The following is a 115,343-nucleotide window of genomic DNA, read 5'->3' on the forward strand; positions in this document are numbered from 1 at the left end:
ATAGCTCTGATTGGGTTTGATGGTTTCTTACTTTCTTATACCCAGTTAACCTACGAATGTACGAATAAGGAGCTAGTTTTGTTCATGATAACTCGACGCTGCGCATCTGCGGGGTCTCACCTGTCACGCTTCTCCTGCTGGAGTCGTCCCCCTTCCGCTCCAATCATCAGCTGTGCTAAAACAATATTGGGCTTTAACAAAGCCTATCAATTAAAATCCCGGACATTCTGAGTAAGAATGTCCGGGGCTGAAGTTACATTTAATTATTTTCCAAAAGCTGCTGAAAGTGCCTCTGGCGGGTATGGCTTCGTTAAGTAAGCCGTAACATGATATTGTCTTACTTTTTCAGCGTCTTCATCGAGTGCAGAGGACACGACAATTGGCAGCATTTCGTTTTCTTTCTGCCCGCGGATTTGTCTGATCACGTCCCATCCGTTTAAATCATCCCCAAGCATCAGGTCAACCACAATGCCTGAAAAAGTCCCGTTTGCAACAGCTTCGATTGCTCTCTCAGGCTGATAATGATGAATAACGGAAAAACCTTTGGATTTTAATTCATCAGCGATTAACAGCGCAAGGCTCGGGTCATCTTCAAGCAGGAGAATTCTTTCTTCACCTGAAATAGAGTGACTCTGATTTTCCCGTAAAAGAGGCAATTCTATATGAAATGCTGATCCCTTACCCACTTCACTCGTGGCATAGATATCCCCATCATGACGCTGAATAATCTCTTTACAGATTGCAAGGCCAAGTCCCGTGCCGCCAATTTTGCGCGTTTCACTATTATCCACACGTCTGAATTTCTGGAACAGATGATTCATTTCGCCTTCAGGTATCCCGATCCCCTGATCTTCTGTAATCACACATGCCCTGCCGCTTTGATTACATAACCGCACAGTGATATCTCCACCCTGAGGCGAGAACTTTACTGCATTGTTCAGAAGGTTAGTCATCACCTGCGTCAATCTTTCCCTGTCTCCAAGAATCACATTATTATCCATTTGATCCTTTAAGATCAACGCATGAGTCGGAGGGATGCTCACCTTTTCAAGAATGTCCACCATTAATTCATCAAGCCTGACTTCATTCATGTGGTATTCCTGTCTGCCTGACTCCATCCGCTGCAGATCAAGGAAATCATTGATCAGGTTTGTCAGCCTTTTCGCTTCTTTATGGATGGTTTCAATATAGCGCTTTTGCTTCTCAGGCTTCATCTCTTTGGTTAAAAGAAGTTCAGCAAATCCAAGTACGCTTGAAAGAGGTGTTCTGAGTTCGTGACTCACCGTGCTGACCAGTTCAGATTTCATCTGATCTACTTCATAATCTTTTGTAATGTCACGGTGAACAAAAATTGTCCCTGTCCATTCTCTATCTCTGTAGACGGACATCCCGTACACTTCAAACACTTTCAGTGACTCATCAGGTGTTTTTAATGTATATCGGATCGACATTGTTCCATCGAATGAAGATTGTATAGACGCTTCAAAAAACGCTTTTAATTCGTCTTCTTCATTTACACTCGAAGTCATTTTTCCGAGCCATTCATCACACTCTACTTTTTCCTCTTCTGAAGGATCCATACTCAGTAATCTGCATAATGCCTGATTATGCTGGACCATACACCTGTCTTTATTAATCAACTGCAGACCTTCAGTCATATTATCAAGCATATCCTGCGTCAGCTCTCTGGCATATTTAATTTCATCAAATGCCAGCAGACGCTCAAACGCAATGGACATACGTTTGACAAGACCTTCAATCTCTTCGCATTCGTCCTCCCCAAATGGTCGTCCGTATCGATTCGCCCTGAAGATTCCTATTGTTTCACCTGTAGCATTTGTAATTTCTGCTGTCAGATCATAGACATAGCTTTTGACTGAATGAAGGCTGTCCTCCTCTGATTTAGCCAGACGTTTGCGTACTCTCATTCCTTTCTCATCAGAAAGGAATGGCGCCTGCAGAATTTGATTAATTTTTTCCGATGGCACATTCATTGCAGAATAAGCTGACCGGTCAGCCATATACATCATCACCTGATCAAATGCATACAGCTTGTCCATATGCCGGACCATGTCATCAAGAAACTTGTAACGGTTAGACGTATTTGACAGCACATGATTCAGATCATTAAAAACCTCCAGGCGGCCCTTTGTTTTCTGCGTTTCAGCAAGTGTTACAGCCAGCTGATCCTGCTGCTCATGCATCGCTTCCTGTTGCGCAACCAACTCTTCATTTTGCGCCTGAAGCTCCTCTTCATTTTGCTGAAGATAAGCAGTCATATCAATAAAACTGGCGGTTAGTGACCCAAGTTCATCATTCCGCCCGGATGTTTCGATGACCGGCTTCCCGCCATGCTGAACGTCGAGGGCTGCTTTATGCAGTTTTTCAATCGGTTTGACAATGGAATGAATGGTCCGCCATAAAAAGAGTATAATCAATAATATCAATAGCCCTGTAATGACAAGTGATAATGTAAAGGCTGATGTCATGCTGTTAATGGACTGTTCTGTTGTTTCACTCATTCTGTTTTCAAGCGCTGTTTCAGTCTGTTTTGTGTAGTTCACAAAGTCATTAACAGCCAGGTTCAAGCCGCTTTGAGATAACGTTCTTAATGCTTCATAGTCCCCCTGCTCAGCAAAATCAAGCGCAGCAGGCAGACTGACCGCTTCATACTCCTGCATAAATTCCCTTAGCTCACTTACCATCAGCTGTTCGCCGCCGGTCAGTTCGAGTGCTTCATACGTTCTTACTGCGGCATTATATTCAAAGAGGGCCTCAGTCAAACGTTCCCGCTCAAATTCAGATTGAAAAGCGTAGACGCCACGGGCTCTGAAGAAAACCTCATTTAATGAATCAGCCAGATTAGACGCCGCTTCCTGTTTCTCAAAGATTTCATCCTGTTCAGCCAGAAGGTCTTTTTGAAAGCCACTCATATACAGGCTGATGAAGATATAAGTCAATACCACAATCACAGACGCCCCCGCTGCGATCAATAAATACTTACTGCGCATTGTTTTCATCTTAACGGTGTTTTTCCTGAATCATATTCTCAACAAAATTGCTCAGTTCGACAGGGCTGAAGGGCTTTGGCATAAAGTGATCAGCACCTGCTGCCTTCAATATTTCCTGATCTTCTTTTTGCGTTTTAGCAGTCAGCATTAAAATCTGAATCCTGTTTTTTAATTCCGGCGTAAGTTTTTCAAGCACTTCTCTGCCTGACAGACCCGGCATCATGTAGTCCAGAATGACATATGCATATTCCCCGCTGCTCAGCTTTTGAAATGCTTCAAGGCCATCAGAGGCTGTATCGATTTCAACTTCAAGATCTTCTAACGTATCTTCAATCAGCATTCTCAGAATATCTTCATCATCTGCTATCAATAACTTATTCATCTGACTGTCTCCTCTTCTTTCAATATCTGCCGCCGGCTGATTTCATGTATATTGACCAGCGGGTATAAAGCATCACTTCCTGCAAGCATCGCCGTATTTCTGCTCATAACGAAATGATAATCTGACAGGTTAGCCTCCAGTCTTTCAAAAGCCTCCTGCGTAATCACTACGTCATCTCCAGTACTCTGCTGCTGAATTCTCGCCGCAATATTAACAGTTCTACCGAAGTAATCCAGCAGGTCATTCGCGTTGACAGCGATAACCGGCCCAGTATGCAAGCCAAGCTTTACAGACAAGTGAATCTGCTGATCCTCATTAAACTTTCCAACTCCCGACTGGATATTCAGTGCTGCACTTAAAGCATCTTCTTCACGGAAAAATACGGCCATTACAGCATCACCAATCGTTTTAACAATCGTGCCACCCGCTTCAGAAATATGAATTTTCAAGTATCTGAAGTGCTCACTTACCTGAAAATAAGCTTTGGCATCTCCTTCTTTTTCGTACAAAGCAGTTGACGCTTTCAGGTCACTGAACAATACTGTCATCGACTGAATACCAATCTGCTGATCCGGAGCCAGGACTTCTGCTGAAAACAGATCTCTGTATAACTGTAATGAAGTGAGTTCAGCAGCCGTGACAGATTGGCTGTTCCAATCCAGCGTTTCATAGACTGCTATCATTTCTTCTTCTGCGTCATTCATCAGCGTTAATTCTCCACCCTCCGGATCGACGTTCGCATATTTATTACTCCAGGTCTCCCCATTAAAGCGATACGTATGGTTTTCAGATAACCCTATCCCATCCATACTCGCATTATGCTTTAGCAGACGGATTCTTGTTTTACCTGTTGCGGGCGGATAACGTAACACAGCTTCCTGTCCTGCCGGAATTCTTAGCTGCGCCAGTACGTGAGGAGATTTAGCAGGGCCCATCAGGCAAAACGTCTGGTCCGCTGCTTGACGAACAGATGGGTGAACAGAGAACTGCATTTCTATATACCTGTCAAAACTCATCTCATAATCTATTCCACAAAGGTCGCAGTGCACCTGATCTTTTATTTCTTTCATTGAAGAAGCAGTTGTTTTAGAGACGCGACAGTTAGGACACATTAAATGCCACTCCTGTGTAAGGAGGCCCTCTTTCACCGATGTGAGAAACAATGTCAGGATTTCTTTACGCGGATATCCCCATTGATCTGCAAGTGTATAAGGCTTCATATGCATCACCTCATCATCACCAGCAGTTGTAAGATGCTCCTGTAATCGCTCAATGTGTTCATTTTTCTGATAGATGGCTGAAATTTTTCCACATAATGCTTTAAGCCTTTTATCCTCAACTTTTGGTGATGAAGCTGCCGGCAGTTTTTCATAACGGCTGTTCAGGTTTGCTTCAATATACTTATCAAGATATTTCATGATCTCTTTGATAGACGACAGTCCCACTGACGGAATTGCCGCAAGACCGAGCAGATTAGCAGGTGTGAATACTGCGGTACCTGTTATTTCAGTTCCGAACGTACCATCCTCAAGCAGTTCTGCCGAGTCCTTAAAAGCTACTTCCCATAAAAGCCGCTTGATCGGCCCGCTTTCATATTTTCGTTCTACTGCATACACTTCTTCTTTAACCCACTCAAACGGATACTCTCTCCACTTGAGCGGGATAAGACCCATTGCTTTTGCGTTCGCATATCTGAAGATTTTCTTGTCATCAAAAGCGGTGTCAGAAAAATCTACAGGAAACAGACCTGACACACGATTCAGATGTTCAGTGTTCGCCAGCAATTCCCAGGCTTTCTGTCTTGAAACCGGATATATCTTTTTAAAAACGTACTGCTTTTCTTTCATACAGCACCGCCCTCAGCTTTCATCTCTGTAGTCATCCCTAACTTTTTCAATTGCTTCAAGATGGTCGAAAAAAACATCCGTGAGTTCAGGGTCAAAATGTTTTCCTTTTTCAAATCGTATCAGATTCAATATCTTTTCAAGCGGCCATGCATCTTTATAAGGTCTTTTTGAACCCAAAGCATCAAATACATCGGCGAGGGCAACGATTCTTCCATACAGATGAATATCCTCTCCACTGCGCCCATGCGGATATCCGGAACCATCCCACTTTTCATGGTGATCCCTTGCAATCAGCGCCGCTGCCTGAAGTATTTTTCTCTTTGAATTTTTAAAAATGCTGTATCCTGTTTCTGCATGCTTTTTCATTTGATTAAATTCTATATCGGTCAATTTTCCAGGTTTATTTAATATCGCATCAGGTACTGCAACCTTACCGATATCATGCATCGGACTTGCAAGTTCAATTAGCCTGGCTTCTTCCTCAGAAAGTCCGCTGCCCCTGGCAATAATGTATGAATACGCAGCCACCCTTTTTACATGCTGACCCGTTTCACGCGAGCGGCTCTCTCCAATGTTTCCCATCGTTAAGATTATTTCTTTCTGGGATTCGATCAGTTCTGAATATAAAATGGCTTTCTCCATTGATTGTCCTGTGTAAGTGGCGGCGAGGGAAAGGTACGTGATATCTTTTTCAGTGAATACTGGAGGCGAAGTTTGTTTGTTGACGGCCTGATATACGCCAATCATCTCCTGATCAGCGTTCCTGATTGGGATGCACAGAATAGATTGTGTGCGATAACCCGTTTTCTGATCTACAGCCGGGTTAAAACGGCTGTCTTTATAAGCATCATGTATTGAAACCACTTCTCCTGAGCGATAAGCAGCTCCAACAAGCCCTGACTCTATTGGGATTTTAATTCTGTCCATACCATGTGCGATTTTCGTCCAGAGTATCTTATCTTCAGGATCAGCAATCCAGAGTGTACACCGGTCAGCTAATGTTAGTCTTCTTCCCATTTCAGCCATTAATAGATGAAGTTGATCCAAATCATTTTCGTGGGCAAGTTTTGATGCAAATTCGAATATAATTTTCAACAACTCTTCTGCAGGGATGTCAAAAGGTGCTTGATGTTGACTGTCCATAAGTAAATCCCCTTTTATCTGATAATTTATCATTCGCTTCTTCTGTTCTATGATATATTAAGTATATCAAATTCGATCATAGAACCAAAGAACTATAAGAGGTGAACAATGACACCATTTTCTTTTTTATTTCTTTCCCACCTTGTTGGGGATTATTTATTTCAGACAAGCTGGATGGCGGCACACAAAAAGCATGACTGGGCAGCACTATTAGTCCACTGTTCGGTATATACATTAACTGTTACTGCTGTCGCATTTTTCACATTTGGTGGTCTGTCAGTCATTGCAGTTGTTTTTGTATTTGCTACCCATGTCATCATTGATAAATATTTTATCGTTCAATGGTGGATTAAACATGTCATGAAGCCCCCTCAAAGTGAAACGAAGTGGCTGACGATCATCGCAGACCAGACCTTTCATTTAATTGTTCTTGCGATCGCGTTATTTTTATAAACCGTTGATACACAACTACGAAAAAACGTTTCTGTCAGGATGACAGAAACGTTATCTTTTTGGTGATAAATATTTAACTGAGAATTCTTCAGCAGGGATGGCTTTACTATAGTGATGCCCCTGGATGACCTTTCCACCCGCCTGTATAAAAAGACGGAGCAGTTCATTTGAATCGACGCCTTCAGCAATTGGAACAGCACCCATTTTCTCAGCCATTGTGACAAGTGACTGTACAATCTTGAAGGCATTATTGTAAGGAGCCATTTTCGTAATAAAAGACCTGTCAATTTTCAGAAAGTCCACACTTACCTCCATTAAATGAGCGAGTGTATTATAACCTGTTCCAAAATCATCGATCGATACTCTTACACCAATATCCTTCAACATTGATGTCTGGGATACCCACACTTCCAGATCTGTCGCGATTCTTTCCGTTAATTCGATTGTAATGTCCGCAGGATTAATGTTGTATGAGTGTGCCAGATGTGCAACTTCAGTTACAAGTGAACCCTGAACGAAATGATTTCCTGAAATATTTAAAGCAATATTCGTCAGCTGGTTCCCTTTCTTTTGCCACTGTGCCTGCTGTTTGAACAAGTGATGCAGCGTCCATCTTTCAATATCAATAATCTGGCCTGAATATTCTGCCTGCGGAATAAAGCTGTCCGGATAAAGCAGTCCACGGTCAGGATGCTCCCATCTGATTAATGCTTCAGCACCACACAGTTCACCGGTATTCACATTGACCTGGGGCTGATAATAAAGCGTGAATTCATCCGAACGCATGGCTCTTTTAACCTCTTCACTGAATGAAAGCTTCATACTGGAAACAGTAGTGTGCTGAAAAGGATTCTTTTTCTTACCCGATTGGTACTGAGTGTTTTTAAATCCCTTTACTGCTGTCAGTCCTTGTGAAAATTGAGCAACATTCAATTTACAGCACCCCTTCAAATACCATTTAATTGAATTCATTATAACGCACTTACCGATTATTTCATACTATTTTATCTGAATTTTTCAATAATATTAAACAGGTCTTTTATACCGCTCAGTTTTCATCATCCATATTTGTTTTGATGTTCTTTTTTCATCACCAGATATTCTTCATCTTCACGTACTATAATCCATTTCTTTTCAAAGATTGCAGCAGATTCCGCTTTTTCATCATCTATATCACGATCATTGACTTCTCCGCTTTTATTATACTTTCTTCCGCCTTTATAATTGGCATATCTTCTCGCACGCGTGTAACCCATTTGGAGGAACTTTCTTGCCATATCCATACCGACAAAATCTTCTTTTTCTTTATAATCAAGATATAATTCATAGATTTTTTCTGAGGATTCCTTCGCTATTTCAGGCGTTTTAAATCGCCAGTGAGGAAGAATTTCACTTTTGTAGGGTTCTACAAGGAGAACACCCTGTTCCCCGCGTCCCACTCTGTAGAGATCCGGCTTTTCCCGAAAATCTATTTCATCAAAATCCAAATCATAATCAAAAGCCATTTACCATCATCCTCCTTTGTAGACCATACCCAAATGGACGTGTATGTAACGGATTTGTAAACGAAAAAGAAACTGAAGCAAATGTGCTTCAATTTCTTTTTGTGATTCATTCACTACGATTATACATGCTGTTTTCAGCCAGGCTTTTGTGCCCGGTAAAAGTGCAGTGCTGCGCCATTGAGTATCAGCAGACCGCCAGCGAGTCCGGCATAGAAAAGTGCGTTTCCGCCCGCAGTCGGCGAAGGAAAAACTGCATAGCTGAGAGCAAATAACATGACGGCTGTCGTGATCAGGAGTCCTGTAAATAACCTGACTCGCTGACGGAACAGCCCATAGGCAATCAACACCAGCAAGTAAAGCCCACTGAATACCATAATCATTGGAAGTAAAGGCTCAAACTTTGCAGCATACACAAAATGATCCAGCTGCAATATCTGACTTTCAGAGGTGATGTCTCCATGAATCAACGCTGAAAAGGGAGCTGAATACTTCCATTCCCATGGTTCATTCAATATCCTGCTGCCCTCATACCAGCTGCCTAGAGTGGCAATCATGAATAATGTAAAAACCGCTCCGAATTGTACATAAAACCAACGCAATGAGGTCACCGCCTTTCGAAAATATCTCTATTTTAACTTTAGCATAAGATCACTGGAATTTTCAGTAAAACCAAAAAAATCCGGGAACGACTTTCATCCCCCGATTTTTACTTTTGCTTAATAGCCGTTATTCAATTCCCCGGTTCATTGCAGTGATGCGATATGTCAGATCAGCACCTGCTTCTATCGCTAATTCTTTTTCTTCAGACAGTGGAAAAACTCTGCATGTGAAAACTGCTTCCCCGTCATTAATAAAAATTTCTGCAATACTATGATCAATAAAAACTTCGATTTTTCTTAAACCTTCATTAAGTGTGACTTCTCTTGATGTACCGAACTGTGGTTCAGTTACGTGGTGCATGCGTGAGCGATCTATGCTTACTTTCTTTGAAGCATGATCAAAAGTAAGATTAAGGGATTCTTCTGCAGAATGGAACAGCTTTAGTTTTGTATCAGCTGAATCCGCTAAATCAAGTTCCCCTCGCCATGCTTTTATCGTGCCCAGATCAATCTCAGATTTACCGGATGACATGTCTCCTGCAGCTACCTCTGAGCCATTCAGCAGATCGAGTGAACGGTCAGGACGCTGGTGCAGCCTGTTGCCTTTCCGTACAAGCTCGCGCGGCAATGTCAGGCAGTGTGCCCATTTATTTTCATCTGTCGGAAAGTCCACTTCTCCTACGCCTGCCCAGCCATATAAGAGACGCTTTCCTTCAGCTTCAAAGCTTTGCGGTGCATAGAAATCAAACCCTTTATCAAGCTCATGGTACTCATCTACCTGGAAAGTGAGGCTGTCTGTATCAAGCTCCCCCGCCACATAGATTGTGTTAAATACATTATGGAAATCTTCACCTTCAGGTTCTATTCCCTGAGGAGAAAAAATGAGAAAATCTTTTCCATCAAGCTCAAAATAATCCGGACATTCCCACATATACCCTGAAAGATTTATCCTCACATCAAGCTCGCCCATAAAGGTCCAGTCAAGCGCATCAGGTGAACGGTACACAATAATCGCACCAGTCTCATCCATACGCTGAGCGCCGAGCAGCATATAGTAATGGCCATTCTTTTCAAATACTTTCGGATCTCTTACATGACCTGTATAGCCTTCAGGCACCCCTTTGATCAGCGGGTTATGTTCATATTTACGAATCTCCCCGTCTTGATTCATAATGGCAAGACACTGATGTGCGTCACGTTCAACAGGCCCATACTTCACATTACCTGTGTAATATAAGTAAAGCTCTTCTCCCACCTGCAGAGACGCCCCTGAATAGGCACCATGTGATTCATAATCCTCTGTCGGAATAATAGCGGTGTCATGTCTTTTGAATTGAGCCAGATCTTTTGAAGATACATGCGCCCAGTGCTTCATTCCATGGTAAGCACCATAAGGATACCACTGGTAAAAGACATGATATTCCCCGTTGAACCAGGCGAGTCCATTCGGATCATTTAACAGACCATACTGAGGATGAATATGAAAAGAAGGCTTCCATTCATCTTGAGCAGACTGCTGTTGCAGCGCTTCAAGCTCTCCCTCTTCTGCTTCTAAAATCGTTCGGTACTTCGGTTCAAAATAGCGTGTCATACCGCTCCTCCTATTACACATCAAAACTTGGGTTCTTAATCTTTCCATATAAAGCTGTAAATACAGCACCTAAAGCAAGTGCAGCAACATTGGCGATGACATAATGAAGGTGTCCTCCACCGGTTGTTGATACGATCGCGATTCCCGGAACGGCTGTTGCCCCGAAACCGAGTGCGTTAATATTTAAAAAGAATACATATGCCCCTGCAATTGCACTTGCAAGACAGCCGGCAATCAGCGGGAACTTATAGCGTACGTTAATCCCGAATAAAGCTGGTTCTGAAATCCCAAATAAAATTGAACCAAATGATGAAATACCAATCTGACGGGCCTTCTTATCGTGCCAGCGAAGGTACAGGTAACCAAGTACCGCACCACCCTGACCCATCAGCGCAACTGACATCAGCGGCATGATAAAGTTCAGGCCCGTATCCGCAACCAACTGAGCCTCCACAGCACCAATCACGTGATGAAGACCAGTGATGACAATCACCTGCTGTACGCCTGCAAAAATAACAAAGCCGACAACACCAAGATTTTCAGTAGCCCACAGCAGACTAGACGTTAATCCTTCAGCAAGGAATCGGCCGATTGGTCCAACAACAATAAACAATAGCAGACCCGATAATGTGACTGTCAAAAACGGTGCTAAAAACAGCTTAATCATATCCGGAACAACGCGAGAAAAGAACTTATCAAGCTTTGCGACAACAAGCCCCATCAGCAAAGCCACAATGATTCCGCCCTGAAAACCTACAAGTTCAACGTTGAGGCCCAGGATATTAATTAATTCCGCATCAACCGCGCCGCTTGCCACATCATAGGCATTTCCAAGATCCGGATGAAGCATGATGGCCCCGATCACAAGACCTAAAACAGGGTTCCCGCCAAACCTTTTTGTTGCAGACCATACAACGAGCAATGGCAGAATCGTAAAGATCCCCGTTGACATAATCTGAATAAATCTATTTACACCAGTAATCGATGGGAACATCTCTACAACTGACTGTTCTCCAAACACGCCCGGCTGACTGAGCAGTCCTGTAATCCCCATTAACAGCGCCGCTGCTAACAGACCCGGAATGATTTGTACAAATACATCTGATAATGCTTTAATGCCACGCTGAAATGCATTCTGCTTTTTAGCAGATTCGCCTTTTACATCACTGAGAGACATATCCTCCATACCAGCCTGCTGCTGGAATACCTGATAGACATCGTTCACTGTACCAGCACCAAAAATAATCTGCAGCTGGTCCCCTGCAATAAATGCCCCTTTTACATAATCAAGCTGCTCTATATCTTTTATTGAAATCTTTTCCTGATCCTCTGTGACAATCCGAAGACGTGTCGCACAATGTGCTGCTCCCTGGATATTTTCTTTTCCACCAATAAGACGAATGACTTCTTTTACAGTCGGTTCGTATTTCTGAAGCTTACCACTCATGAAGTTTCTCCTTTCAAGTGAACCGGTAACTTACTCCTTTATGGAACCGGTTCCATTTTTAGACTTTTATAAGGAACCGACAGTTATAGAACCGGTTCCACAAATTGATTTTAAAACACGAGTCTTAAAAAAGCAAGACTTTTTGTAAGCGCTATTTTTTCCCTTTTATGCTTTCGCCCGGTCGAAGTGAGAATCCCGGCCTTTGCAGGAAGTCTACAGGCTCGGATTGGATCATTTTTTCTATTGTACGGGCTGCCAATGAGCCAGTTTCCTGGTAATTGAATGCGATCGTAGCAAGGGAAGGGTGAATCATTTCCGATACTGTGTAACCTCCGAATCCGCTGATAGCCAGGTCTTCAGGAATGCGATATCCTTTTTCTCTGGCAACGCGCATTGCACCTAATGCAATTGTGTCTGTCGCACAGATCAGAGCCGTTGAGGCGGTTTCTGCAAGACTTTTTCCGGCTGCTGCTATCGCACTGTTAAAATCGAATCCGCTTTCGAAAAACGAGAATGTCTCTGCGCCGTGATCTTTACAGCCGTCTTTCACTCCCTGCTTCCGTCTCTGACCCACTGCTTCATCAGCTTCATGAACACCTATATAAGAAATGTCCGCATGACCTGCTGAAGCGATATATTTCCCCATTTCATAGCCTGCCTGATAATCATCGAACACGATACAATGGGTCCGCTTGGCTTCCTGTCCAATGACGAGCAGTGGTATGGTGAGCTCACTGAACAATTCAAGATGCGCAGGCGTAATCTCTGTAGCAAACAAAATCATCCCGTCTACCTTCTGGCGCTGCAGGTTTTGCAGACTTTCGAGTTCCCTGTCTATACTGTGACTCGTATTAATTATGAGCGTTGTGAACCCTGTTGCACGCAGTTCTTCATCTATTTTGATCAGGATCTTAGATGTAACAAATGAATCAAGTGCAGGCGCGACAACACCTATAAAGCCTGTTTTTTTAGATTTCAGGCTTCTTGCGAAAGAATTCGGTTCATAGTTATGTGCTTCAACAACTCGCCTGATTTTTTCACTTGTACGCGGACTGATCCGCCCTCCGTTCAGGTAGCGGGAGACCGTGCTTTTCGCAACGCCTGCCTCTTTGGCTATCTCATTGATCGTAACTTTCATAAATAACCCACTCCGTATCATTTCTTTGAATTAAGCATAACGGAAAATGAAGAAATAGGTAAGAGGGATCTATTGCGTCAGACATTGGTTTTTCGTGGGCTCTGTTAAAAAGGGCTGTTGATTTCCGCTCCAGGGGGAACGCTTTCCGCAGGGCGTGCGGTGAGCCTCCTCGCGCTTCGCGCTGTGGGGTCTCACCTGTCACCCTTCTCCTGCTGGAGTCGTCCCCCTTCCGCTGCAATCACCAGCTGCGCTAAAACAACATTGACCTTTAACAAAGTTTTCCCGTTAAAAAACCTCTTCAGCTTTCTCAGCTGAAGAGGTTTTTCTATCCTTTCATTTCGCCACAGGCAATACGCGCTCCGGCATTTCCAGCGGGGTCTGTCTGATAATCGTCAGCTTGTTCGTGAATAACAATCGCACTACCGTCTTCATCAAGCAAAGAGTGCGCACTGCCTTTTTGAAGCGTCACTTTTTCGACGGTCAGTTCCAGATTAATGGATCCATCCTCGTCTACCATCAGATTCGGCAAATCGCCTGCATGATAACCTTTTGGATTTTCAAAGCCATGCTGCTTTTCTTCAGGGTTAAAATGACTGTCTGCCGATTCAAAATCAGGCGGTGTACACTTGCCGGTTTTATGAATATGAACGGCTTTTTCACCGGGTTCCATCCCTTTTACCGAGAGCTGAATCAGTACGCCATCATCCTTTTCCCTGAAAGTAGCTGAACCAATGTTTTCTCCATTAGTATTTATAACCTCAGATTCAATGACCGGTAAAGCACTTGCCGGAATACTGCTTTCATTCAGCAGCTGACAGCCGCCAAGTCCCGCAGCAGCTATACTGATGACCAGACCAATTGTATAAAACTTCATTTCACCAGAACCTCCTATTCTATTCAATAGGCTGTCCTGATTTCGTTAAAAATAAACTACCTTCTTGCCATTGACATCAATGTGAATCCAATATTCGCAGGTCTTTCAGCTAACCGCTTCATAAAATAGGTGTACCAGTCTTTACCGAATGGCACATACACAACCACATTCCAGCCTTCACCAGCCAGCTCTTTCTGCTTTTCTTCTCTCATCCCCTGAAGCATCTGGAATTCAAATTGATCTTTTGATAGCTGATGCTCTTTTACAAGATCCTTTACGAAATCAATCATATCGTTATCATGTGTAGCCACTTGTGTATAGTTCCCTTTCAAAAGGCTCGTTTTCACAAGTGCTTTATAATTTTCATCTACTCTTTTTTTGTTATTCATATCTACATCTTTGTTTTCAATATAAGCACCCTTTACAAAACGGATGACAGGTGAGAAACGGTCCAGCCTTTTCACATCTGTCTCAGTTCTATACAGATTAGCCTGAAGCGCAATTCCAATATTATCGTGATTTTCACGCAGGGTCTCAAAAACCGAGATAATGTCTTCACAATTTTTATATTCCTCCATGTTGATTGTAACGAAGACATCGTATTTTTTTGCTTCAATTAAAATATCATTCATATTCTGAATGACGGTTTCTTTATCAGTTTCAAGCCCGACACTGAAAAGCTTCAGTGAAATCTGAGCATTCAATTGTTCGTCCCTGATTGCGTGAATTGCTTTATAGCAGTTATCCACGTATTTCTTTGTATCTTCTTCATTTTCCACAAATTCACCCAGGCAATCGATCGTTGCACCAATCCCATTCTGATTGAGCTTCTTTACCTGTTTCACCATATCCTTTGTCTTCTCACCACCCACAAAATGGGAACCGCCAAGCTCCATCCCCACACTTTCTGCAACATTTATAAGCAACTGATTATAAGCCAGAGTTAAAAAAAACTTATTCAAAGCATTTGCAACAATCATAATAAATCCTCCTTTAGTTGATCCAGTTCCTTACTAATTCCCCAATCCCGTTTTTGAAAACAACAGGGTAAGAAATTTTCCTTTGCCGGCACTGCATGTTAAAATAGGGATTGGACAAAACACTAAAGGAGTGCTACTCATGGCTAAAACTGGTTATATCGATTTAACAAATGGACATAAAATTTCTTTTGAACTTTATCCGGAAGAAGCACCGGGCACAGTTGAAAACTTTGAAAAGCTTGCAAACGAAGGATTCTACGATGGTCTTAACTTCCACCGTGTCATCCCCGGTTTCGTAAGTCAAGGTGGATGCCCGAACAAAAACGGTACAGGCGGCCCTGGTTACACAATCAAATGTGAAACAGAAGGCAACCCTCACCGTCATCAGCCAGGTTCATTATCAATGGCTCACGCTGGTAAAGACACTGGCGGCAGCCAATTCTTCATCGTACACGAAGCACAGCCTCACTTAGACGGCGTACACACAGTGTTCGGTAAAGTAACAGAAGGTCTTGAGCATGCACAAGGCATGGAACAGGGCGCTGGCATCAACGAAATCCGTATCAACGGTTAATTAAAAACAGCTTTGGAGGCGAATGCCCCCAAAGCTGTTTTTTGTTATTCAATCTGTATTGGTCCACCAATAGACCAGAATCATAAACAAAATCATTAAAATACCAGCCCCAATATAGAAACCGTCAGGCACATATTCTCCTCCAAAAAAACTGAATAACAAATGATCACTCCTCAATTCCTGAACGACTTAAAAACAAACCATCCCATCGACACAAATAACAGGGTTAGGAAGACCGGCATCACACCGGGTGTCAGATTAACGCTTTCTCCACTTCCGATCAACGTCATTTCATATGTGATATAAGCAAATAATAACACGCTGAGGTTTTTAATCACATTCATCATCAGTACGCCATTCAAATATTGTCTTTCTGCATTTTCTTCAGTAATTTTTACCAGATAATTATAAGTGTGCGGTATTCTCTCAAGTCCGGTCATCCCGCCCCACATAAAAAAGCCGATGACCGGCAGCATGATGGCTGTCCATTTTCCGCCAAAACCATCTGCCTCACCCGAAGCATTAAAATGAATCGGTATCGTATCTGCAAGGTCTCCCCATGACATTGCCAGATACACAGAAGCTGCAATCAGCAGAATAAGAGAGATCGCACTCAGTAACTTTGCCCAAAAAGGTGTATGGATCTTTACAATCGGTCTGTCAGAATGAATCATATTTATCCCCCCAAAAATGCTCTTACCAATTATACGAATAATTGGTTTGAATGTTCCCAAGTTTATAAATGAAGAAATAATGACTTAAAAATACTTCAATTCTTAAATTTTTTTGCCGTCAAATTATTCGTTCTTTCAATTATATATATCATTTTCCCAAAAACTTTATGTCTATTTGCCAGGGTACAGGTCATTTCATGTCACCGTATCATTCATTTTTGGATAAAAATACATATAAAAAGGTTCATATGATCATAGTCAGTTATTTTTATACCCTCTATTAGTATATGAATCTCAGAAAATTTTCCCGATAACCAAACCCGGCATCCTTTGATAGGATGAAGTTGTTCACAAAATATTTCGAAAAAGGGAGTCGGGAAAATGAAGAAAAGAAGTATGATCATGAGCTTATTGCTCGCAGCTAGTCTGTCTGTTCCTTCTGTTGCAAGTGCAGCACCGGATCAGGAAAGAGGTCAGGAAACATTCCGCGTATATGTAGAGACTACAGGATTCTCTGCTCAGAGTACGAATCAGTCTCTGAAAAAGCAATACGAGCCTCGCTGGGAACTGACTGAGAATGGCTTTTCTACAGAAATGAACGAAAAGCAGTTCAATGCCCTCCAGAAAAATAAGAATCTAAAAGTTACAAAGGTTCAGGAAGTAGAAATTGAAACAGATGTCCGCGCAAATGGATACGAAACAATGGCGGGTGAATATCCGACTCAGCAGACACCGTGGGGAATAAAAGCAATCTATAACAATGCATACCAGACAACCACTTCTGGTGGCTCAGGTGTAAATATTGCTGTTCTTGATACTGGCGTTTACACAAGTCATTACGACCTTGTGAACACAGTAGAACAGTGTAAGGATTTCACTCAGTCTACTCCACTTGTCAATGGTGCCTGCAATGATGCCAATGGCCATGGTACACACGTTGCCGGTTCTGCTTTAGCTGATGGCGGCAGTGACAACGCCGGGATCTACGGTGTTGCACCGGACGCAGATCTTTGGGCTTACAAAGTCTTAGGTGATAACGGTTCAGGTTACTCAGATGATATTGCTGCAGCCATCCGTCACGCAGCAGATCAGGCTTCAGCGACAAGAACCAAAACAGTGATTAACATGTCACTTGGTTCGGCAGGACAGGATCCTCTGATTTCTAACGCTGTGAACTATGCTTACAGTAAAGGTGTACTTGTTGTAGCAGCATCAGGTAACTCAGGTCCTAATCAGGGCTCAATTGGGTACCCGGGTGCACTGACAAACACAATTGCAGTAGCAGCACTTGAAAACCGTCAGCAAAATGGTACATATCGTGTAGCTGACTTTTCTTCACGCGGCTACAGTCAGACTGATGGTGACTACGTAATCCAGCAGGGTGATGTTGAAATTTCAGCTCCAGGTGCTTCCATTTATTCAACTTGGCCTGGTGGCGGCTATAACACAATCAGCGGTACATCAATGGCAACACCTCACGTGGCAGGACTTGCAGCAAAAGTCTGGGCGGAAAACCCATACTTCTCTCACACCCAGCTTCGTGCGGAGCTTCAAAACCGTGCTGCATCAAATGATATCCTTGGCGGATACGGTGCAGGATACGGCGATGACTATGCTTCAGGCTTCGGGTTTGCAAAAGTAAACTAATTTTTAATTTGTATCAGTAATAGCATCACTCTAATTTACCCCCTTTTACACATAATTTTAAGGCTGTCCCGTAAGCATAATGCTTACAGGACAGCCCTTTTTTGGTTCTGTTAAATTTGCCAAAGCGTTTTTTAAAATAATTTACCCTGCTTATACAGGATTGTTGAGAGTTTCATAACTGAGTGAATATAGCAGTTTTGACGAAGGGAGTGTGGGTCTCCAAAATATTTGGGTAAAATGGTTTCCATTGTTCCCTGCATCTTATCGTAAAGCTTTTTATAGATCTGCTCTTCAGAGTAAAATTGTGTTTCCCTGCCCTGCAGCCATTCAAAGTACGATACGATTACACCGCCGGCATTTGCGAGAATGTCCGGAATAATGACGACACCTTTATCATTCAGATAATCATCTGCTTCTGCTGTAACAGGTGCATTGGCACCTTCTACAATCACGCTTGCTTTAATCTCTTCTTTGTTTCCATTATGAATCTGCTCTTCAAGTGCAGCCAGAAACAGAACGTCTACATCCATCGTCAGGACTTCATCTCTATGCAGAATGTCCGCCTGGATACCGCTTTCTTTCAATAGCTCATCAGTATGAGGCAGATCCCCCTGGTTCGACGCAGTGTATTTGACCAGGGTTGGAATATCCAGTCCATCTTCGTTATATAATGTGCAATTCCGGTCACTGACTGCCACTATTTTATTCTGAAGGTCTTTACATTGATAAGCTTCCAGCGCAGTTACTGAACCAACATTACCAAATCCTTGCACAGCAACTTTAAGAGGCTTTTCATAGAGTTCCAGTGCGGTTTTCGCATAAGGACTTCCTGTTTTTTCAAGCCATGACTTTTGTTTATGAATAAAATCTGACATTGTATAGCGGAATGTAAAGTAAACCCCTTTTCCTGTCGCTTCACGTCTTCCGAGAGAACCGCCGTTAATGACGCTTTTCCCTGTAAAGCTTCCTCTGTATGGCTGACCCGGCTTAATATTTTTATATTCACCCATCATCCAGTCCATCTCACGCTCACCGCTCCCCATGTCAGGAGCAGGTATATCTTTATCAGGACCAATCACGTCTGCGAAATACTGAACATATTTTTTAGAGATCAGGTTGAGTTCCTTAGGAGTAAATTCACGCGGGTTTACAACCACGCCTCCTTTACCTCCGCCAAATGGAACATCGTGCAGCGAATTTTTCAGTGTCATCAGGAAAGCAAGATTAATGACTTCCTCTTCATTGACCGATTCATGAAAACGAATACCGCCTTTGTAAGGCCCCATCGCATTATTATGCTGAACTCTGAAAGCAGGAATCCGCACAATTTCCCCTTTTTCAAGAACAATCCTCAAAAAAGATTTATGTATTTTGTTAGGAGTAGATAAAACTGCCCCTAGAGATGAAAACGCTTTCTTTCTTGGCGCATCCTTGAGGTCCGGTAAAAACATATCATCGTCCATGAGTGCATCGAGTGATTCCTGTACAATTGATCTGGTCTGATATTGCATGTTTATTCCCCCTTAATGAGATTAAAAAGTGCTTATAAAGACCGTACCCTAATTGACCTAGTTGTGTAAAGGAATGAGAGCAGAGATCGTGTCCCTGCCCCCTTCACTTTTCTTCTTGTCCAGCTCCGGCAGGCAGGGGCTAGTGTGCTTCCCTCAGCTCCTTAAGATAAGTCAACATCGATTCACTTCATTCATCGTGTTTCCTTTATCTCAATTCGCTTCAGTCCAGCACATACGCCCCTAAACGCCTTCCTCCGCTTTTCTTTTGTCCAGTTCCAGCAGGCAGGTCCTCGAGTCATAAGCCACAATGAGAAAATGGGGAAGGTCGCCCATTTCTCTCATTGCGTCTTATGCTTGTCGGACCTAATCGCCTGCTTCCACTTTTCTTTATCATTCATCTTTTCCAAAGTTCATCCGGGCGTATCTTCCGCGGATAATTTCGTAGATGGCGTAGAGAATTAAGCCTGCTGCTGCAAGGCCCAGCAGTACCTGGCCGTATGGCTGTGAGGCGATTTCTCCGAGTGCCCCATCGAGACCCTTTGATTGATCAGGATTTGCTGTGATGGCAGTTTGAATAAAGAAAAAACCGACCATTGAAAGTACAATCCCGCGGGCAATCAGACCGATCTTACCGGCTTTTCTTGCCACTCTTTTTTCATGTTCATTCATATCATTGAGGATAAACTTGCTCATAAATTTCTCTTTATAACCACTGTAAAGGTTGTAAAGTCCATATATAATGATGCCTGCGCCTAACAGGCCTACCAGAAATTGACCAAATGGCTGTCCGAGCAGCATAGCAGAAATCGTCTGCTCTGAGTTTCCTCCTCCACTTCCGGCATGCATAGCAATCTGAATCGCAGAAACCGCTAATCCTCCATAAATCACACCGCTGATTGCATAAGCAATTCTTGAGCCAATCCCCTTTGCGTCATTTCCTTTATGCTGAGGATCAAATATAGCGCGGATAAATTCCCATATCACATAAAAAATAAGCCCGATTCCAACAATCCATAACAGAATTTCCCCAAAAGGGAGTGTCGCAACCTGTTGCATGGCACCTGATGTATCAGTCGTCTCACCGCCGCCTACGCCAAGCGCTGCAAGAAGGGCAAGAATCCCTACGATGCCATATACAGCACCTTTTGACATGTAACCAAAACGTCCCATCCGTCGTACCCAGGGCTTTACTTCTTCCTTTGTATCATTTGATTTCATCGTCATTTGACTCATGCTTTTCACATCCTTTATTCTTCTATTGATTCGCCTTTCAACTGGCCTACAGCATTCTTTTTAATAATCGTATCTGACATCCTTAAGTGAGAGGCAGCTTCATACAGCATTGGCGCACAATTTTCCTTGTCCGTCAGTTCTTCACTTTCAAGACTGTAGCAGTTTCCGTTTTCCCGTTCACTCGTCAGATCCGCTTCATAATAATAACCGTCATAAATGTAAGATCCGTCTCTGAATACTGTGAGTCTAGGATCATCGCTTAATAAAGACTCACCCATCATGTACCCTTTATCGAGTCCAAGTAATGAAAGGATTGTAGGTGCAATATCCACCTGACCGCCAGTCTGTTCCATCACTTCCCCTTCACTCATATTTGGCAGCTTCATAAACAAAGGTACTTTTCTGCCCAGATTAAGATAATCCACTGCAGATTCAGCTTCTGCCATTTCAGCCATATCTCTTCCCGGTTCCTGTAATCCGCTGTCATGATCTCCGTAAGCTACGATCAGTGCATCATCCCATATTCCCTCATCCTTTAGCTTGTTAATCAGCGCGCCAAAGGCCTGGTCTACAAAATGAATATTGTGGTAATAATTTTGAATGATCTCTTCATCAATGCTGTCCAGGTTCAGCTCTTTTTTCTCATCCGGAAAATCATATGGCGTGTGACTAGTCAAAGCTACCATGAAAGCATAAAAAGGGTCACTCATCTCCATCATGCGATCCACTGAAGATAAAAAGAAGTCTTCATCGTTCAGCGTCAGACCAATCACATCGCCTTCCGGAAAATCTTTTATACTGTAAAAGTGATCAAACCCAAAGTTTTCATAAACATCATCCCGGTTCCAAAACGTTCTTTCAAATGCATGAAAGGCAGCTGTTTCATATCCCTCGGCTTCCATTTTCTCAGGAAGAGAATCATATGAATGGTCCGGATATCTCGTATACACAGACCCTGCTTTCAACGGATAAAAAGACGTATTTAACATGAATTCGGCATCAGACGTTCTGCCCTGATGTGTCTGATGATAAAAGTTAGGAAAATACATGACCTCTTCTTTGTAATCATTTAAAAACGGGGTCAGCTCCTGTCCGTCTATTTCCTGATCAATTACTGATGTCTGAAAAGATTCCAGCTGGATCACAATGACATTCGGCTGTCCGTCAATCACTGCCTCTTCAGAAGAACCTCTGTTACTATCAAAAAACTGCTGCATTTCCCGTAATTGAAGGGATGTCAGGGTTTTTTCTTCAAAGAACTGATCATCCAGCTCTCTGCCAATATCAAGCACGTGATGCCCAAGCATACCTGTCTTGAAATAGTTTCTCATATTTGAAAGAGAATCCTGTACAAGCCATTCATCTCTGTCTGCTGCATTAATCACAAGCGGTGTAAAAAACAGTACTGCCCCCGCAGCAAGTGCAACAAACGCTGATTTAGATCGTTTCTTAGCCGGATAATCCGAGAAACGGCGCTTACGGTCTTTCAGCAAAAGCGCTCCCCAGATAAATGTATCGGCAAAAAGCAGAAAATCAGCCGGATAAATCAGATCTTCAAGTCCACCTCCAACAGCACCCATCTGTGGAATCTGGATAATGAGAGCAACCGATAAGAAATCAGTAAAATAGCGATAGTACCAGATATTAGACGCAATCAGGATAGTCAATAATATGCTCAGGTAAAACAAAATCCATCTTCTGACGCGCGGTGAGATCCACAGAGACCAGAATGAAATCAGAATAAGTGCACCTAAACTGACAAAAAATAAATTCACTCCAAAATAAGTATTCGTAGCGGGACCCACTACAATTAATTTAATCAGAAGTATAAGTATAAATAGTATATAGTCTCCGTACATCAACCATAATTTTTTCAATTGTTAACCTCCTCCCGTGTTAACCTTTACCCCTTGTAACTGCGTCGTAACCTGAATGCAACACGGAAAATTCATTTAAAAAGCTGAGACAAATATGCCTCAGCTTCCATTTATAACCTGTTCTCTATTAACACTTCATGTACACATTAAGATAACTTAAACTGCTTTAACAATGTATTGAGCTGTACTGCTTCTTCCTTCAGTGAGCGTGCACTGCGGTTTACTTCTTCCATTGAAGCACTTGACTGCTGGGAAGTCGCTGACACTTCTTCGATTCCTGCAGCTGATTCCTCAGAAACAGAGGCAATGCTTTCAATGGACGAATTCATGACCTGAGTTGATTGAATCACCTCATTAATCGAACTGCTTATGCTTTCAACCTGCTCTGTTACATTTGAAATCGTGGCCTTCAGCTCTCCAAACAGGGTGCCTGTATGTGAAATCTTTGATGTTCCATCTTCCACCATGCTGTACCCATCCTCAAGATAGCTGACAACTTTTTTTGCCTCCTGCTGAATACCGCTGACGATATTTGTAATATCTGAGACGGATTTTGTTACGCCTTCAGCAAGCTTTCTGACTTCGTCTGCTACCACAGCAAATCCTTTTCCATGTTCTCCTGCACGTGCAGCTTCAATCGCAGCATTCAGCGCAAGCAGATTTGTCTGATCAGCAATTTCCTGAATCACATCTGTCAGCTTGGCAATATCATTTGTCTGTTCATCGAGTCCCTTTACCATCTCAAGAGACCCTTTTACTTTCTCATCAATGGCTGACATTGTATCAACTGATTCTGTCATCGCTTTGCTGCCTTCATTTGTAACAGATCTCATGGATGCAGAATCAGATTTAACCTGATTCTGTTTTGCCTCGACACTGCTCATGACAGCAGTGAAATCATTCATTTTCTCAGAAAGATCTGATGAAGCGTGAGCCTGTTCTTCAGACCCGCTCGAAAGCTCCTGCATAGTCGAAGCAATCTGGTGACTGCCTTCCTGCACCTCATCTGCGTACTGACTCAGCACGTCACTCTGGGAATTCACCGTATCTGATACGGCTGATACCTGAGTAAGCAATTCTCTCAGGTTGCCTTTCATTGTGTTGAATGAAGTGCTCAGCTGACCAATCTCATCCTTACTGTTGTAATCCATGTCTTCAACTGTCAGATTCCCACCCGCTACTTCATCGGCTAAAGCTACTACTTTATTGATATTGCGACGGACAACTCTGTTTACAAGTAGTGTAATCATGACACTGATCAAAATAGAGATTCCGACAGCTGCAAACATCGTAATTATACCCGCTGCAGCAGAAGCTTTAGCAGCGTCTGTTGCCAGGTTGCTATCTTCCTGAATCAGGTCAGTTAAAGCGAGAATTTCATCAACCGTGGTTGATCTGAGCTGTTGAGTCTCATCCCGTGCCGCATCAAGCGCAGCATTCCCTTCTTCTGAATAATTCGGTATGACATTATTAACAAATGCATCATCCATGTCTGACTTTGCCTGCTGAATTCTATTCATTACTTCAATTTGCCCGGAGTCTGTCATCCCATCAATCAATTCCGTTACGGCCGTATCAAAACGGCCACTCATTTCATTATATTCATCCACATATACGTCCTGGCCCTCACTGACATAATCAGCAATCCGGATATCCATACCCCTGAAAATTGCAGCCAGATTATTCACAGTAACAGCTCTGTCTCCGCGTCGATCCATCGCATCAACATCTTCCTGAATACCCTGAAATACAAACAATAAGACAACTGCTGTTACAATGAACATGATGATTGATGCTAATACGGCGGTAAAATACTTCATTCCCACCGATAAATTACGAAATACGCCCATATAAAATCCCCTTTTCATAAACATTTTTAGTATAAAAGAATCATTATGTAATAATATTGTACTACCCTCCCTTAAAATAAACAAACAATTTTAAGGAATTAAATAGTTCTTTCGACTTACAAAATATATTAAAAAAACGATTAGCATTAAATGCTAATCGGCTTTATATTAATCTCCCTCTACAGAACGCCTACTCCGCTGGAACCAGTGATCCACTGCCCCACTGCCGCCTAAAACGCCCGCAACAATAAGTGTGAACCCTGCGATTTGTCCTATATACACCGGTTCTCCCAAAAGCAGCGCAGCTCCTGTAATTGAAAACAACAAATTTAAATTTGTAAACACAGCTGACTCACTCGGCCCGATCAGGCGGATCGCATTGTTATAGATCATATGACCGATACCTGTTGCGATAAATGCTGAGCTGAAGAATATTGCATAATGATACCCTTCCCCCTGAACCAGTGACTGATAACCACCCGGCTCAGTAAGCAGACTGATCATCCCCAGCAATATTGCCCCTGTGATCATCATCCAGCCCGTTAAGACAAACACATTCAGGTCTACTGAGATCTTTTTAATCAATACAAAGCTGATCGCCTGGGTAACAGCTGCAAGAAGGATATACCAGTCACCAGCAGCAATTTGAATCTGCCCGCTGCTCCCCGCTGCCATAACAAGGAACACACCCCCAAAGCCAACCAGAATCCCGGCAGCTTTCAGCAGGGTAAGGCGTGCTTTGAGAAAGATGACAGCCGCAATAGCCGTCAGAATGGGAATCAGTCCAAGAATCAGCCCTGTATTGACAGCAGTAGTCCCTTTCAGACCAATCGACAGAAAGTAGTGGTGACCCACTATATTGAACAGACTGATTAACAGGATCACCCCAAAGTCTTTCACCCCTGGAACGGTCCATTTCTTCTGGAGCGCCAGCACAGTCAGTACCACAAGACCTGCTGTGAGAATTCTGACAGATGTCATCGCGACAGGAGAAAATTCCTCTACCAGTACTTTTAAAGCGACAACATTCAGCCCCCACGCCACCATAATAGAGACCAGCCATATAAATGCATTCGATTGCGTCATTTCTTCACCTGATTTCCTATAGTTGATTACGTTTTTCAATTAATTTCGGCTTTAACGTGTTAGATAAAGCCTGCGCTTCAAGCACGCGATCATACTGGACCGATGTTGGAGACTTTGAAAACAGCAGTTCATTCACTTCCTGTACAGAAACACCTGCCTGATCTCTGCTGATCAGTTTCAGGTGGTCACCTGGCTTAACCATTCCTTCCTGCAGCACTCTGAAATAAAATCCTGTAAAGCCGGACTCTCTCATTCTTACAATCAATTCAGGTTTATTGTATTTAGCGGCAATTTTAAAGCAAGGCTGTCTCGGTTCTGTCACTTCAATCACTGCTTCGCCAAATTCAAAGCGGTCCCCGATATGCGTGTTGCGCTCATCAAGACCCACAGCCGTTATATTTTCCCCGAACAGCGCACTGCCATCCTGCATCTCCATCCACCCGTCCCAAAAACCGTAGTGATCATATGGATACAGACAAAGCGCTTTTTCTGTGCCGCCATGATGCTCGGGTGTCTGTTCATCTTCAGCAAGTCCCGTCCGCGATAAAAACATCTCTTTCTCAATCGGCCGCTTCAGCAGCGCACTCGGAAAAGTCTTTTTACCAAAAGTAAGTTCAGTAATTTTAGCTGTATGTATTGCACGAACATGATAAGTTGTCATGATTAATCCCTCGCTTTAGTCGTTTGGCTTTGTTAAAGGTAAATGTTGTTTTAGCACAGCTGGTGATTGCAGCGGAAGGGGACGACTCCAGCAGGAGAAGCCGGACAGGTGAGACCCCGCAAGCGCCTCGCGCTGAGGAGGTCCGATTGAACCGGAGCCAAAAGACGGCTCATGCGGAAAGCGTTCCCCTGGAGCGGAAGTCAACAGCCAAACTTAACAAAGCCAATCCTTTAAATAATCAAACATTCATAGTATACCGCACTTTAAGATTGAACTGAAATTGAACAGGGTAGAGATAGAGTAAATCATAAAATCAGGAGTGATCACATTGGATACATATCTTCATATTATAAACGGACATGAGACAGGGCAGGATCTCGAAACAATTGATGTCATTAATCCTGCTACAACAGAAACGATTGCAACAGTTCCAAAAGGCGGGACAGACGAAGCTGTTAAAGCAGTAGACGCCGCACATACTGCCTTTAAAGACTGGTCTCAGCGCAACACGTATGAACGCAGCGCCCTGCTGATGAAGTGGGCCGACCTGATTGATGAGCATACAGACGAACTCGCACGCTTAATGACAATCGAACAGGGCAAGCCGCTGAAAGAAGCAGCCGGCGAGATTTCATATGCGAACGGATTTATTAAATGGTTTGCCGAAGAAGGAAAGCGTGTCTATGGCGAGACGATTCCTTCCTCTAAAGGAGAAAGACGATTATTTGTTCACAAACAGCCGGTCGGCGTGACAGCCGTTATCACACCATGGAACTTCCCGGCAGCGATGATTACAAGGAAAGTGGCACCGGCACTCGCAACCGGCTGTACAGCAGTCATTAAGCCGGCTACAGCTACTCCATTGACGGCATTCCGTTTGGTCCAGCTGGCAAAAGAAGCAGGGATTCCGGACGGCGTATTGAACGTGGTCACCGGGAAATCGTCTGATATCAGTAAAGCATGGCTTGAAGATACACGTGTCAGAAAGCTGACTTTTACAGGCTCAACTGAAGTCGGAAAATCGCTGATGAAAGGCGCAGCAGATACAATGAAGAAAATCTCACTTGAGCTTGGCGGTCATGCGCCGGCAATTGTGATGGATGATGCTGATCTTGAAAAAGCAGTAGACGGCGTGATTGCGACTAAATTCAGAAACGCAGGTCAGACATGCGTATGTGCCAACCGCATTTACGTACACGAGGACATTGCTGATGCATTCACAAAGCGCTTTACAGAAAAGGTTGAAGCTCTGAGACTTGGCGATGGTCTTGAAGAAGGGGTTGACCTTGGACCACTTATTGATGAAGATGCGATCGAAAAGGTTCAGAAACATATTGCTGATGCAAAAGAAAAAGGCGCAACGGTTGAAACAGGCGGCGAGCTTCGTGATGGTTTGTTCTTCAAGCAGACAGTTCTTTCAGGCGTGACAGATGATATGCTGTGTATGAATGAAGAAACGTTTGGCCCGGTTGCACCACTTACGACGTTTAAAACAGAAGAAGAAGTCATTGAACGTGCCAACGATTCGATCTATGGCCTTGCAGCTTATGTCTTTACCGAAAACATTTCTAAAGGGATCCGTATCAGCGAACAGCTGGAATACGGAATTGTCGGATTGAACGATGGCTTACCATCTGCTCCTGAAGCACCATTTGGCGGCTTTAAGCAGAGTGGTCTTGGCCGTGAAGGCGGTCATCAGGGTATTGAGGAGTTCCTTGAGACGAAGTTTATTTCGGTTGGACTCGACGAATAATGCAAAAGGGGTGAGACACATAGTCTCACCCTTGTTTTTTGAAGTAAACCAGCTCTTTATCAATTTGGAATCCTGCCCGCTGGTATAGTCTGATTGCGGTTTGGTTGGATTTGCTGACGCATAGCGTTAATGTTTCAGTTTGCCCTTCAGTGAATAGTTTTTTCATTACTTCTCTGAGCAGAGCATAACCCGTACCTTTTCCCCTGGCCTCCTCATCCACTGCCAGATATTCAACTGACGCTTCTTTAAATACCGGATCAGATTCCGCATAAATATAACCAATTAACTCGTTACCGATTGATGCAACCAGCACTGGACGGTCCTCATTTGACCGTGCAATCACTGTTTCGGCGTTATAGTATGTATCAGGAAAAGAGTTATTGTGCAGCTTTTTAAAAGCATCGTATTGGTGTGCCTTAAATGGCTGAACGTCTATATGTAAAGCTGATTCTTCAGTAAGAAAACGATCTGCTTTTAAGATGGTTTCCTCTCCTTTTTTGTCTGCTCCGAGGCTTTCCATCCATGCGATGGCGCGGCGGTTTTTACTGCCGTAAAAGCCGTAAAGTACCGTGTTTTCAGGAACCTTTTTTAGAAGTTCATTTGCCCGTTCTGACCAATCTGTGTCACTTTGAACAAAAGGTCCCCACATTTCAGCTGAGCCTTCTTCGTAATCAAGCATTAAGAGATCGTCTCCGATCCAGTACATGTGATCATCCATCGATTCTTCACGGATTGTGTTCGCTATTTCATCCTGATCAGTGCCGCAATAGCCAACGTATTGCGCAGCATCCTGATTGGCACGTGCAATTAATGCCGCCGCATCTTCAATTGTCTTCATCATTCATTTCCTCCCAGCATTCATGACAGTAAAGATCCTTGTCCTGATAGATGCCATCGAGGAAACCATCTGCACAATACACTGTTTTGCCGCATCTGATACATTGACCAACTTCTTCACGCATCTTACCACCCCTATTTCCATATTACACCTTTTGGATGTTTTTTACTAACCGGTTTACTGCGCTGCAGGCGGTGCTTTCCGCAGGGCGTGCGCTAAGCCTCCTCGAGCTTCGCTCTGCGGGGTCTTAGCTGTCACGCTTCTCCTGCTGGAGTCACCGCCTTCCGCTACGTTCACCTTAATCGTTAATATATAACGATATGGCACTTAAATATTTGGAGGCTTTGTATACTCGTTACTATTCCACCGGTTCAAGCAGGCCCATGGTCAGGCACAAGTCAATTGCGAGCCTTTTTGTTCCTTTAGAAAACCGGATCTCAAGTCCGTCTTCGGAAAATCCTTCAATGCGTCCTGTTCCGAAGACGCGGTGCTTCACTTTGCGGCCGACTTCAAGGTCAGATACTTTCCGCAATGCATTAGGGTTTTGAGGAACTCTGCTCTCATCCACCTGTTCTGACTCAGGCGGTTGAATGATTTTGTTGACTCTCAGTAGAAATGGCGAAGGATTTGTCTTACTGCCGGCACGGTTTCTGTAGGACAGCAGTTCAAGCTCTTTTTCAGCGCGCGTCATGCCGACATAAAAGAGTCGTGCCGCTTCCTCCATCGGATCCTTATTGCCTTTATCCTGTTCGGTCTTATCGTTTTTAGATGGAATAATATCAGCGATCAGATCGAGCATATACACTTTTTTGAACTCCAGCCCTTTTGAACTGTGAAACGTTGAAAGGGTTACGGCATTTTCATGCTTATTGAACTTGGATGTTTTAAGCAGTGATTCCAGCTGCTTCAGCCGGTTTGCGAATGCAACCATGCCTGTTTCCTTGCGCGCAATCTGCTCAAGTGTTGACAGGACATCATGCAGATATTCAAGCGAAAATCCGAGGTTCTCACTCATTTTTTCAAGCGCACGGTCATATCCTGCCTGCTCTCTGATCAGACGAATCACATGATAAGGCTCCCCGCCCTCCATTCTGACAAAAGCACGTTTCAGCCCGTTGATCTGCTTTTTTTGATAGTCTTTTAGAGATTTCAACTGAAGCAGGCGGTCAAACACTGACCCTTCTTCCGGCTGCTTTCTGAGTTCAAAGAGTTGCTGACGCGTAACGTACCCAAGACACTTCATTGAAATTTTCTCAAACAGGTCCACCCGGCCACTATTGAAGGTCAATCTCATAAAATTAAGAATGTCCTCCACAATCCAGTGGCTGAAAAACCGCACATCGGAATCCTTCATATAAAAAGGAATCCGTGCACGCTCAAGCTCATTCATAATCAGAATCGAAGAACTGTTCGTTCTGTATAGTACGGCCGCATCCCGGTAATCCTCAAGCTTTGAAAGCTCCTGCGCAAGGTAGGCAGCCTGATCTTCATAATCCGGAAATACCTTAATCCTTACAGCTTCTCCCTCTGGATTTTCTGTAAACATATTCTTTTCATAGCGGTTTTTATTACGCTTAATAAATTCATTTGCTGCGTTGACGATTTCCGGCGTGGAGCGGTAATTCTGCTCCATCATTAAAATAACCGCTTTTGGATACACCTTTTTAAAATCAAGCAGATACTGCGGTTCAGCAGCCCGCCACGTATAAATTGACTGATCATCATCCGCAACAACACACAGATTCTGGTGAGGCTCCACCAGTTTTTCAACAATCGCATGCTGAACAAGTGATGTATCCTGACTTTCATCCGTCAGTAAATGATCGTAGCGCTGCTGGTATTTTCTGAGCAGCTTTCGATCTGATTGAAACGCTTCAAGCGCGAGTGTCAGCATATCATCATAATCAAGCAGCAGCTTATCAGGCTCCTCACGTTTCACTGCTTCATATTCTGCTGCAATCGCCTCAGCATTTGCCACTTCACATTGAACTGTGCTCCATTTTTTACGTGGCAGCAGCTTATTTTTAATCAGACTGATATAGTTTGACATCTCCTCAAGCTGATCATCAGTCATTGCTTCACTGTTAAAACGCTGGAAAAGTGTCCTGAGCAGCAGTTTTTTATTCGCCTTGTAGTCTGCCGGATCTTCAATCGGGCCTTCAATCAGCTGCCATGATTTCTGCTCTTTTCTCAGGTAATCTCTGACCACAGCAAAGGCAAGGCTGTGTATCGTTGAAAAATCAACCTCAGGTAACGTCGGGAACATCCTTTTATAGCGCTGCTTCATATCTTCAGCAGCTGCTTTACTAAACGTCACACCTTTAATACGGGCGGGATCTGCTCCACGCTCTTCAATCAGATGGCCAATCCGCATCATGATGGTCGTGGTTTTCCCGGAACCCGGTGAAGCCAGCAGGAGCAGAGGCCCGTTCCCATGCAGGACTGCCTGCTTTTGAACCTCATTCAGTTCCACGCCGATCTCACGTTTCTTTCTTGTAAAATAATCTGCCATGTCCGTTCGACTCCCGTAATCTATTGTATGGTTATCGTATCATTGATTTGAGATTTTGAGCAGGTAAAGATGGAAGGAATTTTCGTGCATGATTTGTAGGCTGTCAGGACGGTGAATACGACATGTTCTGTTGGCGATCACTACCTTCTGGCCAGAAATTGCTATAAGGTTACCCGGTGTATCGCTACATCTCGAGCGCTGACTGCTGCCTCCCGGCTGGTCATAACCTCAACTTACTTCCTTCTCCCACTCGCAGCTCCAAAAATAAAAACCGCCTCATCGGCGGTTTTACACTTTACACTAAAATCTCCTGTTCAATCTGTTTCATTTCATAAAACATTCCACGTGCAGTCATCAGTTCATCATACGTTCCCTGTTCAGCAATCTGTCCGCCGTCCATCACAAGTATCTGATCCATTTTCTCAAGGCCGCTCAGCTGGTGACTGATCAGGCAGACTGTCGCATCCTCTGTACGTTCACCTAGATAACGCATAATTTCTGCTGATGTGACATTGTCAATAGAACTCAGCGGCTCATCAAGCAGCCATAAGCTGCGCTTTCTAAGCAGCGCTCTTGTAATCGCCAAACGCTGACGCTCTCCGCCTGAAAGATTTTCACCCTTTTCAAGTACCGGATCATCAAGTGAGAATCTCGTAAGGCTTACCTTTTCAAGCATCCACAGCATTTCTTCGTCTGTCAGCCCTTCTCTGGCAATCTGCAGATTGTCTCTGATTGTGCCGAAGAAAAAATGATTTTCCTGCATTACGACATTTGAATTTTCCCAGATATCCTCAGACTGAATATGCCTGATTGATTTATCCTGAAGTGTTATATCACCTTCAGACGTTCTGAGCACACCGAGTAACAGTTGAAAGATCGTCGACTTACCTGATCCGCTCGCGCCGACAATTGCGGTTTTAGATCCTGCCGGAATGTGGAATGAAGCCTGGTTTACTGCCGGACGTTCTTCTCCTTCATGCGTATAGGAAACTGCATCAAAGTGAATAGATGGTGCTTCTTCTGACAGCGTCACATAAGGTTCCGCTGCTTCAACCGGCTTCATATCCGTTACTTCGTTCAGACGCGCTGATGCCTTTCTGCTGTCTTCTAAGTGCGGAGGAAGAACAGCCATGGGTGCTGCATTTTCAAATACACTCAGTGACAGCATCACAAGCATAGCGAGAAATACGCCGTCTAACTGTCCTTCACCAACAAGGTAGACTCCTGCAGCAAGCACGCCCCAGGAAATCAATAATCCCGCTGCCTGATTAACAGACTGGTTGAACATTCCCTGGCTGCTGCTGCGCTCCTGATTGGCTATATAATCAGCTGCTGACTGGTGAAGTGAGGCTTCTTTTGACTCAAGCTGCTGATATATTTTCAGATCTCTGAAGCCGTATAGCACTTCAGCTGTATCAGTGGACAGCGCAGCACGCGACTCTCTTACCTGCTCTTCAATTTTCTGTCTGCGCAGGGCAAATGCAGCCGGTATGACAAGCCCTGTTAATAAAAGCCCTGCCGCAAAGATCAGCGGAAACCAGAATGAATAAAAAGCAGTAAAAATCATTGAACTTAAAAATACTAATATTAAGACAAGCGGCGGATAATAGACGCGCAGGAAGAAGTTCTGAAGACTTTCAACATCCCCTGTAATGCGTGCAAGTAAATCTCCGCTTCTGAATTTCTGAAAAATACCCGGTGCGAGCGGTTCAAGCTTCTCAAAAAAACGCACGCGGATACCGGCCAGAATATTAAACGTTGCACGGTGTGACACCATACGTTCACCATATTTAGACCCGGCTTTCACTAATCCGAACACCTTGATGAACGCAATCAGCAGGGTCAGCGTATAAACAGGTGGCAGGAGTGCAGCTTTAGAGATTAAATAACCGCTTGCCGCAAAAAGTCCGGCTGCTGTTACACCGCCAATATAACCGAATAATACTGAATACCAGACATTCTTTTTCTCAGCAGCAATCTGTCTTAAGACGATTCCGAGTTCATTCATGAGCAGCACCTCCCTGCACCATCTGCTGATACGCAGGCTCTTTTAACAGTTCTGCGTTTACGCCGCGGGTTTTCAGCTTCCCGTCTTCAAGCATCAGAATCTGATCGGCCTGTCTGATTGTATAAAGCCTGTGAGCAACTATGATCACAGTTGCCTCCTTTGACAACTCTTCCATCGACGCTGTTAAAATCTGCTCTGTTTTCAGATCAAGACCGGTTGTCGGCTCATCAAACAGGATCACTGAAGGCTTTTTCAGAAATGCACGCGCCAGTGCAAGACGCTGCTTTTCCCCTCCTGAAAGCCCTCTGCCTCCTTCTCCAACCGGTGTATCAAGCCCTTTTTGTAAGAACTGGATTAAAGGTAATAACCCTGCTTTTTCAGCTGCAGATTCAATCTCTTCACGAGTGGCCTGCTGTTTACTTCCAATGGCAATATTGTCTGCAAGCGTTCCTGAAAAAATAAACGGCTGCTGGGAAATATAGCTGAGCTGATCGAACCAGCTCTTTTCCTCATACTCAGAGAGTGCTTTTCCATTTAGCATAATCTGACCTGAAGAAGGCGCAATCAGTCCGCTCAGCAGGTTAAGCGCAGTTGACTTACCCGAACCGCTTTTCCCGATCAATGCAATATTTTCATACGGCTTAAAATCAGCATCCATCGGGCCGATCATAAATCCGTCTTCTCCATACTGAAATGCGACCTGGTTCAGTGAAATATGCGGTGGTTTAGTCCCTTCAAGCTTTTCTTCTCCCCATACTACTCGATCTTCATCTTTTGTCAGTTCTTCTTCAATCAGTTTTGCAGCCCCTATACTTCCGCGCCCTGTATGAAAAGCATTACCGAGTTCACGGATTGCCACATAAAATTCAGGGGCAAGAACAAGAACGAAGAATGCTGTAAAAAACGTGACACTTTCAAAATAAATTAATCTCAGTCCAAGCTCGAGTGCGATCAGTCCGACACCAAGCATCGAGATATATTCAAGCGCCAGTGACGAAATAAACGCAATCTTCAACACTTCAAGTGTGGCATCACGGAATTTCAGGCTGCTGTCTTCTATCGTATCGCGCTGTTTTTTCGCCTGTCCAAACAGCTTTAGCGTTGTCAGCCCCTGGAGCGTATCCAGAAATGTTCCGGAAAAAGCAGAAAGCTGTTCAAGCTGCTCTTCAGACTTCTTCTGTGTCTTAATCCCGATAATAATGAAGAATAACGGAATAAACGGCGCAGATATTAACAGCACAGTACCCGAGATCCAGTCAAACCAGAACGCTGTTATAATGATCATCAGCGGGATAATCGCAGTCAGAATCAACTGTGGGATATACTTGCTGAAATAACTGTCCACTTCATCAACTGCATCCATTAACACGCTGACTTTACGCCCTGACTGCCCCTGAAGTGAAGCCTGTACGGGGTTACGCGCGTATTTTTCTAGCAGCTGTGCTCTGATCTGCTTTTTCACTTTTGCTGCCATCCACGCACCTGACCGGCCGTTTGCAAAAGTCAGCATCGCGCGTGCAATCAGTGCAACAGCAAGCCATCCAAACAGCGGGAGTACGTTGCTAAATGATGACCCATTCAAAAATACTTCATCAACAATTTTGACAATAAAGTAAGCCTGGGCAATAATACTTGCGCCCGTCAATATTGCAATGACTGTCATTAACAGCTGCGTACCTTTATATTGCTTCGCATATTGCGAAAGTTGATTCATAGATCAAATCTCTCCGATCATTGATTATTGACGATATTGTGAATAAATTCACATATGTTGATAATCCTTATTATAAATGATTATACGTGATTTTTCATGTGTTAAGTTTGTTTGAACACATTCGTATGTATAGAAACGAAACGGAGGTTTTCCAAATGGCAGATACTAAACCTCCGCGTATGATTTTACTTAAACCAGCCCTTCTCCCTGAAACGGGAAATCGCTTCGATCCGGTTGGATACTTCAAGCTTATCAAGGATGACAGATATATAATTACGTACCGTTCCATTCGTAATAAAGAGCGTACCGGCAATCTCTTTTGTTGTTTTGCCTTCTGCGATCAGCTCCATCACTTCACGTTCCCGTTCTGTCAGAGGATTCGCTTCAGTCAGTGCCATATCTACAAGTTCAGGCGCATAAATTCTGCGCCCTTCCATGATCGTACGGATTGAACGCGCCAGTTCCTCACTCGGACTGTCTTTCAGCAAATAACCACTCACCCCTGCGTTTCTGGCCCTTTCAAAATAGCCGGGTCGTGCAAATGTAGTCAAAATGATGATTCTGCATGGCTCATCTTTTAATTCTTCAGCCGCATCGAGTCCGGTTTTCAGCGGCATTTCGATATCCATAATGCAAATATCAGGCTTCAGTGATTTCACCATGTCAACTGCTTCTTCACCATTTTTCGCCTTACCCATTACTTCCATATCATCTTCAAGATCCAACAGGGAGCCAAGCGCTCCGAGCAGCATCGTCTGATCTTCGGCTAATACAATTTTAATCATAGCGCTTCCTCCTTTGACTCTTGTCTAAGTATAGTCGGCACATGAATGGTGATCACCGTGCCAAGTCCGCTTTCAACATCGAGTGTTCCATTGACAAATTCCAGGCGTTCCCGCATGCCCCGCAGACCATTCCCTTCAGCTGAGCGATCTCCTGAAAAGCCTTTTCCGTTATCTTTAACTGTTACCTTCAGCTCTTTGGTCAACTGTGTCACATCTACTTTACAATGTGTTGCGCTGCTATGCTTCACTACATTTGTTACCGCTTCTTTTACACACATACTGACCACATTTTCCACTAAAAGCGGTACATTCTCAAGCAGTGGATTCCCTGTAATCTCAGGCTTGATCTGTGCTACGTGCAATAGCTCACGAATATGCGTCATCTCTTCATCCAGTTTTGTCCCGCGCATATCAGATACAAGTTCACGCACTTCCTTTAACGCAGTACGGGCCGTCTGATTAATATCGTTCAGCTCACTTTTTGCCCCGTCCGGATTAGCAGTAATCAGCTTTGCAGCCAGATCACTTTTCAACCCGATCAGTGAAAGCTTCTGACCGAGAGTATCATGAAGGTCTCTTGCAATACGCTGACGCTCCTCCATCACCATCAGATCAGAGATCCGCTTCTGGGCATACTCAAGCTGACCCTCAAGCTTTTCTCTCTTAATCCGGTTATATGAATTAAGCGGCAGCAAAATCACCCCGATAATACTGACCAGTACAAATGGGAACTGTGTGAAAAACAATTGATCCTGCGTGAAGAAGGCAATGTTGACGGTAATAATCGTTGAACCGACTAATATGCCATAAAGGGTGAAAAATCCGACCTTATGCTGTACACTCGCAATCATAAATGAAAGAAAAATCGCAAAATAAACAAAGCCGAACAGGATTGTCATCGCGATACTGATGGCAATTGCAATCCCTACCCAGACATAATTCACCCATCCCTTTGTTAAGTACGTCAGTCTGTAAGCTGCAAAAAACACCAGAATCATTGCAACACCGGTAATGATCTCAACCCATCCGGATGATCTGAAAATAAAATAAAAAGGCAGCATACAAAAGATAATCCATATATATATGTTAAGACCTGTATTTTTCGGAAAAATATTATACCATTTCTGCACTCAAACTCCGCCTTTCTCTTGTTATCAGTATAGCACGTGTGGCAGGTTGTTCAGAAGACTGAATAGCTCAACCATGACAGCTGTAACAAAAAACGCCCGCCAGGTTTTCAGAAAACCGGCGGGCGCTGCTATTGTTAAGACCTCGTCTGCATGCGGCGCAGTTCGAGTGACATTTTCTCTTTTTTAATCTGTCGTTTTACTTCACTGAAGCTGACAAACGTTTTACGCGATTCATCATAAAGACGGAATTTAATTGATTCCAGACTTGATTTCATCGTAATTGTCGTTGCTTGATGAAGCGGCGGCGTTGATTCATGTGCTTTTTCAAGGTGGTAGTTCGGCACTCTCGGGCTTAAATGGTGCACGTGGTGATACCCGATATTACCTGTTACCCACTGCAGCACTTTCGGAAGCTTATAAAATGAACTTCCATCAACCGCTGCTTTAACATAATCCCACTCAGATTCATCCTCGAAATACGAGTCCTCAAACTGATGCTGTACATAAAACAGCCAGATCCCAAGGAACCCTGAGATAAACATGATCGGTCCGTGAACCAGCAGGAACGCTTCCCAACCAAGCCATAAAATCATACCAGCATACAGGACAACAATCGAAGCATTTGTGATATACGTATTCTTACGCTCTTTTTTACGCGCATCTTTTCTGTTCATGCGATTTGTCACAAGGAACAAGTAAAGCGGTCCAAGTCCAAACATCACAAGAGGATTGCGGTACATTCTGTAAGAGAGACGCTCTTTCCATGAAGCCTTTTTGTACTCTTCCACTGTCATAATCCAGATATCCCCTGTGCCACGCTTATCAAGATTACCACTTGTTGCATGGTGAATAGAGTGCTCACGCTTCCACTTTTCATATGGGAACATCGTGACAATTCCAGATAAAGTACCAACCAGATTGTTCAGTTTTTTATTTTTAAAGAATGAGCCGTGACAGCAATCATGGAAGATAATAAAGATTCTTACGACAAACCCTGCTGCAATGACCCCAAGACCTAATGTTAGGAAATAAGAAATCTCAAGACTCTGGTATGCCAAAAACCATAATATAAAGAACGGCGGTATCGTGTTAATCATTTGTCTGATGCTTGCTTTCATATCTGCTTTTTCATAAGGAGAGACACTTTTTCGTAACTCTGCTGTTTTTTGTTTACTCATGTTTTCCTCCTCCTGTAACTCTTATGACCTCATCATAAAGCTTTCCCCAAAATAAAATAAGTCATGAGTGTAAGGAATAAGATATGACAAGTGTCATATATCAAGAAAAGCGGAAGCAGGCGTTTAGGTCCGACAGGCATAAGATGCCTTGAGAGAAATGGGTGCCCTTCCCCATTTTCTCAAGGTGGCTTATGACCCGAGGACCTGCCTGCTGGAACTGGATCAAAGAAAAGCGGAAGCAGGCGTTTAGGGGCGTATGTGCTGGACTGAAGCGGATTGAGATAAAGGAAACACGATGAACGTAGTGAATCGATGTTGACTTATCTTAAGGAGCTGAGGGAAGTACACTAGCCCCTGCCTGCTGGAGCTGGATCGAGAAAAGCGGAAGGCGCTTGGTCAGCTCCGACAGGCATAAGACGCGGAGCGGAAAACGGGTGCACTTTCCCGTTTACCGATGCGTGGCTTATGACCCGAGGAGCTAGCGCCTGGAGCTGGACAATATCGAAAAGCGGAAGCAGGCGTCCAGTTTCTCAGAACCACCAAGTGGAGTCTTGCTGCAACTAACTTTGTAGATATAAACATCAAAGTTGTCTGATTGCTACACATCAGCTGGAGAAAGCTACAAGTTCCCGTGTGTATCACTACATCCTGAGCCCGGATCACTACATCCCCCACAACAATCACTACATCTTCTCCCACTCACCTGCACATACTACTCCCGAGGTGATCAAATGAAAACAATATTAGCGGCAACAGTCAGCTTTTTGCTATTTTATTCAGCTGCATCTGCTGAAGATCAGCGTGCGACGCTCTTAAACGAACGTTTGACTTATTATAGTGCTTATCATCATCAGGGTGTGCCATGGTATTACCTTGCTGCGATTGACCAGTTTGAACGGAATATCCAGCCGCTGCGCCAGGATATTGAGAAAAAAGAAGGTCCCCTTGCACTTACAATTCCAGATGAGCGCTGGTTCGGTCCTCTTCATCCTGATACGTCAAACCAGTCGCCGTTTTTCATAGAATTTTTCGGAGGAATCGGTCAGGATATAAATGGAGACGGCAAAGCGGACCCCACTGATCCTGAAGACATATTCGGTTCAATGGCGGACTATATCAATAGCTACAGTTCTTTTAAAGAAGCACTTAAAGCCTACTACGACCGCAAAGAATCCATCAGTCAGATCCTGACGATTGCTGAATTGTATCAAAACTTCAATACGCTCGACCTTTACACACATGTGTTTCCACTTCAAAAAGATTATTTATACAGTTACAGGAGCACTTGGGGAGGTAAACGCGGCTGGGGTGGCCGCCGGATGCATGAAGGGACGGATCTTTTTGCAGGGTATGGTACACCTGTGCTGGCAACTACGTTCGGTAAGATCGAAGCACTCGGATGGAACGATTATGGCGGATGGCGCGTCGGGTTAAGAGATATTCATAATGTGTATCATTACTATGCCCATCTCTCCAGCTTTAAAAAAGACCTGAAGCAGGGGGATATCGTAAAAGCGGGTGACTTAATCGGTTATGTTGGCAGTTCCGGATATGGAAAAGAAGGCACAAGCGGCAAGTTCCCTCCACATCTTCATTACGGAATGTATATTGATAACGGAAAAAACCAATGGGCATATGATCCTTACCCTTCACTCAAAAAATGGGAATCAAGCTGACCTGCACATTCACTGAGCAGGTTTCTTTTAGTTACACGAAATACCCCTTATAATAATCTTCGTGTTGTAATTACATTTCGCCACATTAAAGAGGAGGCTAATCATATGACTAGAAAATTTATGGATTCATTCACATTTAAAAATGGAGTAACGCTTAAGAATAGAGTGCTGATGGCGCCTATGACGAATTTTTCTTCACAGGATAACGGTGAGGTAACAGCGGAAGAGCTTGAATATTATCGCGTACGTTCAGGCGGTGTAGGCGCTGTTTTAACAGCTGTTGCAAACGTAACTGATGATGGAAAAGGATTCCATGGTGAGATTGGTGCACATCGTGATGACCTGGTACCAAGTCTGAAGAAGCTGGCAGATACAATTAAGGGAGAAGGAGCGAAAGCAATTCTGCAGATTTTCCACGCAGGCAGAATGTCACCACCAGAGCTTCTTCCCGACAATCAGACAGTAAGTGCCAGTGCTGTGGCACCTGTCCGTGAAGGTGCGATGACGCCACGCGAACTGACTAATGAAGAAATTGAACAGATCATTAAGGCTTTCGGTGACGCGACACGACGCGCAATCGAAGCCGGATTTGACGGTGTTGAGATTCATGGAGCTAATACGTATCTGATCCAGCAATTCTTCTCTCCACACTCAAACAGACGTGATGACAAATGGGGCGGGTCTGTTGAAAAGCGTATGACGTTCCCGCTGGCTGTCATTGATGAAGTAAACAAGACGGTGAAAGAACACGGCAGCGATTCATTTATCGTTGGCTATCGTTTATCACCTGAAGAACGTGAAGAGCCAGGTATTACAACAGAAGATACACTGACGTTTGCAGACCGCCTGGCTCAAGAGGATCTGCACTATCTTCACGTCTCTGTACAGGATTTTCATCAGGGATCAATGCGCGATGAATCAGATACTGCATCACGCGTCCAGCTGATTCAGGACCGTATCGGTGAAAAGCTTCCGATTATCGGTGTAGGCTCACTTCATACACCTGATGATGTTGAAAAAGCAATGGAAGGCGGCGTTCCGCTAATAGCACTTGGCCGTGAAATCATTGTCGAACCTGATTGGATTCAGAAGGTTGAAACCGGTCGTGAAGAGGAGATCAGAACATCGCTTTCAGTAGATGACCGCGAAACACTGACTGTTCCGGAGCCACTATGGCAGGCGATCGTGAACACGAAGGGCTGGTTCCCTGTAAAAGAACATCAGAATGCATAATAAATAATCCTATTCATAATAAAACCGGACTCCCAAAAGGAAGTCCGGTTTTATTATTACCTGATTATCGAAGACTTAGAAAAGAACCGTTATGCTTGTTTTCTTTATCAACCAGCATCAGGTTTAGACCAAGGCCCAAATCAAGATTAGATGCAAATCCATTATCTTCATCCTCAGAAGAAAGTCCTGATGCTACACCAAGATCAGTAGCAACACCAAACTCATCTTCAGAAAGACCAAGATCAAGTGCATTTGTTACATCAGCAAATAAAGAAGAGCGATCTTCTTCATCTTCGTTTGAAAGATTTAGACCAAGGTTTGTGTCATTTGAAAGAGAAGACATGAAATCTTCATCCTCTTCACTTACGAAAGAACCTGACAGATCATTAACCAGAATACCATTTAATCCAGTTTTTGAATCTTCATCTTCAAATCCTGCACCAAATGTACCGCCAGTAACAGCATCTAATGAACCTGATGTCATGTCATCATTTGACTCAAAAGCACCATCAAGGTTGTTGAACAGGTCCCCACCAAGGAAAGAGCTGCTTTCTTCATCTTCAGCTTTCACACCGAAACCTGCAGTCGTATCATTAGAAACATTTGCTTTCACTTCATCTTCATTTGCAACGAAATCTGAATTCACATCATTTGAAGCATCCGCCATTACTTCTGCACTTTCTTCTTCACCTTCAGCTGTTAAGCCCAGTGATGCGTCCGTTTGTGCATCTGCGTTTGCAGCGACTTCATCTTCGTTTACTACTACATCTGTGTTCACGTCATTTGAAGCTTCTGCCATCACTTTCGCACTTTCTTCCTCTCCCTCAGCTGTTAGGCCAAGTGAAGCATCTGTCTGTGCATCTGCGTTTGCAGCGACTTCATCTTCGTTTACTACTACATCTGTGTTCACGTCATTTGAAGCGTTCGCCATTACTTCCGCACTTTCTTCTGCTCCTTCAGCTGTTAGGCCAAGTGAAGCATCTGTCTGTGCATCTTCGTTAGCTGCTACTTCATCTTCGTTTACTACTACGTCTGTGTTCACATCATTTGAAGCATCCGCCATCACTTCCGCACTTTCTTCTCCTTCAGCTGTTACATCTACTGAAGCATCCGTTTGTGCATCTGCGTTAGCTGCTACTTCGTCTTCGTTTACCATCACGTCTGTGTTTACATCATTTGAAGCGTCCGCCATTACTTCTGCACTTTCTTCTGCTCCTTCAGCTGTTACACCTACTGAAGCATCTGTTTGTGCATCTGCACTTGCATCGACTTCATCTTCATTTACAGCTGTTTCAGTATTTACATCATTTGAAACCTCTGCTTCAGTTGAAACATTTTCCTCGTCGTTTGAGCCCTGGACTTCCAGGTTGACATCTGTTTCAGCGTTACCTTCAGTGTTTACTTCTTCCTGATCATCTGATGATTCTGTCAAACCAATATCATTTAAGATTGATAGTGACCCTTCCTCAGACTCAAGAATTGAAACGTCATCTAAAAGATCTCCGCTAAGAAGACCATCACGATCTTCTGCCTGTCCTGCCTGTCCGCCAACTAAAAGTCCGAATGCTACTGTACCTGCGATTGTAAATGCTTTAACTGTATTTTTCATGATTTATTCTCTCCTTCTTTTTTCGTTTTTTTAGATGTTATTTCCGAAAAAAGAAGGGGATTTTGGTGGTTGAGACGGCGGTGCGTTCAGCCATTGATCAAATAAAAATCTTTCACTTACATATGTGCTGACTTCAATTTCTTCAATTGAACCGATTTGCTCAAAAAATACTGCAGTGACAGCAGGTGCTGATCCGCTTCCTGCACTTCCTGCAGGGCCTGAAGCTCCTCCACCGCTGAATGATGGTGAAGGTGTAACTGCCGCCTGATTAGGTACTGTCACTTTCGAAGATTGCTCAGGAATATCCGGGACCGTCTCATCCTGTCGCTCCGGGAATACTGCAGAAACTACATCATCTGGTTCTGTTACAAATGCTGCATCAAAATCTGCAGGCTGCTTAGCCGGTGCAACTGGTTTCGGGACAGTTTCATCAACTAACTGCTCTTGCTGTCTACTGCTTTCAACAGGAGCCTGCTCAGTTAGATTCACCTGTACCTCGTCTTCATTTTGTGAAGGTTCTTCTGATGTCACTGGAGTTGCAATCGCAACATCCGAATCATCACGACTAATCGTCTCTTCTGTTTCCTGTTCAGAAACTGCCGGAACCTCTTCAGAAGCTGGTGTTGTCTCAATGTTAACGCCTTTGTCTTCTGAAGCCTCCGCATTTACTGCAGGTGTATCGACCTGAATACCTTCCTTCACTGAAACTTTCGCCTCTGCTACAGGAGTCTCAGCTTCGACTTCAAGGTCAGTTGATACTGACGCATCTGCTACAGGTGTACTTACCTCGACACCATCGCTTGCTGAAACTTTTGCCTCGGCAACTGGTGTATCGGCTTCAATATCAAGTTCAGTCGATACTGATGTCTCAGCAACCGGTGTATCGACCTGAACACCTTCTTCAGCAGATACTTTCACCTCTGCTACTGCTGTCTCTGCCTCAACCCCCTGGTCAGCTGACACTTTTACATCAGCTGCGGGTGTGGAAACAGATACACCCTCTGACGTATCTACCTCTGCCAAACCGGCATCAACCTTCACATCAGGCAGTGTTTCCTCAACTGCTTCGGTCACCGGTTCAGTAACCTGATCAACACTATCAACGACAGAAGAAACAGTATCTCCAAGCAGCGAAGACGTCTCTTTCTGCTCTTCAGATTTTTCTTCTCCGGTCAAACTGTCCGTCACGCCTGACAACAATCCTTCAGCTGATACAGATGCAGGCAATAAAAATAATCCTGTCATCATGGATAAAGTAACCCACCACTTACGCACGCACTCACCTCCTTTCAAGAATGAATGTATGTTATTTTAATTAATCACTTACAGTAAACGAAGCAAATATCAAAACGGATCACTTTTTTATAAAAAAAAATTTAAAATTTATCTTTCTCTCAATTGTCATATTGTAAGCTGGCAGAGCTCTGTATTACCCGATAGAATGAAAAGGTGATCATTGTAAAAAAGGAGTGGACTTACATGCATAAAAAGCACAGCAACTTATTATTAAAAACTGCAGCGATCTTCGGCATGATTGGTGCAGGAATCGGCGGTCATATGGCCGGTTCCTATGACTACGCTTTCAGAGCAGCCCATGCACATATTCTTGTTGTAGGATGGCTTTCTTTATTTTCATGGGCAGTCTATTACCGCGTATTCAAACCGGTATCCAAAAAACTTGCCACTGCACATGTGTATACAGCGATCATTGGTACGATCGGCTTAACATCAGGAATGATCATGGATATATTTTCAGTTCCTCAGCCGTTTTATTTCATTGTCTACATCGGCGGCGGTGTGACACTGCTCGTCAGTTTCATTCTTTTTGCACTACTTGCATTTATGAAGCATGAAGACTGACAAAAACTCCTGTCTATGAAGGCAGGAGTTTTTGTTTTTATATCAGGGATACGGGAAATATAAGGTAAATTGGTATGTAAAGGAGCTTCTCTATGCACAAGGATCATGACGTGGAAAAGACACTGATTCAACAGCATCTTGCTAATGAACGCACAATGCTTGCCTGGACCAGAACAGCGATTGCTTTAATCGGGATTGGCTTTTTAGTGACAAACCTCCATTATACAATTGAAACGTCCGGCACTTCTAATACTGACTCATTTATTAATTTTATCGGTTTCTTTTCAGTGTTTCTTGGTATATTAACGATTATTCTTTCAATGATCTCCTATTTCAAAAATGCAAAATCTATCAACAATCAGACCTTTCACTCTTCACGATACACAGTGATTCTGCTGGGTGTTTTTGTGCTGATTGTGGCTATTCTTTTTGCTATTTATTTCGTTATCAGTATATAAAAAAGAAGGCTGTCCTAATCCAGCCTTCTTTTTTATATACTATTCTTTCCTTCTGAACCTGGCAGCGATGTACAGGACCATAAACAGCAGTGCCAGACTCAGCAACAAATTAGTTGCATACGCATTGCCGATGAATAAGTCACTTCCTGTACCAGTCATCAGCAGGCTGACTGCTGTCAGGAAAAAGAAGAAAATTGAAAAGAAAAGCAGAATCAATTTCCACCTCTGCCTGAACATGTTAAACCCCTCCTAAGCTTCCACTACCTGTTTTCCAGCACCTTCATCCTCATGATGCCGCTCACTTTTCATTAATCTTTCCAAATGCTTTTTAAATAAATACATCACGATCAAGTGGACATTTGCCTGTGTATACTTGTAAATAAACCACGGCATCGCCGGTTCATATTCATGAATAGCGATGATGCATTCCTGCGTATCCGGGATTTGTCTGAATTCAATCCTTCCGCGGCTGTCATCTTTTACGGAGGCAAAACGGCCGCCGGTTATTTTATATAACACCCTGTGCTGATCACTTTCGTCAGGTGCGAATGACAATTCCAGCAGCGGTTTCTTTTTACTGATTAAAAATATCTGTCCTTTTTTGGCATCATCCACTTCTGTCCATAATAGCGGTTTTGCAAGTGTCGCAAGCCAGTCCAAATATTCTTCGCCTGCCCACTCCGCATTTTTACCTTCCGGGAGCATAACACGCTGAACAGAGCGCACGTCTTTACCTCTTGGATTCGGCTTCAGATAATCCGGTGCCCCTGAATCCTTCTCTTCTTCCTCAAGAGCAGTTTCAGCAGCTTCTTTAAATGAAATCTTCCCATCGCTGATTCCTTCAGCTTTATTTTTTGCAACCATCGGGTGCTGAAGACTCTCCACAAGCGGATAGACCATTTCCTTTGAAGCACCTGTCACCAGCATGACCCAAAGACGGGACAGATTAACAGTCATAAACGGTACATCCACCACTCTTGGCTTTTTACCCAGCACTTCAGCCGTCTGAATCATCATGTCTTTATACGTCATCACTTCTGGCCCGCCGACATCAATTGACCGGTCTTTTACTTCTTCATTACCTACGCTCTTATTCAGGGATCCCACAACATCTTTAAGGGCAATCGGATGTGTTTTTGTACGTGTCCATTTTGGCAGCAGCATAAAAGGAAGCCTCTTCGCAAGCTTTGACAGAATCGGGAATGAAGAGCCCTTTGGCCCTACAATCAGCCCGGCACGAATCGTTGTAACCGGTGTACCGTAGGCTCTGAGCACCTTCTCAACTTCGAGTCTGCTCCGCAGATGCCGGCTTAATTTATTACGCTCTTCATTTTGAGGCACAATCCCACTCAGATAAATAATCTGCTTTACTCCCTGCTTTTTTGCTGCACGGGCAAAGTTATCTGCAAGAATCAGATCCATATCTTCAAATTTAGCCTGTGTTAACTTTGCAGCAGGTTTCATGGAGTGAATCAGATAAATCGCGTAATCTGCTCCCTCAAGTGCTTTTTCAGCATCAGGCATTGAAAAGAAATCTGCAGAACGCCATGTGACCTGTTCCGTGTTTTCTTTATCATCACCGCTTCTGGAAAGTGCAATCACATCTGCTTTTTCTTTAATCTGCTCGAGCAGATTACCACCTATGTAACCTGTCGCTCCAGTCAGTGCGACAACCGGTCTTTTGTTTTCCATTACAAACCCGCTCCTTTATTCTCTCAAGTCTTATCCTATACCCTGAAATATACAATAAGTAACAAACGAAGCGGTAAACGCACGCATAGAAAAAACCGGCTGAGGGCCGGTTTATTTCTGTTCTGCTTTTCTGACGAGCTGCTCTGTCGCAAGTGAGAGCCCGCGTGTCGTATCATTAACTTCCTGAATAGATGATACAATCATTTCAAGGTCCTGCTTATTTCTGCTGAACATCTCAAGATAATTCTCCATCTCCATCTGGAAAGTGGACAGGCCTGTTTTTACCTTCTTCACATTATCCTGAGAAGCATTATTCTCTTCGTTTAACTCCTTCAGCTGTGTAACAAGAGACTGAATACCATTGTTGTTTTGTGCAATCAGACCATTAATCTGCCCACTAAGCGTTTTTGCGTTTTCCGCAAGATTTCTTACCTCACTCGCTACAACGGCAAACCCTTTACCATGCTCTCCTGCACGAGCGGCTTCAATAGATGCATTAAGTGCCAGAAGGTTTGTCTGATCTGCAATATCTTCTATACCATGTGTCATTTTAATAATTTCTTCTGAAGTGTTTTTCAGTTCATTCATACCTTTAACTGAAAGACCAACCTTTTCAGCAGATTGCTCAAACTGTTTTTCCATTTCATTCATGAGCATTTCATTTTCCTTCGCGATTCCCGCGAGATTTTTGCTGGACTTTTCCGTCTGGCCGGTTTCTTCAAGGATCTGAGCTGCACTTTCGCTGGTTTTTGTAATTGTATGCTCCGCCTGGGTCACTGAGGCAGCGACTTCCTGGCTGACAGAAGCAATTTCAGCCTGTAATTGCTCATTGTGCTGATTCGCTTCTTCTATTGCATTCATTCTGATCTTCATATAATGCTCAGTCACAAGCTGTGCATCCAGATTCATTGCGTGTGTTACTGCCAGCAGGGCTTTTTGCAATGCTGCAGGATCCTTTTGCAGCTGTTCAACTACTTTTGGAATTAAAAGTGTTTGAAACGCTGAATAAGTAGCCAGAAACCAGGTAACTGGAACGCCCGAGCGGTTATGCGTTTCGCCCATTCTTTTACGCATTACAAAATACTGTTCATCCAGATCTCCGCTCAGCAGGCTTCTGAAATAGTCAGCAAACACTTTTTTCAGCCTGTCATGTGTAGATTTTTCACGGGCAATCACAGCCATTTCCGGACTTTTCATCAGATGGTCAAGTACAGTTTCTAAAATATCATCCAAAATAGAAGTAATAATTGGTCGAAGGTCCTGAAGCGTTTGCAAATGTTCCTGCTTAAATCCCATATAATATAGTCTGTCATTCAATTCAAGTTTAGTTTTTGCAATTTCCTGTTTTGGCGGGTAGGACATAGGGGCAGTGTAGAAAGAAGACTCTTTTCTTTTGAATGTTAACATTGGATAACCTCACTTATTATGATAATAGTCCTTGAAAAAGTGATTAATTCTTTATTCCTATAATCCTATTGTAAACAATGCGTGACGAATTGTCTTTAGTTAATATGTAAAAAAGACAAAGTCCTTATTGAAGACTTTGTCTTTAATCGTTTTGAAACAGGCTGCGGAGCTCAAGCGGATTGTGTACCAGGTCAGCAAGTGTGTATTCGTCAAGCACCTGGAGATAAGCCTGCAATGCTTTTGCCAGTGCATGTTTCAGACCGCATACAGGAGAAATCACGCAATGTCCCCCGCCCGGCTGAAAACATTCCACCAGTTCAAAGTGATCTTCAGTTTTTCTGACTACACGGCCAACGTTAATTTCCTCAGGTTTCTTAGCAAGCATGATACCGCCTTTTCTTCCTCTGATTGTCTCAATCAGTCCAAGCTTTCCCAATTCATGTGTGACTTTCATCAGATGGTTTTTAGAGATCTGATAAGCGTCTGCGATTTCCTGAATATTGGATAGCTCCCCTGCCGGCTTCGCGCCAAGATAGATCAGTACGCGCAGAGAGTAGTCTGTATATAAAGTTAACTTCATTAACCTCACCCTATTCCTTATTGAGATTTTATTATACATGTAAAGACACCTGACTGCCAAAACGACGCACAGTTGTGACGATTTTATTAAAGATGTATTTGTTATATTGCTTTTAATATCTAATGAGTTATCATTAAGATATATTAAAAATACATCTTTAAATGGAGTGATTGATAACATGCTTTCTCAACAGACAATCGATACAGTTAAAGCCACGGTACCTGTTCTTGAGGTAAAAGGAACTGAAATCACAACGCGTTTTTACTCAATGCTATTTGAAGCTCATCCTGAACTGTTAAATATTTTTAACCACGCGAACCAGAAACAGGGCCGCCAGCAGACGGCACTTGCTAATACTGTATACGCTGCCGCAGTGCATATCGATCAGCTTGAAGCGATTATTCCTGCTGTCAAAAAGATTGCGCATAAGCACCGCAGCCTCGGCGTACTGCCTGAGCACTATCCAATTGTAGGAGAATACCTGCTGAAGGCGATCAAAGATGTTTTAGGCGATGCTGCCACAGACGACATTTTAACTGCATGGGGAGAAGCGTATGGCGTCATTGCTGATGCTTTTATCTCTATTGAAAAAGATATGTACGATGAAGCAGCTTCAGCTGAAGGCGGCTGGGAAGGTTTTAAAAATTTCACGATCGCCAAGAAAGAACAGGAAAGTTCACTCATTACTTCTTTCTATCTGAAGCCTGCTGACGGGGAAAAGCTCCCTGAATTCATGCCTGGACAGTACGTTACAGTGCGCACAAAAATTCCCGGTGATGAGTATATGCTGAACCGCCAGTACAGCCTGTCCACTTCTTACACACCGGACTACTACAGAATTTCCGTTAAAAAAGAAGCGGAACAGGATCCAAATGGTCGCGTGTCAACGTTTCTTCATGATGAATTAAAAGAAGGGGACACACTCGAACTAAGTGTGCCGGCTGGGGATTTCTTCTGCAATATTCACGATGAGCATCCACTGACACTCATCAGTGGTGGCGTAGGAATTACGCCAATGTACAGTATGCTGAAGTCGATCGCTGAGAAAAATGCCGATCGTCCAGTAACATTCATTCATGCAGCACGTAATCAGGACGTCCGCGCGTTCGGCAGCGATGTGCAGGAAACTGTAGCTAAGCTTTCAAATGGAAAGAGCTATATCGTCTACGAGCAGGAAGGACTTGATGGTGACTTCACAGGCTTCATTAACGCTGATGTATTGAAGCAGGCAGCCAACCTTGATGGCGAATTCTTCGTGTGTGGTCCGGTTCCCTTCATGGAAGCTGTGATCCGGTCACTGACAGCAATCGGTATTCCGGCTGAAAAGATCAACTTTGAATTCTTCGGTCCGGCTATGGCGATTAAAACTGAACAGAATGCTTGATAGATTGAAAGCCCGGGCAATTATGTCCGGGCTTTTTTTGTGTAGAGATGGGTCGTTTATTTTGAGGTGAGAGGGGTCCAAGTGTGGGTACAATGGCACAACCTCCGGAACCACAGCTAAAATTTCCTGAACGTCCCGTGTAATTTCATGATCATCAGCAGTAATCTTCTGAACCAGACCCGTAATCTCCTGAACACACACGATTATCTCCTGAACCCCAACCCGGCCCAACCCTTTCCAAAAAAACTTCACCCCTGGGTATCCCTTTCCGCCCTCACTTACGATCTAGTGAGTGAAAGGAGGTGATCAGCATGGCAAACGTATCAGTGAAAAATGTCAGCATCCGTTTACTGTTTGACGCAGGTCTGAACGGCGAAGGGAAAGCAGTAACAAAACGTAAAACTTACAGCCGCATCCGTCTTAACGCAACACCTGAACAAATGTATAACACATCAGCAGCACTTGCTGTTCTCACAAGCTATCAGCTTATTGAGATCGAAAGTGTCGAATCCGGCAGAGTAACGCTTTAATGATCATCTAAAATCAGAAAGGAGACACACACATGGATAAAACACTGGAACTGATCTTCATTACATCTGAGGGCGGGAATACAACTCTGACAGTTGACTCACCTATTGAGCCTGTTGATCCTGCAGCTGTTCAGACAGCTATGCAGACTGTCATTGATGAAAACCTTTTTCTTTCCACATCCGGCGCGCTGATTGGGATTAAAAGCGCCCGAATCGTATCGCGCGGTGTTGAAGCAGTAGATTTTGCAGTATAAGTAATGGAGGCGGTCAGCTCAGGCTGACCGCTTTTTAAAATCCGGTACAGAAAGGAATGAGGGAATGGAACAGTGGATTTCTTTCATCAGTGATGTCGGCTTTCCAATTATTGTGACGCTTTATCTGCTTCACAGAATTGAAGCCAAGCTCGAAGCAGTCATTGAGTCCATCCATGGACTGACTGAAGCAGGAAGGTAAAAAAGCTGAGACACTCACATGAAATAAAATTCATGAGTGTCTCAGCTTTTTTACTTTTCTTCTCTTTTTCTTCTTTTTAATTCAAAATACCACATCAGCATCGTGAAAAAGAATCCGAAGAGAACGGACTGCACAGCATTTGGCCCCCAGTTAATCTGATCTGCTAATGCGAGATCCCACAGCATCGAGAACACAAAATAAATGACGGTATAAATGACAAAACGAATGAAGATGGACACAATTGACGCTCCTTTTCGAGTTACATACTTAAGATAATATTAGTATGACACACCCAAGTGAAAAATGCGTCTTTCATTTCGGATCAGTATGTTACGCTTCAATGACTTCCTTAGTCGCCATATACCCTTCAAAATCAACAGGATTAAGCGGTCTTGAATAGTAATATCCCTGGATGGAGTGGCAGCCAAGCTTTTGTAAATGACGGACCTGTTCGATTGTCTCCACACCTTCAGCGATAATATTCAGCCCAAGATTTTCAGCCATTGACATAATAGCTGCGGCAACACCAGGGTCAGTTTCGAGCTGCAGTGTAAAAGATCTATCCATTTTCAGACTGTCAACATGCAGTTTGTGAAGATAGCTTAACGAGCTGTATCCTGTACCAAAATCATCAATACTGACTGTCACACCAATCGTTCTTAGCTTTTGCAATACACGATTCACATACTCCTCCTGCTTCATCACTAGTCTTTCAGTAATTTCGAACTCCAGCAGCTCTGCCGGAACCTCGAACGTTTTCATCAGACTGGTCACATACCCCAGGAATTCTTCCTGCAGCAGGGTATTCAAAGAAATATTAATAGATACCCGTCCTGTGAAGGTACCGTTCCTGTTCCATTCACCGACTTGTTCACATACCGTATAAATGATGTGCTGTTCAAGCGGTACAATCAGACCACTTTCTTCTGCTAAAGGGATAAAAATTCCCGGAGGCACCATTCCTCTTTCTTTATTATCCCACCTCGCAAGCGCCTCAGCGCCTTCAATTCTGCCGGTTCTCGAATCTACTTTCGGCTGGTAATAGACCATGAGTTCCTTTTCACCAATCGCATTCCTGAGCTCTGTCTCCATGCCAAGCAGCATGCCGGCGTCTTCTGAGTAGGATTGATTGAATTCAACCAGCTGATTCCCGCCCGCTTCCTTCGCCTTATACATTGCAAGGTCAGCATATTGCAGCAATTCTTCAGCGTCTGATGTATGTTCACCGAATCTCGCGGAGCCGATACTTGCTGTCATCATCACTTCTGTGCCTTCAACAGATAACGGTTTATTAAAATCCGACAGAACATCACGGGCAGCCTTTTCTGCAAGTTCCGACTCACATACAATGAGGAATTCATCCCCGCCAAGCCTGACTGCTGTGGCATTGTACTTGCGGGCAATCTGACGTATTTGTCTTCCCGTTACTTTTAACAGCTGATCACCGAACGAATGACCATATGTATCATTGATTCTCTTAAACCGGTCAAAATCCATCAGAATATAACTGAACGTGGCATCTGATTCAATCAGCTGCTCTGACACTTTATTTAACTTCCTGCGGTTGGGGAGCCGGGTCAGTTCATCATGATATGCCAAAAATTCAACGCGGGACTCAGTCCGTTTCTTATCTGTAATATCTTCTACAATACCAAATGCACCAATTACCTGACCGTTTGTGATTGTCCGGATTGCTGTAATTGATACTTCAGAAAAACTGCGGTCTTTTCTCATCATTCTCGATTGAAGCCTCGGCATCGACCCGCTTAACACCTTTTTGAAATAGCGTACTACATTATGCTTTCTTTTCGATTCAAACAGTTCTTCAATATTCATCCCACGCAGTTCTTCATAAGAATACCCGCTCAGTTTTCTGGCCTCGTTATTAACATCAATAATTCTTCCTGTGATATCCGTTGAAAATACAGCTGCGGGATTATGGTTAAATAGTGAGGTATAAACTTCAGTGCTCCTTAAATAGAGTTGATCACTGTACAGGTCAGGTACAACTTTTAATACAAGATTTGCGATAATCACGTAAAGAAATGGTACAAGTGCAAGCGGACTGCTGATAGAGCCCAGTGTTGAAAAGTCGAGAAGTGAAGTCAGCATAATATAAGGAGCACCTGCTAGTGCTGCCCCAGTCAAAATACTCCCTGCCACTTTCCATTTCCTCAGGGCGCGGTCATAACTCTCGTGAGTAATCTGCAATAAGAAACGGTAAATTGATAAAGACATGCCATAAATCATAAACAAAGACATGATCAGCAGGACTGGCTTTACATCAATATATTCTCTAAACAGCGCGATAAAGCCTGCCGAATTCGCCAGGATCACACTGAGCGCGATGACGCCACTCATAACAAAATATCTCACCGTATTCTTTTTCACCACGGATTGTGCAGCCTTCAGTGCTCCATAAGAACCGATCACACACATAGTGTAATTGATCACTGAATATGTAATATATGACGTTACCTCATGTGGCAAACCAATTGATATGGATACAAAAAAATGAGTCAGCCAGAATGTAAGTCCAAGCAGTAGAGCATTTCTGATCAGAATCATCTCTTTATGTTTATCACTGGTGAATTTTACCCGTCTGCTGAACTGTATAGCTAAAGTACTACTGATAATCGAAAAAATAATTGTCAGTAGTACATACTCTATTTTAAAATGATAAAAAGCCAGCTGATCCATGATCTTACGCCCTCCATCTATTCCATTTATCTATCATTTGATAATACTAAAGACCCAATATAGTTATTATACAGTGGTGACTATCATAATGGAAGGTTAGACAAAATCATTTTTTCCTGCCTATTAATATTTCTATATCCAGTGTCATCTCAGTCTGGTTTAATGATTTAAAAGAAGCAGTTTTCTCCGGTGCTGCATGCCAGCTGAGCGGTGTCATATCAACGAGTGCACTGATGGCCTTTTGATCCAGTACCTGCGTAACATGAACCGGTATTTTTTTCTCTATATTAAAATGTTCGTAAAAAGCTGAAACAGTATCATCATTTTTATATTGATCCCCAAAATAATGACTCCGCAGCTCTTTCAGGTAACCTGCTCCGGGCACAACTTTAACGACTTCTCCATCTTTTTTTAACAACCGGGTAAATTCACGGTAATTCGCTGGAGACAGGATATTCAAAATGACATCCACAGTCCCGCTTTGAACAGGCGCATTCGCTAAATCTGCAGTTATCCAGATTGGTTCCCCGTAATAACGGGCCGCCGTTTGAATTCCGTCTTTTGCAAGGTCGATGCCAATGCCCGCCAATCCACTCAGCCCTTCTATCATCTGAGCTAAGTGCGTTCCTTCTCCACATCCTGCATCAAGTATGACGCCTGAATCACGGCGTTTTAAATGAGTTATTACTTCATTGATCACAGGCTTAAAAAACTCAGCCTCGCTCATTAAGGTATGTCTGGCCTCAAACAACTCTTTTGTATATTTTGTTTTTATTGGTTTTGTTAACAGGTGCAGTGAACCATTTTTCGCGAAATCGAACTGATGGCTGTTCACACATATCATAGACAAAGACTGTTCTGTAAGCTGTTCACCGCATATCGGACAGAGCAAATGGGGGAATGTCTCCCTCACTTTTATTGCGGCTGCCTCTATCTTTTTTAATTTCATCCCAAAACGCTCCGATCAATTTTTCTTAATCATAACAAAGTCACGTCCCGCTGCATTCCGGCAAAATGTGACAAATGTTTGTCTTCATAGTAAACGGGTAAATGAAAAACAAAATCCTAAGGAGTGTTTTACAATGGAAAACAAGCATCAGGATTTCGGTGACAAGGTCAAAGGTGTATTAAACAAAATGACTGGGAAAGATAATCCGGACAATTACAACAATCATGAACACGACGATCCGTTACTGAAAAATCAGCTTCATGAAGCTAAAACCAAAGGTCTTGTCAGAGACGATTCAGGTATTTCAAAAAACAATAGTATCTAACCTTACGCTGTCTGAGTCATATACTCAGACAGTTTTTTTATCGTAAATAGTCCTCAGACGAATATTATCACTCACAACTGCCTCAGTTATTCACATACTTTATACACATATCCACTATAAAATGCTGATTGTAAAGGAAAACGATTACTGATTATCCACATGTGGATGAGTGAAATGTTCGTGTCAGAAATGGTTCAGTGTGGATAACTGTAAGGTGACTTTATTGTTGCTGCCACTAAGCATCTATGATTCTTCAATGACATTTTTCACGAAAAAAGCCGGGACATCATTGTCCCGGCCATTTCATTATATATTCTTAGCAAGTTCACGGTTCTTTTCTTTGAATACATCATTATGTGAAGATACCATTGCAGCTGCTCCCGCATCCGGTGTGATGTAACGCTTCGCCTGATTCACTGCAACCGCAGCATCATGGAACGCCCCCATCAGCAGGTTCAGCTTGCCGTCATGCTTAGAGATATCTCCAGCTGCATAAAGTCCAGGCACACTTGATTCGCCACCGGACTGTGTTTTAATAAAATAATCGTCCACCATGTTAATAGGAAGTTCACTGTTTTTAATCAGTGAAGCATCAATCTCATAACCGTGGTTAATGATGACATCATCCACTTCTAATGAGCTCTGTTCATTTGTAATACTATGTGTGAGTTCAACGCGATCAATTGCATCATGCGCTTCATTTGCATGCAGCTTTGTAATCTGTGTATTCAAGAGGCACTCCGCCGTGCTTCCCATCAGCTGGCCAATCTGTGATTCATGGCCTTTGAAGTTACAGCTCCGGTGCGTGATATATACCTTTTTCGCAATCGGCTCAAGTTCGTTTGCCCAGTCGATCGCAGTATTGCCTCCGCCCGAGATCAATACTGTTTTATCTTTAAATTTCTTCAGCGACTGCACTGTATAATGAAGATTCGTGACTTCAAAACGTTCCGCTCCTTCGATCTGCAGCTTCTGCGGATTCAAGATTCCACTTCCAACTGCCACAATAACAGTTTTTGAAGTATGTAGATTTCCATTTGCCGCAATAATTTCAAAGTGACCGTTTTCATTTTTCGAGATTGATTCAACCTTTTCATTCAGATAAACAGAAGGGTTAAACGTCAAGCCCTGTTCAATCATCTGTTCAACCATTTTAGCACCGGTCACAGGTGGCATACCGCCTGCATCCCAGATCATTTTTTCCGGATATACGTTAACTTTCCCGCCTAAATAAGGCTGGTATTCAAGAATTTTCGTTTTCATGCCGCGCAGTCCGCTGTAAAAAGCAGAATATAATCCAGCCGGGCCTCCACCGATAATGGTTACGTCAAATAGATTTTTCTCCATGATCTTCACTCCTGATTTTCAACTTGAAATCTTCCGTGAACGTTGATTTATAAGCAAATGATTCTCATTCTCATTTAAATTCTTTTTCATTCTATCACACTTTTCGAAAGAATTGCATTAGAAATTTGATTAAAATGTGCTAATTCACAGAAAACACTGAAACATCTTATGCTTCGTGAATTGTTTTTATCACCGGTAAAAATGCACGTTAGAGAGTATTTTAAAACAGTAAAAACTGCCGGTAAGCCCGGCAGTTTTTACTGTTCCTCAAAATATTTAACATCCGATGCCAGCTGACCGAAGAAGTGATTCATATTCTGCCCATTAATCCATGCGCGGCCCCAGACGTCTTCATTCGCCGCAAGAATGCCCATGAACCAGATCCTGCGGGCTGCAACAAAATAAGGCAGAGCCTTTTTATCATGTTCTTCGATTTTCCGCACGCTTTCATAACCATTCAAAAATGAACGCCAGCACGTTTTTTCCTGCTGTGGATAATTATTTTTCAGGTTCCACCAGAAGACAGCGATATCGTAAGCGCGGTAACCAATACCGCAGCAATCATAGTCGAACGCTTCAAGGCTGCCATCATGCAAATGGAAATTGAAGTTGTGGAAGTCTCCGTGACAGAACCCATAGGAAAGCTCTTTATTCTCTGCCACTTCCTTTACCTTACTCACAGCTTCGTGCAGCAGCGTCTCCTGTTCTTCAGTCAGTGCATGACCAAGACGCTTCATAATAATCGCAGCCGGAGCTTTCAACAGATGATTCACATTCAGTTCGTACCCTCTGCTGGTTGATGGCTTGAATTTGTCAGTCGCATTATGCAGATTCGCAAGCGCCCGTCCGATTCTGCCGCTGTTTTCTTCGGTTATCTCCGGGCGTTCTCCTTTTGAATATGTGAACATCACGCCAAAACGTGTTCCTTCAGGTGCTTCAATTTTAGTCAGATGCTGCCCGTCCTTACGTGTGACCGGAGTTGATGAATGAATCCCTTCGTGCTGGGCGAATTCAATTGCTTCAAGCTCAAATAAAATCGCATCTTCTTCCCGCCAGCCTTTACGGTAGACACGGAAAATATAATTGTCCTCCACTGTTTTCAACACATACGTATCGTTCAGGCCTCGTGCTAAAAACAGGCACTCTGTTACTTCTGGCAGATCATAATCATGAGCCAGATCTTGTATTGTTTGTTCCCCGATCAGTGAATGTTTGATGTGGATCATATTGACTCAATCCTTTCATTCGTAATACCTGACTACTTCTCCAGAAAAGAAAAAAATCCTCTTTTTCAAAGTGAAACGACTAATATCTTGAATGCCTATTTTCTATATTCTTTTATCCATACAGTGCCATACACAATCGTTGGAACAATAATAGCACTTGCAATCAGATATACCGGATATTCTGGCAAGAAATTGTAGATGAGAGGATAAAACATGACCAGCACAAGCAACAGCGGCACAAGAATTCCGATTGATTTGTAAGATGCTTTTGTCGCATCACGGGTAATCTGTACTTCTCTTTCATCTGTCTCCTGAAATTCAGTCATCTTTGTCGCAAATACATTAAACGATACTGAACGGTCACGCGTGATAAAGCTGTAGATCATCCACGGGATTGTAAAAATGAATAACAGCAGCCACGGAAGAGAATTCACTGTTACGCTGATCACGTCTGTCTCTGTCTGACCGGTTTCGTTATCAGTCACCTCCCGCACATCTTCAATCATAATGCCCTCAGACCCAATATTGATTTCATTTGACCAGCTGACCGTATTGCCAAGCACATCATCCAGCTCACGTGCTTCAAAACCTTCCGTCAGCTCCTGCATGGAATGCACCGTACTTCCAACTGTGACCGCTAACAGCACATAAAAAATCACACTGCATATCGTTTCGATTAATACTTTTCTCACTGATCTTCCTCCTTCGTAAAAATGGATTCTACTGCTTCATCAAATACTTCTGCGATATTTAATGCCAGCAGCAGAGACGGCGTATAGCTGCCTTTTTCAAGCGATACGATTGTCTGCCTGGTGACACCAATTTTTTTAGCGAGGTCCCCCTGCGTAAGACCATCGCGTGCCCGGAGTTCCTTCACCCGATTTTTTATGGCCATTTGATCTCCTCCAATATTTGTTAGTTTGATTGTAAAGTATACTTGTCTTTTTGTAAAGTTGGTTTTACTTTTGTGGTTGTATGAAATTGTGTGGTTTGGGGGTTCAGGAGATTATAGCCGTGGTTCAGGAGATTACATGCGGTGTTCCGGAAATAACATGGAGGATTCAGGAGATTTCCCAGCACGTTCCGAAGTTTATCTAAGTGGTTCAGGAAATTGTGTAAATAGACCCATTTTAAACACAACAAAAAAACCGGAAAGCACCCCGCTCCCCGGTCTCACGCAAATATTATTCTGGTCTTTCCAATGAAAACATCTCACCAAGCTTCGCATAATAACTCCCGGCCAGTCTGCTCACTGCGCCAAGCCCTTCAGGATCAATCCGTCCCTTCTCATAGATCGCTTCATCAATATGAAACCGCACAATTCTGCCGATTAATAGATCCGTCGACGGAACTCCATCTTGACCGCCAAGCGGAATATGCTGCTCCAGCACGCATTCCATCCTGAACCTGGACTCTTCAAGCCCCGGCACGCTTATCACATCACTTTTCACAGGCGTCAGTTCCGCCAGATCAACTTCACTCTCATCAGCCGGCAGACTGGCTGACGTCATATTTACCTTATCCACATTGCTTTCATCCACAATGTGCACAACGAATTCACCCTTTAACACTGCGTTCCGCGCCGTATCCTTCTGCTCCCCTGCTTTTCGCTGAACAGACACTGAGATCAGTGGCGGGTCGGCGGATACAATATTAAAATAACTAAACGGGGCCGCATTCAGCACACCCAATTCTGATTCGGTCGTTACAAATGCAATTGGCCGCGGGATGATCCCGCCTGTTAACAGCTTGTAGTTGTCGCGTTCGGTTTGGTTATTTGGATTAATAGATTGCATCTACATTCCTCCTTTTTGCGAAAAAACTGAATGAAGCTCCCACTTCTCTAGCCGCTCAATCACAGCCTCTCCCTCTGCTTCAAACTCAATGCCATCTGACGTTTCTTCAGGATATATACGAGCCGTCATCACAGCCTCTCCGTCATTGATAAAAATCTCTGCAGAGGACTGATCCAGAAACAGGCGGAACTTTAATATGTCACTTTCCGTATTCACTTTTACTGTTCTCGTACCACTGACGCCAGCGCCGGATTTTGTGCGATCAAGCGTAACTGCAGCATCCTTCTTGTCCCACCTAAGAACCGTTTTTTCTTCACTCCCGCTTCTGAAGTTTACGCGAAAAGCATCCGCATTCTTTATATTTACTTCAACTCTCAGCTCAAGACATGTTCCATTGACTGAATCAAACGTTTGTTTAGCTGTAACGGGCTGATTTTCATAGGAAACGGCTTCCCGTCTAAGCTCAGCAAGCTCGGGCAGCGGCTGAACAAGCAACCTGTCCCCGTCCGGCACAAGCACTCTCGGAATCGTCATCGCCCCGCAAAAGCCATGTGCCTGCGTCGGCATCTCGCTTTCCCACATATCCATCCAGCCAATCATCACGCGTCTGCCCTCTGGATCCTCAAGCGTTTGAGGCGCGTAAAAATCAAAACCGGCATCAAGCATGTGGAAATCCCCGTGTGTAAATGTGCCTGTCCCATACTCCAACTCACCAAGCACATACACCGCCTGATGCAGATTATGAAACTTCTCTCCCTCAGGCTTCACGCCCTGCGGTGACATCACAAGTACATCATGCTCTCCTAAATGAAAGAGATCCGGACACTCCCACATGAAACCGCCGTTCCCTTCCTTTTTCGCAGCCACCGCCATAAACGCCCAGTTCAGCAAATCATCCGAACGGTACAGCAGCACCTGTCCCTGATGATCCTTCGTCCGCGATCCAAGCACACAATAATATGTACCATTATGCTCCCACACCTTTGGATCTCTGAAATGGTAAGGGTGAATATCCCCCTCAGGTGCTTCATTAATTACCGGTTCAACACGTTTTGTAAAATGAATCCCGTCACTGCTTTCAGCAATCATCTGCACCTGCTTCAAGTCAGTGTCATGATCCGGACCAGTCCACACATTCCCTGTATACATAGCGACCAGCTTCCCGTTCACCTCAATCGCACTGCCTGAAAAACATCCATCCGCATCATCTTCTGTACTTGGCGCAAGCGCTACAGGCAGATGCTCCCAGTGGACAAGATCACGACTCACCACATGCCCCCAATGCATCGGCCCCCATTCCGGTGAAAATGGATGATGCTGATAAAACAAGTGATACTCCCCATTAAAATACGAAAAACCATTCGGGTCATTCATCCAATACGCCCGCGGCGCCACATGAAACCGCGGATACCACTTGTGCGCCTGCACCCGTGGCTCCATCTCCTGAATCGACGCCTCCGCAACCTGAATCTCCTTCTCCATCTCGTCACCTGCTTTCGGATTGTTGGTTTTATTTTATCACTTAGTTGAATGCACTTGGGAAATTGGGGGTTGTGGGAAAATTTTGTTCAGGAGATTACATGGGGTGTTCAGGAGATTATGAGTGAGGTTCATGAAATTGTCTTTAGTGTTCATAAAATAAACTAAGTGGTTCATGAGATTTCATACTATGTTCCGGAGATTGTATCCATATACCTATACTCCAGAATCCGCTATAAAACAAAAAAATATCATCCTTCATCGCAATTAGAAGGTATAATATGTATATCTTAAATAGAATTGGAGGTACATTTATATTGATTTTCCACTCCAGAAAGCCTTCCATCCGTGCCAACGCATATGAACTACTCGCAAGACATCTCCCTGATCACCATCTATCCAAAAACGACATATTAAAAGATGCTTCAATAATCAGGGCCGGTGAATATGGCGAACAAAGAATCGATCAATTTCTAAAACAATTTTCATCCCCCGAATTTCTTATCGGACTAAACCTGACTCTTCCTTACGAAGGTGAAACTATCCAGCTGGACCATCTTGTCATCACGCCTTCTTTTGCACTTACAATTGAAACTAAACACCTTAAAGGTCATATAAAATTAGATTATGAAAATGGACATATGTATCGCAACGAGAATGATCACTCACTGTCTACCTGGATTCACCCATTAGTTCAGGCGGAACGGCATCAGGCAGGTCTACTGAATCTCTTCAAAAAAATCAATGTTAATCTTCCCGTTTATTCCCTCATTCCCTTCACACATTCAAGCGCTCATTTAGAAGCGGTTGGAACTACTAATATCCTCCCTAAAAACTTATTCAGAGCTGAACAATTTACAATGAAACTAAGACAATTGATAGAGACTAACTGTAATAGATTATATGAGAGTATAGAGTTAAATGACATTGCAGCTTCTATTATCAGCTATGGGGTGAATGAAAAGATTTATGATGTAAGAAAAAAATATAACCTCCTGCCTGACTCTTTACAAGCAGGCGTTTGGTGTCATACATGCGCACAGCTTTCAGCCGAATGGAGATCACAGCGATTCAGATGTAATATATGTGGCGAACCTTGTGATGAAACCTATTTGGATACCCTCTATGTTTATCTGACTTTTATCTACCCAACGATTTCAAATCGACAGGCCCGCAGTTTATTAAAAGGATGCAATGCTGACACTGTAAGATATCTTTTACACAAAGCAGATTTGATACCTGTAAATAAGACCAGTAAAAGAGTATATAAATTGAGAATTTCCCACCGCGATGAGTAAGTCTCGCGGTTTTTTGATTATTTTCTGATGGGTATATGTACCCTATTTCATGAACTGCCTTAATAATCTTCTGAACCATTACGAAAATCTTCGGAACGCCATGGGTAATTTCATGAACCTCACCCATAATTTCCGGAACACCCCATATAATCTCCTGAACACAACCCCACAGTTTCCCAACTGCATCAACTGCAAAAAAAATTACAAAAAATAGTATTGACCAACCGTACCAACCGTATTACAATAAGTAGTACAGGTAATACACTAATATTTGGAGGAGGGTGCGGATGTTTACGTTGGATACGCGCAGCCGGGTGCCGATTTATGAGCAGCTGATGGATCAGTTGAAGACGCTGATGATTAAGGATGTGCTGCAGCAGGATGAGCAGTTACCTTCTGTCAGGAATCTGGCGCAGGAATTGACGATTAATCCGAATACGATACAGAAGGCCTACCGTGAGCTCGAGCGCGAGGGATTTATTTATTCCGTTCCTGGAAAAGGCAGCTTTGTGGCGCCATTGCAGAATGATGGAAATGGGGAGAGATTGGAGATGCTGAGACAGGATTTAGAAAAAATTGTGAGCGAATTTTTGTTTCTTGGCGGGTCGAAAGATGATCTGATCAGTCTGATTCAAAAAATTGAAGTTGGTGAAAAGGAGGGTGAAAAATGATACAGGCATCCGCAGTTAATAAACGGTTTGAAGATCTGCAGGCTGTTGAAAATCTCACACTCCATGTGAAAAAAGGTTCGATCTATGGACTGCTCGGTTCGAATGGTGCCGGTAAAACAACCTTGCTTAAGATCCTTGCAGGTATCTACAGATATGACAGCGGTGAAGTAAAAATCGCTGACAAACCTGTGTTTGAGACGCCTGATACAAAACAGCACGTGCTCTTCATCCCTGATCAGCCGCACTTTTTGCACCAGACTTCTCTGAATGATATGGCCGGTTTTTATAAAGAAGTGTATGCACGCTGGAATGAAAAAAGGTTTCAGCAGCTGACGAAGCATTTTAGAATGAATCCGGATAAGAAGCTGACACGGATGTCAAAAGGAATGCAGCGACAGGCTTCATTTATTCTGACACTCTCTGCGATGCCGGATGTGCTGATTCTCGATGAGCCGTTTGACGGACTGGATCCGGTTGTGCGCCAGCAGATGAAGAATGCGATCCTGCAGGATGTGGCTGACCGTGGTCTGACGCTGATTGTATCTTCGCACAATCTGCGCGAGATGGAAGACTTTTGTGATTACGTCGGGATCATGCACAATGGCGGTCTGTTATTTGAACGGGATCTGGATGAATTGAAGACTGATATTCATAAGCTTCAGATCGCATTTAAGCAACTGCCTGAAAAAGATGCATTCCTGAGCGGACTTGATGTGCTGCATTATGAAAAGCGGGGCAGCGTGCTGCTGATTATTGTAAAAGGACGTGAGGAAGAGATTCTTCCTTATGTACAGAGTTTTAATCCGGCGATCTTTGATTTACTGCCATTAACACTTGAAGAAATCTTTATTTATGAGCTGGGAGGTGTTGGCTATGAAATCCGGAATCTTATTGTGGAATAAGGGGCTTTTCAGACAGCAGCTGAGATCAATTACGTGGATTGGTGTATTTTTAGCCATCGCGCTGGCAGTTATGCTGCCGCTCAGTATGTTTATCCGTGAGATGACACTTCGGAATGATCAGTATTATGGAGGATTTGCCGATTACGAAGGCATACTCAATCCACTGATGGAATTTTCAATTCCGTTCCAGCTGATTGCATTTTGTTCATTCCCGGTGCTGGTTGGCATTATCCTGCTTAACTTTATGACGAATAAATCGGCAACGGATTTCTTTCACAGCCTGCCTTTCAAAAGAGGAACGATCTTAACAAATGTGTATGTAACGGGTGCTGTGACATTATTCGTTCCGCTTGTTATTACAGGTATACTCGTTGCCATTCTGTACCCCTTCCTGACTGATCAGTTTTATACGATCACTAATATTTTCAGCTGGATTGGATTATCTTATCTGATTATGCTGTTTATGTTCATTTTGACAGTGACGGTTGGGGTGTTTGTCGGGAATGCATTGCTGCATGGTGCACTGACTTACACAGTCATCATTGTTCCTGCACTGATCATTCTGCTGATTCTGACAAACCTTCAGTATTATGTCACAGGGCTCGCATTAAGTGCTTATACAGATACGCTGCTGACAAACGGTATTTTCTTTGGACGTCTGATCGAATTAACCCAGACTCCATTCAGTCTGACTGAGTATCTCGTCTATACGCTGATCGCTGCAGTGCTGGTTGCGCTGTCGTATCTGGCGTATGCGAAGCGGCCTTCTGAGGCAACAGACCAGACGATTGTATTCACTTTCGTCCGATATGTCTTTTTGTACAGTCTTACACTGTTTGTGATGCTGATCTTCGGCTTTTATTTCACTGAGATTCAACAGGGTAACATGGTATGGACGATCGTTGGCTATGTGCTAGGTGCTTTTATCGCCTATACGATTTTGCAGATGATCCTGCAAAAAACGCTGCGCCTGTCGTGGCCATGGAAAGGATTTATTGTATACGGAGTGGTTGTGACTTTACTGCTTGTGCCGATCAATCTTGTGGCAGGTTTTTATGAAGATAAAGTGCCTGCTGCAGGTGAAGTCTCATCAGTTGAGATTCACAGCCCTAACTCGCGCAACAGTATCTGGTGGGATTTAGAAGAAACTGCTAACCCTGCTTTAACAGATCCTGAGGCGATTGAAATGGTGACAGCCATTCACCGTGACATGATTGATCATGAATATAATAGGAGTGATGAATGGAGCACGGTTCTGATTAACTATACGCTTGAGGATGGCAGTACACTATCACGGGAATATGATGTAAATCATGAGTTCCTTAAAGATGTGACAGCTGACCTCAGAAGCACGCAGGACTTTAAAGAAACGTATGATCCTGTTTATATTGCTTCAAGAAGCGATAATCTGAACTACATGATGTTTTATTCGAATCATAACAGTGAGCCTGTGAGAATTGCTGATCCGGATGAAATGGAGAGTCTGATTAATGCAATGAAGGCTGATCTTGAAACAATGCCTTCAGAAGAGCTTGCAGTAAATTGGCAGCAACAGACTGCAGGTGAGGTTCAATTCTCTATGCAGTTGCCTTATGACTTATATGCAGGGATTACAACTGAACACACGAACACGATTGAGTGGTTCAAAGAGAACGGATATGAAGATGCGCTGTTCCTGCCTGAAAATATTAAATCTGTAACCGTTGCAAAGTCTAATGGTGACGAGTTCAATATGATGACTGATGCGATCGTTTATGAACAACGGATGACACCTGAAGATCTGGATGTGCCGACGATTGAGATTACTGATTCTGAACAGATTCAGGAGCTGTTCGAAATTAATTCCGGACAGCGGTACGGAGACTATTTCGTATTTTTCCGTATGAGTAACGGCTACAGTTTCGTCAGCTTTGATGAGGCTGATGCACCAGACTTCATCACCAGCCAGTTCGACTAATTGAATGCAAGGGATCTGATTTTGGGGTCCCTTCTTTCTTTTTGCCAAAAATGAGGAAAAGGAGTGTTAATATGATCGAAATTAACCAGTTAAGCCATCAGTTCGTGCTTGGTAAAAAGGGCCAGCAGTCACGTCTTGATGTGTTGAAGAATATCTCGCTGCATGTAGCTGAAGGGGAAATTGTATCAATTGTCGGCCGAAGCGGATCAGGGAAATCTACATTACTAAACCTGATCAGCGGCTTTATCCGCCCGACTGAAGGGGAAATTATCATTCTTGATGAAAAGGTCAGCGAATTTACAGAAGAGGAATTTGCTGAATTCCGACTGAAGAATATGGGCTTTATCTTTCAAAGCTTTCAGTTGATCCCGAGTATGACAGCGTATGAAAATATTGAACTGCCGCTGATTTTAAAAGGAATGTCTGAACAGGCCAGAAAACAGATGACACTTGATATGTTGAAAACAGTTGGTCTTGAAAACTTTAAGGATCATTATCCAAGCGAACTTTCAGGCGGACAGCAGCAGCGCGTCAGTATTGCGAGAGCCCTGGTACTTGAACCGCCGCTGATTTTAGCGGATGAGCCGACCGGGAGTCTTGACAGCGAGACGGAAGCGGATCTGCTTGCGTTTATAAAAAAATTGAATAAAGAGCGCGGGATCACATTCGTGATTATCACACATGATGATGAAGTTGCTAAAATCGGTGACCGTACGATTGAGATCGCTGATGGAGAACTTGTACGAAGCGGGGTGTTCGTATGAAGCTGAAAGACCAGTTCCGTTTTATCCGTCAGAATATGAAGAAGAATCGAATGCGTGTGTTCATGACGATTCTGGCATCTGCGATGAGTGTAGCGTTCCTGATCGTTCTTGCGTCAGTCGCATTCGGCCTTCATGATACAGTCATTAAAGATACGATTGAATCTCCGGAAGTGACGCAGATTGAAGTTGCCGGAAAAGATACCGGGAATGGCAATGCTGAGAGCCTGACCAATCAGAATATAACAGAGATCGAAGCGCTTGATGGTGTCAATGCAGTCACCCGAGCCAAGCAGATCAGACAGGAAACGCGCTATGTCACAGATGGTTATGAAATTAACACTCAGACTGTTCAGAGTCACTTCCCATCGATGGAAAACGCCGGAATTGAGTTAGGGGAAGGTTCTTTTCCAGAGACAAAAGATGAAGTAGCAGTCGGCTACCATTTTGCGTTAAACCTTTTAAAAGACGATGTGGCGGATGAAGATATAGAGTATGGGGAAGACGGGCATCTGATTCCGGAACAGCGTTTCTCAGGTGAGATCATCGGCCAGACTTTTGATCTTGAGTTTAAAAGAATGGAAGATGGTGAGGAGATCGCTGAGACGGTCCCTGTAACGGTTACCGGCGTGCTTGAAAAACCGGGCCGCGAATGGGCCTGGGATCAGAAAGTCTATATCACGGATGAAAAGCTTGCCGAACTCGAAGCAATCACAGGCACCTCTAAAGCAATGCTGACTGACCCTTCAGAAGCTGGAGAGGATATAGGGTACGACACTGCAACTGTCTATGCAGATGATCTTGAAGCTGTCAAAAGTGTGATGACCTCACTTGAAGAAGAAGGATATTATGTGTATTCCATTGTTAGTGAGATGGGTCAGATTAATACACTGTTCAATATTGCAAAAGCCGGGCTGATCTTCATTGGAACCATTGCAATACTGATCGCATCAATTGGGATCTTTAACACGATGACGATGGCTGTAACTGAACGTGCCCCCGATATCGGCATTATGAAAGCAATAGGGGCAAGTCCGAAAGTCATTAAACGGATTTTCCTGCTTGAGAGTACGTATATCGGACTGGTTGGAGCAGTTATAGGAATTGCTGTTTCTTACGTGATCAGTATTGGTGTGAATCTGGCACTGCCGATGATTCTTGAAACAGCTTTTGATGAAGAGCTTCCGGCAGGTTTGCAGTTCTCCTCTATTCCGTTCACACTTGTCCTGATCGCTGTCGTTATCTGTCTTGCTGTAACGATGCTTTCAGGCTTGAGACCTGCAAAGCGTGCCACTGAGATTGATGTGCTGAAAGCAATGCGCAGAGAAATTTAAAGGGACAGAGACGGCACTTTTCGAGACCACTGAAAAAGTCTCTAAAAGGGACCGGTTCATTTACGCTCCAGGCGTAGGCTTCCACTACAATGAACCTAAGTTTTAAATAAAACAGTTTACAACGAAAAGGAAGATGACGTTTAAGAAAAGGTGCGTCATCTTCCTTTTTATAATGAGCATAACTAATCGAAAGCGGATGAATGCATACTTTCGATAAAGTAAACTTTAAACTTGAGTCTATACTCTGCGCTCCGGATTAACTCGTCCTCTGTTTTTCTATCCCCTATAATCAGATGCTGCCTGACGCCAGGTGGCTTCCTGTTCAAGTAAAAGTGCGATCTGCTCAGGCTTCATTGGCCTTCCGAAATAAAACCCCTGAATATCTGAAGAGCTGTTACTCCTGATAAATGCAGCCTGTTCGGCCGTCTCCACACCTTCTGTAATGATATGCATACCAATTCCTTCTAGGACCTGATAGAGTCCTTTCAGCAGCTTTGAATCAAACTCTTCTGCTGGCACATGTTTGATAAATGAGCGGTCAATCTTCACGACATTCACAGGCATATTCCGCAGGTTGAAAAGTGTTGAAGTCCCCACGCCAAAATCATCAAGCGCCACTCGGACGTTTTTCTTTCGCAGTTCTGCTGCAAATTCAACAATTTCCCCATCGAAAAAGAGAATATCGCTTTCTGTAATTTCAATTTGCAACTGCTCAGGTGAAAATTGATATTTTTCCAGCAGATCATCAAGCTTTCTCAGAAAACGTTCTTTATTTTTCATCTGCATTTTAGACACATTTACAGCCACACCAATGTGTTTGTGGCCACTTTTATGCCACTTTACTGTCTGTTCAATACTCTGCTCAAGTACCCATTCCCCTATGTCACTGATAAAGCTGCCGTTCTCTGCGATTGGAATAAAAATATTCGGAGGAATCCTTCCTTTTACAGGGTGGTCCCATCTGATTAACGCTTCGACACCTATCATCCGGTTTTTCGATCCTGTATAAACCGGCTGGTAATCCAGATACAGTTCATTATTTTTAAGTGCGAATTTCAGATCATTTTCAAGCATTAGTATGTTCTTATAATCCAGGTCACCCGCAAGGTCGTGGTAATGAACCAGCTGGTTTTTTCCTTTTCGTTTTGCTTCATACATCGCGATATCAGCTGCCTGAAGCACTTCATCAAATGTAGTGCCGTCCTCCGGATAATTTGCTACCCCTACACTTGAGGTCACAAAGGTCTTAATATCATTCAAAATATAATTCTGCTTTAATACCCTGATCATTTCATTGGCGCGTTCCTCAAGGTAATCCGGATCTGAGGTCTGCATCAGCATCAAAAATTCATCTCCGCCCATTCTCGCAATGACTTCGCTTTCTGAGCTTTTAAAATGACTTAATCTATCTGCGACTTTTTTCAACAGGGCATCACCCATTTTATGTCCAAGGGAATCATTAATCCTTTTAAATCCATCCAGGTCAAAAAACAGAAAAGCAATCGTTGTATCATCTGAATCTTTCAAGCGCTGAAACTCATCAATAATCCCATACCGGTTCAGCATACCTGTTAACTGGTCATGTTGCGCCATATCCGAGATCTCCCGGTGTGACTGCTCAGCTGAATCCAGCATTCCGTTTATAGATTTCCCGAGCGCATGAATTTCATCCCCATTATGATTCTTCCATTGCACTCTCGCACTGATATCACGCTTGCTGCGAATCTGATTTAACTGTTTTGACAGTGAAGTCACTCTTGAAATCATCAGCCGGTCAAGCATGATAAAGAGGACAATAGCGATTACCGTCATTAACACAACTAAGGACATAACAAACTTAGTAATCACATCTCTTTTAGATAGATAATAACTGCGCGGCTTATCGATCGTCAGGAGCATATTCACATTTCTTTCAGAACCTCTGACAGCCATTTGTCCCTCAAGACGATCCTCACTAACAGTTCTGATAACTCTGTTTTGTTCGATTGACCCGTTTATAATTGCGGCATCAAGTTCCAGTGATAAGTCGTATCCGAGACGCTTTACATAATTACTGCTGATGTCCCTTGCGATAATTAACTTTCCGGCAGACCGGCCGACACCTGAAGTCGGAAGCACTCTTTGTACAGAGACAATAAAAAACGAGTCATTCATACCGATCAGATAATTATTAAGCGAGGGAGTGAGACTATAGAACTGCTCTGTAAGCAATTCAGCTTCTTTCTTCAGTCCATAACTGCGGTCAAGCAGAACCTCACCATCAGAATTAATCGCCATCATCCGCCAGATCCTATTATTCATAAAAGTATTTTCATCGATATTTGCGGCTGTAAAATCAGGGTTTTCCCCGAGCACAAAATCATACATTTCATCCCATTGTGCCCAGTCCTGATTCAGGCTCGTCAGCAGCTCCTGCTCAAGGCGGATCGCATTACTGATCCGGTCCATATCCCTTAACATACTCTCTTCATCCATTGCCAGTGCATCAGCGAGCAGCATCGGCCTGATAAAAGTGGTCAGCAGAATTAAAAAAAGAAACATGCTCCCGCCAATGACCCATAATGTTTGCTTTTGCAGCTTCATACTCCCCACCCCTAATCATCAGGTCTTTTGAAATAGTTCTTTGTATTTATTTTACGGGATGTGGATATTTAGTCAATAACAATTAAATGGAAAAAATCCGATCTCACTTCTGAGACCGGATCCTCATCAGATTGTCCAGCGGTCATTAATAATGGCGATCAACACCCAATCCCCGCTGCTATTCTTTTCAAATACAAGATTCAGACTTTGCCAATCCATATAATCGAATTCTGCTGTTCCTTCATAGGAATACTCCACTACTCTTCCTGCAGGATATTTCTGTCTAATCAATTCTCCTGTAGACATATGCTTTGAGCGGTCGTAACGCGTCTTAGATTCATACACTGCATCCATCAGCCACTCATCGTAATAGGCTGCCGGTGTCAGTTCAAGCGGAAAACCGGAGCCATCCTGATCTCCCCAGTAATAAACATCAGAATCACTCATGAAACCATCAAGCTCCAACGCACTGAACTGTACGCCGCCATGATCAATACAGTTGCCGGCATAAGGGCAGAACGTCAGCGGTTCTTCACCCATATACGCTGCAAGATCTCCAAATTCTTCGTTTTGTAAATGGGCAAGTATATCATTTGCAGTTTCTAAAAGGGATTGATACTGCGGGACTAACGTTGGTTCAATCGCGCGTGCAAGAAATGCTGCGAACTGGCCTCTTGTAATTTTTTCATAAGGTCTGAACGTGCCATCAGGATAACCGGTGGTCACGCCGTGTTCCTTCAGCTTAGCTACTGCCTTTGCCATCTCACCCTCACCTGTCACATCGCTGAATCCTGCAGGTTCAGCCTCAGCCCACTTGAATGCTCTGGCAAAAATTAAAGCCGCCTGCCCTCTTGTCAGATCCTGATGCGGTCTGAACGTTCCATCACTGTAACCACTGATATACCCATTCTCAAAAGCTGACATCACATAACCGGAATAATACGCGTGTTCCGGCACATCACTGAACGGAGTCGGCCGCTGCTCTTTATAAAGAAAGATTCCTTCACCAATCATTTTCATTGCCTGTGATCTTGTTACCCTGTTATAAGGCCTGAACGTTCCATCATCATACCCATCAATGATTACCTGTTCATGAAGATAAATGATTTCCCATACAAACGGGTGGTCCATTGGTACATCATCGAATGACACAACACCTTTTGCCTGATTCGGAAAAAGTAAAAACAAAAGAATAGAAGCCGCTGCTAAGATCCCGAACTTTTTCATGGGAAAACGCCTCCTTTTGCTTTTTATTATATCATTTTTAAATATATATAATTTGAATGTTCTGAAATTTTATTTCCGCATCAAAAAAGACCCGTTCGTAAGTGAACAGGTCTTTTTTCTATGCTTATTAAAGTAAAATGATGTATTTGCACAGCTGATGATTGGAGTGTAAGGCGGTGACTCCTGCGGCAGGAAGGGACAGGTGGGACAGGCGAAGCCTGATCACCGCCCGGCCGCGGAAAGCTTCCGCCTGAAGCGTAAATCATCAGCCAACTTATTGAGAGACTACTTTTTAAAGCACAACCTCTGTTTCATTCGTCAGTCGCTTCCGTGTATTCGTAACCGGAGTAATGAACAGCTGAATCAGCGTGCCGATTCCAAATGCCACAATCACCGTTCCAAGCCCGATCGGTCCTCCGAATAGAAATGCGATCACAAGTACACTTACTTCCATCACAGTTTTTGAGAATGCAAGACTCTTACCTGTGCGCGTCTGAATTGCAATCATCAGACTGTCAATTGGATTTCTCGCAAAGTTTGCCTGCAGATAGAATGTGATACCGACTGCAATAATAATAACCCCTGCAGCAAGCATCATCGCTCTTACTGGCATTGCGAGCGACTCAATTCCGGCAAAAGCTACAAGCAGCCAGAAATCCATAAACACACCGATGAGAAAAATCGTAATAATGGCCAGGAAATCCGGCATTTTCTTCATTAAATATCCATTTAACAGAATCAAAATGATTCCGAGTATAAACACCCATGTCCCAACCGTAAAACCGATTGTTTCTGATAAACCTACATATAAAGCATCCCATGGTCCAACGCCAAGATCTGCAACGATCATCATACTGATTCCAAATGACAGCAGCAGTAATCCAAGCAGATAAAACATTCCTATAATTAAACCTTTTTTCAAGATGGCACCTCTTCTTTTTAAGATCTACCAGAATATCTTAACATGCAGAAGAGGTCCGTACCACCAAAATAATGATGATTGATTACACTTCCTGAATAGATGTGATTTTCCACACATTGTTTTCAAGCTTAAAAAATATCTTAAGCATCGTCTCTCCATCACGATTTACCGCTGCGACATAGCTCTCAGTATCAGAAAGGTATACTTCAATTAATTGTCCTGTTAAATGTTCATACATAGGGCCATTGGTTAAGGCAATTGACAATTCTTCATATCCGGTATACTGTCCATAATCTGCTTCATCACTGAATAGAATTCCTCTTCTTTCATTGTATATCGAATTAAATACCTGAATGATGTTCACAGGAGAAAGATCTCTTAACTCCCGGTCATCGGGGTTTTCAGAGATGCTCAGAATTATCTGATTGATATCTTCATAATCGTAGCCGTTAAATGGTATTGCATTTCCGGTAAACAAATTCTCATTCACAGAGTCAGGATCAAATTGAGTATATGGTGGTCCGAAGTCCGGTTCTAATATGGCTCCGCTTTCCGGACTGCCATCAGTCGGGTCAAATCCAATTGATAATGTGTGGGTGAGGAGTGCCACTTCCTTGCTGTTTTGAGGCTCTATGCCATATATTTTCTGGTAGGTCGTTACATAACCGCGAAGCTGAATTTTACTTGAATTCAGCTGAACCGGAAAGGTATCCTGTGCTATATTTCTCGGTTCAAAAACAGGTTGGAAGCTGTTTTCCGGAAATGACATTTCACCTGTCAGCTTAATTTCTTTCTCAAAGTGAATATATGAGCCTCCCTTATTATTTTCAGGTGCAACGATATAGGTGGCTACCCAGCCATTAAGTGCATCTCCCACTTGAATGGTCCTTAAGTCAATTTCTTCAGTCTGCTCAGTCGTTTCTTCTGTCTCCTCAACAACATCCTCAGTCTCAGTCTCGACTGTTTCCTCAATTTCCTCCTGCTCCTCCGGCTGATCAAGCGGCACACTATCCTGCTCCTCCACCCCTGTCAGCTGAACGACCAAAAACAGAGCTGCCGCGGCTGCAATACCTGACAAACTGATCGGCAGCCACTTATTCGGACGTTTTTTCTTTTTATTGATCTTCTCCCATACAGCATTTCTGTCTTCACTTGAAAATTCCGAATGAACAGGCCAGTTGATACGTTCCGGAAGCTTTTCCTTACTCATGACCAGTCCCCCTTCTTTCCTGATATACATAGGATGTTTTCAACTTCTCACTTCCGCGTCTGATACGCGTTTTGACTGTGGACAGCGGCAGGTTTAATACATCTGCGATTTCCTGATAGGTCAGTTCCTGTTCAAAATGTAAAAGAAGCAGCTCACGATATTTCACAGGCATCGCCATCATAAGTGATAACACCTGCTCTTTCTCTTCACGGAGCACTGCCTGATCTTCAAGTGTAAGCCGCTCTGCTTTTTCACTTTCAAAGGAATGTTCAAATAGATTTACTTTCCGGTGATTCCAGCTTTTTAAGTGATCTTTTGCTTTATTCGCTGCAATTTTATAGATCCAGGTTTTCATTGAAGCTCTTCCCTCGAACGTCTCCCATTTTTCATAGACAGTCACAAACACATCCTGAGAAAGGTCACCTGCTGTTTCCCAATTTTTCACGTATGTATATATAAAACGTTTAATCGCTGTACCGTATTCATTCATGACAGCTTCGAGCCCTTCACGTTTCCCTGCAGAAGATTGCATTCACTCACTTCCTCTTTCAGATTGTTACTATATAGACGACGGATATTTTATCATCGATTCATTATTTTTACAGCACGCTATTTGTTTGAAAATTCCCAAAACATTCTTGACGGATCTTTTTGTAAACGTTTACAATAATCAGAGTAAGCATGGGCGCTGAGCGAGCGTTCAATCGACATTTACAACATAGAATATCGAACGGGGGAATGGGTATGAATGCTGAAAACTTAATTGCACCTGAACAGTATAATATTGCAAAAGAACTGGACCAGTTTGCATCGGATGATCAGAGAATTGCGATCAGATGGCTTGATGACAAACAGAACAGACGTGACGTTTCCTATAAAGAGCTTGTTGAACGGACGAATCAGTTCGCACTGGCTTTGAAGAGTAAAGGAATCTCTAAAGGCGATAAAGTACTGATTATCCTGCCGAGGATTCCGGAAGCTTATATGAGCTATCTTGCCTGTCTGAAAGCCGGTATTATAGCGATTCCATGTTCTGAAATGCTGCGCAAAAAAGACCTTGCCTACCGGATGAAGCATGCAGATGCAAAAGGGGTCATTGCATTTCACGAGACTACAGCTGAAGTTAACGCCATTGATGAAAAGCTGCAGGCATTACATAACAAACTGATTGTCGGCGGAACTGAAGAAGGCTGGGATTCACTTGAATCACTTGCCAATCAGCAGTCTGCTGAATACGACGGAGAACCGACTTCCCGTCATGATACAGCTTTTCTTCCTTATACATCAGGAACAACAGGCAATCCTAAAGGCGTCATTCATACACACGCCTGGGGTTATGCACACGTCAGAACCGCTGCAAAAGAGTGGCTTGGCGTTCAGGAAGGTGACCTCGTATGGGCAACAGCAGCACCCGGCTGGCAGAAGTGGATCTGGAGTCCATTCCTTTCAACGATTACACTCGGCGCGACCGCATTTGTCTATCACGGCGGCTTTAACGCTGAAACCTATATGGAATATCTTGAAAAAGAAAAAATCAATGTACTTTGCTGCACACCGACAGAATACCGTCTGATGGCAAAGCTTGAGAATTTATCATCTTACTCCCTGCCAGAACTGCGCAGTGCAGTCTCAGCAGGTGAACCGCTGAATCGTCCGGTCATTGAAGCATTCAAAAATGCCTTTAGTGTGATCGTACGCGACGGATATGGTCAGACAGAGAATACACTCCTGGTCGGCACGCTTCAGGGAATGGAAGTAAAACCTGGTTCTATGGGTAAACCCACGCCTGGTAACAATGTAGAAATTATTGATGAGCACGGCCAGCCTGCTAAGACAGGTGAAGTCGGGGATATTGCCGTTCATAAAGACTGCCCTGCCCTCTTTACTGAATACTACAATGATCATGAACGCACGCAGGCGGCTTACAGAGGTGACTGGTATTTAACAGGTGATCAGGCCACGCGTGATGAAGATGGCTACTTCTGGTTTGAAGGACGCAGCGATGATATTATCATCAGCTCAGGGTACACGATCGGACCATTTGAAGTAGAAGATGCATTGCTGAAGCATCCTGCTGTCCGTGAATGTGCTGTTGTGGCTGCGCCTGATGAGATCCGCGGCAGTATCGTAAAAGCTTACGTTGTGCTGCGCGATGACAATGCAACAGGCGACGACTCCCTTGTAAAAGAACTGCAGAATCACACGAAGGAAATGACAGCTCCTTATAAGTATCCAAGACAGATTGAATTTATCAGTGAGCTCCCTAAAACCACTTCAGGTAAAATTCGCCGGATTGAGTTGAGACAGAAAGAACAGCAGAAATAAGAAAAAATCCTGGGACAGATTGTCTCAGGATTTTTTTAATCGTTTCGCTGCGCTTAGATTCTATTATTAAAAATTCGTTTCCTTCATCTAACAAAATCCTTTTGCTCCAGCTTTTTAATGCTCGTCGTGTCCTTCTTCATCTTCACTCTGCTCATCTTCTCCATGACCGCCCATGTGACTGCTTTCCTGATTGCCGGCATTTTCTTCAGCCGCAGCAATCTGCTCATCTGTCGGCTCGCCTACATGAAACTGTGTTTTTGGCATCACATGCATATCGCGCGCAGTTGTGTGTGCCTGAACTGTATAGACGCTTTCTTCAAACGTATATGGAATCTCATAGACGCCGTTCTCAGTGTGTGACGCTTCTACGCGTTCACTTTCCGTACCTGCAGCATCATTCCAGATCTCAAACAGTACTTCGTTCGCATCCTCAACGGCTTCCCCGCCCTGTGTGACTTCCGCCTGCAGCACTGTCTCTTCACCCGGAACTGCATCTTCTGGAACCATGATCTCCACTTCCACCATTTCAGGCAATTCATTCGCAGCTTCTTCCTCCTGAGAACAGGCAGCAAGCAGCATCACTGCCATTAATCCGATCATCCATTTCTTCATAGTCAGTTTCTCCTTTTCAACAACAATACACTCAGTATAGCCGGTCAATGTGAAATGAACGTGAAGTCCTTTTAACATTCACATTTTATTCAAACTTACTGCAGTTGTTTCACATCATCAACAATCTTTCCGACTGTATTTTCTTCTGTAAAATTATACTCGCTGAAAATTCTGCCTTCCTGGTCAATCACATAAAATGTCACACCATGAAGCACCTGATCAGCGTCATCCGGCTTATTCACAAGTGATTGAAATTCTTCTCTCGCAAACTCCTCGATTTCCTGCTGGCTGTACCCGGTCAGCATGTGCCAGTTGCTGTCATCTTCTGTGAATTGACCGAGAAACTCAGCCAGCTTCTCAGGCGTATCCACTTCAGGATCTACGCTGAATGATACAATTTCCGCTTCAAGTCCTTCTTCTTTCAGTGATGCCTGAATATCAGCCATTTTAAATGTCATTGGCGGGCAGACGGTATCGCAGTTTGTAAAAATAAAGTCCGCAATCCATACCTTTCCCTCAAGCTCAGTGCTACTGAAAGCTTCACCGTGCTGGTCTGTATATTCAAAGCTGCTGACTGGCGGAGTATCCGGTTCGCTGCTGCAAGCTGTAAGCAGCATTGTAAATATGATCATCATCATCCACTTCTTCATTCTGACTGTCCTTCTTTCGGAATTGTAATATGAATCTCGAACGCTTCTGACTCAGTGTCTATCATGAATGTTCCATCCATCAGCCGGACTAACTCTTTCACAATTGCAAGACCAAGCCCTGTCCCGCCCGACTGACGGTTCCGGTCGCGGTCAGCTCTGTAAAAGCGCTCACCCAGCCGTTTTTTATCAGCTGCAGTAATGGTTGAATCATTTACCATCATCAGCTTCATCTGATGCTGGTCCTCATTTAGAAGAATCATTACATCCGATGCTGGCGGTGCATACTTTACTGCATTTTCAATCAGATTATAAAAGATCTGCTGCAGCCTTTTTGCATCCTGCACCACAATCAACTCTTCATCAGCTTCAAGCTGAAATGTTAATGATTTTTCTTTTATAGATAGTGAAAAGGTCTGGACAGTTTCATAAAGCAGATCTGCAACTGCAAGCGGGTGTCTGTCAAATTCAGCATAGCCTTCCTGCAGGCGATTCAGCTCTGTCAGATCTGACAACAGCGTATTCATCCGCTGCACTTCACTTTCAATCACTGAAAGAATCAGCTCTTTGTCCTCGTCACTCTTTTTCAGACGCTCTGTATAACTCTGAATATAAGTGAGCGGCGTTCTGACTTCATGCATGATATCAGCGAGAAACTCCTGCTGTCTTTCTCCCTGATACTGCAGCGCCTCGCTCATTCTGTTAAGCGCAGCAGATACCTGCCCGATCTCGTCCATCTGCTTCACTTCAAGCCTGTTCTCATATTCGCCGGCTGACACTTTTTTTGAAAAGGATTCAATCGAAGCTAGCGGTCTGAATAACGACTGTCTGATTCTGCTGACAAACAGGCTGAGCACAATAAAAAACAAAATGCCTGCACCAATTAAGAGAGGAATGCTGCTGCCAAACACTTGCGCAAGCCCTTCAAGCGGCACGAATATATAGACATAGCCTGCAGTCGATGTGCCATCTGTGATCGGATAGACACCGCCAATCACTTCCCGGCCATAATGATCCACAAACCCTTCCTTGATCATTGACTGCCCGTCTAACAATGCCGCGCGATCTGATTCCTCCACCAGCATCTCCCCGTCTATTTCATACGGAAACAGCCGATTCAGTTCGTCCAGGTCGTCTGCGACAAGCACTTCATATTCAGATACCACGTTATACCAGTGGATTTTTTCAATAATCTCTTCAGTCAGTTCACCTGAATGATAATGTGCAGCCGTACGCTGCCCCTGCGATTCCACTGATTCCCTCACCGTTGTCAAATAAAGGTCTCTATAAGTAAAGTGCAGAAAAATAAATGCCGCAAGCAGTGTCACGCCAATACTTCCAACAAGTAGAAAAAGAATCTTCCGGCTGAACGTCACGATGATGCCTCCAGCCTGTATCCGACACCGCGCACCGTTTTTATCCGGTCACTCTCTTCCGGCAGCTTCATCCGGAGGGTCTTCATATGCGTATCCACCGTGCGCTCAGAACCGGGATAATCCGGCCCCCATACGAGCTCCATAATCCTCGATCTCGTCACCGTATGCCCCTCATGTTTTACAAGCAGTGCAAGCATTTCGAATTCCTTCTTCGTTAAAGGCACAAGCCTGCCCTCAGACTTTGCCTCCATATATTCAAGGTCAAGTGACAGTTTCCCTGAACTGATCACCTGTGAAGGCTGCCGTAATCCTGCACGCCTGATCACCGTTTCAATCCGCGCAATCAGCTCTCCTGAATGAAACGGCTTTACCATATAATCATCCGCTCCAAGGCGCAATCCCTTTACCTTATCTAGCTCTTCGCCTCTTGCAGAGAGAAAAATAAAAGGAATATCTGAACGCTTCCTGATCTCCTCAAGCAGTTCAAAACCGTCCATAAACGGCATCATAATATCCACAACCAGCACATCCGGCTGAGCTCGCTCAAAAAGCTGCAGCGCCTCCACTCCGTTTGCAGCTTCTGATACCTGATACTGTTCTTCTTTTAAAAAAGAGGCAATCAGCTCTCTCATTGGCTGTTCGTCCTCCACCACCAGCACTTTATAGCCTGACATCTATTGATTCACCTGCTTTTAATGAAATGATACCGCTATTGTATCAGTTTTGTGTGAAGTTTGAGTGAAGTTGGGGTTTTGGGGCAGGCTGGTGTGATGGTTCAGGAGATTAACGGGTGCGTTCCTGAAATTACTCAGGTGGTCCCTGAGATTACACGGGGTATTCAGAAGAAAATCAGACATGTTCAGGAGATTTCCACTGCGGTTCAGGAAAAAGTGTAATTTGACCTACCCTCTCTCACCACTCCGCTCTCAATTCATCAAAAACCCCGCCTGCATCATACAGACGGGGTAATCTTTTATATACCGACCCGCTCTTCACTCCAGCCCCAGAGTTCTTCAGCAAGCCATTCATTTGCGGCATCTTCAGATACATCAATTTCTTCCATTTGATAAAAGTATTTACCCGTTACATCCTTTAATTCAGGTGCTGTTGCGAGATAAACAGTTGTCGCAGCACCTTCTTCAGCGGATTGGAAAAATGGTTTCAGGATTTTATGGACACTTTTACCGAATTCCGTTTTACGATCTATCCCTAGATTAGTGGAGACTGCACCTGGATGGACGGCGTTCGCTGTTACGTTAGTGCCTTCCAGACGCTTTGCAAGTGCTTTTGTGAAAAGGATATTAGCGAGCTTTGACCGGCCGTACGCTTTTGCTACGTTATATCCTTTTTCAAAGTGCGGATCATCGAAATCAATTTTGCCCCATTTATGCGCTCCGGAGCTTACTGTGACAACTCTCCCCTGATCTGACGCTTTCAGCTCTTCTAACAGCAGATTTGTCAGCAGGAAGTGCCCGAGATGATTTACACCGAGGTGTGATTCAAAACGGTCATCTGTCAGCCGGCGTTTCACGGACACGACACCTGCATTATTGACCAGCACATCAAGCTTTGAAAACTTACTCTTAAATTCTTCCGCAAAATTCCGGATGCTTTCTAAGGAACCGAGGTCACACTGCATGAGCGTCAGTTCTTCAGATCGTGTCTGTTCTTTTGCAGAGATCCATGCCACTTTTCCGCGACGTGTATTTCTGCACATCATGACAACGTGATAGCCCTGTTTTACAAGTTCAATGGTGGTGGTCAGTCCCATACCTGAGTTTGCGCCTGTAACTAATGCTGTTTTCATATGTACGCACTCCTTTTGATGTGAAAGATTTTGTCTATTATAACAGATCAGCTGAAAAAAACTCCCCTGCAGGGCGCAGAGGAGCAATGAAACTTATTGAATACCTTCATGGATTTCGTTAACCATTTCCTGCACAGAAACCAGTCCCCCGCCTGAGAGGTACCAGTAGTCAGGGTCCAGGTAGATGATATTCCCATTTTCATACGCCTGCGTACCTGCGATGAATTCATTTTCAACGACCTGTTTTGCTGAAGATTCACCGCCTACTGCTGCGCCCCGGTCCACGACAAAGATATACTGCGGGTCTTCTTCTACAATATATTCGTAGGAGATGCTTTGACCGTGTGTTGAGACTTCAATTGTTTCGTCTGCCGGTGTAAAGCCGAATACGTCATGGATGATACCAAAACGTGATCCTGCACCATATGCACTGATTTTCCCATCGTTAGCAAGTGTCACCAGTGCTTCCAAGTCCTGAGAAGTTACTTCTTTATTCAACTCATCAATCGAAGCATTGATTGTTTCAAGCTGTTCAGCTGCCTCTTCTTCTTTTTCAAAAAGCTCAGCAAGCGTTGTTACGTTCTGTTCAAATGACTCCATATAGTTTTGTGTATCAACACCCATATGAATCGTTGGAGCGATTGCTTCGAATTCTTCGTAAAGGTCTGCCTGGCGTCCTGAAATGATGATCAGGTCAGGGTCCATTGCATTAATCGCTTCAAAGTCAGGCTCTTTTAATCCACCCGCATTCTCATAATTCTCCCCTTCATACTTGGACAGGTAAGAAGGAATATTCATCTGTGGGACTCCCGCTACTTCCACGCCAAGCGCATCCAGTGTATCAAGTGTACCGAAGTCGAATACTACGACTGATTCCGGATTCTTTTCGAGCGTCGTTTCACCAAGTTCGTGTGTGATCGTCATTTCTTCTTTTTCTGCCGCTGATCCTGTCGTTGTCTCAGCACTTTCTTCTGATCCGCATGCGCCAAGTGTAAGGGCACCTGCGATGACTGGGAACAATAATTTCTTCATATCTGATCCATCCTTTTTAAGCGTAGTACACGCAGATTTTATTTTCATTTATGTCTTCAATATTAATATCCATATCGTAAATTTCTTTTAATACGCATGGTTTAATGATGTCATGCACTGTGCCTTCACGGACAACACGGCCATTTTTCATGGCAATGATATTGTCTGAGTAGCATGAGGCAAAGTTAATGTCATGAATCACGATGACGACTGTTTTTCCAAGCTCATCCACCAGACGGCGCAGCACCTTCATCATTTGAACAGCGTGCTTCATATCAAGGTTATTCAGCGGTTCATCAAGCAGGATATATTCGGTATCCTGTGCGATCACCATCGCGAGAAATGCGCGCTGTTTTTGACCGCCGCTTAATTCATCCAGGTAGGAATCCTCAAGATCTGCAAGCTGCATATAGGAGATGGCTTCATCTACATAGCGCTCGTCTTCAGCTGTCAGCTTCCCCTGCGAATAAGGGAAGCGTCCGAATGAAACGAGTTCTCTGACTGTCAGCTTCAGCGTCATATGATTCGCCTGCTTCAGAATGGAAATCTTTTTGGCAAGCTCATTACCACGGCATTTTGCTATATCAAGCTCGTCTATTTTGACCTCCCCTTCATCAGATGTGATCAGTCTGCTGACGATCGATAGTAATGTACTTTTACCTGCACCGTTCGGCCCGATCAAAGATGTGATTTTTCCTTTTTCAATCCGAATCGATACATCCTGCACGACTTTCTTTTTGCCGAAAAATTTCACAACGTTACTGGCTGAAACCATTTACGATCGCTCCCTTAATAGTAAGTATAAGAAGTACACGCCGCCGATGAAGTTGACGATCACACTTAATGTCGTTGTAAAGCTGAACACTCTTTCTACTAGCAGCTGGCCGCCGACAACAGCGATGATTCCGATCAACGCGGAGGCTGCCATCAGATAGGTATGACGGTATGTTTTCATCACTTCATATGTGACGTTTGCTACAAGCAGGCCGAGGAAAAGAATCGGTCCGACAAGTGCAGTTGAAATCGCAACAAATACAGCGGTCACAAGAAACAGCTTCCTGACGACCCGTTCGTAATCCACACCAAGGTTTACAGCCTGATCACGGCCGAGAGACAGCACATCAAGGTACTTCAGATCTTTCCACACCCAGATAACTGTCAGTGCGATACAGGCGAGTGCGACCCAGACGAGATCTGAGCTGACATTGTTAAAGCTTGCAAACATTCTGTCCTGGATCATCAGGAATTCGTTCGGATCAATTAATACCTGCATAAAAGTTGAAATGCTCGAGAAAAATGTACCGAATATTAAGCCGAGCAGCAGAAGGAAGAACAGGTTCGCACCTTCTTTTCTAAACAGCAGTTTATACAGCAGCAACGCAAAAACCATCATGAGTACAACAGAAACGACAAAGTTCAAATTACGGTTCATGATCAGAGCACTGCCCGAGCCGACAATAAAAATCAGCGCTGTCTGAAGCAGCATGTAAAGAGAATCCATTCCCATGATGCTTGGTGTGAGGATTCTATTATTGGTCATCGTCTGAAAAATAATGGTTGAAATACCGATTGTGCTGGCTGTAATGACCATAGCGAGCACCTTCATCCCACGGCGCGGAAGTATGTAATCCCAATTTCCACCTGATGCAATCGTCATATAGATCGCAATTAATGCGACAGCGCAGATACCAAGTACAGTTAATATCACCTTATGCTTCACGTGATCGCCTCCTGATCAGCAGCCACGCAAAGATTCCGCTTCCAAGTACACCAACGGTTAAGTTAATCGGCAGCTCATATGGATAAATAATCATCCGTCCGAGAATGTCACATACCAGAACAAATAAAGCACCCAGCATCGCTGTATGAGGAAGATTCTTTTTCAGGTTGTCTCCCTGATAAATGCTGACGATATTCGGTACAATAAGTCCAAGAAACGGGATCATCCCGACAGTCAGCAGAACAGATGATGTTACAAATGCGACGAGTACAAGACCTGTGTTGACAACTGTTCTATACTTCAAACCAAGACTGACTGCAAAATCCTCACCCATGCCTGCGATCGTGAACTTGTTGGCAAATATGTATGCTGCAATCATGAACGGAATACTCAAAAACATCAGTTCATAGCGGCCGGTCACGATCAGAGAGAAATCCCCCTGCATCCAGGCAGACATGTTCTGGATGAGATCACGCTCATAGGCAAAAAATGTTGTAATTGAGCTGATAATGTTTCCAAACATTAATCCGACAAGCGGCACAAAAATCACATCTTTGAATTTAATCCGGTCTAAAATTTTCATAAAGATAAATGTTCCGAGTAAAGCAAATAGAAAGGCAACACTCATTTTTACAAGTGGAGAAGCACTCGTGAAGAGCATAAGTGAAACCAAAACTCCAAGTCTTGCAGAGTCCATCGTTCCTGCTGTGGTTGGCGAGACAAACTTATTTCGCGAGAGCTGCTGCATGATCAGCCCACACACACTCATCCCCGCTCCCGCAAGCAAAATACTCATTAATCGCGGCAGGCGGCTGTTCCATAAAACGTGAAGCTGTTCCTCTGACAAATCCAATAGATCCATCGGTGAAATAGATGACACACCGACAAACAGAGATCCCACAGCGAAAAGAACGAGTGCACTGGCCAGATATCGTTTTTTCATAATTGGAACCCGACTTTCTTTTAAGTGAAAATGATAATTATTCTCACTGTATTCTAAAAAAAAGAGAAGCTTCTTCTCTCCGTCAAACACTTGTTTCGACAACTAACATGCTTAAAAATACTTGTCGCAACAAGTGTTTGACGCAAAAAAGATTATTCAAAATTACCTCTAATTTTATCGAGGGCATCTAACGTCAATGCCAATTCTTCTTCTGATAGGTCTTTTGAAGCCTGGGCGATGGTTTTCTGCGCAAGGTGTTCAAGGTCGTTTCTGATTCGCTTTGCTTCATCAGTGAGCAAAATCTTATTTACGCGGCGATCCTTCTGATCAACTTCTCTTTTGACATATCCGCGCTTGATCAGGTTATCAATCAGTCTCGATACACTGGCTTGATCTCTTTCATTTTGTACAGCGAGGTCATTTTGAGTTTGAGCGTCGCGTTCATACAGCCGGCTCAGGATTTGCCACTGTTCATACGAAAGATTAAAACCATTTTCTTTAAAGTTGCGATTTAACCGGCTGTTCATCAGCCTTGACGCATGGAAAAGCTTATAGCCCAGAGAATCATTCAGGAAATACTGCTTATCATTCATGTGATCCATCCTTTTGTCTTCCCATAACTGATAGTAATTGAAAATCGTTCTCAGTGCAAGAGGGAAAATGAAATTTATTCAAAATTTAAGAGGCTGAGATTGACTCAGCCCCTGTAGCTGTTTACATTTCCTTTTCATTCACCATTCTTAAAATCTCTGGCAATCAGCGGTTGCGGCTGTTCTTTATCGAGTTTACGGTCTTCAAGTTTTGCTGACGCGACACCATAAAGAATGCCAAAAATACCTCCTGCCAGCACTTCAAGCGGCTGGTGGCCCAGCAATTCTTTTAACTCTTTATCACGTTTTTCAAACTGCAGGCTCGGATAATCATCTGAAATGATTTCAAAATGATCCTCAAGGTCGTTTACCAGACGGGCGATTTCCCCTGTATGTCTGCGGACACCCTGAGCGTCATACATCACAATTGAACCGAATACAATGGCAAGTGCCGTTTCAATATGGCGTGTTCCTCTGTTTGCAGCAACATAAGCTGCAAGCGATGCAACGCCCGCTGAGTGGGAACTCGGCATACCGCCTGTCTGGACAAGCGGCTTCAATTCCCACTTTCCAGTCAGTTTTTTATGTGTCACAATTTTTAATGCCTGGGCAATCCCAATGGCAGATAATGAAGTCAAAACGCCTCTATTCACTTAAATCTCCTCCTGTTGGGTATGTATATTCTGTTAGTAACCATACCCTTCCTGAGAAGAAATATTCTATCTAGATGAAAAATGGGGCTACCACATGGATCGCAATATTAGCTGAAAAGTGAGCAATCATAGCAAATTCAATACCCAGTTTCAGAAACAGAAATCCAAAAAAGAGTCCTCCGATTCCGTTGATAAGCACCATCCCCAAAAACAGACCGGTCGTCATTTCAAAGTTATCCAATGCTACCCTGTAGTGCATAATACCAAATACGATTGCTGCAAATACAATTGCAAACGAACTTTTCCATGTGTTCACTTTACGTTTGCCGACCTTAACCAGCAATATCATTACCAGGCTGACTAAAAACATCCTGAAAATCGATTCTTCGTTAATAGCAGCACCGCCCGCTCCAAGGATACTCAGCCACCAGACAGGCTCCTGAATGGTTGAATTATTAATCCCAAGCGGCTTTGAAATGACCAGGCTGACTGCAATAATCAGAGAACCGACTACCAGGCCCCCTCCAATCGTTTTAGCCGCATTGAGCCACCATCCTTTACAAATCAAAGGGACTTCAGTAAGTTTTTTGAATGCAGGATCATATATTGCGAGCTTTTTAAGTATTAATAGAGATAAGAATACTAAGATTCCTGTCTCAATCACTACCTGAAATAAATAGAGTGCCCCGAACGCAACTGGTGATAGTCCAAGCTGTGTATGCAGGCCTTCTCTTTCCATTGCATATGGAATAACGGCAAGCGCTCCTAATATATTGACCACCATCAGAATCCAATACAGCTTCCAATTCACAATCGGAGACTTTTTCACCATACTTTCATGCTGGACTGGCAGTATTTGCTCTTTTTGAACTGTTTCAATAAATCTTTCAGGTTCATCCAGATAAAGCCAGGCTTCTGAAACCTCAAATTTCCTGCCAAAATAACCTGTTGCGATCATCGGCGTTTTAAACTTCACCGCATATGATGGGTCATCTCCCGCTCCAAAAACCCTTGTCAGAACCCTTGGAAAAGCAGTAGCGTGAAATACATTGGACGGATGAATGATGCCACCTTGTTTATTATATTGAATTCCAGTGGGCTCAAAGGAAGCAACCTGATGTACACCAAAAGACAGTTCCCTTCTCAGACCGATTCGCATATGTACGTTTCCATTTTTCACTGTTACCGGCCTGTGCCGTAACACATTATAATCTCCCATCAGATAAAAGACTGAATAAATATGAAGGCCTGTCATGATCCAGACTGTTTCAGGGTAAAGGATTTTCAAATAGTAGTGAAAAATAAACATTTCAAGTAACTGTTCATGAACAAGTGCGAGAAAAAACCAGAAGTAAGCTGACTTTTTGTGAAAAGTAAATTCATTCGATTTGTATTTTCGTTTTTTCCATTTAAAGAATGCATAGAACAGGATCAGCCATTCTTTTTTGAATAGCGTTATGAGTGGATTCCCTCTCAACTTTCCCTGCCTGTGCAAAACCACCCATACGACTAACGCGGCTTCAAGTAATACTGCAAAAATAATAAGAGAAATCATTAAATCACGGTCCATCCCCATGTCCCCCTCGTCAGATATGGCGTCTCATATGTACCCAGTAAATGGTGTATTGAATGACGCCCATTGCAGTTAATATCAGAACCGGCAGATAAATGACGTGATTAAAATAAGCTGTCAGCGCAATCGCCGGTGGAATGATAAGTGCAAAAAACACATAAACACTTCTTGTTGCCTTAAACGTCAGCCACTGCATCCCTTCATCCTCTTCTCTTAACTCCATAGGGATAATTTGCGGCTTGATTTTATTTTGCGGATTAATCCGGTTATAGATTGGTATACTCCCAAGCAATATCAGAATTGGAATACCAAGCACCATTGAATCGATGTTATACCATTCAGGCATAACGCTGCTGTATTTCTCACTCAGCATAATTAGCCCGAGTCCAATGACAAGCACAATATTAAAAACCGGTGAATGAAATATTTTCTTTAACATGTCAATCCTCCTTTACTCCAAAAAGATCTTCTACCTTAATTCCAAAAACATCAGCCATTTTCAGCGCAAGTAACACAGAAGGAGCATAATCTCCTTTTTCAATCAGTCCGATCGTCTGACGGGTAATCCCCATCCGATCTGCAAGCTCCTGCTGTGTCATCCCATGCCTGGCCCTCCATTCTTTCACTTTATTTGTCAGCACAGATTTCAATCCCCCTCTATTGCTACTTATTGTAAATGTAAAGGATCATTTGCATAATGTAAATGATCCTTGTCATTATGTAAGAAATATGTCACACATTACTTAAACATAATATAAAAAAGAAGCCCATTATCGGACTCCTTTTACTTCATCGTATATGCGGGTGAAATCTATCTCTACAATCTGCTCTTCCTTCAACAGCCGCTCACGTAGACTTTTAACCAGTGCCTGCTCCCGTTCACTTGCATTCTCAAGATCAACCTGCTTATGAAACACACCGTATAACGTGTAATCTCTCATTTTCAAAAACAGCGGCAGCCGTTCAATCCATTTCTGGTCGATGCTGCTTTTTCGTACATACCCTGACAGAAAAGCCTTCAGAAACTTCTTACCCTGCTCAGACCGTTCTTCAAGAGAAAGATGATTATATTTCCACAAAATCGTATAATAAAGCGGAATCGCGATATCACTGACGTAGTGAAAATACATGGTATCATCAAAATCAAACAGGTGAAGCTCTCCTTCATGCACAAAGAAATTCCCCATATGAATATCAGAATGAATCAATCCATACACCTGCTGATCAGACGGCAGCTGTCTGATGCGATCCACCAGCTCCCCGTTGCCATCGATGATCTGCTGATCGTCCTTAGACAAATATTTTTCAAGCTCAATCAGATCATCCTCATACCAATGTGGCCGGTCAATCTGAGCGGTGTCAAAACCCTTTGCTGCCGTATGCAGTTCTCCTGTGATCTCTCCCCACTTTTCAAAAAGCGGAACATCGAATGCCGGATCATCCATTTTGATCAGTGACCCTGGCGCTTTGTTAAAAAGGCATGCATAAAAGAACGTATCCTCCGCGGGAATTTCTACAACTAGATCACCATCAACAGATTCGTTCACCAGTGATACATTGATCCCCCGACTGTGCAGATCATTGATCCATAGCAGTTCACTCTCCACTTCAGCTTTTGTGCGATGTGAGGAGTGGGTAAGTCTGAGCACATAGGGCACTCCGTTTTTAGATACTTCATAGACATAATTCTCAAAACCATTCAGATTTTTCGCTTCAGCAGCATCTGCACCAAAGCGTGATGCTGCCTCTGTAAGCAATTCATGTGAAAATAGCCGTTCGACTGACTGTTCCATAAGATCCTCCAGTTTTTATTCAAATTTTAACGTAAAGCTTTTTACGCAGCATCCGTCCCGGGACGGGGAGCAAATTTCTTTTTATAGTAAACGGTAAACCCTACAATAACCGGTGTCAGTAAAATTGTTGGTAAAAACCAAAGCAGCAGGCTGACCGATTCCACCTGAAGCAGCCTTGGCGCCCCGAATACTGTGAAAGCTGTCACCGTGGAAATGGAACAGCCCAACATACCGCCAATATGTTCATACCACCAGTGCATACGCTCCGAAGACTTTGAAAGCCAATATTTCAATTGAATCACAGCAAGTGCAACCCCAAGCAGCGGAAACCAGGTGAGAAGCGGATCACTGATCGATAAACCATATATCACAACAGCCGCTGCCGATAATAACAACGCAAGTGAAAATCCAAGGTCTGCAGGAGATTGGTGACGCCCCCGGCGCTTTTTATGGCGCAGCACCCGTAATCCATACCAGGCAGTAGAACTGCTAAGCACCGCAATAAATAACAGGAAAATTGAAAATGAACTGAGTGATGGATCTGAGAACGGGTCCATCAGCCTTGCAACGCCCATATAAAACGCACTGACTGATACAGCTGCCATTCCAGCAGTAAAAATCCAGCCAGATCCCCTGTGAACCCGTCCGCCTTTCTTTGTAACAAGGGGGACCAGGAATACAGCCAGTGCTGTAAAGCCGCCGATGATATGAAGTACTCTAATTACCTCAAACATGTTGCTGCTCTAATAGACGTCTTAATTTTTCAGGTTCATCTACACAAAACGATGCACGGTGAATAAATTTCTTTTTCCCATAGAATAGTGATAATTCAACCGGTTCTTTAAAGTGGATAGTTAACTGTGGCACCGGCTGTTCAAAATCCTGATAAGCAAATAGTGGTGTGTCAGGATGAATTACTCCTGACCAGTCAATACGCTCAATATTTGTTAATTCAACGGTCATCTGCTGCCTGATCCCCTGTGCTGCGTACAGTTTTCCGCCTTTAACTTCGATCGGAATTAAGCGGGCAATTTGCAGTTCTGCGAGAAACAACAGGATAGAATATACATTCAGTATAAGTAAAATAATTGAGAGTACAGGCCACTTCCCATGCAGCCACCAGTGAAGCCCTATGGTTTCAAGAACGACCGCATGGATCAGCATGAGCTGGATGGCTATTACACTGGTTTTTTTATGCATCGTGACAGTACCGGCATGCTCGATCGGTTTTTTCCAAAACCCAGTAATCGCATAGTAAAACATCAGAAATTCATGGGTGAAGATCCGTAGAATTAAGGCTTGATTTAAATTCTTTGTTACTGCCGGGACAGCTGAAAATAATAAAGATGATTCCGATTCGCATATACTTTTTCTGATCTTTGGCAGTTTCCATAATGCAAGCCCGAGAAGGCTGAGCTCGGCTATAACCAACAGACCTTCTACAGCGAGCCCCGTATAAAAAACAGGACGTACCATAGAATAATACGCAGAAGGAACTAGCAAATTCACAAGCAATATGCCGAAAAACAAGACAGCCGCCATGTATCTTTTCTTTAACTTGAATGCCGCCAAAACAAGAAGTGGCATAACAATAAGCAGGTCCAGCATTGATCCAGCTATGACACCCGGGTCAAGTGAAATTGACAGACTCCGTTGCACAGCAGGCTGATAAAGAAGAACGTTCGTGAGCAATAACAAAAATAAAAGGATACATGCAGGTTTTGAAAATCGGGTTTGACGCAGGACCACAACAAACACCTCTTTGTTATTTTATAATTCTATTTAACCACTAATTGTTTAAAAAAGGAATTTCAAATTTGAGGAAGCATTGTTCGAAGTAGTTCAAATTTCACTATTTTATGAACCGATGGCGAAATCTCATGAACCATCAATATAATCTCACGAACATCGCCTATATTTTCCTGAACCAACAACTCTAAATCTTCCCCCCCAGAAAAGAAACCGCTTTCATTCGCAATTACATTGTCAAAATGTTATAATAATTTCACACAAGAGGAGGAACATGATGATGGATCCCAGAGTGAAATATCTAATGCTCGTACTCCCGACGTTTATTCTGAGCATTGTACTGCTCTACATATTGCCTGAAAGCAGAAGCCTGCTTGCGATGTCACCAGTCATTGCAGCATGGATCATTTATTTTCTCTGGCAATATGCAGAAAAGCAGTCTGATGACGATGAAGAAAGTACAATCTGAATTAATGGAGGTTTTTTAGTGGCTGCACTATTTACCATATTAGGTGATGTGTTTTCAGCAATTGCCATGAATTTCTGGCACCGGAAACATACAGAAGAAAATCCTGAATCGGAATGATTCAGGATTTTTTATTGTACAGTAATTTTTTTCGGTTTAATTCCTTTCACCATGAGCCCTGCTGATACAAAAGTAATCAGGCTGATGATAAAGAAGCTGTAGGCATAGTCCGGTACGTGCTGCCAGAGTACCTGATCATTTATTTCAAATATAAGAAAGTAAACGCCTGTACCTGCCCCGTCTCTATTTTCAAGTGTCTGAAGTATGTCAAATCCTTTTAATGCGAATAAACCGGACAAAACAGTCAGTGCAATGGCTGTCATTCCTTTTCGATAGATCGTCACTCTTACCACTCCTAGCGTGATAGAATTTCCTCAATTGTTCTTTTCGCCTCAGAATTTTTCAAAATGAACGTTCCCTCTTTTTCAGAGCTTGTAAACCGGGAATATTGCCCGCTTTCTTTCCAAAGATAAATGCTTTCCTGCCGGTTATCGTCGTATGTAATGGTCAGCTTCACATCAGCAATTACTGCCATTTCTGATTGACGCGCTTTATAATCTGATTGGTTTAATACAGTTCTTAACTCTTTTTGCTCTTTATCATTTAATACAATTGATATATCTTCATACACCTGCATCTCCTCGTCCCAAAACTGAACAGTCGCAACACGGCTCTTTTCAAATTGATTAGATGCAAAAATGATTCCTGCAATACCAAAAAATAAAATAAATGCGATGATAACCGGTTTTTTCATGATGTACGTTCTCCCTGAAATGTTTTCTTATATGAACAGACGGCTGAATTCTGCAAAAGTTACAGTCCTTTTTTAGTTATTTTAACAATTTTTCGGGAAAATAGTTGTAAAGGAGTTGAAAAATATATGACAATTAAAGCCTACATATTTGATGCATATGGAACGCTATTTGATGTTCATTCTGTCATGGAGGAATTAGAGACACTTTTTCCGGAAAAAGGGGAGGCCATCAGTCAGACCTGGCGCAGGAAGCAGGTGGAATACTTTTTTCTGAGGCAGGTAATGGGCCGCTACAAGCCGTTCGATCAGGTGACAAAGGATTCACTTCTCTATGCTGTAAATGAAAGTGGACAGTCTGCTGATGAAAGCAGGCTTGAGCATATGCTTGAAAGTTATCGTCAGCTGAAGCATTATGATGAGGTTGAGGACGTGTTAAAGGAGTTGCAGGGAAAAGAGTTGATCGTGTTTTCCAATGGCTCTGAAAACATGCTTCATCCACTAATGACATTTTCAGGTCTGGAGTCATTATTCACAAGTACGATCAGTGCTGATGAAATTAAACAGTATAAACCTTCTCCTGCCGCTTATGCTTATGCGCTTGAAAAAGCTGGTGTAAAACGTGAAGAGGTGCTGTTTATGTCATCTAATGGATGGGATATTTCCGGGGCGAAGAGCTTTGGATTCCATACAGCCTGGATTAACAGAAACAACCTGCCCACTGAAGAATTACAATTAGAGCCTGATGCAGTGTATGAAGATCTAAGGGGAATATTACAATGGTAAAAAGATCCGCTTAGCACCACGCTAAGCGGATCTTTCAGCTTCATACTACCAAATAAATAACAGCTGCCACGATAACAACAGCGAGCATTACCATGTAACCCTTCCATCCGATCCCTGTCCTGCCGGGTGTTTCTGAAGGTTCCTCAACTGTCGTTTTCATGGTATTGGTTTTAGGATTTAATTCCTCCCGCTGAAGCTGCTCTCTTTTTTCTTTAGGTGTTTCTGACTCGTTTTTCATATGAATTCACTCTCCTAATGCCAGTTTTTCAGCTGGCTGAATATCCGCGTTTAATGACTGTTTGATAATGCGCATTGCACTGTCATGCGCTTCTTGTGATTCAGCTGCTGAGCAGTCTTCAGGCACACAGATTTCATATTCACGCATATGGGCATCGTTTGCTGTGAATAGAACACAAATATCTGTTGCAACGCCTGCAATGATGACGCGCTCAACGTCTAATTGCTTCAGCAGAATATCAAGCTGGGTGCCGTAGAAGCCTGAATGCTTTGGCTTGATGATGAAGTAATCATCATCTTCTGGAACAATCTTTTCTACCACAGGTTTGCCTTTCGAATTCATACACTCCTCTATAACCGCATCCGTATTGTCCTGCCAGTGGTCAAAATTATCGTTTACATAGATGACAGGCAGCCCCTCACCTTTGGCACGGTCTTTCAGTTTTTTCAAACGATCCACCATAGGAATGGTATTCTTCAGAAGGTCCTCTCCCCCTTCAAATTCCATATGATTCATCATATCTATTAATAATAGAGCTGACTTTTTCATACCTCTCACTCCTTGTATTACCAATATTTCACTTAGCGGGTATGAGTAAACATTCAAGAGGAGGTCTATTTAAATCTTTTCCAACTCTATGACAAATACATCTGCCTGCATGCTACACTTAAAATATGAATAACAGAGAGGAAATCACATCATGAAACCAATTAATCTTCTTATTATTGTCATTACCCTGATGCATTTTTCATTTCTCGTCAATCATTCTTTCTTTGATAGCGCGTATACCGGAATTATTTTAATGACGAATACAATTTTATTTTTAGTAGCAATGATTACATTCGCAACTGTTCAGAACGCTGAACGGAAGAAGAAAGCATTATCATAAACTTCATAGCTCAAACAAAAACACCATCCGCCTCATCATAAGGCGGATGGTGTTTCATTATTTCATAGAATATTATACTGAATTACCTTTCCCTGAACAGCTCATCCGCTTTCTTCTCAGCGCGGCGTGCAAGTCCAAAGTAGGCTGTAAGCGCAAGTAAGCTTGCACTTAAGATAATCAGTCCCATTGGTACGGCAGAATATTCACCGGCAATTCCAACCAGTGGTGCAGTCAATGAACCAAGTACAAGCGGCAGCATCCCAAGGAAAGCAGATGCGCTCCCTGCGATATGTCCCTGCGTCTGCATAGCCAGTGAAAAGGACGCTGTTGCGACCATTCCGATCGACATGACAAAGAAAAATAATGGTAATGCCACAAAGAAAAACGGTCCATCAAGGAGAACGGTTATCGTTAAAACGGCCCCAGCCGTAACTGCCTGCGATAATCCATAGAGTAAAAACTGTCTCTCTGAAATTCTGTGAGACAGGCGTCCCACAGATTGAGTTCCGATGATCAGCCCGATTCCATTAATCCCGAACAGATAACTGAATTCCTGCTCTGAAAATCCATATATATTCTGATAGACAAATGGTGTACCGGATACATAGGCAAACACCCCTGCTATCATAAAGCCCTGTGCCAGAGAGTAACCAAGAAACTGCTGATTTGTAATCAGCGACTGAAAGTTCTTGACTGTTGTGCCAATGTTACTCGGCACCCTTGACGTCTCAGGCAGTGTCTCTTCAAGACGTAATGTAATTAATGCGAATAACAGTAATCCCACTACACTCAACACAATAAAAATGCCGTTCCAGTCAGTAAAAATCAACACCGTGCTTCCGACAATCGGCGCTAAAATCGGTGCCAGGTTACTGATCAGCATAAGTAATGCAAAAAACTTCGTCAGTTCCCTTCCACTATAGGAATCCCTGACAATCGCGCGTGAAATCACGATCCCAGCTGAGGCTGAAAATCCCTGCAGAAAGCGCAGTGCGACAAGCACATAAATATTTGGCGAAAAAGCGATCGCAAGTGATGCAATGGCATACGCCATCAGTGCAATAACAAGCGGTTTTTTCCTTCCGTGTACGTCACTCAATGGCCCATTGATCAGCTGTCCAAGACCAAGACCAAGGAGACAGGCTGTCAAACTGAGCTGAACAGAAGAAGCGCTCGTCATTAAATCTGCAGCAATCGTTGGAAATGCCGGCAGATACATATCAATTGTTAAAGGACCCATCGCACCGAGTGCACCCAGTATCAGGGCGAGACGTGTCCGCTTTGAACCGGAAAGTGTATTCATGATGAACCAAGCCCTCTCATTTATTCGATAGTCGAAACATGAGGACTATTATACACCTCTTGCGTGAACATACCTATACATGAGGTTCAGTTTTTACAAATTAGCAAGATTGAGATTATTTTGTTAAATAATAAGGCCTAGCTTTGGCCAATTTCCCCTGCATCTGTTCGACCATCTCAAGCACAAACTTCCGGCATGCAATGGCCCGGTACAGACGACTGAAATAAGTTGATCCTTTTCCATTCAGTAATCTCTCAGCCTCACGCAGCTGTCTGACATCTTTCACATTTTTACGAGAGCCTGCCCACCTGACCGCTTCTGGCTTAGAGATTATTTTTCTCTCTTCCCATGTAAAGGCAATTCTGCAGAGCGTAGCAACTGCATCAGCTACTTCCGCATCTTTCAAAAATGTATGTATCCGCCCTGCCCGTCCAGGCCAGTATACTTCAATGTTATATGTAAGAGTCCGTTCAACCTGAGACCACGTAACGCCTGTTTCCACCGGTTTTCCGTATAATAAAATACCCTGATGTTCAAGACTCCACCAGGTAATCGCATTGATATTCCAGTGTCCTGTATGAAGACTTCCGTCAATCAGATAAGGATATGGTTTGATCTCATTGTTATCCTTTCCGGCATCCCCCACCTGCAGAAACATACCGTCAACTTTCTTGCCCCATTCAGTTTGAAGCAGGGGTTGTACCCAATTTGACAGCGTTTCAGCTGATAAATCTTTATTCAGAAAAATGATCAGATCCAGATCACTTCTTGCCGGATCAAACCCGCCATCAGCGACCGAACCATACAAATATATTGATTCAAGTGAACCCCCCAGCTCTTTAACTGCCACATTGACCAGCTGATTTAAAAACATTGAACATTCGTCAGGCACACGATTTGTAACCATCTTTCCATCCCTTTCCATTAAGTGCTTTTTGTGAAATATTAGCATACTAACCTTTAATTAAATAGGTGTAGTAAAGTCTATTATTGTTTTAATACAGCTGGTGATTGGAACTGCAGGGGGGGCGACTCCAGCAGGAGGAGTCGAACAGGTAAGACCTCAGCAGAGCGAAGCTCGGGGAGGCTTACCGACGGCCCTGCGGAAAGCGTACCCCTGCAGCGGAAATCACCAGTCAACTTTAAATAAGCCTATTAAACACCCACTCTATCAAATCGTGAACAATTCAGCAGAATACTTGCAAAACAGTTCTTTCATTACCTAAGCACCTTGTCGCTTCTTAAAAACAGGCGTATAATAATATTTCAGTTATTCATTTTGAATGACAGTCAGAGGAAAGGATAAGCGCCATGAAAAATACAAAACAATTCATTATGATCAATATCGGACTTGTGCTTGCTGGCGTCCTTGGCTACTATCTGATTTTAAATGAAACACCTAAACCAAGAATATTTGCGATATCGTTTCTATTTTTCTTTTGGGTCATTACAGATTATGTAAAAGCACATATACAGAAAGCCGGCGCCTCAAAGAGTATGCTCTGGGTCGGTAATCTCAGTTTTCTTATTACGTCCGTAATTGGTTTCAGCATCATATATTTTGCTTCATAAGCCGTGCACATGCACGGTTTTTTTATTTGGACCTGGCGTGATAAGCACCTATGCCTTCTGTATTTCTCCGCGTATGATATAGAGAATTCATTACAAGGAGGAAGATCATGAACCCGCATTTTATTCACCCTGCTGAATTTGAACGTCTGGCTTATGAGGACAGAAATATATACAGACCGCGGCCGTATGGAAGACCAAATTATTATAACCGGCCACGTCCTTACTGGGGCGTGCCTTTCCTTGGAGGATTAGCCGGTGGACTTCTTGCCAGCACCCTTTTCCCTCAGTACGGTTACTATGGAAATTACCCTTACTACTATCAGCCGTGGTTTAGATAACAAAAGCATTGAGCGCGGTGTCCTATCATTGGTTCAGTGCTCCGCTTATACAGAAAACAAGCCGAGACAAATAGTCCCGGCTTGTTTTTATTGCTGCCTCGTATTCACTTGAAACACTCTTTTCGTGTCGAACTCAAATGCAATTCCCCTATAGATTCCCTGCAGTAAAAACCCTGATTTCTCAGCCGTTCTTACTGCCGCCACGTTATCAGCAGCACAATCCCAGTACGGGACCCCGCCTTCAGCAATGCATTCTTTTACAAAAGCTTTGGCAGCTGTTGTACCAAGACCTCTTTTTTTAAAAGCTTTATATGTTTCAATATCAATTGCATGAACATTTCCTGCTCTGAAACCGGTCATACAGATCGTTGCTACTTCGTGATCCTTCATGACACATAGTCCAATCCCATTTTCGTAGAAATCTTCCGGTGAAGACCAGAACGTTTGAATCTTCTCATGAATTAAGGATCTGCTGAAGCTGCTTGCCTGAACTAGTGCTTTTTCAATAGGTACAACTCTGTATCCTTCAGGACAATCAGGATTTTTACTTTCTTTTGACGGATAACGATAGATAAATTGTTCCCACTTCTCATTCGGACGGTCGCCGAACACATCATCAAGAACTAAATCCCAGTTAGGGTGATAAGACAGCACTTCAGCTTCATGAACACCTGAGGCAATAGAAGCAGGCCCAATCACCAGGTCAATACACTCTCTTAGCTTTGTTGTAAAAAGCGGATTGCGTTCTTCGCCGAGTATGAATATTCCGTCCATATTGCCAAGCCATACGACTGCAGATGCAGGTTCTGTTACCTGATCAACAAAGACCCTGCCTTTATTGATTCCATCAAGCACAGCCCTGACTTCAATAGAGCCATCCTCTGTTAAAAGAGGCGCAGCCAGATAAAACTGATCTTCAGTTAATTCTTTCATCCCAATACTCCTCTTTTAAAGTTCTTATTTCATCTATCCTAACACACCTGATTTTTGAAAGTATATTCAGAGCATTTTCACAGGATTTCACTTCTCCTATACATATTATTACTTGTTCAGGGTATGCATAGAATCATATAGGCGATGAAAGGAGACTCACGATGGGCTTTATTTTATATTTAATTGTAGGTGGATTGATTGGCTGGCTTGCGGGACTGATTCTTGGTAAGGATGTTCCTATGGGCTGTATTGGCAACGTGGTGGCAGGAATTATCGGTTCGTGGATTGGCGGGGAACTCCTCGGCAGTTTCGGGCCTACACTTGCAGGAATCGCGATTTTCCCGGCACTGCTTGGTGCAGTAATCTTTGTATTCCTTTTAAGTGTTATTTTAAAAGCTGCAAACAAGAAATAATCTTTGTTAAATTTGGCTGTTGATTTCCGCTACAGGGGGACGCTTTCCGCTACAATCACCAGCTGTGCTAAAATAACATTTAACTTTAACAAAGTGGGAAATAAAAAGCTGGCGGCTGCCAGCTTTTTATTATGCTCTGAGACTGATGCCTTCTACCTGATGCAATGCTCTTTTGACATCCAGACCTGCGCTGAATCCGCCCAGGCCACCGTCTTTTGCAATGACTCTGTGACATGGTACTACAACAAGTAATGGATTTGCCCCAATGGCTGTTCCAACTGCACGGAACGCTTTTGGCCGCCCTACCCGCGCAGCAATATCTGCGTAGGTACGTGTTTCACCGTATGGAATCTCCAGCAGCGCCTGCCAGACCTCCTGCTGAAAATCAGTTCCTTTAGGCTCAATCGGCATGTCGAACGTTCTCTTCTGCCTTGTGAAATAGTCTTCAAACTCACTGATAAATGGGTGCATCTGTTCAGGACTTTCAATCATAACTGCTCCCGGTACGTATTTAGCCGCCCATTTTTCGAGTGCCGCATAGCCCTCTTCCGGACCGCCGATATAACATACTTTTCCATCAACAGCAGCAAGCTGATAGCAGTCCTGATCATATTTAAATTCCGCCCAGTAAATTGACGTCATGTGTACCTCCACCTAACCTTTTCTTCTATTATACATCGAAGCTCCAATTGAAAAAACAGGGGTGCGTCCCCTGTTTTTCATCGTAACGTTACCTGATTACGTCCATTCTTCTTAGAGTAATATAAAGCTTCATCAGCACGTTTGAAAATCGAATCTTTGGTATCCATCTTCTGAGCTCCTGATACACCGATCGAAATCGTAATCGGACTGTGCGGCCACTCGCTGATTTCAATATTTTCACGGATCCTGTCTGCGATTTTCACTGCAAGCTTGTCCTGTATCCCTGATAGTAAAATCACAAATTCTTCTCCTCCAAAGCGGATCAGCACATCGTCACTTCTAATTTCTCCTTCAAGCTTCCATGCCAGATCCTGAAGAACCTGATCGCCAACAGGATGTCCAAACTCATCGTTCACCTTTTTAAAATGATCAATATCCAGTATAAGATAGGAAAAGTCAAAGTTTTCTTCTTCTGACTTTTTCAAAAAATGAGTCAGTACTTCTTCATAATAGCGCCTGTTTCTCACACTTGTTAACGGATCGATCATGGCCAGGTTCTCAAGCCTCGAATTCGCTTCTGTTATTTCTTCCCTCTTACTTTCAAGTTCTGCGAGAAGTTTTTGCAGCTCTCCATTGGCATAATCTGTGTCTTCAAGAATTTTTTCCACCTGACGCTTCGCTGTAATTAAGCCATTTTCAAAATCATCCCGCGTTTTCATTTTCACGAACACATATTCAAACTGCTCATCCCGCTCCTGGGCATTCATCAGAACCGGTACAGGTCCTTCAGACGTCTCAAGTGTCAGATACATTTCTTCCACTTTTTTATATAAAGATATAACAGGCGAAAAATAGGTCTGAAAATACAACTTCGAAGGCACTGTTAACAGCGATGTAATATGCCGCTGCTTTAATTCACTACTCTTTTCTCCTATGATTTTACTGATCATTTCATTTGCTTCAATAATTCTGCCATCCGGCTCTGTAATAATAAATCCGCATGGTGCATAGTAAAGCTGCGTATCCATGCTCATCCCTCCTGCACTAAAGCGCTTCAACTGCTATATATTTTCTAATGTATTTGATCACTTCTTCCGGATGACTGATGTGTGGGTTATGACCCGTTGCCTGAAGCACTACAAATTCACTATCCGGAAATTCATTTGCGAGATACAATGCTGCCTCGTGCGGAACAATTGTGTCATCACTCGGTTGCATAATGACAACTGGCGTTTCTACACGCTTTAACTCAGCTCTCATATCAACTAAAAATGTCGCCTGTGCAAATTCCCGTGCGATCATCTGGTCATTTGAGAGCAGCTGCTGTTCAAAATTTTGTGCGAGCTCAGGACGATCTTCATTTTTAGAAGTAACAGGTGCCAGATATTTCGCCCATTCATTGAAGTTTTTTTCCATCATGTCAAGCATGCCGCTAATGCTCTCTTCATCAAATCCTCCATGATAGCCTTCATCATTTAAATATCTTGGAGAGGCTGCAATCATTATCATCTGTCTGAACAGTTCCGGCTTTTTACCCGCAGCAATTGTTCCAATCATACCACTGACAGAATGTCCAATAAAAATAACATTTGTTAGCTTCAAATCATCACATACTTCAATCAGATCTTCAGCATATCCTTCAAGGGACTGGTAGCGGGCAGAGGAGTATGCATGCTTATCAGCGCTACCGGATCCCACATAGTCAAACAGGACAACTTTATATTCTTCTTCAAACGCCTTCACTACCTGCTTCCAGGCCTGCTGACTGCTTCCAAAACCATGTGCAAACACGATTGTCTGCTCACCATTTCCTGTTACATGTACGTGATTTCTTTTTCGAATATCCATTGTCATACACTACACACTCCTCTTATATTTGTCATTTCATATATGTATTACTATTTTACTATTCAACTTGGTAAATTAGTATTACTTTTTGTTTCTTTTATCATCTTTTCGAAAATAGAATTGACGCCTTTCCACCAGTTTGGATCTTCAGCATATTTTCTATTAATCCATTGGATCGGATCTGCTCCGTCCGGTCTTCCCTTACTCAGGTTTACCACTGTTCTTGCAGCAATCTCTGAGGACTCCTCAATGGATGTGTTAAAGTCTTTCCAGCTATGAAATACGTTAAATGGATTATTGGCAATTTCTTCAGCTTCAGGATGATTTACTGATACAAATCCCTGTTCCTGTCCGGTAATCGCAAATAGCAAATATGGATGAATATTAAAGTCATAGGCAGCCTGGTAAATGGCAGAAAAGTAAGGCTCTTCTGCGAGCATTGAATCTCTTTGCTGAAGCCACGATTTCAAATTTTCCTGGTCAATCACAGTGAACTTTAACTCTTCCGGAAGTTCATTAACAGGTCCCTGATAGATTGGTTCCACCTGAGTATATTGGGCAGCAGCCGGAATACTTTCTGTTTCCTCCGCTGAGTCCGGAGACAGCATAAAAAACAGGATACATACCCCTGCAATCAGTGCGGTACTCAGGAGATAGGATCTAACTCTTAACGGCTTTCTCTCTACGGTCATTTCCTCTTCAATCTCTACCTCAGAATCATCTGCGTAAAATAAATCTGCAGCTTGTTCTTCAAGGCTGTGAAGCTTTAACCACTCTATAAGCTGAACCTTTGATACATAAGGTACAGCAGCTTCAGCCAGGTCATACCTGCTCAGCTGCATGTTTCCCCCCTGAATCATTTTTTCAAAAAGCTTAACCCGCACAGTTTCTTCCTCTTCAAAATCCGGAAGAGAACGGGTAATCATCTGGTGCAGCGTCTGAGATAAAAGAGCAGCACGTTTTTTAGATGAAGCTTCCGGGTATTTTTTTAATAAATATTTCTGAACACCTGCGATTTTCTCTTTGGATAATACGATGTCCCGTTTCAGAAGCTCTTCCCCATCCATTTCCCACACTGCTCCGTTCCAATCCTTTTATCACATTTTAACATATTGAAAAGACGCAGCTGAATACAAGTTTGAAGCAAAATTAGGCGGGTACATACAATTATGTAAGCGTTTACTAATATTTCATTTTGGAGGTGACTTGACCATGAGTGAAAATAACAATCAGGGTAAGAGTGGGGAAAACCGAAATGAAGAAACGAATAAAGAATATGGACGCCAGGGGAAGCATGCAAAAGGGAACAACGACTCAAATAAAAAAAATAACTAAGACATAAAAAAGAATGAGATCCTATTCCGGACCTCATTCTTTTTTGTGATTAATGCATTTTACGCAGCTGATCTTCCACCATTTTCCCGACAATTGGTAAGTGGTAACGCTCACCCTGATAAGCTTTGAACATCAGCAGGAGCCACAGGACCAGTGCGATAGGCCCGATTAGCAGGCTGATTATAAAGCCGATAAGCGGAATAAAATTGAGTACGATACTCAAAATGAATAGTGCACCAAAAACGATTGTTGACTGCAAAGCGTGAAATCTGATTGTCTGATTCTCCTTTTCTACTAACAGCAAGACAATTCCACTGATAAAACCGACCAGATACGCCAGTAAACCACCAACATTCTCCTGCAGACCAGTAGATGATTTCTTCATTCCCGGAGTGCCCTGTACCACAACTTTCGCCCCTTTCATATTTGGACTGAGAATGAACGCCGCTTTAATTAACAAAATATTCTGTCATTTAAGTATAGTAAATGAACCATCGTTCGTCAACGCGAACATCAGTAATCAAATAATAAAATATACTCCGTTTACATTTATGTGCATACTTAAAATTGCTCTCTTTATATACAGGTGCTAAGTTCTTTATAAGGAAAAAAATGTTTTTACATCTGAGGGAGTGGACCAGCATGGCAGGTAAGGTTATTTGTATTATTGGCGCAGGGCCTGGAATCGGAATGAGTGCCGCAAAGACATTTGGACAGCACGGATATTCAGTCGCTTTAGTAGCTCGAAATGAAGAAAAACTGCAATCGATGGCTGAAGAACTGAATCAGCAGGGTATTGAAGCGATTGCTTTGCAGGGCAATGCGTCAGCAAACGAGAGTGTGCGTAAAGCAATTCGAACTACCCGGAATACCTTCGGCCGAATTGATGTCTTACTATACAATGCTTTTACTTTCCGTGACCAGCTTCCTTCCGAGATGGATCCGATTGAATTCGCAAGCGATCTTCAAGTAGATGTGATTGGTGCATTGACAGCATTTCAGACTGCAGCTGCTTTTATGGAAGAAGGCAGTTCGATTCTATTTACAGGCGGCGGACTCGGCGTCAAGCCGATGAAAAAGTTCACTTCGGTTTCTGTTGGAAAAGCAGCGATCAGAGCACTTGCACTGGCTGTTCATCAGGAATTAAAAAGTCAGGATATTTATGCAGGCACACTGACAATAAACGGATTTGTCAGAGAAGGCACAACGTTTTCACCGGACCTGATCGCTGAGAGGTTATATGAGATGAGTGAACAGCGTAAGGAAGCTGAATGGACATTTGATAAGGTGGCCATTACCTGAGAATGATTTTACTTTTTGAATGATGAATATAGGAACAGCCGGCTGCTGAAGGCCGGCTTTTTGTTATGTAAGGTATCTTTTTAATTGCTGTACGATAATATATACAGCCTCATTGACATCATTAATTTGTTGATTCAGCTTATTTTCATGATCTGTAATTAAAAATGCATCTGTTTCTTTTTCGTAGTTCACCAGCAGTTTTTGCTTGTTCCCGCTGCTGATTGTTTGAGTGATGCCACTCCGATTATACTGCTTCATTGTTTCCAGCAATGTCCGAACATGATTTTCGTTCATCATCCATTCTCCTCTGTTTTTACTTCGAATTCGAGATATTACAAATTTATTATAATGGAGGGTATTATTTTGTTCTAATTTGGATGTGCTGGAAAAGATGACATGAAAAAAGCCGGGATAGTCCCGGCTTTTTCAAATGGTTCACTTTACTTCTGATGACACTTTCTAAATCAGTTCGACTGGTGATAATAGGTAATAATGCGGCTGCTCATTTTGCTGCCGGCCCTGATTCCCGATGCTTTTTCAAGAGCGGCTTCCGGTCCATCATGTTCAATCCACTCCTGCAGCTGAACCGCTTCAGGATCTTCAGATACATTAAACTTCAATGCGGCTGCAATTGTTTTTTCAAGGTTGGCCGGTTCCATTCTCTTTTGATCAAGTCCGGTTGCGGGATAAGTCAGACGGTCTCCTGCAGAAAGCTTGCGTAATGGCGCACGTCCTACACGATCCAGCCCATCGGAAATATAGGGATTTCTGTAGCGTTCAATGATCTTATGAACGTAGGCCTGATGTTCTTCATGATCCAGATCGAACTTTCCTGTCAGGAAGGAACTTGTCTCTTTCAGCACACCTTCAAGTAATGCAACAACTTCCGGATCATCCATTGCCTCTTTTACTGTCTGATATCCTTTTAATAAACCATTATAAGCAATTGAAGCATGCCCTGTATTTACAGTTAACAGTTTTCTTTCGATAAATGGCACCAGATCTTCTACAAAAAGAGCACCTTTTAATGCAGGCTGTTCACCTTTAAGACCAGCAGTTTCAATCACCCATTCAAAATAGCGTTCAACTTCAATCGTCAGAGGATTTTCATGCTGCTGAATCGGTACAATACGGTCAACTGCTGAATTAGGAAAACCGCTGACCTCAAAAACTTTCTTTGCTTCATCCTCAGTCAGGTGTTTCTCAACTTCGGCTTTCAGCTGGTCACTGCCACCGATCATATTCTCACATGCGATGACATTGACAGCAGCTCCTTCAGCTCTTTCATTCAGCCCCTTTGCAATGACTGGGGCAATAAATGGAAGAACATGTGGACCAACTGATGCCGTGACAATATCAGCCGTTGCTACTGCAGATATTGCTTTTTCAGGACTCTCCTGACTATTGATGCCACTCACGCCATCTACTGTAAACGATTCTTTCGTTTCATCAGCAAGCACTACCTGATAAGACTTGTCGTGATTCAGACGGTCAATCAGCTCCGCGTTTACGTCAACAAACGTTACTTCATACCCGGACTGTTGAAGAATCGCGCCAATAAAGCCGCGTCCGATGTTACCCGCTCCAAAGTGTACGGCTTTCATTATTCTGCCTCCTCAAAAATTGCGATAATCTCCTCTTCTGATTTTGCATGGATCAGGCGTTCAACATTTTCTTCTTCAGAGCATGTAATGGCAATCTTTGAAAGAATCTCAAGGTGCTCACCATCTTTTCCTGCAATTCCAACCACGATATTCACTTCATTATCATCAAACATGACACCTTCAGGAAGCTGAAGCACAGAAATACCAGACTGTTTTACAAGCTTCTTGGAGTCCTCAGTACCGTGTGGGATCGCAATTTTATTACCGATATAAGTAGTTGAAATCTGTTCACGCTCAAGCATACTTGTTACGTAATCAGCATCTACATAGCCTTTTTCAGCTAATACGTTACCTGCTTTTTCAATCGCTTCTGTTTTTGAAGATGCACTTTCATTCAGGTAGATATTTTCCTTTTTAAAAATCTCACTCATGATGAACCCTCCATTAGTTGATGTGATTTTGTTGTGTAAAATTGGTTCAGTGTTTTTTGCAGAAATTGAAATACTTCCTGTTGATTGCCGTTTCTGATCAAATGCATGGTATATGCTTCTTCCACCAGACTGCCACTGATCGAGCTTAATACCTCTGCACCTTTGTGATCGGGATCAGCCGGTGAGATCATCAGGATGAGTCTGCTTACTTCCGCCTCCTGTCCGTCCATCCCCTTAAGCATGAAGGGTGAGGACAGATCATAAAGCCTGAACAGCGGCTGCCTTACTGATTGATCCCGGCAATGATATAGCGCGAGTCCTGTATCAGGTATCGCCATCCCGCCCAGAGATTCACGGGCAGTCAGGCTTTTCGCGACTGCTCCTTTTTGATTGATAATACCCTCTTCATAAAGAGAGAAATCCAGCTTTGTCAGCACTTTCTCAAATTTTTTGTTCTGATCAAGTGATTCAATTCTGAATTGCTTCAGAATCTGTTCGACAGATGTAGCATATTGATTCATTAACTTCAGCCTGTGTAAAAACGGTACCGGGTCATCCGGTTTCTGCTTCATAGCTGAAGGTTTTTTCATTGGTTTGATCGTCTGAATCGCGGCCCTGATCCTGTCTGCATCCTGCTGCGGCAGCAGTGGATTGACTAGCAGATAATCCTCAGCAAGCCCGCTCAGACCAACTGTTGATACGATCAGATCGTAATGTGTTTCTTCAAGGTGTTTTTCCACTTCACTGATACTTGAAAGTGTAATTGATTTGAACTCATCGAATTCTTTATTCAGCCTGCTCCCGATCATTTTGGAAGTTCCGATCCCGCTGGCACAGACGACCAATACGTTCAGTGAATCCGGACCTGTTACACCTTCAAGCGCTGAGCCGAAGTGAAGAGCCAGAAATGCAATCTCCCCATCCGGAAATTCATAAGCGGGTAGTACTTCTGTCAGCCCGGCCCTGACTGCTTCAAATAAGTCAGGATATTCTTTCTTTATCCGCTTTGTCAGTGGATTATACGTATAATTCTTTTCTTTTGCCCGCTGTATACCCGGCTCAATATGTGCAATCAAGCCTTCAATCAGATCCGGGTCATCAATCAGATTCACATTCAGCCTGTCAGATATCGCACGGACGAGCTGGTGAACTGTTACAGCAAGTTCAGGGTCAGTCAGCTGATCAACGAACTGCTCCTGGAATCGACGCTTTGCCGTTTTCAGATGAATCGTAATGTAGCCGACTTCCTGTTCTTCAATCTCAAGGTTAAACGCTTCAGCTATCACATTTGTAATGGTTTGTGCGATTTCATATTCAGGCAGAAGCTGAAGATTCTGCAACAGGTCTTCATGGTGTTCAACCGTTGCCCCTGCGCGTATACGTTCCAGTGATAGACAGATATGCAGCAGCAAAGATACATAGGCACTATCTGTTAACGGGTAAGGAAGCTCAGCGATATCCGCTTTGATTAACCGGTCCACCTGATCAAATTCTTCTTTAGATACAATTGAAAATACCCTGTGATCAAGTGTCCGCTGATTAAACAGCTGGCCTTCATGAATTGAATAAATGGATGAACTCTCAAGTTCCTCCATCATCAGGTTTGCAAGTGAGCGCCGTTTTGACTTTTCCTCGCCAAGCAGCTCAATGCCATATCCTCTTTTTCTAATAATTGTCACGCCATACGGTTTTAGAAACTCTTCCAGTTCATCGAGCAGCTGACTGAGTGATGCGTTTGTCATTTGAAATTCCTGAGCAAGCTCAACCTGCTTTACAACAGCATCCTGCTTCATCAGATAATGAAGCAGCAAAATTTTTCTTTCTCCCGGATCAAGTTCTGATGAGGGAACCTGGAGCAGCGCAGATTCCAGTTTCCCGAAACCTGCGCTGTCTCCTGTCAATCTCATTCCTTTGCCTGCCTGTTTATCAAGCTTCAGATTGAAATGGGCACATATATCCTCGATCTTTTGAAGCTCCCGTTGGATAGTCCTCTGACTCACCTGCAGATGGTCTGCAAGTTCAGCCAGCGTTGTGTACTGGTGCTGAGCGGTCAGCAGTATATGAAGCATCTTCCGTTCTCTCCCTGTCATGTACACGCTCAGTCACCTCCTGTTTTTATTTATGCTGATTCATTCTTTTTTAATTCGTTTACAAGCTCATCGTATTTTGGACTGCCAAGGAAATTGTCTACTGAGATATGTCTTGCATCAGGACGCTTATCTCTTGCGCGGTCTGTCAGATCTTTATGTGTAATGATAATGTCTGCATCATCCGGAATCTGATTGATCGCGGTATTTGAAACCGGGATATCGATATTTGCTTTTTTGAACTTATTTCGAAGCAGTGAAGCACCCATTGCACTTGAGCCCATTCCGGCATCACAGGCAAAGATGACTTTGTTCACATCTCCAAGACCGGCAAACGATCCGCCTTCAGCAGCTACAGGCTCCTGCTGTCCAGTTAAGTGAGATGCAGCCTGACTCTTTTTACCTTTCATCTCCTGCATACGCTCTGTTGCTTCTGTCAGTGCACCGTCTTCTTCAGTAGACTTCGTGAACTTCAACAGGAAACCTGCTGATGCGAATGATACTGCAGTTGCTGCAAATACACCAGCCAGCATGCCAAGGTAATCTCCACGCGGCGTCATTGCAAGGTAAGCGAAAATACTTCCTGGTGATGGTGTTGCGACGAGTCCTACATCAAATAATGTGAATGTCATGATACCAGTTGCACCGCCAAGGATTGCTGCAACAATTAGGACCGGCTTCATTAGAATATAAGGGAAATAAATTTCGTGAATCCCTCCAAGGAAATGGATCACTCCCGCTCCCGAAGCAGACATTCTTGCCATACCCTTTCCAAAAACCATATAAGCTAACAAAATACCAAGACCTGGTCCCGGGTTGGACTCAACCATGAAGAGAATGGATTTACCAGCCTCTGCAGCCTGGTCAAGTGCCAGCGGGCCAAGGATCCCGTGGTTGATTGCGTTATTTAAGAATAGTACTTTTGCAGGTTCTACAAACACACTTGCAAGCGGCAGCAGGTTGGCGTTAACGATGACCTGAACCCCGGCAGCCATTACTTCATTCAGTCCCTGCACAATTGGACCGACCCCCATGAATGCAACCAGTGTAAGAACTGCCCCCAGAATACCTGCTGTAAAGTTGTTGATTAACATTTCAAATCCCTGTTTGATTCTTCCTTCAAACAGTTTATCTATCTGCTTGATCAGATAACCACCCAGTGGCCCAAGCATCATTGCACCAAGGAACATTGGAATGTCTGTACCTACGATGGCACCGATTGTAGCAGTGGCACCAAGTACACCCCCGCGGACGCCGTAGATCATATGTCCGCCGGTGAAACCGATCAGCAATGGTAACAGATAATTAATCATCGGACCGACGACAGTCGCTAAATCTTCATTTGGTGTCCACCCGGTCGGAATAAATAATGCCGTAATTAACCCCCATGCGATGAAGGCACCCATATTTGGCATAATCATTCCGCTCAAATAGGAACCAAACTTCTGAATTTTTGCTTTAACACCTGACTTATTTTCCGCCATTTGTTTTTCCTCCTTCATATTTTTTGACTTAAGCAATGTTGTTAATTTAATAATAAAGCGCTTACTTATGCAAAACAATGAATAGAAAATACAACTTTGTCATACCTGAAGTGGACATTTTTTGATTAACAATGTTTTGAACTGGCGGATGGAGATTTTCACTTCATATGGTAGAGTTAATAAATAGAAAACCGGTTAGCTGAATTGATGAGTTAGCCGTAAAATGAATGAGATACATAGAGGGATGGAGAGATAAACATGACTGCATATGGAACGATTCCGGAAACCATATCACCATTGATGGCGCTGGACAGTATAGGAGAAACAGTTCTGCTTGCTGATTCCACCTGCCATATACAATGGATGAATCAAAAAGCTTCTATCCTGATGGATGAAGTTGCTTTGCTATATGGGCTGTCGGGAAGTAATGAAATGATTGGCAAAAGTATGGACCTGTTTCATGCAAAGCCGGGGTATCAGCAAAGTATGATGGATCGGATTAAAGATACACACCGTGCGAGGATAACCATTAAGGATATTGTGGTTACTGATATCGTCATTACACCGATCCGTTCAGAGCATACGGTGATCGGCTATATTATTATGCTCATGGATGTTACAACCAAAGCTGAGGAAGAAAAGGCAAAAGAAAAACTGATTAAAGATTTATCTACTCCTATTATGAGGGTATGGCATAATGCTATCGCTCTGCCGTTGATCGGGTCATTTGATCAGGAACGATTTGACCTGCTTGTGACTGATGTGCTGGTGGAATGTTCATTACATAAGATTGATTATGCACTGATTAACGTGAATAAAATACATGTTGAGGAAGAAAATCAGACCGTTTTTCAATTTCAGAAGCTGATTGACTGTCTGCGTCTGATTGGCACTGAATGTATGATTGTTGGTGTTCCACCTGCATTGGCAGTTCAGATGCCGGGACTTGATCGGGATATATTGATTTTTAAGAGTGTGTACGAAGGCTTGAAGTGTATTATTTCCTCTGAAAAATAAGTGTAAGAAACCCGGCCGGACAATTTCATTATCCGGCCGGGTTTCTTAAAAATTCTTTCACATCTCTGTCGTTCTCCAGAATAATAAGTTCAGCCTGAACAGTTTCTGAAAGATGCATAACGTTTGGTCTTCCCTTCTCATCAAACATTTTCGCCCACTTAAACATTTTGAAGTAGATAGAGATCGTAGGCGTGTAGTGTACCGTTTCTAGCTTTAGCTTCTGCCTGATAAACCTTTTCGTCAATCTATATTTTATGACTTTTTTCGGAGGGTTCAGTAAACACAATACATCAGCATGTTCGAACGTATCATATGTCCACTCTTCATTGTGCATGCCTTCAATTATCCAAGCAGGCTGCTCAATGATTTCTTTTAACAGCTCAGCTTTTTCACTCTCCGATCTGAGCCGGTCTCCTCTTTGTCCCTGCCTTTCCCTTACAACCTGATCCAGTTCATAGTATGGAATTTGATACTTTTTTGATAATTCCCGGGCCAATGTTGTTTTCCCGCTTCCCACTGCTCCGCATATCCGTATTTTCAATCGCCCATCCCCTATGTCTTTTATTTTTTAGACTATGTTAAAGCCCAATGTTGTTTTAGCACAGCTGGTGATTGGAGCGGAAGGGGGACGACTCCAGCAGGAGAAGCGTGACAGGTGAGACCCCGCAGACGCGCAGCGTCGAGGAGGTCCGATTGAATCGGAGCCACATGACGGCTCATGCGGAAAGCGTTCCCCCTGCAGCGGAAATCAACAGCCAGATTTAACAGAGCTATTTTTTATGTACAACAAGCAATAATATGAAAGCCAGAGACATTCCAACCGGTATAACAGTAAAGCCGTATGTACAGAAAAGTGTAACCGGTACTGACAAAATTGCTATAAAGCCGGAAATTGTGTACCTGCGTAAAACGCCATAGCTGATGCCCGTCACACCAGCCACAACAGCAAGTGAAACAGGCTCGATCCATAATGCACCTGCCAGATACACTACAACGCCTTTTCCTCCACGGAATTGCAAATGCACCGGATACAAGTGCCCAAGAAAAACAAATATCAATGCAAATAATAGAGCCCACTCGGCGTCACCAAACCATAAACCTGTCAGCCATAATGCAAGCCACGTTTTCGTTGCATCGATCAGAACCGTCAGGACAAAGCCTTTTTTACCGAGCACCCTGCCGGCATTTGTGGCACCGGCATTACCGCTTTCGAGTGTACGGATATCCTGTTTTTTAAAAAGCTTCGTCATATAATAGGCACCATTGATGCTGCCCAGTAAATAAGGAATAATGGCAGAAAATAAAATTAGCATATCAATTAACTCCAAAAGTGTGATTCTTTGTATATTCGATATTTGTCAGATTAAATCCTGCAAAATAAAAAATGACCACTGCTCTTTAACAGAGCACCAGCCATTTCTATGATTCTATAATGTTTCAGAAAATTTTGCAATCACTTGTTTATACTAGTCGAGGAATTTTTTAACTTCCCGATCCAGATCATATGATCGAACCCGCCTCCCCAGTAATCTTCGAGTATGAGATCAGGCTCTCCCAGACGCTTTTTCCAGTAGGTTTGTGAACTGACAAATCCTGCGTCCAGATAAAACTTTGAATGGTTGCGTTCTATCAGATATTCTCTGATGTATTGAAATAAAGCATGGCCTATTCCCTGCCGTTGATAATCAGGATGTATGTAGATACTACCCACTTCAAATACGTCTGCTTCAGGCTCCAGTCCGCACGTGATCAGCTCTCCCGGTGCCATACAGGCAATGGAGCCAATGACTTTTTCACCTTCCACGGCGACAAACATGATTTCCTGTTCAGATTTCAGAATCCTTCTAGCAACCTGACAGAGCCGCTCCGTTTCTTTTCCGATCAGCCATTCTTTGTCATTTACATTTTCACGAGAGATCAAATTGGTCTGGCATTTCAGGATCATCTGGTCGAAGGATGGAAGATCACCTTCCTGTAATATTCTGATATTCATTGTCTCCCCCTGCTTTATGTTTTTTTCATTGTACTAAAAAAGCTGCCTGAGAATGATCTCAGGACAGCTGTGTTTACCTTAATGCATCCGGAAATACTGTCAGATCAATACCAAATACAAGTGGCAGTAATAAAACGACAAAGGCAACAAGTACGATCGTTGCAGCAATGTTCATCCAGATACCCGCACGTACCATATCAATCATTTTCAGATATCCTGAACCAAACACGACTGCGTTTGGCGGTGTCGCAACCGGCAGCATAAATGCACATGACGCTGCCACAGCAGCTGGCACCATGACTGCGAACGGGTGGACATCTACTGCAACTGCAAGCGCCGCCATAATCGGCATCAGCATCGTAGCAGAAGCAGTATTAGACGTGATTTCTGTGAGGAATACCACAACCAGCGATACAACCGCAATAATCACAATGAATTGTACACCCTGAAGAACAGTCAACTGCTCTCCAATCCAGACATCGAGTCCAGTTGCACCAAATCCTCCTGCAATTGCAAGACCACCACCGAACAGGAGCAGAATACCCCAAGGAACATTCTTCGCTGTGTCCCAGTTCATGAGCTTTACACCCTGATACTGAGCTGACGGGATTAAAAACAGTACAAGTGCACCGGTGATTCCAATCATCGTGTCATCAATTGCCGGACTCACATACTCCTGCAGGACAAATGAACGCAAAATCCAGGCAAGTGCAGTTGTACCGAATACAACTGCCACCATTTTTTCATCTGTACTCATTTTACCAAGCGCAGCCCGTTCATTTTTGATCACTTCTTTCCCGCCAGGAATTTTCTTCAGCTCCATCGGAAAAGCAAATTTAACTAAATAGACCCATGCAAATAAAATCATGATAATGGCAAACGGAACGCCGAATAGCATCCACTGTGCAAATGATAAATCGATATCATAAATCGCACGCAATTGAGCTGCCAGAATTGTATTAGGCGGCGTACCTATAATTGTTGCGATTCCGCCAAGTGAAGCTGAAAAAGCAATCGCAATCATCAGTCCTTTTGCAAACTTATCTTTTTCACCTTCCACATCCTTTACTGAACCCTCACTGATCAGTGATGACATCTGGAAAATGATTGCCGTTCCAATCGGTACCATCATCATGGCTGTTGCCGTGTTGGAAATCCACATAGACAGAAAGCCAGTCGCAGCCATGAAGCCGAGCATAATACCGCTGGTGCTTGTCCCGACAAACGAAATGATGCCGAGTGCAATACGCTTATGCAAATTCCATCTCTCAAGGGCCAGCGAAATAATAAATCCACCTAAGAACAAGAAAACAAGCGGATCTCCATAATTAGGTGTCACTTCCCCTACCCCAACTCCGGCTGCAAGCGGAAATAAGATAATCGGTAACAGAGAACTTGCCGGGATCGGAATCGCTTCTGTGATCCACCAGGTAGCAATCCACACAGTTCCTGCGAGTACACCTTTTGCTTCCGGCGACAGACCGTCCGGGTTAAAAAATAGCATGAGAATGATAAATAACAATGGTCCTAAGAAAAGACCAATCTTTTGCTTTGTAGAGAAATCTCTCTTTTCAGGTGACGGCTGTCTGTAGGTGCCGGTCAATTTCCCTGAAGCTTTTGCCATTCTGTCAGGATCATCACTGGCCGGACCATCCTGATTCATATTCGGCTTGAATAGAAGCAGTTCTTTGATCCTGTCATGACTATCCCAGGATCTTTGCCATAATCGTTTAACATTTTCCATCTCAATCACCCCTTGAATAAAAACGCTTACACGCTATGCATTATAGCATGAATTTAGGGAGCGAAAGGAAATGTACCTGATTATTCTAAAAATAGTCTTTATAACCATTAATTTTTCCCGTACAATTAGATTTCCTTTAATCCATATTCAGGTTTTTTACAGGTTGAAATTCGCGTGTCTCCTCTTTTTTCAAGTATGATAGCCAAAAGAGGTGATGAGATGAAGTTTATTCTAGTCTGGCTGCTGCTTCTGGCTTATGCAGTGTTTTTTGCACCAGGATCTGAAGGATCAGATCCTGTGATGGACAATGTATTTGCAGGAAACTGGACAGCGATTGACCCGCTTGTACTGACTGTGTTTAATTCATTAGGTATTTTCCCATTGGTTTTCCTTACGATTCTATTGCGCAATGACCGCTGGAAGTGGCCGGCATGGCCGTTTTCGCTGGCTGCTTTTGCAGGTGGTGCATTCGCGCTTTTACCATGGTTTGCTTTCGGTGACCGACCTGCAAAGAGGAGCTTGAGAACTCCCCGATGGATACTGCGCATCCTTCAGTCAAAGATCTGGCTGATTCTTTTACTTATAATGATTGTCGGGAACCTGCTGACACTGCTGCAGGGTTTTTCGCTCACAGCTTACGGTGATGCCTTTATGGAATCAAGTCTCGTTTCTGTGATGACAGTAGACTGGTTTATTTTATGGTGGCTTTCAGTTGAGGCCATCAATAGATTTTATCCTGATGTTAAAAATAAAGGGCTGGCATGGATGCCGATTGCAGGACCAGTGCTTGTATTACTCTTAGACAAACAATCCTCATAGATTTCCAGATGAAAAAAGGCGGGTTATCCCGCCTTTTGATCCTGTTTCATCATCGTCTGTTCTTCAACTTTTTTCAAATGAAGGGTCAGTAAGACTGCACCTGCAACCATCACTGCACCAATCCATGGCGTATGAATTAGTCCGATACTGTCTACGATCAGACCTCCAACAAATGAACCGATTGCAATTCCTACATTAAAAGCGGCAATATTTAATGCTGAGGCAACGTTGACAGCTGATGGCACATATTTCTCAGCCAGATTGACGACAAGAATCTGGAGACCCGGTACATTCATGAAGGCGAACAGCCCCATCAGAAAGATCACAAACAGACCCGCAACTTTAAATGGTGCGGCAAAAGTTAATAACACGAGAATGACTGTCTGGAACATAAACATGACTGATAATGCTTTTAACGGATGACGGTTCGCTGCCTTCCCGCCAATCATATTCCCAATTGCAACTGCCACTCCATAGATCAGCAGTAATACACTTACCCATTTCGCATCAAAGCCTGTCACTTCTTCAAGAAGCGGTGCAAGATAAGTGAAGGCAACAAACGTACCGCCATATCCAAGTGCTGTAATGGAAAATGCCAGCATAAGCTTACTGTTTTTCAGTATTTTCACCTGATCTTTAAAGGATGACGGCGGTGCCTCTTTCAGATTCTTCGGAACGAGAATAGCGCTTGCAGTCATTCCAATAACCCCTAACGTTGCAACGCCCCAGAATGTTGCTCTCCATCCAAATTCCTGGCCAATAAATGTGCCAAGGGGAACACCTGTTACAGTGGCCACAGTCAATCCTGTGAACATAAATGCGATGGCACCTGCCCTTTTATGAGGCGGAACGAGATCTGCTGCAATCGTTGAACCAATTGAAAAGAAAATCCCGTGGG

117 protein-coding genes (1 of these 117 running past the window's edge) are annotated in these 115,343 nt (G+C 43.3%); 31 read left to right on the forward strand and 86 right to left on the reverse strand.

Features of this window, described 5'->3' with window-relative positions; translation table 11 throughout:
- Positions 1-263: 263 nt before the first annotated feature.
- From JOD21_RS09410 to JOD21_RS09425, 4 genes are read right to left on the reverse strand one after another with little or no spacing between them, the layout of a single operon-like run.
- Complete coding sequence (locus JOD21_RS09410; RefSeq protein ID WP_204729373.1) at positions 264-3,011, reverse strand: ATP-binding protein; 2,748 nt, start codon at positions 3,009-3,011, stop codon at positions 264-266.
- A gap of 10 nt (positions 3,012-3,021) precedes the next feature.
- Positions 3,022-3,393: a response regulator transcription factor gene (locus JOD21_RS09415; protein ID WP_204729374.1), complete on the reverse strand. Its 372-nt coding sequence runs from the start codon at positions 3,391-3,393 to the stop codon at positions 3,022-3,024.
- Entirely contained in the window at positions 3,390-5,240 is a 1,851-nt protein-coding gene (locus tag JOD21_RS09420) for an adenylate/guanylate cyclase domain-containing protein (RefSeq protein ID WP_204729375.1), read from the reverse strand. Before JOD21_RS09420 ends, JOD21_RS09415 begins: the two co-directional genes overlap by 4 nt.
- A 12-nt stretch (positions 5,241-5,252) precedes the next feature.
- Positions 5,253-6,383: an HD domain-containing phosphohydrolase gene (locus JOD21_RS09425; protein ID WP_204729376.1), complete on the reverse strand. Its 1,131-nt coding sequence runs from the start codon at positions 6,381-6,383 to the stop codon at positions 5,253-5,255.
- 108 nt (positions 6,384-6,491) lie between these two features.
- Between JOD21_RS09425 and JOD21_RS09430 the strand changes: the two genes are divergently transcribed.
- Positions 6,492-6,836, forward strand: coding sequence for a DUF3307 domain-containing protein (locus JOD21_RS09430; RefSeq protein WP_204729377.1), 345 nt, complete (start codon positions 6,492-6,494; stop codon positions 6,834-6,836).
- 51 nt (positions 6,837-6,887) lie between these two features.
- Here the strand turns inward: JOD21_RS09430 and JOD21_RS09435 are convergent, their stop codons facing one another.
- The 8 genes from JOD21_RS09435 to JOD21_RS09470 form a co-directional block, all read right to left on the reverse strand.
- A complete protein-coding gene (locus tag JOD21_RS09435; RefSeq protein ID WP_204729378.1) occupies positions 6,888-7,769 on the reverse strand; it encodes an EAL domain-containing protein in 882 nt (293 codons plus the stop codon).
- Positions 7,770-7,894: 125 nt separating this feature from the next.
- Positions 7,895-8,341 (reverse strand): DUF4385 domain-containing protein, encoded by a 447-nt coding sequence (locus JOD21_RS09440; protein WP_204729379.1) that lies wholly within the window; start codon positions 8,339-8,341, stop codon positions 7,895-7,897.
- Between the two features lie 134 nt (positions 8,342-8,475).
- Positions 8,476-8,940 carry a YjdJ family protein gene (locus tag JOD21_RS09445; protein ID WP_204729380.1) on the reverse strand — a complete coding sequence of 155 codons (465 nt, stop codon included), beginning with the start codon at positions 8,938-8,940 and terminating at the stop codon, positions 8,476-8,478.
- A 127-nt stretch (positions 8,941-9,067) separates the two neighbouring features.
- A complete protein-coding gene (locus JOD21_RS09450) occupies positions 9,068-10,531 on the reverse strand; it encodes a glycoside hydrolase family 32 protein (protein WP_204729381.1) in 1,464 nt (487 codons plus the stop codon).
- Positions 10,532-10,544: 13 nt separating this feature from the next.
- Entirely contained in the window at positions 10,545-11,978 is a 1,434-nt protein-coding gene (locus JOD21_RS09455) for a PTS transporter subunit EIIC (protein WP_204729382.1), read from the reverse strand.
- Between the two features lie 151 nt (positions 11,979-12,129).
- Positions 12,130-13,116, reverse strand: a complete 987-nt coding sequence (locus tag JOD21_RS09460) for a LacI family DNA-binding transcriptional regulator (protein WP_204729383.1) — start codon at positions 13,114-13,116, stop codon at positions 12,130-12,132.
- 325 nt (positions 13,117-13,441) lie between these two features.
- Positions 13,442-13,990, reverse strand: a complete 549-nt coding sequence (locus JOD21_RS09465; protein ID WP_204729384.1) for a superoxide dismutase family protein — start codon at positions 13,988-13,990, stop codon at positions 13,442-13,444.
- Between the two features lie 56 nt (positions 13,991-14,046).
- Positions 14,047-14,970, reverse strand: coding sequence for a proline dehydrogenase family protein (locus tag JOD21_RS09470; protein ID WP_204729385.1), 924 nt, complete (start codon positions 14,968-14,970; stop codon positions 14,047-14,049).
- A gap of 139 nt (positions 14,971-15,109) precedes the next feature.
- Between JOD21_RS09470 and JOD21_RS09475 the strand changes: the two genes are divergently transcribed.
- A complete protein-coding gene (locus tag JOD21_RS09475; RefSeq protein ID WP_041121435.1) occupies positions 15,110-15,544 on the forward strand; it encodes a peptidylprolyl isomerase in 435 nt (144 codons plus the stop codon).
- 173 nt (positions 15,545-15,717) lie between these two features.
- On the opposite strand, the gene JOD21_RS09480 is transcribed toward JOD21_RS09475, so the two are convergent.
- Positions 15,718-16,218, reverse strand: a complete 501-nt coding sequence (locus tag JOD21_RS09480; RefSeq protein ID WP_204729386.1) for a DUF1648 domain-containing protein — start codon at positions 16,216-16,218, stop codon at positions 15,718-15,720.
- Between the two features lie 381 nt (positions 16,219-16,599).
- Between JOD21_RS09480 and JOD21_RS09485 the strand changes: the two genes are divergently transcribed.
- Positions 16,600-17,865, forward strand: coding sequence for a S8 family peptidase (locus tag JOD21_RS09485; protein ID WP_204729387.1), 1,266 nt, complete (start codon positions 16,600-16,602; stop codon positions 17,863-17,865).
- Positions 17,866-17,996: 131 nt separating this feature from the next.
- Here the strand turns inward: JOD21_RS09485 and JOD21_RS09490 are convergent, their stop codons facing one another.
- From JOD21_RS09490 to JOD21_RS09515, 6 genes are all read right to left on the reverse strand, one after another.
- Complete coding sequence (locus tag JOD21_RS09490) at positions 17,997-19,376, reverse strand: Glu/Leu/Phe/Val family dehydrogenase (RefSeq protein WP_204729388.1); 1,380 nt, start codon at positions 19,374-19,376, stop codon at positions 17,997-17,999.
- A 390-nt stretch (positions 19,377-19,766) separates the two neighbouring features.
- Positions 19,767-20,609, reverse strand: coding sequence for a DUF1206 domain-containing protein (locus tag JOD21_RS09495; protein WP_204729389.1), 843 nt, complete (start codon positions 20,607-20,609; stop codon positions 19,767-19,769).
- Positions 20,610-20,623: 14 nt separating this feature from the next.
- Positions 20,624-22,486, reverse strand: coding sequence for an LTA synthase family protein (locus tag JOD21_RS09500; RefSeq protein ID WP_204729390.1), 1,863 nt, complete (start codon positions 22,484-22,486; stop codon positions 20,624-20,626).
- A gap of 146 nt (positions 22,487-22,632) precedes the next feature.
- Positions 22,633-24,336, reverse strand: a complete 1,704-nt coding sequence (locus tag JOD21_RS09505; RefSeq protein ID WP_204729391.1) for a methyl-accepting chemotaxis protein — start codon at positions 24,334-24,336, stop codon at positions 22,633-22,635.
- A 168-nt stretch (positions 24,337-24,504) separates the two neighbouring features.
- Positions 24,505-25,422 (reverse strand): DMT family transporter, encoded by a 918-nt coding sequence (locus JOD21_RS09510; protein ID WP_204729392.1) that lies wholly within the window; start codon positions 25,420-25,422, stop codon positions 24,505-24,507.
- Between the two features lie 16 nt (positions 25,423-25,438).
- Positions 25,439-26,083 carry an MOSC domain-containing protein gene (locus tag JOD21_RS09515; RefSeq protein WP_204729393.1) on the reverse strand — a complete coding sequence of 215 codons (645 nt, stop codon included), beginning with the start codon at positions 26,081-26,083 and terminating at the stop codon, positions 25,439-25,441.
- Positions 26,084-26,411: 328 nt separating this feature from the next.
- Between JOD21_RS09515 and JOD21_RS09520 the strand changes: the two genes are divergently transcribed.
- Positions 26,412-27,836, forward strand: coding sequence for an NAD-dependent succinate-semialdehyde dehydrogenase (locus JOD21_RS09520; protein ID WP_204729394.1), 1,425 nt, complete (start codon positions 26,412-26,414; stop codon positions 27,834-27,836).
- Positions 27,837-27,861: 25 nt separating this feature from the next.
- On the opposite strand, the gene JOD21_RS09525 is transcribed toward JOD21_RS09520, so the two are convergent.
- The 8 genes from JOD21_RS09525 to desA all read right to left on the reverse strand — a co-directional run bounded on the left by JOD21_RS09525 (position 27,862) and on the right by desA (position 38,001).
- Positions 27,862-28,677, reverse strand: coding sequence for a GNAT family N-acetyltransferase (locus JOD21_RS09525; RefSeq protein WP_204729395.1), 816 nt, complete (start codon positions 28,675-28,677; stop codon positions 27,862-27,864).
- Positions 28,661-28,798, reverse strand: coding sequence for a hypothetical protein (locus JOD21_RS09530; protein WP_200889046.1), 138 nt, complete (start codon positions 28,796-28,798; stop codon positions 28,661-28,663). The genes JOD21_RS09525 and JOD21_RS09530 overlap by 17 nt, the downstream gene beginning before the upstream one ends.
- Before the next feature lie 234 nt (positions 28,799-29,032).
- A complete protein-coding gene (locus JOD21_RS09535) occupies positions 29,033-31,186 on the reverse strand; it encodes an ATP-dependent helicase (RefSeq protein ID WP_204729396.1) in 2,154 nt (717 codons plus the stop codon).
- 295 nt (positions 31,187-31,481) lie between these two features.
- Positions 31,482-33,194, reverse strand: coding sequence for a thiol reductant ABC exporter subunit CydC (gene cydC / locus JOD21_RS09540; protein WP_204729397.1), 1,713 nt, complete (start codon positions 33,192-33,194; stop codon positions 31,482-31,484).
- On the reverse strand, positions 33,187-34,908 hold the full coding sequence (cydD, locus tag JOD21_RS09545) for a thiol reductant ABC exporter subunit CydD (RefSeq protein WP_204729398.1): 1,722 nt from the start codon (positions 34,906-34,908) through the stop codon (positions 33,187-33,189). Before cydD ends, cydC begins: the two co-directional genes overlap by 8 nt.
- Before the next feature lie 185 nt (positions 34,909-35,093).
- Complete coding sequence (locus JOD21_RS09550) at positions 35,094-35,693, reverse strand: response regulator transcription factor (RefSeq protein ID WP_204729399.1); 600 nt, start codon at positions 35,691-35,693, stop codon at positions 35,094-35,096.
- Positions 35,690-36,823 (reverse strand): histidine kinase, encoded by a 1,134-nt coding sequence (locus tag JOD21_RS09555; RefSeq protein ID WP_204729400.1) that lies wholly within the window; start codon positions 36,821-36,823, stop codon positions 35,690-35,692. The genes JOD21_RS09550 and JOD21_RS09555 overlap by 4 nt, the downstream gene beginning before the upstream one ends.
- 134 nt (positions 36,824-36,957) lie before the next feature.
- The gene (gene desA, locus JOD21_RS09560; protein ID WP_204729401.1) at positions 36,958-38,001 is read right to left on the reverse strand and encodes a Delta(5) desaturase DesA; all 1,044 of its coding nucleotides are present in this window, start codon (positions 37,999-38,001) and stop codon (positions 36,958-36,960) included.
- 731 nt (positions 38,002-38,732) lie between these two features.
- On the opposite strand from desA, the gene JOD21_RS09565 reads away from it, so the two are divergent.
- Positions 38,733-39,677, forward strand: a complete 945-nt coding sequence (locus JOD21_RS09565) for a M23 family metallopeptidase (protein ID WP_204729402.1) — start codon at positions 38,733-38,735, stop codon at positions 39,675-39,677.
- Between the two features lie 105 nt (positions 39,678-39,782).
- Complete coding sequence (locus JOD21_RS09570; RefSeq protein ID WP_204729403.1) at positions 39,783-40,910, forward strand: NADH-dependent flavin oxidoreductase; 1,128 nt, start codon at positions 39,783-39,785, stop codon at positions 40,908-40,910.
- Between the two features lie 64 nt (positions 40,911-40,974).
- Here the strand turns inward: JOD21_RS09570 and JOD21_RS09575 are convergent, their stop codons facing one another.
- Both JOD21_RS09575 and JOD21_RS09580 read right to left on the reverse strand, forming a co-directional pair.
- Positions 40,975-42,519 carry a midas domain-containing protein gene (locus tag JOD21_RS09575; RefSeq protein ID WP_204729404.1) on the reverse strand — a complete coding sequence of 515 codons (1,545 nt, stop codon included), beginning with the start codon at positions 42,517-42,519 and terminating at the stop codon, positions 40,975-40,977.
- Between the two features lie 30 nt (positions 42,520-42,549).
- Entirely contained in the window at positions 42,550-43,794 is a 1,245-nt protein-coding gene (locus JOD21_RS09580; protein WP_204729405.1) for a hypothetical protein, read from the reverse strand.
- Positions 43,795-43,998: 204 nt separating this feature from the next.
- Between JOD21_RS09580 and JOD21_RS09585 the strand changes: the two genes are divergently transcribed.
- Positions 43,999-44,379, forward strand: a complete 381-nt coding sequence (locus JOD21_RS09585) for a hypothetical protein (RefSeq protein ID WP_204729406.1) — start codon at positions 43,999-44,001, stop codon at positions 44,377-44,379.
- Positions 44,380-44,471: 92 nt separating this feature from the next.
- Positions 44,472-44,837, forward strand: coding sequence for a YidH family protein (locus JOD21_RS09590; RefSeq protein WP_204729407.1), 366 nt, complete (start codon positions 44,472-44,474; stop codon positions 44,835-44,837).
- 39 nt (positions 44,838-44,876) lie between these two features.
- On the opposite strand, the gene JOD21_RS09595 is transcribed toward JOD21_RS09590, so the two are convergent.
- The 4 genes from JOD21_RS09595 to JOD21_RS09610 all read right to left on the reverse strand — a co-directional run bounded on the left by JOD21_RS09595 (position 44,877) and on the right by JOD21_RS09610 (position 48,516).
- Positions 44,877-45,074: a hypothetical protein gene (locus tag JOD21_RS09595; protein WP_204729408.1), complete on the reverse strand. Its 198-nt coding sequence runs from the start codon at positions 45,072-45,074 to the stop codon at positions 44,877-44,879.
- Positions 45,075-45,086: 12 nt separating this feature from the next.
- Entirely contained in the window at positions 45,087-46,529 is a 1,443-nt protein-coding gene (locus JOD21_RS09600; RefSeq protein ID WP_204729409.1) for an NAD(P)H-binding protein, read from the reverse strand.
- A 111-nt stretch (positions 46,530-46,640) separates the two neighbouring features.
- Positions 46,641-47,936 (reverse strand): globin-coupled sensor protein, encoded by a 1,296-nt coding sequence (locus tag JOD21_RS09605; protein WP_204729410.1) that lies wholly within the window; start codon positions 47,934-47,936, stop codon positions 46,641-46,643.
- 142 nt (positions 47,937-48,078) lie between these two features.
- Positions 48,079-48,516 carry an RrF2 family transcriptional regulator gene (locus JOD21_RS09610; protein ID WP_204729411.1) on the reverse strand — a complete coding sequence of 146 codons (438 nt, stop codon included), beginning with the start codon at positions 48,514-48,516 and terminating at the stop codon, positions 48,079-48,081.
- A 178-nt stretch (positions 48,517-48,694) separates the two neighbouring features.
- Between JOD21_RS09610 and hmpA the strand changes: the two genes are divergently transcribed.
- The 4 genes from hmpA (at position 48,695) to JOD21_RS09630 (ending at position 50,883) form a co-directional block, all read left to right on the forward strand.
- Positions 48,695-49,900 carry an NO-inducible flavohemoprotein gene (gene hmpA / locus JOD21_RS09615; RefSeq protein WP_204729412.1) on the forward strand — a complete coding sequence of 402 codons (1,206 nt, stop codon included), beginning with the start codon at positions 48,695-48,697 and terminating at the stop codon, positions 49,898-49,900.
- Positions 49,901-50,211: 311 nt separating this feature from the next.
- The gene (locus JOD21_RS09620; protein WP_204729413.1) at positions 50,212-50,430 is read left to right on the forward strand and encodes a DUF1659 domain-containing protein; all 219 of its coding nucleotides are present in this window, start codon (positions 50,212-50,214) and stop codon (positions 50,428-50,430) included.
- A 32-nt stretch (positions 50,431-50,462) separates the two neighbouring features.
- The gene (locus JOD21_RS09625) at positions 50,463-50,684 is read left to right on the forward strand and encodes a DUF2922 domain-containing protein (protein ID WP_204729414.1); all 222 of its coding nucleotides are present in this window, start codon (positions 50,463-50,465) and stop codon (positions 50,682-50,684) included.
- Positions 50,685-50,748: 64 nt separating this feature from the next.
- A complete protein-coding gene (locus JOD21_RS09630) occupies positions 50,749-50,883 on the forward strand; it encodes a YvrJ family protein (protein WP_204729415.1) in 135 nt (44 codons plus the stop codon).
- A gap of 50 nt (positions 50,884-50,933) precedes the next feature.
- On the opposite strand, the gene JOD21_RS09635 is transcribed toward JOD21_RS09630, so the two are convergent.
- From JOD21_RS09635 to JOD21_RS09645, 3 genes are all read right to left on the reverse strand, one after another.
- Positions 50,934-51,122, reverse strand: coding sequence for a hypothetical protein (locus JOD21_RS09635; protein ID WP_204729416.1), 189 nt, complete (start codon positions 51,120-51,122; stop codon positions 50,934-50,936).
- Between the two features lie 91 nt (positions 51,123-51,213).
- A complete protein-coding gene (locus tag JOD21_RS09640; protein WP_204729417.1) occupies positions 51,214-53,583 on the reverse strand; it encodes a putative bifunctional diguanylate cyclase/phosphodiesterase in 2,370 nt (789 codons plus the stop codon).
- A 106-nt stretch (positions 53,584-53,689) separates the two neighbouring features.
- Positions 53,690-54,532, reverse strand: a complete 843-nt coding sequence (locus JOD21_RS09645) for a putative RNA methyltransferase (RefSeq protein ID WP_204729418.1) — start codon at positions 54,530-54,532, stop codon at positions 53,690-53,692.
- Positions 54,533-54,665: 133 nt separating this feature from the next.
- Between JOD21_RS09645 and JOD21_RS09650 the strand changes: the two genes are divergently transcribed.
- Positions 54,666-54,857 (forward strand): hypothetical protein, encoded by a 192-nt coding sequence (locus JOD21_RS09650; protein WP_204729419.1) that lies wholly within the window; start codon positions 54,666-54,668, stop codon positions 54,855-54,857.
- A 306-nt stretch (positions 54,858-55,163) separates the two neighbouring features.
- Here JOD21_RS09650 and JOD21_RS09655 read toward each other — a convergent pair whose 3' ends face one another.
- From JOD21_RS09655 to JOD21_RS09680, 6 genes are all read right to left on the reverse strand, one after another.
- A complete protein-coding gene (locus JOD21_RS09655; protein WP_204729420.1) occupies positions 55,164-56,204 on the reverse strand; it encodes an NAD(P)/FAD-dependent oxidoreductase in 1,041 nt (346 codons plus the stop codon).
- Between the two features lie 257 nt (positions 56,205-56,461).
- Positions 56,462-57,430, reverse strand: coding sequence for a phosphotransferase (locus tag JOD21_RS09660; RefSeq protein WP_204729421.1), 969 nt, complete (start codon positions 57,428-57,430; stop codon positions 56,462-56,464).
- Between the two features lie 95 nt (positions 57,431-57,525).
- On the reverse strand, positions 57,526-58,122 hold the full coding sequence (locus JOD21_RS09665) for a hypothetical protein (protein ID WP_204729422.1): 597 nt from the start codon (positions 58,120-58,122) through the stop codon (positions 57,526-57,528).
- On the reverse strand, positions 58,119-58,325 hold the full coding sequence (locus tag JOD21_RS09670) for a helix-turn-helix transcriptional regulator (protein WP_204729423.1): 207 nt from the start codon (positions 58,323-58,325) through the stop codon (positions 58,119-58,121). Before JOD21_RS09670 ends, JOD21_RS09665 begins: the two co-directional genes overlap by 4 nt.
- Before the next feature lie 289 nt (positions 58,326-58,614).
- A complete protein-coding gene (locus JOD21_RS09675) occupies positions 58,615-59,226 on the reverse strand; it encodes a flavin reductase family protein (protein ID WP_204729424.1) in 612 nt (203 codons plus the stop codon).
- Positions 59,227-60,708, reverse strand: a complete 1,482-nt coding sequence (locus JOD21_RS09680; RefSeq protein WP_204729425.1) for a glycoside hydrolase family 32 protein — start codon at positions 60,706-60,708, stop codon at positions 59,227-59,229.
- Positions 60,709-60,986: 278 nt separating this feature from the next.
- On the opposite strand from JOD21_RS09680, the gene JOD21_RS09685 reads away from it, so the two are divergent.
- The 6 genes from JOD21_RS09685 (at position 60,987) to JOD21_RS09710 (ending at position 67,628) form a co-directional block, all read left to right on the forward strand.
- Positions 60,987-62,003 carry a nuclease-related domain-containing protein gene (locus JOD21_RS09685; protein WP_204729426.1) on the forward strand — a complete coding sequence of 339 codons (1,017 nt, stop codon included), beginning with the start codon at positions 60,987-60,989 and terminating at the stop codon, positions 62,001-62,003.
- Between the two features lie 287 nt (positions 62,004-62,290).
- Positions 62,291-62,674, forward strand: a complete 384-nt coding sequence (locus tag JOD21_RS09690; RefSeq protein WP_204729427.1) for a GntR family transcriptional regulator — start codon at positions 62,291-62,293, stop codon at positions 62,672-62,674.
- Positions 62,671-63,576: an ABC transporter ATP-binding protein gene (locus JOD21_RS09695; RefSeq protein ID WP_204729428.1), complete on the forward strand. Its 906-nt coding sequence runs from the start codon at positions 62,671-62,673 to the stop codon at positions 63,574-63,576. Before JOD21_RS09690 ends, JOD21_RS09695 begins: the two co-directional genes overlap by 4 nt.
- Positions 63,548-65,533 (forward strand): DUF6449 domain-containing protein, encoded by a 1,986-nt coding sequence (locus JOD21_RS09700; protein WP_204729429.1) that lies wholly within the window; start codon positions 63,548-63,550, stop codon positions 65,531-65,533. Before JOD21_RS09695 ends, JOD21_RS09700 begins: the two co-directional genes overlap by 29 nt.
- 71 nt (positions 65,534-65,604) lie before the next feature.
- The gene (locus tag JOD21_RS09705) at positions 65,605-66,297 is read left to right on the forward strand and encodes an ABC transporter ATP-binding protein (RefSeq protein ID WP_204729430.1); all 693 of its coding nucleotides are present in this window, start codon (positions 65,605-65,607) and stop codon (positions 66,295-66,297) included.
- Positions 66,294-67,628 carry an ABC transporter permease gene (locus JOD21_RS09710; RefSeq protein ID WP_204729431.1) on the forward strand — a complete coding sequence of 445 codons (1,335 nt, stop codon included), beginning with the start codon at positions 66,294-66,296 and terminating at the stop codon, positions 67,626-67,628. Before JOD21_RS09705 ends, JOD21_RS09710 begins: the two co-directional genes overlap by 4 nt.
- A gap of 276 nt (positions 67,629-67,904) precedes the next feature.
- Here the strand turns inward: JOD21_RS09710 and JOD21_RS09715 are convergent, their stop codons facing one another.
- From JOD21_RS09715 to JOD21_RS09735, 5 genes are all read right to left on the reverse strand, one after another.
- Positions 67,905-70,211 (reverse strand): bifunctional diguanylate cyclase/phosphodiesterase, encoded by a 2,307-nt coding sequence (locus JOD21_RS09715; RefSeq protein ID WP_204729432.1) that lies wholly within the window; start codon positions 70,209-70,211, stop codon positions 67,905-67,907.
- Between the two features lie 126 nt (positions 70,212-70,337).
- Positions 70,338-71,438, reverse strand: a complete 1,101-nt coding sequence (locus tag JOD21_RS09720; protein ID WP_204729433.1) for an S-layer homology domain-containing protein — start codon at positions 71,436-71,438, stop codon at positions 70,338-70,340.
- Positions 71,439-71,730: 292 nt separating this feature from the next.
- Positions 71,731-72,360: a YczE/YyaS/YitT family protein gene (locus JOD21_RS09725; RefSeq protein ID WP_041121478.1), complete on the reverse strand. Its 630-nt coding sequence runs from the start codon at positions 72,358-72,360 to the stop codon at positions 71,731-71,733.
- A gap of 82 nt (positions 72,361-72,442) precedes the next feature.
- Entirely contained in the window at positions 72,443-73,570 is a 1,128-nt protein-coding gene (locus tag JOD21_RS09730; RefSeq protein WP_204729434.1) for a hypothetical protein, read from the reverse strand.
- On the reverse strand, positions 73,563-74,102 hold the full coding sequence (locus JOD21_RS09735) for a sigma-70 family RNA polymerase sigma factor (RefSeq protein WP_204729435.1): 540 nt from the start codon (positions 74,100-74,102) through the stop codon (positions 73,563-73,565). Before JOD21_RS09735 ends, JOD21_RS09730 begins: the two co-directional genes overlap by 8 nt.
- A gap of 212 nt (positions 74,103-74,314) precedes the next feature.
- Between JOD21_RS09735 and mbcS the strand changes: the two genes are divergently transcribed.
- Entirely contained in the window at positions 74,315-75,895 is a 1,581-nt protein-coding gene (gene mbcS / locus JOD21_RS09740) for an acyl-CoA synthetase MbcS (protein WP_204729436.1), read from the forward strand.
- 114 nt (positions 75,896-76,009) lie between these two features.
- On the opposite strand, the gene JOD21_RS09745 is transcribed toward mbcS, so the two are convergent.
- The 4 genes from JOD21_RS09745 to JOD21_RS09760 all read right to left on the reverse strand — a co-directional run bounded on the left by JOD21_RS09745 (position 76,010) and on the right by JOD21_RS09760 (position 79,204).
- On the reverse strand, positions 76,010-76,507 hold the full coding sequence (locus tag JOD21_RS09745; RefSeq protein ID WP_204729437.1) for a FixH family protein: 498 nt from the start codon (positions 76,505-76,507) through the stop codon (positions 76,010-76,012).
- A 95-nt stretch (positions 76,508-76,602) separates the two neighbouring features.
- Complete coding sequence (locus JOD21_RS09750; RefSeq protein WP_204729438.1) at positions 76,603-77,157, reverse strand: SCO family protein; 555 nt, start codon at positions 77,155-77,157, stop codon at positions 76,603-76,605.
- On the reverse strand, positions 77,154-78,530 hold the full coding sequence (locus tag JOD21_RS09755; RefSeq protein WP_204729439.1) for an ATP-binding protein: 1,377 nt from the start codon (positions 78,528-78,530) through the stop codon (positions 77,154-77,156). Before JOD21_RS09755 ends, JOD21_RS09750 begins: the two co-directional genes overlap by 4 nt.
- Positions 78,527-79,204 carry a response regulator transcription factor gene (locus tag JOD21_RS09760; protein WP_204729440.1) on the reverse strand — a complete coding sequence of 226 codons (678 nt, stop codon included), beginning with the start codon at positions 79,202-79,204 and terminating at the stop codon, positions 78,527-78,529. The genes JOD21_RS09755 and JOD21_RS09760 overlap by 4 nt, the downstream gene beginning before the upstream one ends.
- Positions 79,205-79,300: 96 nt before the next feature.
- Here JOD21_RS09760 and JOD21_RS19460 point away from each other — a divergent pair, with 96 nt between their 5' ends.
- Entirely contained in the window at positions 79,301-79,426 is a 126-nt protein-coding gene (locus JOD21_RS19460) for a hypothetical protein (protein ID WP_275579589.1), read from the forward strand.
- A gap of 77 nt (positions 79,427-79,503) precedes the next feature.
- On the opposite strand, the gene JOD21_RS09765 is transcribed toward JOD21_RS19460, so the two are convergent.
- From JOD21_RS09765 to JOD21_RS09825, 13 genes are all read right to left on the reverse strand, one after another.
- Entirely contained in the window at positions 79,504-80,337 is an 834-nt protein-coding gene (locus JOD21_RS09765; RefSeq protein WP_204729441.1) for an SDR family oxidoreductase, read from the reverse strand.
- A 93-nt stretch (positions 80,338-80,430) separates the two neighbouring features.
- A complete protein-coding gene (locus JOD21_RS09770; protein WP_204729442.1) occupies positions 80,431-81,369 on the reverse strand; it encodes a siderophore ABC transporter substrate-binding protein in 939 nt (312 codons plus the stop codon).
- A gap of 16 nt (positions 81,370-81,385) precedes the next feature.
- Positions 81,386-82,144, reverse strand: a complete 759-nt coding sequence (locus JOD21_RS09775) for an iron ABC transporter ATP-binding protein (RefSeq protein ID WP_204729443.1) — start codon at positions 82,142-82,144, stop codon at positions 81,386-81,388.
- Positions 82,145-83,089 carry an iron chelate uptake ABC transporter family permease subunit gene (locus JOD21_RS09780; RefSeq protein ID WP_204729444.1) on the reverse strand — a complete coding sequence of 315 codons (945 nt, stop codon included), beginning with the start codon at positions 83,087-83,089 and terminating at the stop codon, positions 82,145-82,147.
- Complete coding sequence (locus tag JOD21_RS09785) at positions 83,079-84,032, reverse strand: ABC transporter permease (protein ID WP_204729445.1); 954 nt, start codon at positions 84,030-84,032, stop codon at positions 83,079-83,081. Before JOD21_RS09785 ends, JOD21_RS09780 begins: the two co-directional genes overlap by 11 nt.
- Positions 84,033-84,184: 152 nt before the next feature.
- Positions 84,185-84,625, reverse strand: coding sequence for a MarR family winged helix-turn-helix transcriptional regulator (locus tag JOD21_RS09790; protein ID WP_204729446.1), 441 nt, complete (start codon positions 84,623-84,625; stop codon positions 84,185-84,187).
- A 134-nt stretch (positions 84,626-84,759) separates the two neighbouring features.
- Positions 84,760-85,275: a divergent PAP2 family protein gene (locus JOD21_RS09795; RefSeq protein WP_204729447.1), complete on the reverse strand. Its 516-nt coding sequence runs from the start codon at positions 85,273-85,275 to the stop codon at positions 84,760-84,762.
- 70 nt (positions 85,276-85,345) lie between these two features.
- Positions 85,346-86,845: a CPBP family glutamic-type intramembrane protease gene (locus JOD21_RS09800; protein ID WP_204729448.1), complete on the reverse strand. Its 1,500-nt coding sequence runs from the start codon at positions 86,843-86,845 to the stop codon at positions 85,346-85,348.
- A gap of 16 nt (positions 86,846-86,861) precedes the next feature.
- Positions 86,862-87,287 carry a hypothetical protein gene (locus JOD21_RS09805; protein ID WP_204729449.1) on the reverse strand — a complete coding sequence of 142 codons (426 nt, stop codon included), beginning with the start codon at positions 87,285-87,287 and terminating at the stop codon, positions 86,862-86,864.
- Position 87,288: 1 nt separating this feature from the next.
- Positions 87,289-87,489: a helix-turn-helix transcriptional regulator gene (locus JOD21_RS09810; protein WP_041121490.1), complete on the reverse strand. Its 201-nt coding sequence runs from the start codon at positions 87,487-87,489 to the stop codon at positions 87,289-87,291.
- Positions 87,490-87,618: 129 nt separating this feature from the next.
- Complete coding sequence (locus JOD21_RS09815; protein ID WP_204729450.1) at positions 87,619-88,641, reverse strand: phosphotransferase enzyme family protein; 1,023 nt, start codon at positions 88,639-88,641, stop codon at positions 87,619-87,621.
- Positions 88,642-88,682: 41 nt separating this feature from the next.
- Entirely contained in the window at positions 88,683-89,375 is a 693-nt protein-coding gene (locus JOD21_RS09820) for a DUF2306 domain-containing protein (RefSeq protein ID WP_204729451.1), read from the reverse strand.
- Positions 89,368-90,390 (reverse strand): hypothetical protein, encoded by a 1,023-nt coding sequence (locus tag JOD21_RS09825; RefSeq protein ID WP_204729452.1) that lies wholly within the window; start codon positions 90,388-90,390, stop codon positions 89,368-89,370. Before JOD21_RS09825 ends, JOD21_RS09820 begins: the two co-directional genes overlap by 8 nt.
- A gap of 277 nt (positions 90,391-90,667) precedes the next feature.
- On the opposite strand from JOD21_RS09825, the gene JOD21_RS09830 reads away from it, so the two are divergent.
- The gene (locus JOD21_RS09830; RefSeq protein WP_204729453.1) at positions 90,668-90,859 is read left to right on the forward strand and encodes a hypothetical protein; all 192 of its coding nucleotides are present in this window, start codon (positions 90,668-90,670) and stop codon (positions 90,857-90,859) included.
- Positions 90,860-90,987: 128 nt separating this feature from the next.
- Here JOD21_RS09830 and JOD21_RS09835 read toward each other — a convergent pair whose 3' ends face one another.
- Positions 90,988-91,260 carry a hypothetical protein gene (locus tag JOD21_RS09835; protein ID WP_204729454.1) on the reverse strand — a complete coding sequence of 91 codons (273 nt, stop codon included), beginning with the start codon at positions 91,258-91,260 and terminating at the stop codon, positions 90,988-90,990.
- A gap of 11 nt (positions 91,261-91,271) precedes the next feature.
- Positions 91,272-91,670, reverse strand: coding sequence for a hypothetical protein (locus tag JOD21_RS09840; RefSeq protein WP_204729455.1), 399 nt, complete (start codon positions 91,668-91,670; stop codon positions 91,272-91,274).
- A 126-nt stretch (positions 91,671-91,796) separates the two neighbouring features.
- Here JOD21_RS09840 and JOD21_RS09845 point away from each other — a divergent pair, with 126 nt between their 5' ends.
- Positions 91,797-92,453: a haloacid dehalogenase type II gene (locus JOD21_RS09845; protein ID WP_204729456.1), complete on the forward strand. Its 657-nt coding sequence runs from the start codon at positions 91,797-91,799 to the stop codon at positions 92,451-92,453.
- A gap of 40 nt (positions 92,454-92,493) precedes the next feature.
- On the opposite strand, the gene JOD21_RS09850 is transcribed toward JOD21_RS09845, so the two are convergent.
- Positions 92,494-92,691: a DUF6366 family protein gene (locus JOD21_RS09850; protein ID WP_204729457.1), complete on the reverse strand. Its 198-nt coding sequence runs from the start codon at positions 92,689-92,691 to the stop codon at positions 92,494-92,496.
- Positions 92,692-92,697: 6 nt separating this feature from the next.
- Positions 92,698-93,240 carry a cysteine hydrolase family protein gene (locus tag JOD21_RS09855; RefSeq protein WP_204729458.1) on the reverse strand — a complete coding sequence of 181 codons (543 nt, stop codon included), beginning with the start codon at positions 93,238-93,240 and terminating at the stop codon, positions 92,698-92,700.
- A gap of 151 nt (positions 93,241-93,391) precedes the next feature.
- Between JOD21_RS09855 and JOD21_RS09860 the strand changes: the two genes are divergently transcribed.
- Positions 93,392-93,580 carry a hypothetical protein gene (locus tag JOD21_RS09860; RefSeq protein ID WP_204729459.1) on the forward strand — a complete coding sequence of 63 codons (189 nt, stop codon included), beginning with the start codon at positions 93,392-93,394 and terminating at the stop codon, positions 93,578-93,580.
- Positions 93,581-93,662: 82 nt separating this feature from the next.
- Here the strand turns inward: JOD21_RS09860 and JOD21_RS09865 are convergent, their stop codons facing one another.
- A complete protein-coding gene (locus JOD21_RS09865; protein WP_204729460.1) occupies positions 93,663-94,883 on the reverse strand; it encodes a Bcr/CflA family multidrug efflux MFS transporter in 1,221 nt (406 codons plus the stop codon).
- A gap of 115 nt (positions 94,884-94,998) precedes the next feature.
- Positions 94,999-95,790 (reverse strand): nucleotidyltransferase domain-containing protein, encoded by a 792-nt coding sequence (locus JOD21_RS09870; protein ID WP_204729461.1) that lies wholly within the window; start codon positions 95,788-95,790, stop codon positions 94,999-95,001.
- A gap of 404 nt (positions 95,791-96,194) precedes the next feature.
- Here JOD21_RS09870 and JOD21_RS09875 point away from each other — a divergent pair, with 404 nt between their 5' ends.
- Positions 96,195-96,455, forward strand: coding sequence for a hypothetical protein (locus tag JOD21_RS09875; RefSeq protein ID WP_204729462.1), 261 nt, complete (start codon positions 96,195-96,197; stop codon positions 96,453-96,455).
- Between the two features lie 107 nt (positions 96,456-96,562).
- A complete protein-coding gene (locus JOD21_RS09880) occupies positions 96,563-96,793 on the forward strand; it encodes a hypothetical protein (protein ID WP_204729463.1) in 231 nt (76 codons plus the stop codon).
- An 87-nt stretch (positions 96,794-96,880) separates the two neighbouring features.
- Here JOD21_RS09880 and JOD21_RS09885 read toward each other — a convergent pair whose 3' ends face one another.
- Positions 96,881-97,726, reverse strand: a complete 846-nt coding sequence (locus JOD21_RS09885) for a GNAT family N-acetyltransferase (RefSeq protein WP_204729464.1) — start codon at positions 97,724-97,726, stop codon at positions 96,881-96,883.
- Between the two features lie 161 nt (positions 97,727-97,887).
- Here JOD21_RS09885 and JOD21_RS09890 point away from each other — a divergent pair, with 161 nt between their 5' ends.
- The gene (locus tag JOD21_RS09890) at positions 97,888-98,139 is read left to right on the forward strand and encodes a GlsB/YeaQ/YmgE family stress response membrane protein (protein ID WP_204729465.1); all 252 of its coding nucleotides are present in this window, start codon (positions 97,888-97,890) and stop codon (positions 98,137-98,139) included.
- 129 nt (positions 98,140-98,268) lie between these two features.
- Here the strand turns inward: JOD21_RS09890 and JOD21_RS09895 are convergent, their stop codons facing one another.
- From JOD21_RS09895 to JOD21_RS09910, 4 genes are all read right to left on the reverse strand, one after another.
- Entirely contained in the window at positions 98,269-98,781 is a 513-nt protein-coding gene (locus JOD21_RS09895; protein WP_204729466.1) for a methylated-DNA--[protein]-cysteine S-methyltransferase, read from the reverse strand.
- A 77-nt stretch (positions 98,782-98,858) separates the two neighbouring features.
- Positions 98,859-99,809 (reverse strand): sensor domain-containing diguanylate cyclase, encoded by a 951-nt coding sequence (locus tag JOD21_RS09900; RefSeq protein WP_204729467.1) that lies wholly within the window; start codon positions 99,807-99,809, stop codon positions 98,859-98,861.
- 16 nt (positions 99,810-99,825) lie between these two features.
- Positions 99,826-100,635 carry an alpha/beta fold hydrolase gene (locus JOD21_RS09905; RefSeq protein ID WP_204729468.1) on the reverse strand — a complete coding sequence of 270 codons (810 nt, stop codon included), beginning with the start codon at positions 100,633-100,635 and terminating at the stop codon, positions 99,826-99,828.
- Between the two features lie 56 nt (positions 100,636-100,691).
- Positions 100,692-101,696, reverse strand: coding sequence for a glucosaminidase domain-containing protein (locus JOD21_RS09910; protein WP_204729469.1), 1,005 nt, complete (start codon positions 101,694-101,696; stop codon positions 100,692-100,694).
- 145 nt (positions 101,697-101,841) lie between these two features.
- Here JOD21_RS09910 and JOD21_RS19465 point away from each other — a divergent pair, with 145 nt between their 5' ends.
- A complete protein-coding gene (locus JOD21_RS19465) occupies positions 101,842-101,964 on the forward strand; it encodes a hypothetical protein (protein WP_275579591.1) in 123 nt (40 codons plus the stop codon).
- A 49-nt stretch (positions 101,965-102,013) separates the two neighbouring features.
- On the opposite strand, the gene JOD21_RS09915 is transcribed toward JOD21_RS19465, so the two are convergent.
- A complete protein-coding gene (locus JOD21_RS09915; protein ID WP_338032894.1) occupies positions 102,014-102,370 on the reverse strand; it encodes a DUF4870 domain-containing protein in 357 nt (118 codons plus the stop codon).
- 236 nt (positions 102,371-102,606) lie between these two features.
- Between JOD21_RS09915 and JOD21_RS09920 the strand changes: the two genes are divergently transcribed.
- Positions 102,607-103,266 (forward strand): SDR family NAD(P)-dependent oxidoreductase, encoded by a 660-nt coding sequence (locus tag JOD21_RS09920; protein ID WP_204729470.1) that lies wholly within the window; start codon positions 102,607-102,609, stop codon positions 103,264-103,266.
- Between the two features lie 63 nt (positions 103,267-103,329).
- Here JOD21_RS09920 and JOD21_RS09925 read toward each other — a convergent pair whose 3' ends face one another.
- From JOD21_RS09925 to JOD21_RS09945, 5 genes are all read right to left on the reverse strand, one after another.
- A complete protein-coding gene (locus JOD21_RS09925; protein ID WP_204729471.1) occupies positions 103,330-103,560 on the reverse strand; it encodes a hypothetical protein in 231 nt (76 codons plus the stop codon).
- A 170-nt stretch (positions 103,561-103,730) separates the two neighbouring features.
- The gene (locus JOD21_RS09930; RefSeq protein WP_204729472.1) at positions 103,731-104,870 is read right to left on the reverse strand and encodes a mannitol-1-phosphate 5-dehydrogenase; all 1,140 of its coding nucleotides are present in this window, start codon (positions 104,868-104,870) and stop codon (positions 103,731-103,733) included.
- A complete protein-coding gene (locus JOD21_RS09935; protein WP_204729473.1) occupies positions 104,870-105,301 on the reverse strand; it encodes a PTS mannitol transporter subunit IIA in 432 nt (143 codons plus the stop codon). The genes JOD21_RS09930 and JOD21_RS09935 overlap by 1 nt, the downstream gene beginning before the upstream one ends.
- On the reverse strand, positions 105,298-107,391 hold the full coding sequence (locus tag JOD21_RS09940) for a BglG family transcription antiterminator (protein ID WP_239581542.1): 2,094 nt from the start codon (positions 107,389-107,391) through the stop codon (positions 105,298-105,300). The genes JOD21_RS09935 and JOD21_RS09940 overlap by 4 nt, the downstream gene beginning before the upstream one ends.
- 29 nt (positions 107,392-107,420) lie before the next feature.
- Entirely contained in the window at positions 107,421-108,872 is a 1,452-nt protein-coding gene (locus JOD21_RS09945; protein WP_204729475.1) for a PTS mannitol transporter subunit IIBC, read from the reverse strand.
- A 258-nt stretch (positions 108,873-109,130) separates the two neighbouring features.
- Between JOD21_RS09945 and JOD21_RS09950 the strand changes: the two genes are divergently transcribed.
- Complete coding sequence (locus tag JOD21_RS09950; protein WP_204729476.1) at positions 109,131-109,889, forward strand: STAS domain-containing protein; 759 nt, start codon at positions 109,131-109,133, stop codon at positions 109,887-109,889.
- Between the two features lie 28 nt (positions 109,890-109,917).
- Here JOD21_RS09950 and JOD21_RS09955 read toward each other — a convergent pair whose 3' ends face one another.
- The 4 genes from JOD21_RS09955 to JOD21_RS09970 all read right to left on the reverse strand — a co-directional run bounded on the left by JOD21_RS09955 (position 109,918) and on the right by JOD21_RS09970 (position 113,626).
- Positions 109,918-110,430: an AAA family ATPase gene (locus JOD21_RS09955; RefSeq protein WP_204729477.1), complete on the reverse strand. Its 513-nt coding sequence runs from the start codon at positions 110,428-110,430 to the stop codon at positions 109,918-109,920.
- Between the two features lie 229 nt (positions 110,431-110,659).
- Positions 110,660-111,202: a glycerol-3-phosphate acyltransferase gene (locus JOD21_RS09960; RefSeq protein ID WP_204729478.1), complete on the reverse strand. Its 543-nt coding sequence runs from the start codon at positions 111,200-111,202 to the stop codon at positions 110,660-110,662.
- 140 nt (positions 111,203-111,342) lie between these two features.
- On the reverse strand, positions 111,343-111,882 hold the full coding sequence (locus tag JOD21_RS09965) for a GNAT family N-acetyltransferase (protein ID WP_204729479.1): 540 nt from the start codon (positions 111,880-111,882) through the stop codon (positions 111,343-111,345).
- Between the two features lie 73 nt (positions 111,883-111,955).
- Complete coding sequence (locus tag JOD21_RS09970) at positions 111,956-113,626, reverse strand: SLC13 family permease (protein WP_204729480.1); 1,671 nt, start codon at positions 113,624-113,626, stop codon at positions 111,956-111,958.
- 219 nt (positions 113,627-113,845) lie between these two features.
- Here JOD21_RS09970 and JOD21_RS09975 point away from each other — a divergent pair, with 219 nt between their 5' ends.
- Positions 113,846-114,445: a hypothetical protein gene (locus tag JOD21_RS09975; protein WP_204729481.1), complete on the forward strand. Its 600-nt coding sequence runs from the start codon at positions 113,846-113,848 to the stop codon at positions 114,443-114,445.
- Between the two features lie 23 nt (positions 114,446-114,468).
- Here the strand turns inward: JOD21_RS09975 and JOD21_RS09980 are convergent, their stop codons facing one another.
- Positions 114,469-115,343: the 3' portion of an MFS transporter gene (locus JOD21_RS09980; protein ID WP_204729482.1), read on the reverse strand. It continues 349 nt past the right edge of the window; 875 of the gene's 1,224 nt are visible here — the last part of the coding sequence; the start codon falls outside the window, past its right edge — the gene reads right to left on this strand; the stop codon is at positions 114,469-114,471.

The sequence above is a fragment of the Jeotgalibacillus terrae genome (genome assembly GCF_016908195.1).
Classification (GTDB): domain Bacteria; phylum Bacillota; class Bacilli; order Bacillales; family Jeotgalibacillaceae; genus Jeotgalibacillus; species Jeotgalibacillus terrae.

Coding starts and splice junctions, on each gene's coding strand:
- JOD21_RS09930 (WP_204729472.1), bottom strand. CDS start 104,870: ATGAAAGCCGTACACTTTGGAGCGGGTAACATCGGACGCGGCTTTATT.
- JOD21_RS09515 (WP_204729393.1), bottom strand. CDS start 26,083: ATGACAACTTATCATGTTCGTGCAATACATACAGCTAAAATTACTGAA.
- JOD21_RS09430 (WP_204729377.1), top strand. CDS start 6,492: ATGACACCATTTTCTTTTTTATTTCTTTCCCACCTTGTTGGGGATTAT.
- JOD21_RS09805 (WP_204729449.1), bottom strand. CDS start 87,287: ATGTTAAAGAAAATATTTCATTCACCGGTTTTTAATATTGTGCTTGTC.
- JOD21_RS09695 (WP_204729428.1), top strand. CDS start 62,671: ATGATACAGGCATCCGCAGTTAATAAACGGTTTGAAGATCTGCAGGCT.
- JOD21_RS09875 (WP_204729462.1), top strand. CDS start 96,195: ATGAAAAATACAAAACAATTCATTATGATCAATATCGGACTTGTGCTT.
- JOD21_RS09455 (WP_204729382.1), bottom strand. CDS start 11,978: ATGAGTGGTAAGCTTCAGAAATACGAACCGACTGTAAAAGAAGTCATT.
- JOD21_RS09625 (WP_204729414.1), top strand. CDS start 50,463: ATGGATAAAACACTGGAACTGATCTTCATTACATCTGAGGGCGGGAAT.
- JOD21_RS09935 (WP_204729473.1), bottom strand. CDS start 105,301: ATGAGTGAGATTTTTAAAAAGGAAAATATCTACCTGAATGAAAGTGCA.
- JOD21_RS09655 (WP_204729420.1), bottom strand. CDS start 56,204: ATGGAGAAAAATCTATTTGACGTAACCATTATCGGTGGAGGCCCGGCT.
- JOD21_RS09630 (WP_204729415.1), top strand. CDS start 50,749: ATGGAACAGTGGATTTCTTTCATCAGTGATGTCGGCTTTCCAATTATT.
- JOD21_RS09970 (WP_204729480.1), bottom strand. CDS start 113,626: ATGGAAAATGTTAAACGATTATGGCAAAGATCCTGGGATAGTCATGAC.
- JOD21_RS09510 (WP_204729392.1), bottom strand. CDS start 25,422: ATGACGCAATCGAATGCATTTATATGGCTGGTCTCTATTATGGTGGCG.
- JOD21_RS09910 (WP_204729469.1), bottom strand. CDS start 101,696: ATGGATGGGGAAGAGCTTCTGAAACGGGACATCGTATTATCCAAAGAG.
- JOD21_RS09505 (WP_204729391.1), bottom strand. CDS start 24,336: ATGGGCGTATTTCGTAATTTATCGGTGGGAATGAAGTATTTTACCGCC.
- JOD21_RS09880 (WP_204729463.1), top strand. CDS start 96,563: ATGAACCCGCATTTTATTCACCCTGCTGAATTTGAACGTCTGGCTTAT.
- JOD21_RS09490 (WP_204729388.1), bottom strand. CDS start 19,376: ATGCAATATCAGACCAGATCAATTGTACAGGAATCACTCGATGCACTC.
- JOD21_RS09925 (WP_204729471.1), bottom strand. CDS start 103,560: ATGAACGAAAATCATGTTCGGACATTGCTGGAAACAATGAAGCAGTAT.
- JOD21_RS09750 (WP_204729438.1), bottom strand. CDS start 77,157: ATGAAGAAGTGGATGATGATGATCATATTTACAATGCTGCTTACAGCT.
- JOD21_RS09770 (WP_204729442.1), bottom strand. CDS start 81,369: ATGAAGAAATTATTGTTCCCAGTCATCGCAGGTGCCCTTACACTTGGC.
- JOD21_RS09460 (WP_204729383.1), bottom strand. CDS start 13,116: ATGAAAGTTACGATCAATGAGATAGCCAAAGAGGCAGGCGTTGCGAAA.
- JOD21_RS09595 (WP_204729408.1), bottom strand. CDS start 45,074: ATGTTCAGGCAGAGGTGGAAATTGATTCTGCTTTTCTTTTCAATTTTC.
- JOD21_RS09570 (WP_204729403.1), top strand. CDS start 39,783: ATGACTAGAAAATTTATGGATTCATTCACATTTAAAAATGGAGTAACG.
- JOD21_RS09710 (WP_204729431.1), top strand. CDS start 66,294: ATGAAGCTGAAAGACCAGTTCCGTTTTATCCGTCAGAATATGAAGAAG.
- JOD21_RS09860 (WP_204729459.1), top strand. CDS start 93,392: ATGAAACCAATTAATCTTCTTATTATTGTCATTACCCTGATGCATTTT.
- JOD21_RS09485 (WP_204729387.1), top strand. CDS start 16,600: ATGAAGAAAAGAAGTATGATCATGAGCTTATTGCTCGCAGCTAGTCTG.
- JOD21_RS09785 (WP_204729445.1), bottom strand. CDS start 84,032: ATGAAAAAACGATATCTGGCCAGTGCACTCGTTCTTTTCGCTGTGGGA.
- JOD21_RS09575 (WP_204729404.1), bottom strand. CDS start 42,519: ATGAAAAATACAGTTAAAGCATTTACAATCGCAGGTACAGTAGCATTC.
- JOD21_RS09530 (WP_200889046.1), bottom strand. CDS start 28,798: ATGCGTGAAGAAGTTGGTCAATGTATCAGATGCGGCAAAACAGTGTAT.
- JOD21_RS09585 (WP_204729406.1), top strand. CDS start 43,999: ATGCATAAAAAGCACAGCAACTTATTATTAAAAACTGCAGCGATCTTC.
- JOD21_RS09465 (WP_204729384.1), bottom strand. CDS start 13,990: ATGAAGTTTTATACAATTGGTCTGGTCATCAGTATAGCTGCTGCGGGA.
- JOD21_RS09660 (WP_204729421.1), bottom strand. CDS start 57,430: ATGATCCACATCAAACATTCACTGATCGGGGAACAAACAATACAAGAT.
- JOD21_RS09590 (WP_204729407.1), top strand. CDS start 44,472: ATGCACAAGGATCATGACGTGGAAAAGACACTGATTCAACAGCATCTT.
- JOD21_RS09670 (WP_204729423.1), bottom strand. CDS start 58,325: ATGGCCATAAAAAATCGGGTGAAGGAACTCCGGGCACGCGATGGTCTT.
- JOD21_RS09645 (WP_204729418.1), bottom strand. CDS start 54,532: ATGAAATTAAAAAAGATAGAGGCAGCCGCAATAAAAGTGAGGGAGACA.
- JOD21_RS09535 (WP_204729396.1), bottom strand. CDS start 31,186: ATGGCAGATTATTTTACAAGAAAGAAACGTGAGATCGGCGTGGAACTG.
- JOD21_RS09565 (WP_204729402.1), top strand. CDS start 38,733: ATGAAAACAATATTAGCGGCAACAGTCAGCTTTTTGCTATTTTATTCA.
- JOD21_RS09960 (WP_204729478.1), bottom strand. CDS start 111,202: ATGCTAATTTTATTTTCTGCCATTATTCCTTATTTACTGGGCAGCATC.
- JOD21_RS09765 (WP_204729441.1), bottom strand. CDS start 80,337: ATGAAAACAGCATTAGTTACAGGCGCAAACTCAGGTATGGGACTGACC.
- mbcS (WP_204729436.1), top strand. CDS start 74,315: ATGAATGCTGAAAACTTAATTGCACCTGAACAGTATAATATTGCAAAA.
- JOD21_RS19460 (WP_275579589.1), top strand. CDS start 79,301: ATGGTTCAGGAGATTAACGGGTGCGTTCCTGAAATTACTCAGGTGGTC.
- JOD21_RS09830 (WP_204729453.1), top strand. CDS start 90,668: ATGATGGATCCCAGAGTGAAATATCTAATGCTCGTACTCCCGACGTTT.
- JOD21_RS09675 (WP_204729424.1), bottom strand. CDS start 59,226: ATGCAATCTATTAATCCAAATAACCAAACCGAACGCGACAACTACAAG.
- JOD21_RS09950 (WP_204729476.1), top strand. CDS start 109,131: ATGACTGCATATGGAACGATTCCGGAAACCATATCACCATTGATGGCG.
- JOD21_RS09440 (WP_204729379.1), bottom strand. CDS start 8,341: ATGGCTTTTGATTATGATTTGGATTTTGATGAAATAGATTTTCGGGAA.
- JOD21_RS09475 (WP_041121435.1), top strand. CDS start 15,110: ATGGCTAAAACTGGTTATATCGATTTAACAAATGGACATAAAATTTCT.
- JOD21_RS09920 (WP_204729470.1), top strand. CDS start 102,607: ATGGCAGGTAAGGTTATTTGTATTATTGGCGCAGGGCCTGGAATCGGA.
- JOD21_RS09855 (WP_204729458.1), bottom strand. CDS start 93,240: ATGAAAAAGTCAGCTCTATTATTAATAGATATGATGAATCATATGGAA.
- JOD21_RS09550 (WP_204729399.1), bottom strand. CDS start 35,693: ATGATTAAAATTGTATTAGCCGAAGATCAGACGATGCTGCTCGGAGCG.
- JOD21_RS09885 (WP_204729464.1), bottom strand. CDS start 97,726: ATGAAAGAATTAACTGAAGATCAGTTTTATCTGGCTGCGCCTCTTTTA.
- JOD21_RS09890 (WP_204729465.1), top strand. CDS start 97,888: ATGGGCTTTATTTTATATTTAATTGTAGGTGGATTGATTGGCTGGCTT.
- JOD21_RS09685 (WP_204729426.1), top strand. CDS start 60,987: ATGTATATCTTAAATAGAATTGGAGGTACATTTATATTGATTTTCCAC.
- JOD21_RS09605 (WP_204729410.1), bottom strand. CDS start 47,936: ATGTTAACATTCAAAAGAAAAGAGTCTTCTTTCTACACTGCCCCTATG.
- JOD21_RS09450 (WP_204729381.1), bottom strand. CDS start 10,531: ATGACACGCTATTTTGAACCGAAGTACCGAACGATTTTAGAAGCAGAA.
- desA (WP_204729401.1), bottom strand. CDS start 38,001: ATGAGTAAACAAAAAACAGCAGAGTTACGAAAAAGTGTCTCTCCTTAT.
- JOD21_RS09940 (WP_239581542.1), bottom strand. CDS start 107,391: ATGACAGGGAGAGAACGGAAGATGCTTCATATACTGCTGACCGCTCAG.
- JOD21_RS09690 (WP_204729427.1), top strand. CDS start 62,291: ATGTTTACGTTGGATACGCGCAGCCGGGTGCCGATTTATGAGCAGCTG.
- JOD21_RS09865 (WP_204729460.1), bottom strand. CDS start 94,883: ATGAATACACTTTCCGGTTCAAAGCGGACACGTCTCGCCCTGATACTG.
- JOD21_RS09600 (WP_204729409.1), bottom strand. CDS start 46,529: ATGGAAAACAAAAGACCGGTTGTCGCACTGACTGGAGCGACAGGTTAC.
- JOD21_RS09900 (WP_204729467.1), bottom strand. CDS start 99,809: ATGGATACGCAGCTTTACTATGCACCATGCGGATTTATTATTACAGAG.
- cydC (WP_204729397.1), bottom strand. CDS start 33,194: ATGAATGAACTCGGAATCGTCTTAAGACAGATTGCTGCTGAGAAAAAG.
- hmpA (WP_204729412.1), top strand. CDS start 48,695: ATGCTTTCTCAACAGACAATCGATACAGTTAAAGCCACGGTACCTGTT.
- JOD21_RS09760 (WP_204729440.1), bottom strand. CDS start 79,204: ATGTCAGGCTATAAAGTGCTGGTGGTGGAGGACGAACAGCCAATGAGA.
- JOD21_RS09945 (WP_204729475.1), bottom strand. CDS start 108,872: ATGGCGGAAAATAAGTCAGGTGTTAAAGCAAAAATTCAGAAGTTTGGT.
- JOD21_RS09470 (WP_204729385.1), bottom strand. CDS start 14,970: ATGATTGTTGCAAATGCTTTGAATAAGTTTTTTTTAACTCTGGCTTAT.
- JOD21_RS09620 (WP_204729413.1), top strand. CDS start 50,212: ATGGCAAACGTATCAGTGAAAAATGTCAGCATCCGTTTACTGTTTGAC.
- JOD21_RS09820 (WP_204729451.1), bottom strand. CDS start 89,375: ATGTTTGAGGTAATTAGAGTACTTCATATCATCGGCGGCTTTACAGCA.
- JOD21_RS09480 (WP_204729386.1), bottom strand. CDS start 16,218: ATGATTCATTCTGACAGACCGATTGTAAAGATCCATACACCTTTTTGG.
- JOD21_RS09845 (WP_204729456.1), top strand. CDS start 91,797: ATGACAATTAAAGCCTACATATTTGATGCATATGGAACGCTATTTGAT.
- JOD21_RS09850 (WP_204729457.1), bottom strand. CDS start 92,691: ATGAAAAACGAGTCAGAAACACCTAAAGAAAAAAGAGAGCAGCTTCAG.
- JOD21_RS09720 (WP_204729433.1), bottom strand. CDS start 71,438: ATGAAAAAGTTCGGGATCTTAGCAGCGGCTTCTATTCTTTTGTTTTTA.
- JOD21_RS09410 (WP_204729373.1), bottom strand. CDS start 3,011: ATGCGCAGTAAGTATTTATTGATCGCAGCGGGGGCGTCTGTGATTGTG.
- JOD21_RS09680 (WP_204729425.1), bottom strand. CDS start 60,708: ATGGAGAAGGAGATTCAGGTTGCGGAGGCGTCGATTCAGGAGATGGAG.
- JOD21_RS09840 (WP_204729455.1), bottom strand. CDS start 91,670: ATGAAAAAACCGGTTATCATCGCATTTATTTTATTTTTTGGTATTGCA.
- cydD (WP_204729398.1), bottom strand. CDS start 34,908: ATGAATCAACTTTCGCAATATGCGAAGCAATATAAAGGTACGCAGCTG.
- JOD21_RS09610 (WP_204729411.1), bottom strand. CDS start 48,516: ATGAAGTTAACTTTATATACAGACTACTCTCTGCGCGTACTGATCTAT.
- JOD21_RS09965 (WP_204729479.1), bottom strand. CDS start 111,882: ATGAATATCAGAATATTACAGGAAGGTGATCTTCCATCCTTCGACCAG.
- JOD21_RS09700 (WP_204729429.1), top strand. CDS start 63,548: ATGAAATCCGGAATCTTATTGTGGAATAAGGGGCTTTTCAGACAGCAG.
- JOD21_RS09640 (WP_204729417.1), bottom strand. CDS start 53,583: ATGGATCAGCTGGCTTTTTATCATTTTAAAATAGAGTATGTACTACTG.
- JOD21_RS09425 (WP_204729376.1), bottom strand. CDS start 6,383: ATGGACAGTCAACATCAAGCACCTTTTGACATCCCTGCAGAAGAGTTG.
- JOD21_RS09420 (WP_204729375.1), bottom strand. CDS start 5,240: ATGAAAGAAAAGCAGTACGTTTTTAAAAAGATATATCCGGTTTCAAGA.
- JOD21_RS09815 (WP_204729450.1), bottom strand. CDS start 88,641: ATGGAACAGTCAGTCGAACGGCTATTTTCACATGAATTGCTTACAGAG.
- JOD21_RS09415 (WP_204729374.1), bottom strand. CDS start 3,393: ATGAATAAGTTATTGATAGCAGATGATGAAGATATTCTGAGAATGCTG.
- JOD21_RS09870 (WP_204729461.1), bottom strand. CDS start 95,790: ATGGTTACAAATCGTGTGCCTGACGAATGTTCAATGTTTTTAAATCAG.
- JOD21_RS09905 (WP_204729468.1), bottom strand. CDS start 100,635: ATGACAATGGATATTCGAAAAAGAAATCACGTACATGTAACAGGAAAT.
- JOD21_RS09800 (WP_204729448.1), bottom strand. CDS start 86,845: ATGGACCGTGATTTAATGATTTCTCTTATTATTTTTGCAGTATTACTT.
- JOD21_RS09650 (WP_204729419.1), top strand. CDS start 54,666: ATGGAAAACAAGCATCAGGATTTCGGTGACAAGGTCAAAGGTGTATTA.
- JOD21_RS09775 (WP_204729443.1), bottom strand. CDS start 82,144: ATGGTTTCAGCCAGTAACGTTGTGAAATTTTTCGGCAAAAAGAAAGTC.
- JOD21_RS09715 (WP_204729432.1), bottom strand. CDS start 70,211: ATGAAGCTGCAAAAGCAAACATTATGGGTCATTGGCGGGAGCATGTTT.
- JOD21_RS09495 (WP_204729389.1), bottom strand. CDS start 20,609: ATGAGTCAAATGACGATGAAATCAAATGATACAAAGGAAGAAGTAAAG.
- JOD21_RS09705 (WP_204729430.1), top strand. CDS start 65,605: ATGATCGAAATTAACCAGTTAAGCCATCAGTTCGTGCTTGGTAAAAAG.
- JOD21_RS09790 (WP_204729446.1), bottom strand. CDS start 84,625: ATGAATGATAAGCAGTATTTCCTGAATGATTCTCTGGGCTATAAGCTT.
- JOD21_RS09975 (WP_204729481.1), top strand. CDS start 113,846: ATGAAGTTTATTCTAGTCTGGCTGCTGCTTCTGGCTTATGCAGTGTTT.
- JOD21_RS09730 (WP_204729434.1), bottom strand. CDS start 73,570: ATGAGTAAGGAAAAGCTTCCGGAACGTATCAACTGGCCTGTTCATTCG.
- JOD21_RS09735 (WP_204729435.1), bottom strand. CDS start 74,102: ATGCAATCTTCTGCAGGGAAACGTGAAGGGCTCGAAGCTGTCATGAAT.
- JOD21_RS09745 (WP_204729437.1), bottom strand. CDS start 76,507: ATGAAGAAATGGATGATCGGATTAATGGCAGTGATGCTGCTTGCTGCC.
- JOD21_RS19465 (WP_275579591.1), top strand. CDS start 101,842: ATGAGTGAAAATAACAATCAGGGTAAGAGTGGGGAAAACCGAAATGAA.
- JOD21_RS09895 (WP_204729466.1), bottom strand. CDS start 98,781: ATGACGTCAATTTACTGGGCGGAATTTAAATATGATCAGGACTGCTAT.
- JOD21_RS09525 (WP_204729395.1), bottom strand. CDS start 28,677: ATGATGAAGACAATTGAAGATGCGGCGGCATTAATTGCACGTGCCAAT.